We start from the raw sequence: 86,517 nt of genomic DNA on the forward strand, positions 1-86,517 counted from the left end.
GATCGCGGTGTAGCCGAACTGCAGGTTGGTGAAGCCGAGGTTGACGTCGCTGTAGGGCGGCGCGCGGAAACCGCGCTGGTAGCCGCCGTACAGCGACCAGTCCTGGGCGAAATGCCAGACCGCGCCGAGCTTGGGCGAGACGCTGGTCTTGCTCAGCTCGCTGATCTTGACCCCGGGGTTGTCGCCGTTCCAAATCGCATCGCTCTGCGGCTTGAGCTCGTAGCGGTCCACGCGCACCGCCGGCACCAGCCGGAACGCGCCGTCGGCGAAGCGGATCTCGTCCTGCACGAACACGCCGGCATTGCGGGTCTTGCTGATCGGGAAGTCGCGCACCGGGAAGGCGTCGGGCGAGATCGTGCTGCTGACCGCGCCGTTGGTCAGGTTGACCGAGCGGCCGTCGCGCTTCTGGCGGAATTCGGTCTGCTCGTACTCGAAGCCGTAGGTGAGCGTGTGCTCGACCGCGCCGGTGGCGAAGTCCTTGTGCGCGGTGGCTTCGGCCCCGTAGAGGCGCTGGTCGAAGTTGAACTCGCGCAGGCGCAGGCTCGGGCTGGTGTCGCGGCCGTTGACCACGCTGGCGCGCTGCTCGCGGGTGCGCTGGGTGGTTTCGCTGTCCTGGCGGTACACCTGCCAGCGCAACGAATCGGCCAGCGGGCTGTCGAGCGCGTCGATCTCGTGGGCGAAGGCCACCCGCGCGCGGGTCTGGTGATCGTTGCCGGCCATCGACGACACCCGCGTGCGCGGCGCGGTCGGCGGCAGGCCCGGGGTCAGCGCGCTCAGGCCCAGCGCGCTGAACACGTCGGTGGTGGTGCGGTCTTCGCTGCCTTCCACGGTCAGGCGGAAGCGCTGGTTGTCGCTCGGCGCGTACACCAGCTTGGTCAGCAGGCTGCGGCCTTCGAAGCTCTGCGGGTTGGCGCGGGTGCGGCTGCCGTCGTGGGCGTCGTTGTCGCCCTGGTTCTCGGTTTCCTTGCCCTGGTGGTGGTTGACCACGACCAGGCCCGACCAGCGCTCGCCGCCGAAGGCCGCGGTGGCGCTGCCGTAAAGGCCTTCGTTCTGGCTTTCGGCGCCGAGCTTCAAACCGAAGTACGACTTGGCGCCGTCCTTCAAGTAATCGGCCGGGTCTTTGGTCACGAACGAGACCACGCCGCCGAGCGCGTCGGAGCCGTGCAAAGCGCTGGACGGGCCGCGCACGATCTCGACTTCCTTGACCGTGTCCAGGTCGACGAAGTTGCGCCCGGCGTTGGAGAAGCTGCCGATCGAGAAGCCGTCCGACACCGACACGCCGTCGACCAGCACGCGTACGCGGTTGCCGCCGAGGCCGCGGATGCGGATGTCGCCCAGGCCGAAGCGCTCGCGGTTGCCGCCGACGTCGATGCCGGGTTCGTAGCGGAACAGGTCGCGGATGTTGCGGGTCAGTTCGTTGTCCATGCGCTCGCGGTCGATCGCGCTGACCGTGGCCGGCACGTCCTGCACGGCGCGCTCGGTGCGCGTCGCGCTGACCACCACGCGGTTGAGTTCGTTGACCTCGCCGCTGGCGGCATCGGGCGCGTCGGCGGCCTGCGCGGCCGGCAGCGCCAGCAGCAGGGCCAGGGCCAGCGCGGAGCGCGCGGGGAGGACGGAGACGCAAACAGGGCGCGCGGACGCAGCCGGGGTATGGACGCGGGACATTCTTCGACTCGGTTGGATGGAACGGTGAGACCGAGGCGAGCTGGCATCCGGAGAGAGTCGGGGCTGGCAGCCTTGGAGAGAGGTGCTGGCGGGTCGGGCGGGCCGACGCACCGCGCCGCGCCCGGGGTGGGCGCGGCGCGGGTGGTGCTTGCGCGGTGGGGCGGCCTGGTGCGGCGGGCTCGGCAACGCGGTTCGGATTCCGTTGGGCTTGGGGCGGTTAGGCCCTGGGCTTGGGGAATTTGGACCGACGTGGGAGGGGATGTTGCTGAGCGGGCTTGGCGGGAGGCGCGCCGTACGCGGGGTTACTTGGTCAGGATCAGCTTGTCGTTGCGGGTATGGCGCAGGCGATAGACCTCGCCGCCGTGGCGGATCAGGACTTCGCGCGCACCGCGCAGCAGCGCGGCGCTTTCGACCAGTCCGCCCTGGGCGGCGGCGACGACGGCCGAGGCCGCCGCGGCGGCCGGCGCGACCGCCGCCACCGGCGGGACGACGACGGCCAGGGAACGATCAGTACGGGGCTTCAACTGCAGCACGGGGTTGCGCAGAGACATGGCAGCGACTCGTTCGGGGGGTGGGCTCCCGAATGATGATAATGATTCTCATTTGCCAGTCAACACGCGATTGCATGAATTTGCGTACCTCGTCGCACCGCTCGTCGGCCGCCCGCAGCCCCTGCAGGAGCGGCGCGAGCCGCGACCGCGCCAACACAACTGCGCCGCCAGCGCCCTACCCCGGGATGCCGCCAGACCTGCTGCCCGACGTCGATGGCCGGCTTGCGCCGCAGCCGGATCGGCGCAGTCGCGGCTCACGCAGCCCCACCAGGCAGGCTCCGAAGCCCTCGCTCAGCTCGTGGCGGCTTCGACCCGCTGCCACGCCGCGTCGTCCAGCTTCACTTCCAGCGCCTGCAGGTTCTGCAGCAACTGCTCGACCCGGCTCGCGCCGAGGATCGCGGTGGACACGTGCGGATTGCGCAGGCACCAGGCGATCGCCAGCGAAGCCGGCGCCACGCCCAGTTCCTCGGCCAGCTGCACGAACGCCGTCACCCGCTGCAGCCGGCGCTGCCCGGAATCGCCGACCGCGACCCGCCGCAGCCACTCCTTGTCCGAGTGGCCGAGCCGGCTCTCGCCTTCGAAGCCGCCGCGGTACTTGCCGGTCAACAGGCCCGAGGCCAGCGGCGACCAGATCGTCGCGCCCAGGCCGAGTTCGGCGTACAGCGGCGCGTACTCCAGCTCGACCCGCTCGCGATGCAGCAGGTTGTACTGCGGCTGCTCCATGCTCGGCGGCTGCAGGTGATGGGCGCGGGCGATCTTGTGCGCTTCGCGGATCAGCGCCGCCGGCCATTCCGACGTGCCCCAGTACAGCACCTTGCCCTGGCGCACCAGCGCATCCATCGCCCGCACCGTCTCCTCCACCGGCGTGTCCGGATCGGGGCGGTGGCAGAAATACAGGTCCAGGTGCTCCACCCGCAGCCGCTTGAGCGCGGCGTGGCAGGCCTCGACCACATGCTTGCGCGACAGGCCGCGCTGGGTCGGCCGCGGCTCGGCTTCGGCGCCGAAGAACACCTTGCTCGACACGCAATAGCCGTCGCGCGGCAGGCGCAGTTCGGCGATCGCCTCGCCCATGACCCGCTCGGCCTCGCCGTTGGCGTAGCCCTCGGCGTTGTCGAAGAAATTGACCCCGTGGTCCCAGGCCGCGGCGATCAATTCGCGCGCGGTGTCGCGGCCGATCTGCGCGCCGAAGGTGACCCAGGCGCCGAACGACAGCGCCGAAACCTGCAGGCCGGACGAACCCAGTCGACGGTATTGCATAACAAGCCTCCAATCCGATGATCGATTGCGGGCATGCTACGCCGATGAACGCAGCGACCAGGAACGGCGGCAGGCGATGAATTCCGGTACCCGGGCCTTGCTCGCGACGGCGGCCGCGGCCGCGATCGCCTGGTCGGGCTGGCAGTGGTGGCGCGCGCGCGGCGCGGCGGACGCGAGCGCGCCGGCGAAAGCCGCGAGCGCATCGGCTGCGGTCGCGACGCCGCCGGCGGCCGCACCGATAGCCGCGGCCTCGCGCCCGCCCGATCCGGCCCAAATCGGTTATCGCCAACGCCGGCAAGACGAACTGCGCCAGCGCGCCGACGCCGGCGACAGCCGCGCCGCCTGCCAGCTCGGCGTCGACCTGCTGCGCTGCGCCGACACCTCCGCCGCGCAGCAGATCCTCGCCGGCGCCGAGCAGAACGCCAGCGCGAGCCTGGCGCCGGAACAGCGCGCTTACATGGCGCGGATGGAAGACCGCGCGCACCAGCTGATCGCCGAATGCCGCGGCGCGCAGAACGACGCCTGGCGCCAGGGCAACCGCTACCTGCGCCAGGCCGCGCTGGCCGGCGAGCCCGAGGCGATGTACCGCTACGCGCGCGGCGATTCGGTGCTGCTGGACTACTCCCACCTCGCCACGCCCGAATTCGACCGCTGGCGCGCCGAAGCCGGCAACCTGCTGCAGCTCTCGTTCGAAGCCGGCTACACCCCGGCGCTGTTCGACCTGATGACCGCCTATAGCGACAACTCCTCGCCGATCACCGGCCTGATCGCCGACGACCCGACCAAGGCGCGGGCGATGCGTTTGCTGGTGGCGCGGCTCAGCGGCAACCCGCCCGATCCGCCGGCCTCGCGCGACGCCGGCCTGGAACCCGCCGCCGCCGCGCTGGCGGCGCAATGGCAGCGCGACTACTTCGCCGCGGTGAAAACGCCGTTGCAGCGGATGCCGCGGGTGATGCCGGCGAGCTTCGCGGCGTTGTATGCCGAAGACGGCGGCGAAACCCCGGCCTGCTCGCAGTGACCGTGCGCTGCCAGTCACTCGCCTAGCGCCGGCTTTGCGCAGCGGCTTTGCGCAACGTCGACGCCGCGCACCAACGCTCTTTCATCCAAAAGCCGCGCCCGCAACATCTCGCCCCGTCATTCCGACGAAAGCCGGAATCCACGTTGTTGTTGCTGTTGCTCCTACTCGTCCCCTGAACTCCCGCGCAAGCCCTGCAGACCCGGAGGGCGCGCGCATGGATGCGCGCGTGCGCCGTAGGGGCAGGATGCCCCTTACGGCACATCCCTGCGTCCGGTGCTGGACTTAGTGGCTTGTGACTTTAGACAAGCGTTTTTCTTTGGTTACTTTCTTTTGGCGCGCTGCCAAAAGAAAGCAACTCGGCCGCTTGCGGACGAAAGCTCTTGATTGCCGCTTGTCGTCACGCGCCACAGCGATAACGACGAAAGCAACAGCAAGATCAAAATGGATTCCGGCTTTAGCCGGAATGACGGGGTGTGAGCGTGTGTCGCAATGCGTCTACGTCGCGCGTCCGCGGCGATACAGCCGAACAGCCACGCCGCCGCCGTGAGCAGCGCGATCGACCGACTCGGTGCTCCCCCGCCTCACGCACCGCCCCAACCGCTAAATCATCCCAACCGCCCCCCAGCCCAACAACCTCGCCCGTCCAGCCCATCTCGCACGCTTCGTCCGCCCCAACCGCCCCAACCGCCCCAACCGCGAAAGCCTCTCATTTGCTGCACACCCCGCCCGACATGGCTACAATGCGCACACTTTCCTCCTCCGGGGAGTAGTCCACCCGCCGGCGCAAGCTCGCGGGGGCATGCGTCAACACACTTGGCCAGCAGGCCATGGCGCATGAGCGGCAGCCAGCGCGAGCGTCTTTCGACCTCGAGCCAGCGACCACGGGCAAGACCGAAGGCAGGCGTTGCGCGTACCCGGGTCGGGCCGTGCGGCGTTTGCCTTCGCGTCCACGCGAATGCCCGACCCTGGAGTTCTCATGGATCTGTCCCACTTCCCGGCCTGGGTCGTCGCCTCCGCCGTGTCCACCGGTACCGTCGCGCTCGCCGAAATCGGCGACAAGACGCAGTTGCTGGCCCTGCTGCTGGCCGCGCGCTTCCGCAAGCCGGTGCCGATCATCCTCGGCATCCTGCTGGCCACCCTGCTCAACCACGCGCTCGCGGCCTGGTTCGGCACCCTGGTCGCCGCGTTCCTCAAGCCCGAGATCCTGCGCTGGGTGGTCGCCGCGAGCTTCCTGGCGGTGGCGCTGTGGACGCTCAAGCCGGACAAGCTCGACGAGGGCGAAACCCAGTTCTCCGCGCGCGGCGCCTTCATCGCCACCACCATCGCGTTCTTCTTCGCCGAGATCGGCGACAAGACCCAGGTCGCCACGGTGTTGCTGGCGACCCGCTACGAGCCGCTGTGGGCGGTGATCGTCGGCACCACCGTCGGCATGTTGCTGGCCAATGTCCCGGTCGCCCTGCTCGGCGCCCGCTTCGCCGACCGCCTGCCGCTGAAGACCGCCCGGTTCGTCGCCGCGGCCGTGTTCGCCGCGCTGGCCTTGTGGGTGGCGATCCGCGGCATCGGCTGAACCCCCGGCGCCGTCCCGGGCGGCGGGCGCGCGACCGGCCATCGCCGGAGCCGCGCCCGCCGGCGCGAATCGCGCCGCCGTGCGCGCGGCGGCGGGCCGCTCTCGCGCTATGCTCGCGCGGGGCCGCAGGGAGGAACGGACGGGGATGTACCAGGGCGTAGGCGGACGGATGCGCAGCGTGCTGATCGCGCTGCTGTCGCGGCCGGACGAAATCATGCTCGAGATCGGCGCCGGCGGCGAACTGCTGGTGGCGCGGCTGCGCGCGGTGCTGGCGGCGATGCTGCTGCTGTTGCCGCTGTTCAACGCGCTCGGCGGCGGCAGCGTCAAGGAGACCCTGATCGGCCTGAGCGGGGCGGTGTTCGTCAACGTGTTCTCGCAACTGTGGCTGGCGCTGGCACGGCGCCAGCGCCGCTACCGCTGGCTGCCGTTCTGCACCGCCGCCTTCGACGTCACCGCCACCACCGCGGTGCTGGCGATGCTGGCGGTGCAGCACCTGCCGGCCGGGCTCAACAGCCTGATCGTGTGGTGCGGCTACCTGCTGGCGATCCTGATGACCGCGCTGCGCAGCGACGGCCGGGTGACCCTGTTCGCGGGCGTGCTGGCGCTGCTGCAGTACGGCCTGCTGGCGCTGTGGGTGTTCGCCGCCGCCGGCTCGCCCGAGGACCTGATGTCCAGCGACTACGGCGCGGTCACCGTCGGCAGCCAGACCCAGCGGCTGGTGCTGCTGGCGATGATGACGGTGGCGACCTCGATGGTCGTCTACCGCATGCAGCGCTTGATCGAGATGTCCGGCACCGACGGCCTGACCCGGCTGCCGAACCGGACCTGGCTGACCCACCGCATCCCGCGCCTGTTCGACGCGGTGCGCCGCGACGGCGGCAGCCTGACCCTGGCGCTGATCGACCTGGACCACTTCAAGCGCATCAACGACGACTACGGCCACCGCCTCGGCGACCGCAGCCTGCGCCACCTGGTGGCGGTGCTGCGCGAGCAGGCCGAGCCCAGCGAATGGCTGGTGCGGCTGTCGGGCGGCGAATTCCTGCTGGTGATGCGCAAGCCGCTGGGCACCGCGTTCGAGGAAGTCGACGCGATCCGCCGCAGCGTCGCCGAGCGCCCGTTCGAGCCCGGCCGCGGCGCCGAGCCGCTGTGGCTGAGCTTCAGCGCCGGCCTGGTGACCTTCCCGCAGGAGGGCGGCGATCTGTCGCGGCTGCTGCGCCGCGCCGACCTGCGCCTGCAGCGGGCCAAGCAATCCGGCCGCAACCGGGTGGTGGCGCGCGATCTTTGACCGCCGCGCGGGCGGCTGAACGATTTGGCCCGATTCGGGCTGATCCGGCCGGCGCCGGCCGATTCGCCCGATCCGGCGCGCCTGCGCCGCGCGAACGCCGCCGCCCGCCGCGCCGCGCCGCGGTTTTCGCCGCTTTCCAGCCTTGCGCGGCGCGCGCGCCGAACCGCCGCCGGCCGCGCCGGCCGATCCCGGTTCGCCCCATCGGCCCGCCGGCCCGCTAAAATCCGCGGTTTTCGCGTCCTGCGCTGCGCCGCGGCTTGCTGCTGACGCCCGCTGCCACTAGGCTGCGCCGACTAACTATTAGACGTCTAAAGCCGCCGGGACTCCGGCGCCCGGGGAGAGTGGAGTGGATTCGATTTCGCGCGTGGGCTTCGGCCTGTTCGGTCTGGCGGTGCTCGTCGCCATCGCCTGGGTGTTCTCGGTCAACCGCCGCTCGGTGGACTGGAAGCTGGTCGCCACCGGCATCACCCTGCAGATCGCCTTCGCCGCGGTGGTGCTGCTGGTGCCCGGCGGCAAGGACGTGTTCGACGCCATCGGCAAGGGCTTCGTGCACGTGCTGGAATTCGTCGGCGCCGGCTCGAAGTTCATCTTCGGCGACCTCATGGACGTGAGCAAATTCGGCTTCATCTTCGCCTTCCAGGTGCTGCCGACGATCATCTTCTTCTCGGCGCTGATGGGCGTGCTCTACCACCTGGGCGTGATGCAGGCGGTGGTGCGGGCGATGGCCTGGGCGATCACCAAGGTCATGCGCGTGTCCGGCGCGGAGACCACCAGCGTCTGCGCCAGCGTGTTCATCGGCCAGACCGAGGCGCCGCTGACCGTGCGCCCCTACATTCCGAAGATGACCGAGTCGGAGCTGATCACGATGATGATCGGCGGCATGGCCCACATCGCCGGCGGCGTGCTCGCGGCCTATGTCGGCATGCTCGGCGCCGGCGACCCCGAGGCCCAGGCCTTCTACGCCAAGCACCTGCTGGCGGCCTCGATCATGGCCGCGCCGGCGACGCTGGTGATCGCCAAGATCCTGGTCCCGGAAACCGGCGAGCCGCTGACCCGCGGCACGATCAAGATGGAAGTGGAAAAGAACACCGCCAACATCATCGACGCCGCCGCCGCGGGCGCCGGCGACGGCCTGCGCCTGGCGCTGAACATCGGCGCGATGCTGCTGGCCTTCATCGCCCTGATGGCGCTGATCAACGCGCCGCTGACCTGGATCGGCGAGCACACCGGCCTGGCCGCGGCGATCGGCAAGCCGACCAGCCTGTCGACCATCCTCGGCTTCGTGCTGGCGCCGATCGCCTGGGTGATCGGTACCCCGTGGGCCGACGCCAACGTGGTCGGCGGCCTGATCGGCGAGAAGGTCGTGCTCAACGAGTTCGTCGCCTACACCCACCTGGCCGACATCGTGAACGGCAAGGTCGCCGGCGTGAGCCTGAGCGACGAGGGCCGGCTGATCGCGACCTACGCGCTGTGCGGCTTCGCCAACTTCTCCTCGATCGCGATCCAGATCGGCGGCATCGGCGGGCTCGCCCCGGAGCGCCGCCAGGACCTGGCCCGCTTCGGCCTGCGCGCGGTGCTGGGCGGCTCGATCGCCACCTTCATGACCGCGACCATCGCCGGCGTGCTGACCCACTTCGCCTCGTAAGCGCATGAGCACCGATTCCACCCACGGCCGCGTCGTCGTCGTCGGCTCGTTCAACGTCGATCACGTGTGGGCGCTGGCCGCGCTGCCGCGTCCGGGCGAGACCCTCGCCGGCAGCTACCACACCGGCCCCGGCGGCAAGGGCTTCAACCAGGCCACCGCGGCGGCGCGCGCGGGCGCGGCGACCGCGTTCGTGTGCGCGCTGGGCGAGGACGCCGGCGGCCAACTGGCGCGCGCGCTCGCCGCCGGCGACGGCATCGACCTGCGCGACCTGCGCAGCGGCGCGCCGACCGGCACCGCCGGCATCTACGTCGATGCCGACGGCCGCAACACCATCGTGATCGGCCCCGGCGCCAATGCCGAGCTGTCGCCGGCCTTCGTCGGCGAGCACGCGACGGCGCTGGACGCCGCCCAGGTCGCGCTGACCCAGCTGGAAACCCCGCTGGAATCGGCGATCGCCGCGTTCGCGCGCGCGCGCGATGCCGGCGGACTGACCTTGCTCAACCCGGCCCCGGCCGACGCGCTCGCCAGCGACGCGCTGTGGGCGCTGACCGACGTGGCCACGCCGAACGAGACCGAGTTCTGCGCGCAACTGCAGCGCCGCGGCGGTGCCGCGCTCGACCCCGACGCCCTCGCCGGCCTCGACGACGCGGCGCTGCACGCGCACTGCCGGCAGTTGCTCGCGCACGGCAGCGTGGTGATCACCCTGGGCAAATCGGGCTGCTTCGTCTCCCATGCCGACGGCGCGCTGCGCGGCGACGCGCAGGCTTGCTACCGGGTCGAAGCCGCGGCGGTGAAAGCGACCGACACCACCGGCGCGGGCGATGCCTTCAACGGCGCGCTGGCGGCGGCGCTGGCGCGCGATGCGCAGGCGCCGTTCGCCGAACACGTGCGTTACGCGGTGCGCTTCGCCGGCCTGTCGACCGAGCGCGCCGGCGCGGCGGCGGCGATGCCGCGCGATGCGCAGGTGCGGGCGCGATTCGGTTGATTCGTTGAGGGTTCGGGCCACTGGCCCGGCCCTGTCGGACCGGAAATTCGGCCTGAACGCTTTTGTGGGAGGGCCTTCAGGCCCGACGCTTTCGTCCCAGGTCGCAGCGATCTGGGCGGAAAGCGTCGGGCCTGAAGGCCCTCCCACAGTCGTTTTTCCGGCCTCTAAGCGGCTGATATCGCGGACTTTTCGGACCAATCCCCACCCGCGCGACCCGGCTGCCCGCCCAGCCCGGCCTTTGATCTGAGAATGGTTCGCATTAACATGCGATCCCTGTCGCAGTTCCCAGGCCGTCCTCCCCATGCTCCGTCCCCAGTTCCTCGCCAGCGCCGTGCTGGCCGTCCTCGTCGCGCCCATCGCCCAGGCCGAGGAGGCCAAGGACCTCGATCGCGTCACCGTCTCGGCCAGCACCAGCCGCACCCCCAACTCGGAAGCGGCGCTGGCCAACACCATCACCGTGATCGACGCCGAGCAGCTCAAGCAGCAGCTGGCGGTGACCCAGGACGTGTCGCAGATCCTCGCCAACCTGATCCCGTCGTTCTCGCCCTCGCGGCAGAAGCTGACCAACGGCGGCGAGACCCTGCGCGGGCGCAAGCCGCTGTACCTGGTCGACGGCGTGCCGCAGTCCACGCCCCTGCGCGAAGGCGGCCGCGACGGCCACACCATCGATCCGGCGATGATCGAGCGCATCGAGGTCATCCACGGCGCCAACGCGCTGCAGGGCCTGGGCGCCTCGGGCGGCATCATCAACATCATCACCAAGCGCGCGCCGCGCCAGGACGGGCAGACCTTCCAGGACGTCAACGTCGGCGTCAGCAGCGCGCTGCCGAACCAAAGCGACAGCGTCGGCTACCGCGCCTCCTACGTGTTCGGCGCCCGCAGCGGCGACGTCGACTTCGTCGGCGGCGCCTCCTACGCCAGCGAAGGGCTGTTCTATGACGGCAACGGCGATGCGATCGCGGTCAACGACATCCAGGGCGACCTGATGGACGCGCGCAGCTACAACCTGTTCGCCAAGGCCGGCTGGGACATCGACGAAGACAAGCGCCTGCAGCTGACCGCCAACCGCTACCAGCTGCGCGGCAACAACGACTACATCACCGTCAACGGCGACATCCGCACCGGCCGGCTCGCGACCTCCGCGCGCGGCAGCCGCGAGGGCCGCGGCGCGCAGAACCGCTCGACCTCGGTGGTGCTGGACTACACCGACAAGTCGCTGGCCGGCGGCTACTTCAACGCGCAGTTGTTCTGGGTCGACTTCAACGGCCTGTACGGCGCCACCGACTGGGAAGACTTCTGGCGCGACGGCCGCGACCCGCATTGGTGGGACCAGTCGCAGAACGTGTCGGAGAAGATCGGCGGCAAGTTCGGCTGGTCGCGCGACAACCTGTTCGGCCAGCGCCTGCGCGCGACCTTCGGCCTGGACTGGAACCGCGACAAGACCTACCAGGAACTGGTGGTGGCCAAACTCAAGTGGGTGCCGCAGACCACCTACGAATCCTGGTCGCCGTTCGTGCAGGCCGAGTGGTGGGTGGCCGACAAGCTCATGCTGACCGCCGGCGTGCGCCACGAGCGCGGCACGCTGGAGGTCGGCGACTTCACCACCATCCCGTCCAACGCCGGCGGCAGCCGCTTCGTCCGCGGCGGCTCGCCCAAGACCCGCGAAACCCTGCCCAACTACGGCATCGTGTTCGAAGCCAGCGACGCGCTGAAGTTCTACGCCTCGTATTCGGAGGGCTACACCGTCGCCGACATCGGCCGGGTGCTGCGCGGCATCACCACGCCGAACCAGAGCGTGGACCAGCTGGTCGACCTGTCGCCGGTGGTGTCGGACAACCGCGAGATCGGCGTGGACTTCGACAACGGCCGCTGGCTGGCGCACCTGGCCGCGTACTGGTCCGATTCCGACCTCGGCTCGCGCCTGGCGTTCGACCGCAACACCCAGAGCTACTTCGTCGTGCGCGAGCGCACCGAGATCCGCGGCATCGAGGGCAACGTCGCGTTCCAATTCTCCGACGCCGGCCGCGCCGGCGTGGGCTACGCGCGCGGCAAGGGCCGCTACGACAGCGACGGCGACGACCGCGTCGATTCCGACCTGCCCGGCATCAACATCAGCCCCAACCGCATCACCGCGTTCTGGGACCAGACCTGGAACGACTGGTTCTCGACCCGCCTGCAGGGCAGCCGCGCGATCGACCGCGACTTCGACGCCAAGGGCGTGCGCGTGGCCAGCACCGACGGCTACACCACCGTCGACCTGCAGGGCCGGTTCAAGCTGCCGCTGGGCCAGCTCAACGTCGGCGTCGAGAACCTGTTCGACGAGCAGTACATCACCTACTACTCGCAGAGCACGCCGCGCAACGACACCTACGTGGCCGGACGCGGGCGCGTGCTCAACCTGAGCTGGTCGCACCGGTTCTGATCGCCGCCATCGCCCACGCCGAGCCATGAATTCCAGCCAGGCCGCTCCCGCCCCGCACACGCCCAAGCCGCGCCGCCTGCGCGCGGCCTTGAAGTGGCTGCACCTGTGGCTGGGACTGACCCTGGGCACCTCGTTCGCGCTGGTCGCGCTGTCGGGCACGGTGCTGGCGTTCCAGCGCGAGCTGGCGCTGTGGGCCTACCCGCAACTGCAGCGCGATGCCGACATCGCGCCGCAGCAGCGCGCGCAGGCGCTGGCGCGGATCGTCGCCCACTGGCAGGGCCAGGGCATGACCTCGCTCGACCTGCCCTCGCCGCAGTTGCCGGTGTGGCAGGGCTATTTCCCCGACAACGAGCGGCGCTACTTCGACCCGGCCAGCGGCGAACTGCTGCTGACCCGCAACACCGGCAACGACCTGGTCCTGTGGCTGCGCGACTGGCACACCCATCTGCTGGCCGGCAAGGGCGGCGAGCAGGTGCTCGGCGGCGTCGGCCTCGCCGCGGTGTTCCTGCTGCTCAGCGGCCTGTATCTGTGGTGGCCGCGCTGGTCGGCGCTGGCGGCGAGCCTGAAGTGGCATCGCGGGCCGCCGACCCGGCGCTGGTTCAGCTGGCACCGCGGCCTGGGCCTGTGGCTGTTGCCGCTGACCTTGCTGGCGGCGGTCACCGGCACCGCGATGGTCTACGACGAGATCGCCCGCAGCGCCCTGCGCGCCGCGTTTTCCGAGGGCGAACCGGCGAAGCCGCCGAAGCTCGCGGCGCGGGCGGACGCGCGGATCGACTGGGCCGCGACCTTGCGTGCGGCCGACGCGGCGGTGGCCGCGGACGGGCCGATTCCCGGCGCGCAGCTGCGCCGGATCGGCCTGCCGAAGAAGGACAGCGGCCTGGTGACGATCCGCGCGCGCGCGCTCGACGAGTGGCATCCGGTCGGGCGCAGCATGGTCTGGATCGATCCCTACCGCGGCGCGCTGCTGGGCACGCGTGACGCGACCCGGCAAGGCCCCGGCGCGCGCGCGTACGAGGCGCTGTATCCGCTGCACGGCGGTTTCGTCGGCGGGCGGGCATGGCAGCTGCTGATCGCGCTGACCGGGCTGGCGCCTCCGTTGCTGTTGGTCACCGGCTTCCTGTTCTGGCGGCGCCGGCGCGGGCGCTGAGCGGGCCCGGTTGCCCGCCTTGGCGAACCGCTTGGGCTTTTGTGGGAGGGCCTTCAGGCCCGACGCTCTTGTGTCGGATCGCCGCAGACTGACACAAGAGCGTCGGGCCTGAAGGCCCTCCCACAAAAGCGCCGCCGCGGCTTTCCGGCGCAGAAAAATCTTGCGGGTGTTTCGTCCCCGCATCGCCCGTTCCCGTCCGGTCCGGCTTCACGAGCGCGTTCTAAGCTCGTGTACGTCTTATGCGCGTGCATCCACACCGCCACACCCGCCGCCGCGGCGGCGCCAAACTCGAGGGATCGGACATGGCAGGCAAGTACGTCATCAGCAAGCAGAGCAACGGGCAGTTCCACTTCGTGCTCAAGGCCGGCAACGGCCAGGTGATCCTCTCCAGCGAGGGCTACAAGCAGAAGGCCTCGGCGCTGGAAGGCATCGAGTCGGTGCGCAAGAACAGCCAGATCGACGCGCGCTACGAGCGCAAGAACGCCGCCGACGGCCGGCTGTATTTCCTGCTCACCGCGAGCAATGGCCAGCCCATCGGCAACAGCCAGATGTACAAGGACGCCAGCGGCCGCGACGGCGGCATCGCCTCGGTCAAGGAAAACGGGCCGTCGCTGAAGGTCGAAGACACCGCGCCCTGAGGCCGGCGTCGTTCGGGCGCGGTTCCGGCCTCGCGCCGGTCCGCCCCGAGGTGGACCGGCAGCGGCGTCAGGCGCCGGCCGGTCCGGCGCCGGGCTCGCGGCGTCCGCTCCCTGCGAAGGCCCGCGCCGGCGCGTCCGGCGCCGCAACGCTCCCTCGGCGCGCCCGCTCGCGCCGGGCCGCCCCGGACGGGTTGCTTACAATGCGCACATGCGCATCGGCCCCCACTCCATCGCCCCCCGGGTGATCCTCGCCCCGATGGCGGGCGTCACCGACAAGCCGTTCCGGGTGCTGTGCAAGCGCCTGGGCGCGGGGCTGTGCGTGTCGGAGATGACCACCAGCGACCCGCGCTTCTGGACCACGGCCAAGTCGCGCCACCGCATGGACCACGCCGGCGAGCCCGCCCCGATCAGCGTGCAGATCGCCGGCACGGTGCCGCAGATCATGGCCGAGGCGGCGCGCTACAACGTCGATCACGGCGCGCAGATCGTCGACATCAACATGGGCTGCCCGGCCAAGAAGGTCTGCAACGCCTGGGCCGGCTCGGCCCTGATGCGCGAGCCCGAGCTGGTGGCGAAGATCCTGGAAGCGGTGGTCGCGGCCGTGGACGTGCCGGTCACGCTCAAGATCCGCACCGGCTGGGACCACGACCAACGCAACGCGCCGCTGATCGCGCGCATCGCCGAGCAATCCGGCATCGCCGCGCTGGCGGTGCACGGGCGCACCCGCGACCAGCAATACACCGGCGTCGCCGAGTACGACACCATCGCCGCGATCAAGGCGCAGCTGTCGATCCCGGTGATCGCCAACGGCGACATCGATTCGCCGCGCAAGGCCGCCTTGGTGCTCGCCCGCACCGGCTGCGACGCGGTCATGGTCGGCCGCGCGGCGCAGGGGCGGCCGTGGATCTTCCGCGAGATCGCCCACTTCCTCGAACACGGCGAGGAACGCGCGCCGCCGTCGCTGGCGGAAGTGCGCGACCTGCTGCTGGGCCACCTCGAACACCTGCACGCGTTCTACGGCGAAGTGTCCGGCGTGCGCATCGCGCGCAAGCACCTGGGCTGGTACGCCAAGGACCGGCCGGAGAACGTCGCCTTCCGCGCCGTGGTCAACCGCGCCGAATCGGCCGAGCAGCAGCTGCGGCTGACCCGCGACTACTTCGATGCGCTGGTGGCTGGGGTGGCTCCGGAGTTGCCGGCGGCGGCTTGAGCGCAGTCGGCGGGTTCGATGCGGGATTGCGCCGCGATCTGAGCGGAGAGCGTCGGGGCTGAAGCCCCCTCCCACAAGAGCGTCGGGACTGAGGCTCCTCGCGCAATCGCTTGCGGTGGATGGCGCGCGGTTGTCGGAAGGCCTTCAGGCCCGACGCCGCTGGATCCGTCGCGGCGAGAGCCCGAAGTTCGCCGCGCGCCGGATCAGCGCTTGCCCTTGCCCTTCGCGCGCGCGTACTCCTCCGGCGTCTGCCCGTTTTCCGGCACCGCCGGGAATGCGGGCGTGGTGCAGCCGGGCGTTTGCTCGACCAGCAGCACCGCCAGCACGTTCGGATTGAGGTCCTTGGCGGCGCCGCTGGCGGCGTCCACGCCGACGCCGATCAGGCCGCCGATCAGCGCGTTGCCGGCCATGCGCACCGCGCCGGCGCTGCCGAGCTCGCTACGCACCTGGGTCAGGGCCTGGCGGTAGCCGGGCTTGCACAGCTCCACCGCGACCGGGTGCTTGCGCTTGAGCTTGAGCACGCACGGGGTGGTGCAGCGTTCGCCGTTGGACAACGACACCGTCGCCGCGCCGGGCAGGCTGTCGACGGTCAGCGACTGGGTCGAACCGCGGATGAAGGTGGCGCAGCCGCTGGCGGCGAGCGCGAGGACGACAACGGCCGCGAGCGCGATCCGGCGCAGCGCGATCCATCGCAGGAACAGGGGGGGCATGGCCTACCTCGGGCGGGGCGGAGACGTGGGAGCGCGGCAGTCCGGCGCCGCGGCGGCCCGATTATGCAGATTTGCCCGCCCGCCGACACTGGCCGCTTGTCACCCTGTCCTCGGTCACCCCCGGCCCGCGGCAGGCAGCGCCTCGCCGCCGCGCCGCGCGCGCCGCGGCTAGCGCGGCGCCGCGGCCTCGCCGCCGCCCAGGTCGTCGCTCATCTCGCCGCTGAACTCGCTGCCCGGGTGGGCGTGGGTGCCGGCGCGCGCGCGCATCGCCGTGGCCCGCTGTAGGCGGCGCACATCGGCCACCGTATGTTCCGGCGGCAGCGGCGCGGGCTCGCGCCAGATCCGCTGCCACATCGCCGGCAACCGCGCCGCCGCGTCCCACGGCCACTGCAGTTGTTCCGGCGCGATCTCGCGCCAGTCGCCGGCTTCGCGCCGGGCCACCGCGAAACGGAAGTTGTAGTCCGGCTCGGCGCCCATGCGCAGGTCGCTGAGCACCAGCCGGCCCTCGCGTTCCTCGGCCTTCATGAAGCCGTGGTTGAACCACTGCAACCGGTGCACCGCCGGATAGCCGCTGACCTGGGAATAGGCCAGGGTGTCGGACGGATACAGGCGGAAATGCATCGGCCCGCGGTCGGCCAGCAGCGAGCGCTCGCCCTCGACATAGCCGTCCGGCGTCATCGCCACCACCCGCCACAGCGCGGTGGTGAACGGCATCGGCACCGAGAAGCGCGGCGCGTTCTCCAGCCCCAGCGCGGCCAGCGCCGGCTGCGCGGCCTGCTCGACCCGGTGCTTGGCCCACAGCGAGCCGCCCAGGTACAGCGAACTCAGCGCCAGGCCCAGCGCCAGCGCCGGCTGCGCGCTGCGCGAGGCGCGCGCGAACCAGGCCCAGACGCAGGCCAGCAGCAACCACACGGTGTAGAGCGGGTCGATGATGAAGATGCTCGACCACATCGTCGGCCGCGCCGGCAACGGCCACCACAACTGGGTGCCGTAGACGGTGAAGGCGTCGAGCACGGGATGGGTCAGCAGCGCGGCCTGCATCGCCCAGAACCAGCGCTTGGGCGATTGCGCCACGCGCCCGCCGCGGCCGCGGCACCAGCCCCAGATCGCCCAGGCCACGAACGGCAGCACCAGCAGCGAGTGGCTGATGCTGCGGTGCCAGGTCATGCGCGCGACCGGATCGTCGGTGAGCAGGTTGACCGGCAGGACGTCCAGGTCGGGCAAGGTGCCCAGCGCCGCGCCGGCCAGCAGGGCCGCGCGGCGGTGTTGCGCAGGAGCGATGGCGGCGCTCAGCGCGGCGCCGAGCACGATCTGGGTAAGCGAATCCATCGCGGAATGCTACCGGCGCGGGCCCGCGCAAGGTGTTTGTTTTTCGTTGCATGCGCGCGCGGACTTGCGCGGCCGCGGCGGCGCTCGCATCGTGGCCGCAGGCGGCCGCTCGCCGCGTCCTCATGGAATCCGCATGACCGCACCCCTGCCCCTGGGCATCGTCGCCTGCTCCTCGGAAGGCGCGGCGCTGTGCTACCGCACGATCTGCGCCGAAGCCGCCGCGCTGCTCGGCCCGCACGCGCATCCCGACATCGCCCTGCACGGGCATTCGCTGGCCGACTACGTCGCCTGCCTGGAGCGCGGCGACCTCGACGGCGTCGGCGAGCTGATGCTGTCCTCGGCGCGCAAGCTCGAACGCGCCGGCGCCGCGCTGCTGATCTGCCCGGACAACACCATCCACCAGGCGATGGACTACGTGCGGCCGCGCTCGCCGCTGCCGTGGCTGCACATCGCCGAGGTGGTCGCGCGCGAGGCGCGCGCGCGCGGCTTCCGCCGGGTCGGGCTGACCGGCACGCAGTGGCTGGTGGAGAGCGAGGTCTACCCGCGCGCGCTGGCCGCGCAGGGCCTGGAGTACGTCCGGCCCGGCGCCGCGCAGCGCGAGCGGATCGGGCGGCTGATCATGGACGAGTTGGTGTACGGCGTGTTCGAGCCCGAGACCGTCGCGTATTTCCAGGGCGCGATCGAGGACCTGAAAGCGCAGGGCTGCGACGCGGTGGTGCTGGGCTGCACCGAGATTCCGCTGATCGTCGACGACGCCAATTCGGCGCTGCCGACGCTGGATTCGACCCGGCTGCTGGCGCGGGCGGCGTTGCGGGCGTCGGTGGCGGGATAGCGCATCTGCCTGGGGCGGATGCGCCGGCCGCCGGGCCGCCCCTCACGCCGCGTACGGCAGTTCCTTGTCCTTCGGCAGCGCCCGCGGCGCGCGCGGCGGCAGCAGGGCGCGGGTCTCGCCGGTGTGGGTCAGCAGGCGCAGGGTGCCGTCGGGGTCCTCGACCAGCGCGGTCAGGCTCTCGACCCAGTCGCCGTCGTTGGCGTAGACGCAGCCCTCGCGCTCGAACAGCGAAGCGCGGTGGATGTGGCCGCAGACGATGCCGTCCAGGCCGCGCTTGCGCGCGTCGTCCAGGCCGGCCTGGACGAAGCGGGCGATGTAGCGCTCGGCCGCGCCGCTGCGGCGCTTGAGGAAATCCGCCAGCGACCAGTAACGCTTGCCGAAGCGGCGCCGCACCTGGTTGGTGAGCTTGTTGCCGGTCAGGATGCGCTCGTACAGCCAGTCGCCGAACTTCTCCTGCATGCCGCCGAACTGGGTGATCGCGTCGTAGTCATCGCCGTGGGTCACCAGCAGGCGGCGGCCGTCGGCGGTGAGATGGATGGCGCGGCGGCGCACCTGCATGCGCGGCAGGGTCAGCCCGCAGAAGCGGCGGATCGAGCGGTCGTGGTTGCCGGGCACGTAGATCAGCTCGGTGCCGGCGCGCGCCAGCGCGTGCAGCGCCTCGACCACGCGGTACTGCGCCGAGCCCCAGGCGGCGCGGCGCTGCGACATCCACCACAGGTCGACGATGTCGCCGACTAGGTAGAGCTTGTCGCAGCGCAGCCCCTGCAGGAAGTCGGCGAACTCCGCCGCATGGCAGTGCTTGGAGCCCAAATGCACGTCGGAAACGAAGACGGCGCGGCGGCGTAACGGCAACGGCACGATCGAGGCGGGGCTCATGGCACGGTCTCGTGGCGGGGTCAGGTGTCCGGTGCGTGGGCCTGGACGGCGTCCGCGGCGTCGTTGGCGGCGTCGTTGGCGCCATCGTTCGCCGCCTCGCCGCCGGCCTGCGCCGGGCGCGGCGCGACGGCGCCGAGGTAGCGCTCGCGCTTCTTCGGCCGCAGCTGCAGCAGGTCCACTTCGATCAATCCGTCGACCGCGTCGCTGAAGGCGGGGTCCACGCCGAAGGCGAGGAAGCGCGCGCCGCCCGGCTCGCACAGGTCGGTGTACTGCTTGTAGAGCATCGGCACCGCGCTGCCGAGCGCGTCGAGGTTGTTCTTGAGCACGCGGAACGCGGTGCCCGCGTCGAGCGCGTCGAACTGCGGCGGCGCGGCGCGGTAGACGAAGGGCTGCTTGGACACCGCGTCCGCACCGGAGCCGCCGTAGTAACGCGCGTAGTAGGCGACGATCTGCTCGCGCGCCTGGATCGGCAGCGCGGCGCTGATCGAGACCGGGCCGAACAGGTAGCGGATGCCCGGGTTGCGGCTGAGATAGGCGCCGATGCCCTGCCACAGGTAGTCGATGCTGCGGCTGCCCCAGTAGTCCGGGGTCACGAAGCTGCGGCCCAGTTCCATGCCCTGGACCAGGCGCGGCACCGCGTCTTCGGCATAACGGAACAACGAAGCGGTATATAGCCCGGCCAGGCCGCGCTCGGCGACCACCCGGCTGCCGCGGGCGATGCGGTAGGCGCCGGCGATGCGCCCGGCCGCCTCGTCCCACAGCACGATGTGTTCGTACCAGCTGTCGTAGACGTCCACGTCCAGGCGCTGGCCGGTGCCCTCGCCGACCTGGCGGAAGGTCAGCTCGCGCAGGCGGCCGATCTCGCGCAACAGCGGCGAGCCGGCCGGCAGCGCGCCGACCCGGATCTGCTTGCCGTCGGTGGTGCTGCCCAGCGACTCCAGCGACTCCACGCCGGCGCGCACCAGCGCCGGGTCGACCGCCTCGATCAGCGCCTCCGGCCCGACCGGCGCCGGCCGCTCGCGCGGGGTGCCGACCGCATGCAGCTCGCGCCGCACCTCGCGCAGCACCTGCTGGGCGTCGCCTTCGGCCGGCAGGCGGAACGCGCGGCCGATGTGCAGGGCGATGCGGCGCGCGCGGCGGGCGAACATCTCGCGCGCCAGCAGCGCGGTGCCGGCCGGCTTGAACAAGGCCGAGGCGCCGTAGAAGAACGCCGAATTGCGCGCCTCGATGCGGATCGGCAGCACCGGCGCGCCGGTGCGGCGGGCGAAGCGCAGGAACCCGCGCTGCCAGCGCCCGTCGGTGACCCCGCGCAAACCCAGACGGGCGACTTCGCCGGCCGGGAACACGATCACGCATTGCTCGGCTTCCAGCGCCGCCTCGATCGCGTGCAGGCTCTCCGCGCTCGGCCGGCCGCCGAGGATGCGCACCGGCAGCAGCAGGTCCTGCAGGCCGTCGAGCGCCAGCAGCAGGTCGTTGGCGACGATCTTGACGTCGCTGCGGACCCGGCCCACCGCGTCCAGCAGCGCCAGCGCGTCGACCGCGCCGGAGGGATGGTTGGCCACGATCAGCAGCCGGCCGCTGGTCGGGATCCGGCGCAGCTCGGCGTCCTCGACCAGGTAGCGCGACTGCAGGAACTCCAGCGAGGCGGTGACGAAGTCGAACCCGTGCAGGTGCCGGGTTTCGCCCAGGAATTCATCGATCTGGTCGAACCTCGACCAACGGCCGAGGGTCCGCACCAGCGGACGGGCGAACCTCGCCCTGCGGCCGCGGAACCACTGCGGATAACGTTCTTCCAGTCGGCGTTCGAATTGCAGCATGGTCTTCGTCGCATCGGGGGCGGCGGTATGCCGCGCAGCCTGAGCCGGCGCGGCGACAGCCACATGGCGGTTTGGGGACAGTCCGGTGACAGGCCTGTCCGGTCTGGAGCGCCGCCCGGAAAGCGCGAAACGGCGATGCGTCGCCGTGGGAGCCGGCCATCCTGGCAGCCGCTCCAGGCTGGCAGCGACGCCCGCCCCCGGCCTCCGCCGAACGGCCGACCCGGCGCGGGCCCTTCAGCCGCGCTTAACGCCCAGACAACCCTGAGGCACGGCACAATGCGCGCACGCGGCCGAGCTTGTACAATGCTCGCCCATCTTTCTATCCGAATCGAAGGATATTGCCTCGATGTCCAGCTATCTGTTCACCTCCGAATCCGTCTCCGAAGGCCATCCGGACAAGATCGCCGACCAGATCTCCGACGCCGTCCTCGACGCCATCCTGGCCCAGGACAAGCGCGCGCGCGTGGCCTGCGAGACGCTGGTGAAGACCGGCGCGGCGATCGTCGCCGGCGAAGTCACCACCAATGCGTGGGTGGACATCGAAGCGCTGGCGCGCAAGGTCATCAACGACATCGGCTACAACAATTCCAATGTCGGCTTCGACGGCCACACCTGCGCGATCATCAACATGCTCGGCAAGCAGTCGCCCGACATCGCCGCCGGCGTCGACCGCAAGAAGCCGGAAGAACAGGGCGCGGGCGACCAGGGCCTGATGTTCGGCTACGCCTGCAACGAAGCCCCGGAATTCATGCCGGCGCCGATCTACTACTCGCACCGCCTGGTCGAGCAGCAGGCCAAGGTGCGCAAGCAGAAGAACTCCAAGCTGCCGTGGCTGCGCCCGGACGCGAAGTCGCAGGTGACCCTGCGCTACGACGACAAGCACCAGGTCGCCGGCCTCGACGCGGTGGTGCTGTCGACCCAGCACGACCCGGGCATCAAGCAGAAGGACCTGGTCGAGGGCGTGTACGAGCACATCCTCAAGCCGGTGCTGCCGAAGGCGTGGCTGGAAAAGCTGCCGAAGAACAAGGTCCACATCAACCCGACCGGCATCTTCGTGATCGGCGGCCCGGTCGGCGACTGCGGCCTGACCGGCCGCAAGATCATCGTCGACAGCTACGGCGGCATGGCCCGCCACGGCGGCGGCGCGTTCTCGGGCAAGGACCCGTCCAAGGTCGACCGTTCGGCCGCCTACGCCGCGCGCTACGTGGCCAAGAACATCGTCGCCGCGGGCCTGGCCGACAAGTGCGAAGTGCAGGTCTCCTACGCCATCGGCGTGGCCGAGCCGACCTCGATCTCGGTGACCACCTTCGGCACCGGCAAGATCAGCGACGACAAGATCGAGAAGCTGATCCGCAAGCACTTCGACCTGCGCCCGTACGGCATCGTCAAGATGCTCGACCTGATCCACCCGGTCTACCAGCTGACCGCCGCCTACGGCCACTTCGGCCGCAAGCCGAAGGAAGTCAGCTACGTCGACGGCGCCGGCAAGAAGCAGACCGCCACCGCCTTCTCGTGGGAAAAGACCGACAAGGCCGAGGATCTGCGCAAGGACGCCGGGCTGAAGAAGTAAGCCCGTCTCGTCCCGCAACAAGAAAAAGGGCCGCGAAAGCGGCCCTTTTTCGTGGGCGGGACTTCGGTTCCGATGCGCTTGTTACGGATCGCCGCGAACTGGCCGGACAGCGTCGGGCCTGAAGGCCCTCCCACAAAAGCCTCGTCGCGGCGGCCCGCGGTTGTGGGAGGGACTTCAGTCCCGACGCTCTTCGCTCAGACCGCAGCGCCCCCCCACGACGCGGCCGCGCGCCTCAATCCTCGCCGACGCGCACCACCAGCTTGCCGAAGTTGCGGCCTTGCAGCAGGCCGATGAACGCTTCCGGCGCGTTCTCCAGCCCCTCCACGCGATCCTCGCGCAGCTTCAGCCGGCCGCTGGCGATCCACTCGGCCATGTCGCTGCGGAACGCTTCGAAACGCTCGGCGTAGTGATCGAAAATGATGAAGCCCTGCACGCGGATGCGCTTTTGCAGGATCGCCGACATCAGCTGCGGCACCCGGTCGGGGCCGGCCGACGCGTTCTTGTCGTTGTAATGGGCGATGATGCCGCACACCGGCACGCGGGCGCCGATGTTGAGCAACGGCAGCACCGCGTCGAACACTTCGCCGCCGACGTTCTCGAAATAGACGTCGATGCCGTCGGGGCAGGCCTGGGCGAGTTGCTGGGCGAACTGCGGATCGCGCCGGTCCAGGCACACGTCGAAGCCGAGTTCATCGAGCGCGTAGCGGCGCTTGTCTTCGCCGCCGACGATGGCGACCACGCGCGCGCCCTTGAGCTTGGCGATCTGCCCGACCACCGCGCCGACCGCGCCGGTGGCCGCGGCCACCACCACGGTTTCGCCGGGCTTGGGCTGGCCGAGGTCGAGCAGGCCGACGTAAGCGGTGAAGCCCGGCATGCCCAGGCCGCCGAGCGCGTGCGAGGGTTCGGCCATGTCGCCGAGCGCGGTCAGGTCGCTGCCGTCGGACAGCGCGTAGTCCTGCCAGCCGGCGTTGCCGAGCACCAGGTCGCCGGGCTTGAACTGCGGATGGTTCGAAGCGACCACGCGGTTGACCGTGCCGCCGACCATCGCCTCGCCCAGCGGCACCGCCGGAGCGTAGACCGGGCCGATTTCGTCCATCAGGTTGCGCATGTACGGGTCGAGCGAGAGATACAGCGTGCGCAGCAGCACCTGGCCTTCGCCGGGCTGCGGCACCGGCGTCTGTTCGAGGCGGACGTCGTGCGGGGTCGGCAGGCCCTGCGGGTGGGCGGCGAGGACGAAGCGGCGGTTGATGGCGGTGGTCTGGGGCATGGGGCGGTGTCCTGGGTGGGTGATGGGTCGGTCGATTAGACCGGTCGTCTAGTAACAGGGCGAAGAAAAGGGCGGGTGCGCCGAGGCGCCCCGCCCTGCGGTGTTCAGTCGTGCGCGGGCAGCCCCAGCAGGTGCCGGGTGCCGGCCATCGCCAGGTCCATCGGCTCGCGCTCGCGCTGGACCTTGGCCAGCAGGCTGGCGCCGATCCAGTTCTGGTACAGCGCCTGGGCCAAGGCCTGCGGCTCCGGCCCGGCGGGCAGCGAACCGTCGCCGCGGCCGCGCTCGATGCAGCGGGCGATGCGGGCGATGACCGCGCCGGTGCCGCGTTCCAGCGCCGCGCGCATGGGTTCGGACAGGTCGCAGACCTCGGCGCCGAGCTTGACCACCAGGCAGCGGCCGTCCGGATCGGAGCCGGTCTGGGCTTCGCGCCAGTCCTCGAAGTAGGCGATCGCCCGCTGCGCGCCGCTGCCGGGCTGCGCCATCAGCGCGTCGACGTGCAGCAGGTAGTCGCTGAAATACGCCTCCAGCACCGCTTCGCCGAAGGCCTCCTTGGAGCCGAAGTAGTGATAGAACGAGCCCTTCGGCACCTGCGCCGCCGACAGCACCTCGGCCAGGCCGACCGCGGTGAAGCCCTTGCGCAGCATCAGCGGGTAGGCGATGTCGAGGATGTGCTTGCGCACGTCGTGGGGGGCCGGGATCGCGTTCATGGGACGCACTGTACGCGCCATTAGACCGGTCGTCTAGTACCGAAATCGCGCACTCGGGCCCGCTGTTGTGGGAGGGCCTTCAGGCCCGATGCTCTTGTTCCGGACTGCGGCGCGACCTGGGCGAAAAGCGTCGGGCCTGAAGGCCCTCCCACAGGAGCTTCCGCCATGGATCGTGGGGCGCAGCGTCGGGCCGTAGCGCTCCGGCAAAAAACGCCGGCCCTGAGGCCGGCGCTGTGTCGCCACGAAACGATGCACCCCGCGACGCTTACTTCGCCGCCTTCGCGCCCTGCCCTGCCTCGGCCTTCGCGCCCTCGCCCTTCGCATTCGCGGGCTTGGCGTTCTTGACATAGGTCTCCAGCCAGCGGTTGGTCTCGGCCAGCATGTGCAGGATCGACTCGCGCGCGCGGTAGGCGTGGGCTTCGTTGGGCAGCATCACCAGCCGCGCGTTGCCGCCCAGGCCCTTGATCGCCGCGTACATACGTTCGCTCTGGATCGGGAACGTGCCCGAGTTGTTGTCCTGCTCGCCGTGGATCAGCAGCAGCGGGTCCTTGATCTTGTCGGCGAAGTTGAACGGCGACATCGCCTCGTAGGTGTCCTGCGCCTGCCAGTAGTTGCGCTCCTCGGCCTGGAAGCCGAACGGCGTCAGGGTGCGGTTGTAAGCGCCGCTGCGGGCGATGCCGGCCTTGAACAGGCGCGTGTGGGCGAGCAGGTTGGCGGTCATGAAGGCGCCGTAGGAATGGCCGCTGACCGCGACCCGGTCGCGGTCGACGACGCCGCGCCGCACCACTTCGTCGATCGCCGCCTGGGCGCTGGCGGTGAGCTGGGCGATGTAGGTGTCGTTGGGTTCGCGCTCGCCTTCGCCGACGATCGGCATGGTCGGGTTGTCGAGCACCGCATAGCCCATCGCCAGGTACGGCAGCGGGCCCCAGTAGCTGACCGCGTTGAACTCGTACGGCGAACCGATCACCTGGCTGGCCGCTTCGGCGCTCTTGAACTCGGCCGGGTAGGCGTACATCAGCATCGGCAGCGGGCCGTCGCGCTTGGCGTCGTAGCCGGCCGGCAGGTACAGGTTGGCGGTCAGCTCGACGCCGTCGCTGCGCTTGTAGCGGATCAGCTCTTTCTTGATGTCGCGCAACTGAGGCGTGGGATGCGGGAAGTGGGTCAGCGCCACCGGCGCGGCGTCGCCGCCGAGTTCGCGCCGCTGCAGGTTGGCCGGCTCGGTCGGCGATTCGCGCAAGGTCAGCACGGCCTTGGCCGCGTCGTCGAGCACCGCTACCGGCTGCTCGAAGTACGGCGCCTGCGAATGGAACAGGCGGGTGCGGCGCTTGTCGGCGAGGTCGAGGCGGTCGAGGAAGGGACGGTCGCCCTCGCTGGAGGCGCCTTCGCCGATGAAGTAGAGGCTGCCGCCGTCGGCGCTGGTCAGCAGGCGCTCGCCGCCGGCCGCGTCGCGCACGCCGACCGGCTTGCCCGGATCGTTGTAGCGGTCCTCGCTGCGGCCTTCGCTGATCAGTTCCGGCGCGCGGTCGCCATGGTCGGGCGCGATCCGCCACTGGCGCACCTGCCGGGTCTTCCACCAGAACTCGTCGATCAGCGCCAGCTCGCCGCTGCCCCAGTGCGCGCCTTCGTAGCGCGAGGCCAGCCGCGCCAGGGTCTGCGGCGGCTTGTCGAACGGCGCGGCCTGCATGAACACCGCGTCGCGGATCTCGACCGCGCGGCCCGGATCGCCGCCGTCCTGGGCCTCGGCCCAGACCAGGGTCGCCGGCGCGTCGCTGCGCCATTCGATCTCGCGCACGCCGGTGGGCACCGCGTCGTTGCCGGTCGGCAGGCCGTCCACCAGCGGCAGGCGCGCGACTTCGTGCTCGAACCGGCCGTTGCCGTCGAGCACGTCGATGCGGCGCGCGAACATGCTCGCCGGCACCAGGTAAGAGAACGGCCGCTGCAGGCGCGTGGTCAGCACGTGGCGGCCGTCGGGCGAGGCCGACACGCCGGTGTACAGATCGGGCGCGCCGAACTTGGCGACCTGGCCGACCAGATCGACCGTGGCCAGTTGCGAACGCAGGTAGTACTCGAACTGGCGCGCGTCGTTCTCGTTGCGCAGCAGGTCCTGGTACGTGCGGATCTGCTTCACGCCGCCACCGGCGCGGGTTTCCTGGGTGGCCGGGCCTGTGGGCACGCCGCTGCCCGCCGGCGCGTCGCCTTGCCCTTCAGGCTGCAGCCGCACCAGCAGGCGACGGCTGTCGGGCATCCAGCCGTAGCCGCGGCCGGCGACGGTGTTGAGCCCGGCGACGAGCTTGCGCGCGCGCCGGGTCTCCAGTTCCACCAGCCACACCTCGTTGGCGCCGCTGGCGGCGTCGACGCGGTTGAACGCCAGCCAGCGCTGGTCCGGCGACCACTCCAGCGACGCCAGCGACAGCGGCGACGGCAGGCCGTCGATCTGCACGGTCTTGCCGCTGGCGATCTCCAGCAGCTCCAGGCCGCTGGCGAAACTGAAACGGCTGGCCGAGCGCACGCGCGGATGGATGCGCATGCCGGCGAGCTTGAGCTCGGGCTGGGCGACCACCTCGATCCCCGGCAACGACGGCGTGCGCATCAGCGCCATCCAGTCGCGGCGCGGGCTCAGCGACATCTGCGGCGGACGCGGCGCGTCGACGATGGCCTGCAGCGCCTTGGGCGGCAATTGGTAGCCGTCGCCGAAGGCTGCGGCCGCGGCCGCCGGGGCGGCGACCTTCTTGGCCGCCGGCGCGGCCTGCGCCGCCATGCACGGCGCCAGCGCGGTCAACAGCAGGCCCGACATCAGCCAGCGGCGGCCCGGCGAGGGCGAGGGCGAGGGAAGTCGGCGGTCGGAGCGGCGCGGGTGCGGCTTCATGGGGTATCGGTCCTCGAATGCGGAAAGTCGGAACGCGGCCCGGCCCGGCGCCGTCGTGGCGACGGCGGCGATGCGCGGCGGCGCTCCCCGCTTCGAGCTTAGCCGCCCGGCGCGTCGCGGCGCCTATGCCATTGGGGCCGGTCGACGGCGGCGCCGGCGGCCGCGCGCGCCGCCGCACCGCCGCGTTCAGCCCCGCGTTTCGGCGCCCGCAGGCCGCGCGATATACTTCGCGCTCAGCCCGCCGAGGGGCGCTGCGACCGTGACGGACACGGCCAGGCTCGGCGAGGCCCAGGTCCCAACGGCGCCCGGTTTGAGTCTTCGCGACTCGCCGGACCCGGCATCCCGCCGGCTCCCCCCGCACTGGAGCTATTCCGAATGAACGCAGTACCCAAGACCTTCTCGACCGAAGGCGATTACAAGGTCGCCGACATTTCCCTGGCCGACTGGGGCCGCAAGGAAATCGACATCGCCGAGCACGAAATGCCGGGCCTGATGTCGATCCGCAAGAAGTACGCCGCCGCGCAGTCGCTCAAGGGCGTGCGCGTGACCGGCTCGCTGCACATGACCATCCAGACCGCGGTGCTGATCGAGACCCTGCGCGACCTCGGCGCCGACGTGCGCTGGGCTTCGTGCAACATCTTCTCGACCCAGGACCACGCCGCCGCGGCGATCGCCGCCAGCGGCACCCCGGTGTTCGCCTGGAAGGGCGAGTCGCTGGAGGAATACTGGGACTGCACCCTGGCCGCGCTGAGCTTCCCGAACGGCCAGGGCCCGGAGCTGGTCGTCGACGACGGCGGCGACGTGACCCTGCTGATCCACAAGGGCTATGAGCTCGAGAACGGCGACGGCTGGGTCAACACCCCGTCGGGCAACCACGAAGAACAGGTCATCAAGAACCTGCTCAAGCGCGTCCACGCCGAGCGCCCGGGCTTCTGGCACGAAGTGGTCAAGCACTGGAAGGGCGTCTCGGAAGAGACCACCACCGGCGTGCACCGCCTGTACCAGCTGGCCGAAGCCGGCACCCTGCTGGTCCCGGCGATCAACGTCAACGACTCGGTCACCAAGTCCAAGTTCGACAACCTCTACGGCTGCCGCGAGTCGCTGGCCGACGGCCTCAAGCGCGCGATGGACGTGATGCTGGCCGGCAAGGTCGCCGTGGTGTGCGGCTACGGCGACGTCGGCAAGGGCTCGGCCCACTCGCTGCGCGCCTACGGCGCCCGCGTCGTGGTCACCGAGATCGACCCGATCAACGCGCTGCAGGCGGCGATGGAAGGCTTCGAGGTCAACACCGTCGAAAGCACCCTGGGCCGCGGCGACATCTACGTCACCACCACCGGCAACAAGGACGTGCTGACGCTGGACCACATGTCGAAGATGAAGGACCAGGCCATCGTCTGCAACATCGGCCACTTCGACAACGAGATCCAGGTCGACGCGCTCAACACCTCCGGCGCGACCCGCCTGAACATCAAGCCGCAGGTCGACAAGTACACCTTCAAGACCGGCAACTCGATCTTCCTGCTGGCCGAAGGCCGCCTGGTCAACCTCGGCTGCGCCACCGGCCACCCGAGCTTCGTGATGTCGAACTCGTTCGCCAACCAGACCCTCGCCCAGATCGACCTGTGGGCGAACAAGGACAGCTACGAGCCGAAGGTCTACATCCTGCCGAAGAAGCTCGACGAAGAAGTCGCGCGCCTGCACCTGGAGAAGATCGGCGTGAAGCTGACCACGCTGACCGCCGAGCAGGCCCAGTACCTGGGCGTGTCGGTGGACGGTCCGTACAAGCCGGATCACTACCGCTACTGATCGGCGTCGCCTTCGGGCGATGCGCGGATACGAAAACGGGCGCCTTCGGGCGCCCGTTTTTCGTTTGCGCGGGCGCCTCGTACAGACCTCGCACCGCGTCGGCGAACGATCGGCCGCGTCGCGGCTTGCGCCGCTCCTGCAGAGCCGCGTTGCAGCAGCGGCGCAGGCCTCGACCGCGTAAGATACGCGCCGACGAAACCTGAACCGCCTGCGCTGATTCAGCTCCGCGCCTTCCACCTAGGGTCTGTCCGAGCTGGCAGCCCCCGCCCCCGCCGCTACCCTGACGCCATCCTTTCGCAGGAGCGCGCCATGGTCCGTCCGATCGACGCCCCGTCGTTTCCGAGCTACGTCCCGCCCGCCGACAACCCGGCGCCGGTGCAGGTCGGTACGCCCGAGTACTACAAGCAACGCCTGGCCGACTTCGAAGCGCGCAACCCCGGCATGACCCCGCCGGACTACTACATGGGCTACGGCGACAAGTACATGGAGCGCTTCGCCTCGCTCGACAGCACCGACCTGTCGCCGGCGGGACTGGCCTGGCGCGACCGCACCACGGTGGCGCTGCAGACCGCGATCGAGGACTACCGCATCCGCGACCCGCAAGGCTTCGCCGAACTCGAACGCGACCCTGCCGCATTCCGCGAGTTCGCCTTCGGCACCCATCCCGACGCCTACGTCGATTCGGGCCTGTACCAACTCTCGGCGCAAGACCTGACCGTGATCGCGCTGACCCCGGACATCAACGACGTGCTGAGCCAGGAAGGCATCGACCAGACCAAGCTCACCATCGGCAAGCTCGACATCGACAACCTGCCCGGCATCCTCGGCGCCACCGGCCTGCAATACCTGCAGGACGCCGGCCCGTTCGCGCTGACCCCGCAGGGCCTGAGCCTCGGCCTGGGCAAGCAGGGCGAGCGCCTGTTCGACCGGCTGACCGAGCAGGACTGGTTCCCCAGCCTCGACAAGCTGCCGACGGTGGCGGTGCCGGATATTCGCGACCTGGTGCCGGACATCAACTTGCCGGACGATATTCCGGGCGTGCCGTTTATTTGAACAATTTTCGCGATGCGCGCACGGCGCATCGCACGATCGATACGCAACAACACGGCGGGCGCCTGCGGGCGCTCGTTTTCGTTTGCCGTCATCGGATCGGGGGTGGATGCAGTTCGACTCGACCGAACGGTCGCAGCGCCGGCGCCGATGCGGTTCGCGAGCGCCTACAACGACAACCGCTCGCGCAGCTCCCGCGACTGCCGTCGCGACACCTCGATCCGGCTGCCGTCCTTGAGTTCGAGTTCGTAACCGTCGCCCACCGCCAGTTCCACCGATTTCACCGAGCGCAGGTTGACCAGGGTGTTGCGGTTGGCGCGGAAGAACAGCGCCGGGTCCAGCCGCGCTTCCAATGCGCTGAGGCTGCGCGCGAGCAGCGCGCATTCGTTGCGGAACCAAACCCGCGCATAGTTGCCGTCGACGACGATACGGTGGACCTCGCGCAGGGCCACGAACCAGCAGCGTTCGCCGTCGCGCAGGAACACCTGGTCGTCGGCGCCGAGCGGGCCGCGCGCTTCGGCGGGCGCCGGCTCGGCCGGCAGGCGCGCCCGCGCGCGCTGCAGGGCCGCGGCCAGGCGCAGCGGTTCCACCGGCTTGACCAGGTAGTCCAGCGCGTTGGCCTCGAAGGCCTGCACGGCGTAGTGATCGTAGGCGGTGGTGAACACCACCAGCGGCGCGGTCTCCAGCGCGGCGATGACGTCGAAGCCGCTGCCCGACGGCATCTGGATGTCGAGCAGCACCAAATCCGGGCGCAGCCGCGCGATGGCGTCCTGCGCCTGCGGCACGTCCTCGGCCTCGCCCAGCACTTCGACCTGCGGCGACTGCGCCAGCAGCGTGCGCAGTTCCTGCCGGGCCAGGCGGGTGTCGTCGACGATCAGCACGCTCAGCGGACGCAGGCTCATTGCGGAATCTCCAGTTGCGCCAGCACCCGCGCGCCGTGCTGGCGCAGCTCGAAGGTCCCCGGCGGCGCGGCGTGGGCCAGGCGCGTGCGCAGGTAGGCCAGGCCGACGCCGCGACGCACCGATTCGGGCTCGATCCGGCCGGGGTTGCCGACTTCGATCCGCAGCGCGCCCGCGCCGCCGCGCACCCGCAGGCTCAGCTCGCCGCCGCCGGGCGTGCGCGCGATGCCGTGCTTGATCGCGTTCTCCACCAGCAACTGCAGCGCCATCGGCGGCAGCCGCTGCTCCAGCGCGGCCGGATCGATCTCGCGCACGATGCGCAGGCGGTCTTCGTAATGCACCGCTTCGACCGCGAGGTAATCGTCGACCACGCCCAGTTCCTCGGCCACGCTGACGTTCTCGCGCTGGCTGTGGTCGAGCGCGTGGCGCAGGGTCGAGGACAGCCGGGTGACCAGTTCGCGCGCGCGCTCGGTGTCCTCGTTGATCAGCGCGCGCAGGTTGTTGAGCGCGTTGAACACGAAATGCGGATTGAGCCGGGCGCGCAGCGCGTCGAGTTCGGAGGCGTGGCGCAGCGACTCGGCGTTGAGCCGGGCGATCTCGCCCTCGCGGTAGCGGCGCATCGCCACCGTCCAGCTCCACAGCGCGGCCCACAGGCCCAGCATCAGCGCGGTCTGGGCCCAATAGGCGACCAGCAGCGGCGCGGCGAAGCCGGCGGTGTTGTCCTGGCCAAGCCAGATCCAGTCCGCCTTCGCCGCCAGCCACAGCGGCGGCACCAGCAGCAGTTGCGCCAGCAGCGCGCCCAGCAACACCGCGCCGAGCAGGCGCAGCGCCAGCCGCATCGGCCCGAGCTCGAACCAGTGCCGGCGGCGGGCGATCGAGCGCAGGACCGCGCCGGCCGCCCACAGCTCCAGGGTCAGCGCGACGGTGATCGTGACCGAGCCGGAACTGATCGACGTGAACGCGGCCGCCATGCTCAGGCCGAACACGCAGTAACCGGCCCAGAACAACGCGTCGAACAGGGCCGAACGGTTCGGGGTGCGCATCATTCGCCGCTTCGCTATGGGTGGACAGGACGGCGCCCGGGCATCGTTCGCCGCGGGACGCCGGACGCGACGGCGACGGCGCTCGTCGCCGCCGCCGCGCTCAGTCCGCGGACCGGGCGGCGAGGACGCCGCGCACCTGCTCTTGCAGCCACTGCGGATCGTCCCACATCAGGAAATGGTAACCGTCCTTGCTCAGTTCGATGCGCACGCCGTCGAGCTTGGCGTACTGGTCGCGGTACAGCGCCGCGGTGGAGTCCTGGGTCGCGCCGAAGCGGGCGTAGCCGGCCCACGAGGCCAGCACCACGGTCGGTACCCGCACCTGCTGCAGTTGCGGGCGCAGGTCGGTGGCCATCATCTCGAACATGGCCTGGGCGGTGGTGGCGCGGTCGCTGGCCTCGCCCCACCGGATCAAGGTCTGCACCCGCGCCTGGTCGTGGGTCATGCCCTGCACCGCGGCGGCGATGCCGCGGCGGTAATGCTCCGCGTCCTGGCCGAGCATCTGCGCGCGCATCGCCTCGGCGCCCTTGCGCACCGCCTCGGGGCCGGCGCCGGGCTGCATCACCGCGCTCATGTCGGCCAGGGTGTCGACGATGATCAGCCGGTCGATGGCGCCGGGCTTGGCCGCCATGCCCATGCGCAGGGCGACGAAGCCGCCGAGGCTGTGGCCCATCACCACCGCGCGCTTGAGCTTGCGTTGTTCGATGTAGGCCAGCAGTCGGTCGCGCATCGCATCGGTGAAGACCTCGGCCTTGGCCTCGGCCGCCGGCGCGCCGGCGAAGCCCGGCAGCTGGATCAGGTGGCACTGGACCTTGTCGGCCTGCAGCGCCGCGCAGGTCTCGCGCCAGGTCTCGGCGCCGGAATTGAGGCCGGGGATCATCAGCACCGGCCGGCCCTTGCCGACCACCTCGACGCTGAGGTCCTGGAAGCGTTCGGCGGCGGCCTGTGCGGCGCCAGCGGCCAGTAGCGCGGCCAGGGCGAGGACGATGCGGCGGACGGCGTGCGGACGGCGGGACTGCGGCATGGCGGGCTCCTGGGCGATGGCGGGATGGCCTCACCTTGCCGCAGGCGCCGGGCGCGGCGGCGCGATGGATGAGCAGCGGCGGCCGGCCGCGGCGAGCGGCGCTGGCGGCGGACGAGCGGCGCGGCCGCCGCAGCGGCGAGCGGCGCTACGGCGACGCCGGCTCGGCGCGGTTCAGCGACCAGAACGCGATCGCACGCCGCAATTCGAAGCCGTTGCGCCGATACAGCTCGATCGCGCGCGCATTGTCCTGGCTCACGTGCAGGAACGCAGTGCGGCCGCGCGCGAGGTTGTCGTTGACCAGCAACGCCATCAGCCGGCGCGCGTGGCCGCGGCCGAGGAAATCCGGGTGGGTGCAGATCGCGCTGAGCTCGGTATAGCCGTGCGTGCCCATGCGCTCGCCGGCCATCGCCGCGAGCCGGCCGTCCTCGTAGATGCCGAAGTAACGCCCTAGTTCCATCGTGCGCGGCCGGAAGTAGTGCGGGTAGACCAGCGCGGTCAGCGCCAGCACGTCCTCGCGCCGGGCCGCATCGAGCTCGACGATGGGCGCTTCGCCGCCGCCGGCCGCATCGCCGGCGGCGATCGGCGCGCGGCAGACCATCTGCGCCAGGTCGGCGAGGTGGCGCAGCCGCCAGTGCGGGCCGACCGCGGGCGCCGCGCCGAGCACCAGCGCGGTGTCGCCGGCGGGAACCAGTTCGCACAGCGCCGCATCGGCCTCGGCGCCCGCGGCCGCCGCCGCCGCGGCGAAGCCCAGGAACGGCGCCACCGCGGCCGGATAACGGGCGAACCCGTCCGCGCCCAGCGCCAGCGCGCGGTGGCGGCTGGCCAGGGACGCCCAGATCGGATTGTCGAGATCGCCTTCGCTCATGCCGGCCGCCTGCAGGGACTGCCCATCGCAATGGCGGCGCGACGGCGGCGAGTCAAGCCGGCGCGGAATGCGACTTTGGTCGGAGCTTGCCCCACGCGGCGATGTTCCAATCCATCGCGATAAAGAGATATTATCCCGACAACCCCGCCACGGTCCCGTTCCCATGCTGCCGATCAGCTTCGAGTTCTATCCGCCCAAGACCGACGATCAGCGCAGCCAGCTCGACAAGACCGCGGCCAAGCTGCGCGGGTTCTCGCCGAGCTACGTCTCGTGCACCTTCGGCGCCGGCGGCTCGACCCTGAGCTACACGCCCGAGACCATCCGCCGCCTGCGCGGCAAGCACGGCCTCGACGCGGCGCCGCACCTGTCCTGCGTCGGCGGCACCCGCAGCGAGATCCGCGAGTTGCTGGCGCTGTACCGCGAGATCGGCTGCCGCCGCCTGGTCACCCTGCGCGGCGACCTGCCCTCGGGCATGGCCAGCGCCGGCGACCTGCGCTACGCCAACGAACTGGTCGAGTTCATCCGCGCCGAGACCGGCGACCACTTCCACATCGAAGTCGCCGCGTATCCGGAAACCCATCCGCAGGCGCGCGATGCGCTGTCGGACCTGGAGAACTTCAAGCGCAAGGTCCGCGCCGGCGCCGACGGCGCGATCACCCAGTACTTCTACAACCCCGACGCGTATTTCCGTTTCGTCGACGACGTGCGCGCGTCCGGCATCGACGTGCCGATCGTGCCGGGCATCATGCCGATCGCCAACTTCAGCCAGCTGCGCCGCTTCTCCGAGCTGTGCGGCGCCGAGATCCCGCGCTGGATCGCGCAGCGCATGCACGCCTACGGCGACGACGCCGACAGCATCCGCGAGTTCGGTGCCGACGTGGTCGCGCAGCTGTGCAGCCGACTGATCGAAGGCGGCGCGCCGGGGCTGCACTTCTATACGCTCAACCTCGCCAAGCCGACGCTGTCGGTGCTCGCGCGCATCGCCTGAGCGCGGCGCGCGGCGCGCGTCATCGCGCACGCGCGCGGGCCGGCGGCCCGGTCGGGCGACAAGGTTCGCCTGGCGATTCCGGCACCTAAAACGTGCGTAAAAAAGCGTATACGCCTGACAGGCGGCGCTCGTTCACCCAGCTGAAGCGAAACGACGCAACGCACACAAATGCGTCGTGCTGCCCAGCACCAATGGCGAACTGCACGCGCAGGTCTCAGCTTGCGTTTGCCTTGCGACAAGTTCGGTCTTGAGCCGCGCGACCCGGCGCGCGCCCACTGGCGCCAGGATGCATCGCCACGACGAGCGATGCCCTCGCGACCGCCACCGCCGGCCCGGCCACGGGCCCCGCGGCGTGCAGCGGTCACCAATGGAGAGTGCGCACATGACCGTCCGCAATAAGCTCTTGCCGTTGAATTTCGCCATCGCTCTTTCGCTCGGGCTGGCCGGCGCCGCTACGGCCGCCGAACCGGCGCCGCTGTTCTCCACCCCGGCCGCCGCGCTCGCGCGCAGCGCCGATGCCGACATCACCTTCAAGGCGGTGAAGGCCGAACGCGCCGCGGTGCGCGTCGACCTGGTCCGCGCCGACACCCGCCAGATCACCGACACCCAGGACCGGCTGCTGCTCAACCTCGCCCCCGGCGTGAGCCTGACCGCGCACAAGCTGCAGGCCCAGACCAAGGCCGACGGCATCGTGATCTGGCAGGGCATGGTCGGCGACCCGAACGCGCAGCTCAAGCGCATCAACCAGTTCACCGGCGCCGAGCTGGTCGACAACCCGGAAGAGTCGGCGATCCTGGTGCGCCAGGGCGACCAGATCTCCGGCACCGTGCGCAGCGGCGGCAAGCTCTACCGCATCGATCCGCTCAAGGCCGGCGGCCACGCGATCAGCCTGATCGACGAGTCGAAGATGCCCGAGGACCACCCGGCCGCCTACGCCGCCCTGCCCTACACCCCGGTCAAGCTCGATCCCAAGTTCGACGAAGCCAAGGCCGGCGAGAAAGCGCCGAGCGTGGTGCGGGTGATGGTGGTCTACACCCAGGCCGCCGCCAACGCGGTCGGCAACACCCTGACCAAGGCCAACCTGGCCATCACCGAGAGCAACCAGAGCTTCGCCAACAGCGCGGTCAACGTGCGCTTCGAACTGGCCGGCCAGTACACCGACAGCTACGTCAGCGCCGGCTTCGACACCGACCTGAGCCGCTTCGCCGGCACCACCGACGCGTATCTCAACAGCTACCACACCACCCGCAACACCATCAAAGCCGACGTCAACGTCCTGATCATCACCGACCCGGCGTACTGCGGCCTGGGCTACCTCAACTCGAGCGCGGCCAACGCCTTCAGCGTGGTCGGCGCGAGCTGCATGACCGGCTACTACAGCTTCGCCCACGAGATCGGCCACAACTTCGGCGCGCACCACGACCCGAGCAACGGCAACAACACGATCTACCCCTACGGCCACGGCTACTGGGGCCCGGGCAACGCCTGGCGCACGATCATGGCCTACAGCTGCGGCAGCAACTGCCCGCGCCTGAACTACTGGTCGAACCCGAACATCACCTACAACGGTTCGCCGATGGGCACGGCGGCCAAGAGCAACAACGCCCGCGTGCTCAACGAGCGCGCCGCGACGGTGGCGGGCTTCCGCTGACCTTCGTCCCGCGCGCGGCGCTCGAGGGCGCCGCGCGCGGTTGGCGCGCCGGTGGTCGCGCGCCTGCCCGATCGACCGCATGCGCCGCGTACGCTGGGACCGATCCGGGCGACGCAGCCTCGCTGCCGCATCCTGACGCCACGACTCCCCACTCCCTCATTCCGGCGAAAGCCGGAATCCGTTTTGCCTTGGCCGCGGCCGTTGCCGTTGCACTTGTCCTTGTAATTGCCTTTCGCTCGGACGCAACCCCACGTGAAGCACACGCCCCGCAGCCCCGGAGGGCGTGCGCATGGATGCGCACGCGCGCCATGGGGCAGGATGCCCCTTATGGCGCGGCCCCGCGCCGCTGTGAGCCATAGTGGCTCTTGATTCGAAACAGGAAAAGCACTTTCTTTGGTTACTTTCTTTGTTGCTTTGGACAAAGAAAGTGACCCGGCCGCTTGCGGACGGAAGCTTTGGATCTTTGCTTGTCCTCACTCGTCACGACGACAAAGGTTGACCCCGCCGCGGTACGCCCACCTGTAGGAGCGGCGCAAGCCGCGACCGCGCCATCGCAGCGATCGCGAAGATTTCGTCGTAGTTGCGTTGTCGCGGTCGCGGCTCGCGCCGCTCCTACAGTCGGGTACGCAACTCTGCTGCCGTCGTTGACGAGCGACGACAAGCGACAATCAAGAGCTTTCGTCCGCAAGCGGCCGAGTTACTTTCTTTTGGCAGCGCGCCAAAAGAAAGTAACCAAAGAAAAACGCTTGTCTAAAGTCACCAGCCACTAAGTCCAGCACCGGGCGCCGGGATGCGCCGTAAGGGGCATCCTGCCCCTACAGCGCACGCGCGCATCCATGCGCGCGCCCTCCGGGTCTGCGAAGCCTCGGCCTCGTTCGAGATGAAGACCAGACAAAGGCAACAGCAAAGGCAACAGCAACAGCAACAACAAAATCAAAACGGATTCCGGCTTTCGCCGGAACGACGGCCGAGAACGTCCGTTGCGTTCGCACTGTCGCAATCGCCTCTCACCGGATTCCCGCAGAAACAAACGCAACCCGCCTCAACCCCTCGCACCAACGAAGCAAGCCGCAACCGCGACGACTCGGCAACCACCAACCTCCCCCGCCGCGACCGCTGCACTGTCCCTGCGCCGCACCCGGCGCTAGTCTTCGCCGATGCCTTCGCCCGTCCGTCCCAGCCTCCGCTTGTTGCCGCCGCTCGCCTTCGCCGCGGCGGCGCTGTTTCCCGCCGTCGCCCCGGCGCAGATCCACCGCTGCACGGACGCGCACGGCAACTCGGTCTACACCGACCGCGACTGCGCCGCGGCCGGCGGCGTGGATCGATTGCCGCGCGGCGCCGCCGCGGCGGCCAAGCCCGAGGCCGCGTACGCCGGCGGGTGCGCGCGCAACCTGCGCGACCTGGTCGGCGCGATCACCACCGCCATCGACGCCCACGACGGCAACAAGCTCGCCGCGGTGTATCACTTCGCCGGCATGTCCGACGACCAGGGCTATGCGGTGATCCAGCGCCTGGACGCGATCGCCCAGCGGCCGCTGCTCGACATCGCGCCGGTGATGGGCGCCGCGCCCGAACCCGCGCCGCCGCGTCCCGGCCCGTGGACCACGCTGCCGGCGGCCGCGCCGAACGCCGCGCTGGCGCCGCTGCCGCCGGTCGCGCCGCCACCGCCGCCCGCGCCCGCCACCGGCCTGGGCCGCCCCGCCGGCATGGACGCCGACCCGGCGCCCGCGCCCGCCGCGGACACCGCCGCCGTCGCCGACTCCGACGCCGCACCCGCCCCGGCGCGCCGCCGCGCCGCGCCGGTCGCGCTGCGCCTGGAACAGACACTCGCCAACGGCGTCACCCCGTCGCGCACCGTGTTCGGGCTGACCCGCCACTTCGGCTGCTGGTGGATCAAGGGCGGTTGAAGCCGCGCCTGAATGGGCGTATCCGACGCGCCCTGCACGCCCATACGCCGCAGTCGCGTTGGGAAGGGGCGACCGCGCAGGGCACAATAGCGGTTTCCCCACCCGACGACGGAAGCCGACGATGCAATACCCCGAATGGATCTGGCACAACGGTTCGATCAAGCGCTGGGCCGAAGCGACCACCCACGTCATGTCGCACGCGCTGCACTACGGCTCGTCGGTGTTCGAAGGCATCCGCACCTACGACACCCCGAACGGCCCGATCATCTTCCGCCTGAACGACCACAACCAGCGTCTGTTCGCCTCGGCCAAGATCTACGACATGCCGGTGCCGTACTCGCTCGCGCAGATCAACGCCGCCTGCCATGAAGTGATCAAGGCCAACGGCCACAGCACCGATTACCTGCGCCCGGTCGCCTACCGCGGCCTCGGCGGCTTCGGCCTGTCGGCCGACACGCCCACCGACGTGGCCGTGGCGACCTGGAAGATGGGCCAGTACCTCGGCCCGAGCGTGCTGGAGGAAGGCATCGACGCCTGCGTGTCCAGCTGGCAGCGCTTCGCCCCCAACACCATCCCGGCCGGCGCCAAGGCCGGCGGCAACTATCTGTCGGGCCAGTTGGTCGCGCGCGAAGCGCGCCGCCTGGGCTTCGGCGAAGGCATCGCCCTGGCCTCGACCGGCCTGCTCTCGGAAGGCGCCGGCGAGAACCTGTTCCTGGTGTTCAACGGCGCGTTGCACACCACCCCGGTCAGCGCGGCGCTGCTCAACGGCCTGACCCGCAACACCATCATCACCCTGGCCCGCGACGCCGGCATCGAAGTGGTCGAGCGCGACCTGCCGCGCGAATACCTGTACCTGTGCGACGAGTTGTTCATGTGCGGCACCGCGGCCGAGATCACCCCGATCCGTTCGGTCGACGGCCGCCAGGTCGGCAGCGGCCGCCGCGGCCCGGTCACCGAGCGCATCCAGGAACTGTTCTTCGGCCTGTTCAACGGCAAGACCGCCGACAAGTACGGCTGGCTGGAAGCGGTGAAGTAAGCGCTGTGCGAACAAGAGCGCCGCGGCCGCCGGGAGCGGACGCGGCGCTTTTTTTTGCGCTTGGCTGTTGTAGGAAGGGCTTCAGCCCCGATGCTCTTGCCTCGGATCGCGACGACCTGAGCGAAAGGCATCGGGGCTGAAGCCCCTCCCACAACAGCCCAAGGCACGGCGCTTACTGCGGTGCGCGCGAGAACCGCAACGTCGCCACCACCCCGCGCTCCTCGCCCGGCTTGACCCGCACGTCCCAGCCGTACAGGTCGCACAGGCGCCGCACGATCGACAGGCCGATGCCGCCGCCTTGCGAGTGCCCGGCATGGGTGCCGCGGTAGCCGCGCTCGAACAGCTTGGCCGCATCCTCCGCGCTCAAGCCCGGGCCGGAGTCGATCACGTCGATCGAATCCGGATGCAGCCGCACCACCACGCTGCCCTCGGTGGTGTACTTGACCGCGTTGCCGATCAGGTTGCCCAGCGCCACCGCGATCGCCGCTTCCGGCGCGTCCACCACCAGCCCGCGCTCGCCTTCCAGGCTCAGCGCCAGGTTCTTGGCGCCCATCTGCGCGCGATGCGCGTCGAGCAACTGCTCCGACAACCGGGCCAGGTCGGTCGAACCGTGACCGCGCTCGTTGCGCGAGAGCAACAGCAGCGCGCTGATCAGGTCGGTGCACTGCTGCTCGGCGCGCTGGATCCGCAACAATCGGTTGCGACTCTTCTCTTCCAGATCCGGCCGCGACAGCAACAACTCGACCGCGCCCTTGATCACCGCCAGCGGCGTGCGCAGTTCGTGGCTGACGTCGGCGTTGAACTCGCGGTCGCGCTGGACCACGTTGGTCAGGCGCACCGCGTAGTCGTCCAGCGCCTCGGCCAACTGGCCGACCTCGTCGTCGGGGAAGTGCGCGGCCAGCGCCTCGGACTGGGCGCTGCGGCCGGAGCGCTTGATCCGGTTGGCCAACTCCGACACCGGGCTCATCACCCGCGAGGCCGCCCACAAGCCCACCAGCAGCGAGAACAGGGTGAACACCAGCACCGACAGATACAGCGCGCGGTTGAACTGGGCCTCGCTGCGCGCCGAGGACGTGGTGTCGTAGGCCAGGAAGAACCAGGCCTTGGGGGTCTTGCGCACCGCCAGCTTGTAGGCGAACGGGCGGCCGTCGTCGCCGACGCCGTTCATGGTGACGATGCCGTCCTTGAGCTCGTACCACTCCGGCCGGTTGACCCGCACCGACTCGAACTTGTCCGGCGTATAGACGAACGCGCGCACCTGGTCGAAGCCGAATTGCGGGTTGCCCGGCGCCAGTTCGAACTGCTGCGCGGCCTTCTCGATGTTTCGGTTCATCGCGTCTTCGATCAACTGGTTCTCCACGCGGGTGCGGGTCCAGTTGGTGGCGAAGGCGAACATCGTGGTCAGCCCGAAACCGAGCAGCACGAACGACAGGATGATGCGGCTGCGCAAGCGCCGCCGAAAGCGCTTCTTCTTTTTCAGCCGCGCCGCGGAAGGGTCGGACGAGGCCACGCGTCAGCCGTTTTCGGGCGCTGCGATGCGATAGCCGATGCCGTGGCGGGTCTGGATCAGCGGGGTGTCGAACGGCTTGTCGACCACCGCGCGCAAGCCGTGGATGTGCACGCGCAGGCTGTCGGAATCCGGCAGCTCCTCGCCCCACACCCGGGTCTCCAGTTCCTGCCGGGTGACCACCGCCGGCGAGGCCTCCATCAGCGCCTGCAGGATCTTCAGCGCGGTCGGGTTGAGCTGCAGCAGCTTGCCCTGGCGGCGCACTTCGAGCGTGTCGAGGTTGTATTCCAGGTCGGCGGCGTTGAGCACCCGGGTCTGCACGCCGCGGCCGCGCCGCGACAGCGCGTTCAAGCGCACTTCCACTTCCTGCAGGGCGAAGGGCTTGATCAGGTAGTCGTCGGCGCCGGAGTCGAAGCCGGCGAGCTTGTTGTCGAGGCTGTCGCGCGCGGTCAGCATCAGCACCGGCGTCTGCTTGCGCGCTTCGTTGCGCAGCTTGCGGCAGACCTCCAGGCCGTCGATGCCGGGCAGGTTCAAGTCGAGCACGATGGCGTCGAAGTCGTGCACCACGGCCAGGTGCAGGCCGGTGATGCCGTCGGCGGCGAAGTCGACGGTGTGGCCGCGGTCTTCGAGAAAGTCGCCGAGGTTGGCGGCGATGTCCTGATTGTCTTCGATTACGAGGATGCGCATGAGCTCGTCCCAGTGGGGGTGGCGGTACGACCATGGCCGCACGCAACAGGTTCCTTAGGCGTCGCGCGCGAAGCGGCGACGGCAGGCGGAGGATTCTGCCAGAGCGTTTGTAAAATGAACGGGAAACGCCCCTGCCCGCAAGCAGGCGTCATCGCCTGGAACCGGCGAATGGGCCAGAAGTCATGGCCCCCGATGCCCGGATGCGCCGCCCGGACCGGGGCCGGAAAAACAAAGGCCCAGACGCGGGGCCACCGCGCCTGGGCCAAAAGGTGTTGCCCCGATTACCGTAACCTGCGTTCGCCCAGAAGACGTCTGACGAGGAGCGTGATTGGGTGGAGCGGCAGTGCTTCGGTGGGCTAAAGCTACGCGGATTTCGATTAAACCGTCGTTAAAAGCCGCGTTAAATAAAAGTTATCCGCAACCGGAAATTGGAGTCGTCCGGGCCCGGCCCTTCCGCGCCGGGGACCTGCCGTTCGGCAGGTCGCCGACAGATGACCTGCCCGGCTTGCCATTTGCCGGGGATCGGGCAAGCCAGACCCCGGGAAAACGCCCCGTTCAGCGTCTCGCGGCCAGCCGACGCGCCGGTTTTTCCCGGACCCGGCCGGCCACGTAGTCGACGATTTCCACCGCCACGTCGACCCCGCTGGCCTCCTCGATGCCTTCCAGGCCCGGCGAGGCGTTGACCTCCAGCACCAGCGGCCCGCGCGCGGAGCGGATCAGGTCGACGCCGGCCACGCCCAGGCCCAGGACCTGGGCCGCGCGCACCGCCACGTCCTGCTCGGCGGCGCTGGCGCGCACGCCCTTGGCGGTGCCGCCGCGGTGCAGGTTGGAGCGGAAGTCGCCCTTGGGCGCCTGCCGCTTCATCGCCGCCACCACCTTGCCGCCGACCACGAAGCAGCGCAGGTCCGCGCCCTTGGCCTCGGCGACGAACTCCTGCACCAGGAAGTTCGCGTACAGCCCGCGCAGCGCCTCGATCACGCCCTTGGACGCCGACAGCTTCTCGGTCAGCATCACCCCGGCGCCCTGGGTGCCCTCGTTGAGCTTGATCACGTGCGGCGGCGGGCCGAGCATCGACAGCAGGTCGGCGGTGTCGTCGGGGTTGTCGCCGAACACCGTCGCCGGCAGGCCGATCCCCTGCGCGGCCAGCAGTTGGTGGCTGCGCAGCTTGTCGCGCGCGCGCAGGATCGCGTCGGAGGTGTTGGGGCTGTAGCTGTCCATCAGCTCGAACTGGCGCAGCACCGCCGAGCCGTAGCGGGTCACCGAGGCGCCGATGCGCGGGATCACCGCGTGGTAGCCGGCGATCTCGCGGCCCTTGTAGTGCATCTGGAAGCCGTCGGAGGCGATGCGCATGTAGCAGCGCAGCGGGTCGAGCACGCGCACGCTGTGGCCGCGGTCGCGCGAGGCTTCGACCAGCCGGCGGGTCGAGTAGAGCTTGGTGTTGCGCGACAGGATCGCGAGCTTCATGGCGGGGTCGGCTGCAAGATGAGAAGGGGGTCCGGCGGAAATGGGGCGTGCGCGCGCGGGTTCAAGCGTGCCGGGTCGAGCCCGCCGTTGTCGAATGCGCCGGCCGGGACGGGGCGGCTCAGGCGCGCGGCGGGCGGCGGCGCACGCGTCCGTGCAGGAACGAGCGTGCGGGATCGACGGTGAATGCGTGCGCGACCGCGGTCCGGCCCAGCAGCATCGGGAAGCGCATGCCGCGACGATCCGCCAGGTTCATGTCAATTTCGCGCTCGCTGCCGGCCAGACTCAGCACGGTGCGGATGAACACGCGGCGGGTGCGGTGGCCGCCGGAATCGGTGACCTCGCGCTCGTCGGCCACCGGCGCGAGCGCCTCGACCTCGCCGCTGCCGACCGCGCCCGGGCGCAGGCGGAAGCCGACCCACGGCGCGCCGGCCTCGACGAAACGCCATTGCGCGTCCACGTGCAGGGCCGAGCTGCGCGCGCCGGTGTCGATCTTGGCGCGCACCGCGGCGATGCCCAGCACCGGCAGGGCGGCGTACTCGCGCCAGCCCAGGACGATCGGCGCAGGGCCGGACAGGCCCGCGGCGGGCACCGGCGAAGACAGGATCGGGGAAGACATCGCACCTCCGTTGTGGCGAACGCTGAAAGGACTCGGGGGCGACAACAAGAGACGACGGCGGCGGCTTCGCGGCCGCGCGCCGGCCGGTCCGCAGCGGGTGCGGAAGCCGCCCGTGGCTGCGATGCGATGCGCGGCGGCGGACGGGCCGACGCGACCGGGCGCGCAGTCTAACTCGGCCGCATTGCGAGCGTCGATGCGTTCGTTGCGGCGGCGGGAGGGAATGATTTTTTTACATCGGCCGGCGCGCGGCGCGGCCTGCGAACCTGACCGATTCAGCCACGCCGGCGCCCCGGCGCGCCGCCAGGATTCGCGCCGCGAACGTCGGCGCGCACGCGCGGACCGCGCCGGATCAGTTGCGGCAGTTGCGCCGTTCCTCTTGTACTTCCTGCGCCACCGCTTCGGCGCCGAGCACGGCCAGCTCGCGGATGTTCTTTCGCGTCTCCTCGCAATCCGACGGACCGCCGCCGCCGAACAGCAAGCCGATCTGCCCGACCGTGGACGCGATCGAACGCGGCGGCCGCATGCGGAAGCGCTGCGCGCCCTGCCCCGGCAGGACCGGCACGCGACTGGCGAAAGGCTTGGCCGGCGCCGACGGCGGCGCGTCCCAGGGCGCGCGCGCGGCCGGGCCGGCGGCGGGCGCGACCGGCGCCGGCGGCGCGGCGCCCAGGTCCACTGCGGTCAGGCCGGCATCGGCCTCGTCGGCGGGCACAGCGGCTTCGACCGGCAGGCGCGCAGGCGGCGGCGGACGCGCCAACGCGGACCGCGCCGGCGCACGCGCAGCCGCCGGTTGCGCCGCCGCGTCCTCGCGCGGCGCAGGCTCGGCCGCAGGCGGCAACCACACCAACGTCAACGCCTGCGCGTCCACGGCCGCGCTGCGCGGCATCAACGCCTTGCCGGCCAGCCAGAACAGCGCGGCATGGAACGCCGCCACCGCCGTCCACGCCAGTATCGATTCGCTGCGCGAAACCTCGCGCGCCGCGCGACTGCGCACTGCCGGCGCGGTGCGCGCCCACTGCTCCGCCTGCATTCCTCTTCCATCCCTGCGAGTCGTGCGAACCGCGCGAGTGTGCGCACAAGCGCGGGCGCTCGCGAGTACCGGGCGCTGCGCGCAGTTGCCCGGCGTTCAAGCAGCGCGCGCCGCGCGCCACCCAACGACGCCGGTCCGCCGCAAGCGAGCCGGCCTCAGCCGGCCATCGCCAGCGGCAGGTTGTGGCCGATCCGCCACAGCACGCCGGACGGATCGGTCAGGACGAAATCGCGCAGCCCCCAGGGCCGGTCCTGCGGCGGTTCCAGGCACACGCCGAAGCGTTCGACCACGCCGGCGGCGAGCGCCTGCGCGTGCCAGTCGTCGGCGTTCTCCACCAGCAGGTGCATCATGAAGTTGCCGGCGTGCTCGGGCACGTAGAAGCGCTGCAACAGGAAACTGGTGTTGCCGTGGCGCACATAGGCCAGTTCGTCCGACGACCACGGCACCTCGAACCCCAGCGCCAGGTAGAACGCCTTGGCGCGTTCGAAATCGCGTGCGGGAACGAAGGCTTTGATCTCGACGGCGGTGAGGTTCATGCGCGGTGTCCGGCCGGAGGCAGCCGCGAGCATGGGCCGGTGCGGCGGCGCGATCAATCGCGCCGCCGCTATCATCCGCGAGCCGCCGGCGCGGGCCGGCCCCACGAATCGCTTGGCACGCCCATGACCGCCACCGACCTCACCGCGCTCCTGCTCGACGCGCTCGGCCAGCGCATCGACGACCCCGCCGCCGCGCGCCTGGCGCAGGCGATGGGGGTCAAGCCGTTCAAGAACGCCACGCCGGGCAACAGCGTGCATATCGGCAACCGCAAGCTCGGCCTGGAAGTGGCCGCCACCGCGCAGATCGTCAACCGCGCCTATTTCCCGCCGCGCAAGGACGGCCGTCGCTGGGTGTCGTGGGTGTCGCACGCCTTCGTCTATCCGAACTACCGCGGCTCGCTGCCGGCGGGATTCGACTGGTCGCTCGACGACGCCGCGCTGCGCGCGCGTTTCCGCCGCCGCGTCGAAGGCGGCCTGGAGGAAGTGCGCTACGCCCTGCTGCCGCCGCGCGAAGGGCTGGAAGCGAAGGCGACCCTGGACCAAGACCGCGACCGACCGCTGCATCTGCTGATACGCGTGGCCGAAGAATCGGACTACGCCACGATCTACCCGGGCGGCGACCCCGCGCACTCGGTCGAAGACGGCTTCTTCGCCGCCTGGTGCGCGCTCAACGACGTGCTGCGCGCCGGCCGCCTCGACGCCGACGCCCTCGCTGCGCTGCGCGAACGCAGGACCACCCCGCTCGGGTTGTTGTCCGGCACGCTCGGCGGCCTGCTGTGGCAGGACGACGTGCGCCCGCGCCACGCATCGTTCTGCCACGCCTACGCCAAGCGCCTGATGGCGCCGGACGCGGCCAGCGCCCTGCACGACGTGCGCGAGCTGTTCGGCGACGCCAATTACTGGCGCAAGGCCGGCGAAGCGATGACCGAAGACAGCTGGGAAAACTTCGACCGCATCGCGCCGCGCTATTCGCAGCGGCTGGCGCAGTGGCAGCGCGGCGAGATCCGTTCGACCGTGGATCGGTCGCAACGCGACGGCGCCGACGCGGATCGCGACTGACCCGCCGGCCGCGCTTGCCAGCGCCGCCGCGTCAGCCCGCGTCGGTGGCGAAGCGCAGACGGTTGCCGTCGGGATCGGTCACCAGCATCTCGCGACTGCCCCACGGCGTGTCTTGCGGCGCCTCGGTCGGCGTCACCGCGTTGGCGAGGAACCGGCGGTGGCACTCGTCCACGTCCGGCACGATCAGATACACCGCGCCGCCGACTTCGCAATCGCCGGCGTGTTCGGTCAGGAACAAGCTCTGGCCTTCGCGGGTGATCTGCAGGAACAGCGGGAACCCCGGCTCGAACTGGTGCTGCCAATCGACGCTGAAGCCCAGCCCGTCGACATAGAACGGCAGGCTGCGCCCGGCGCTGAGGATGCGCAGTTGCGGGATGACGGTCTGGCGCATGCGGACGCTCCTGGAAGATGAGGCGACAATGGCGAGAGGCCGCCGCAGTGTCGCACCCTCGCGCGCGCGATGCCGCCGCCGCGGGTTCGCCGCCGATTGCCGCCTCGCGGCCGCGTCAGCCCGCCGGGCCTTCCGCCTTGACGTAGACCTCCTGCCACAGCTCGACCAATCCCGACCCATCGAACTTCAACAGCAGCATCGCCTCGAAGCGATCGACCGACCCGTCGCGCCGGTCGACGCGGGCGCCCATGACCAGGACTACCGACGCCTCGTTCGCCACCACCTCGTGCACCTGGTAGTCGATGGCCGCGATCGTGCGCCGGAACCCGTCGAGGAATTCCTTGTAGGTACGCCGATCGGCCTCATAGGTCCGCCCGTTGGCCTTGACCACCAACCGTTCCGCGAACCGCTCGCCGACGGCGACCTCGCTCAAGTCGCTGTCGTGGGTCAGGTGCGCGCGGTTCCAGTCCAGGAGGCCGAGCGCCCAGGCTGCGTTCGCATCCGCTTTCGATTGCATGTTCGTCCTGAGCGATCCGATCCAGGCCTCATCATAGTGGGACCTCGGACGGCTCAAGCGCCGCGGACTTGGCCGATTGCGGCGGCATCGCGCCGTGGCGGCCCTGCCGCGGCGAGTCCGGGTCGCGCGCCTCAACGGCGTTGCGCGTACTGCGCCGTCACCGGCGCCTGGACGTGCCGATACGGCTTGCAGATCATCTCGAAGGCCTCGTTGCGGTCGTCGCCGGCAACGCCAGGAAAATCGCTAACGCGCCTACAGGCGAGTCGTCGAAAAGTGTGTGGCAAGGCTGGGATGGCGCTTCCTGATCGATCCGGCACGTTGCGCGCCAGGGAAGCGAGAAGATGGAGCGGGTGATGGGAATCGAACCCACGCTAGCAGCTTGGGAAGCTGCAGTTCTACCATTGAACTACACCCGCGTCGGGTCGAAGTTTATGCCGCGGCGGCGCGGGAGGCAAATCGGGGCGGGCAAGGTGCGAGTGCGGGGCCGGCCGCCGCGGCGATGAAAGCGTCGGGCTTGAAGGCCTTCCCACAACGGCATGCAAGCTTCGGCCGCTCTTGTGGATGGGCCTTCGGGCCCGATGCTTCCGGCTCCGGTCGCCGGTCCCGCAACGACGGTCGCCGCCGAGCCTGCAAAAAAAGAAACCGGGCCTCGCGGCCCGGTTTCCCATCGCTTCAAGATCGAACGCCGACAGCCCCAAGGGCCGCCGTCGCCGGCGTCAGAAACCGCCGCCGAGCTGCGCGAACACGGTGGTGTTGTTGCCGCCGTCCTGGTTGACGGTGGCGCTGGCGCCGAGGTTGGCGTCCAGGCCGAACAGCTTGGTGCGCACGCCGAACAGGAAGGTGCCGTAGTCCTGGTCGAACTGGCGGTTCTTGACCGAGTACCAGCCGGTGCCCGGCAGGCTCTGCAGGCGCGCCTGCGCGTTCTTGGGCGCGTCTTCGAACTCGCGGTCCAGGGTGAGGCGGGCGTAGGGGCGGAAGGTCTCGCTGTAGGTGTAGTTGACTTGGTAGCCGACGCTGCCGATCAGCGAGTCGTAGCTCTGGTCGGGGTAGGCCAGCGAGGTCGACAGGGTCGGGTCGCTTTCGGCGAATCCGTCGATGTCGATGCGCTGGGCGACCACGCCGAGCACCGGGCCGTGACGCAGGGCTTCGCCGAACTCGTAGCCGGCGTTGACCGCGGCGGTGACGTTCTTGCCGTCGGTGGAGCCGTGGTGGTTGCGGGTGGCGATGCCGAGGTTGGCCTTGCGGTCGATGTCCAGGTCGAGCTTGGTGTAGCTCAGCTGGCCGTTGACCCAGGCGCGCTCGCCGTACCAGCCGATGAAGCCGCCGATGCTGGCTTCCTTCTGCTCGAATTCGCCGTTGCGCAGGCCGAAGTCCTGCTTCTGCTGGCCGTAGCCGAGGAAGCCGCCGAACACCAGGTTGCCGCGGGACCAGTCCAGGCCGCCGGTCAGCGCCGGGCCGGCGCCGTCGTAGACATCGCCGTGGCCGTAGCGCTGGAAGTCGCCGCGCAGGCTGCTCCACCAGCGCATGCCGTCGCCGTCGGGACGCTCGGCGTGGCTGGCGACCTGGTCGGCGCGGGCGCGGCCGGTCATCGAGGCCGAGTTCGGCAGCACCGCGATGAAGCGCGGGGCTTCCAGCACCGAGACCGCGTAGTCGGCGAGGATCTGGTGCGAGCGCGAGGACGGATGCACGCCGTCGGCGAAGGCGTAGGAGTTCGGCGCGTCCGGCGCGGCGTAGTTCGCCGGGCTGCAGGTGACCGAGGACGCGGTGATCTGCGGGTTGCAGGCGGTGCCGGTGACGTTGCTGATGCCGAACGGCGCCGGGTTGTTCGCCACTTCGCGGATCAGGTTGAAGGTGTCCAGCGGGATGAAGCGCAGGCCGGCCGCGCTGAGGCCGCCGTAGAGCGCGTTGTTGTAAGTGGTGGCGAGCTGGCTGCCGGCCGCCATCTGCGCCGGGCCGCCGGCGCGGAACTGCGGGGTCGAGCCCAGGTCGGGGATGTTCGGCACCAGGATGTACTCGGCGCCGGCATTGTTGAGCGCGGCGACCACGCCCACCTGCGCGGTCACCGCCGCGCCGATGGTGGCCTGCGCCGGCGCGCCGCCGGCGACCGCGAACAGGTCGTTGGCGCCGCCCCACACGGTGTACAGGGCGCTGGGATCGGCGCGGCCGCCGTTGGCGGCGAGGTACTTGGTGGTCTGGGTCGCCAGCGAATCGATCGGGCCGAGCGCGCCGGCGGTGTTGGTGCCGGTGCGCGCGCCGCCGACGGCGTAGTTGGTGCCGCCCTGGTTGTCGCTGGCGGCGCTGGTGCCGTAGTAGTCGGCCAGCCATTCCGACCAGACCAGGCCCGGGTTGGTGGTGAAGCGGCCGATCAGCGCGCCGTTGGGGCCGACCGCCTGGATCAGGGCCGGACGGAAGTGGCCGGAATCGGTGAGGCTGTCGCCGATGAAGACGGTCTGCGAATAAGGGCCGCCGGCGAAGGCCGGGGCGGCGGCCAGCGCCAGGGCGGCGGCCAGCGCGGTACGAGCGGTTTTCATCAATGCACTTCCTTGCTTCTCATGGGGCTTGCGGTGGCGGCGCCCGCGGCCCGGGAACGGGCGGCGCGAGCGCCGGACAGGCGTGCTTCCGGCGGTGGGCGCAGCGCATACGGCAGCGCATGGCGACGGATGGCGCGAATCGAAACACGGTGACGGCGAGGCTGGCAAGGCGCAGCGCGGCAAAGCCGCGGGCGCGCGCGCCGGCTCCCGGCGGCGGATTATGCGCCCGACGGCGCGGATGCACCGGGGCCGGAGGTCACGACGCCGGCACGGGCGGGAGGCGGCGGCGCGGGTTCCGGCGCCGGCAGGCTCGGCGGCGCGGCCGGGTTGTTGCCGGGCTTGGCGGTTGCGGCGGCGCCGCGGCGCAACCGTTGGCGCGCCGCGGCAGCGCCCGACGCGGCGAATGCAGGCGCCGCGCGGGCTGGCGCTGCGCGCGCCGGACGCGGTCGCGGCGGGCCGCGCGGCTGGCCGCGCCGCGCGGCAGCGGCGACAATGCCGGCATGAATATTCTGCTCAATGGCGAAGCGCGCGCCCTGGTCGCGCCGGTCACCCTGGTCCAGTTGCTCGCGGCCGAGGGCCTGGGCGAGCGGCGGGTCGCGGTGGAGATCAACGGCGAGATCGTGCCGCGCGGGCGCCATGGCGAGACGCTGCTGGCCGAAGGGGACAAGGTCGAGATCGTGCACGCGCTGGGCGGCGGCTGAGGGCGGCGTCCGGTTGCGGCTTGTTGAGACTCGCTGCCTGTAGCTGCGGCGCGAGCCGCGACCGCGGGGTTGCGCGGGACGAGGGAACTTCCGCCGTGAATGCAGTGGCGCGGTCGCGGCTTGCGCCGCGCCTACACGGGCTGCGGGCGGGATCGTCGTCGCCGGCGGTTGCGCCATGCGAGATCGGACATAGGTTCCGGTTTCGCCGGAATCGATGGCGATTTCGCTCCCGCTCTCCCCTGCGAACCCGCAGGCTCAAGGGCGCTGCGCACCCCAGTTGAAGTAGACCGGATTCCCCATCAGCGCCAGCCGCCCCTGCGCATCGCGCACGTCGATGCGCAGCCAATGGCGGCGGCCGTCGCTGGGCCAGTCGAACTCCAACGTCTGTTGCGCCGCGCTCACTTGCGGCTGCGCGATCAACGCCGCCTTGGCGCCGTCCACCGTCGCCTCGATGCGGCCGCCGGCGAGGTTGCGCACCTGCACGCGCACGCTGGCGCGTTGGCCCGCGGGCACGACCAGTTCGCCGCCCATCGCGGCTTCATCGGCGCCGTGCCGGGCCTGCACGTCCAGCAGGCGGTCGCGGCTGCCGAAGGCGTCCACGAACACGTTGCCCGCGCGCAGGCCGTCGAGGATGCCGGCCTCGGACAGCTCGCGCGCGTGCACCACCGTGGTCGGCCGGCCGATGCGGCTGGGGCCGAAGGGCTCCTCGGCGGCGGTCGGCGCGTCGTGGTTGTCGCTGCCGCCGATGCCGGTGAGGCGGTGGCCGGCGCTGAGTTCGCGTTGCCAGAACGCGATGCCCGAGCCCGGCGTGTCGGCGTCGCCGCCGTTGATCGCCTCGACCATGCCGACCAGGCTCAGGTCGGCGGCCGGATGCGGGGGCCAGCCGCAACCCATGCAGCGCTCGTCGGAAGGCCGGATCGGGTGGTTGATCGAGACTGGCAGGCCGCGCCGGCGCAACTGCGCCAGCACCGCGTTCCAATCCGGCACCGCGGCGCTGCCGACGCGGAAGTCGACCGGGGCGCGCACGCCGAACACGTTGGCGTGGCCCTGGAAGGTGGTGATCTCCATGCCGGGGATCAACAACAGCCGGTCGAAGTGCGGTTGCAGTTCGCGCAGCGCCGGCAGGTGCGAGATGGTGTTGTGCTCGGTCACCGCGACGAAGTCCAGGCCAGCGGCGACGGCGGCCTTGGCGCTGAGGAACAACGGGCACGGCGCGCGCGCGCCGCTCTGGCTGGCGCAGTTGCCGTCGCTGTGGGCGCTGTGCATGTGCAGGTCGCCGCGATACCAGCCCGGTTCGTTGCGCAGCGGCGCGCGGTTCTCTTGCGGCGCCCCGTCGGCCGCGGCCGCGGGGGTGAGGCGGATGCGCGCGGTGTACGCGGCGCTGCGGCCGGCGCGGATGTTGGGGATGCCGAGCAGCAGCTTCCACTCGCCCGCGGCCAGCGCGCCGGGCGAATACGAGGCGGTGGCGTCGCTGGCCGCGACGGTGAAGCTGCGCTTGTTGCCGCCGCTCCAGCCGCGGAAGCCGTCGTGGCCGAGGAAGTCGCCGGGTCCGATCAGGCCCAGGTCGATGGTGGTCTTGTCGCTGCGGTCGTAGTCGAACTCGACCTCGATGCGGGCGGTGCCGGCGGGGACCTGGAACGGGAGTTCGCGATAGGTCTGGTTTTCGCTGCCGGCGATGCGGCCTTGCAGGATCAGGTCGACGGCGCCGGCTGCGGCCGATTTCGCTTGCGCTGCCTCGTTCGCCGGCTGGATCGCTTGCGCGAACGAAGGAGTGCTCAGACAGGATGCGGACAGCGCGGATACGAGTGCACACGTCTGTAAGAAACCACGCGCTGTCGCGCTCGGGAAGCGCGGTCGACCGGGCCGCACCGCGCCGTCGTTCCCGCGTAAGCGCGAATCCATCGACCTCGAGCGTTCGCGCACGAAAAGCCCTGGAGTTCCGCTTTCGCGGGAACGACGGCGGCAAGCAAGCGGGATCGCCCAACAATTCATCGCCTGGTCCTTATCCGCGAGTCGCCCATCGCGCGAACTCAATCGTGTTTTTCCGCCGCCTCGACCGCGCGATGATTGCAGCGGTCCAGCGCGCGCAGCGGGTTGCAGCGCACCACTTCGCTGCGCGGGAAGGTCACCCGGTAGCGGCTGAAACGCAGGTCGGGCCTGGGATAATCGGTGGAGATGTACTGCGCGCCGCTGGCGAAGGCCGCCTCGCGCCGGCCCGGATCGTTGCGGCGCGACTCCACCGTGTCGGCGTCCGCGCGGGTGCGCACCAGGAACCCCGCCTGCACCGCCTTGCGGATGCGCTCGCCGTCCTTGAGCGGGTCGTTGATCGTCAGGTAAGCCGCGTCGGCCGAGCGTTCGTCGCCGTTGACGAACATCGCCCGCCCCTGCAGCGAACGCCGCGCGCCGCGGTACAGCGCGACCTTGCGCGGCTCCTCGTCGAGCGCGAACAGCAGCTTGCCGCGGGAGGCGCCGATCGTCGGCCAACCGCCGGCCAGCACCGCCTCGCGCAGGGTCGCGGCGCGGCCGCGCACGTCGTCCGGGGTGATCAGTTCGGCGGCCGCGAACACCGCGCGCACTTCGGCGTCGAGCGCATCGAAGGCGCGGGCGTCGAACGCCAGCGGCGCGACCGCGCCGGGCCCGCTCTGGCCGTCCTTGGCGTTGATCAGGATCAGGATCGGCGCGTGCTGCGGGTGCTGGCGCGACCAGGCGCGGATCTGCCGCAGGCATTCGACGAAGACCATGCACTGGCTGCGGAAGTCGATGTCGGCCAGGTGCATGACCTTGAACCCCGGCTGCGCCATCTGCGCGGCCACGCCCGCCGGCCACGGCCCGGCCTCGCCATAACCTCGGCGCAAGGCGCCGGGCGGATGCGCGTAGCGGCCGCCTTGCGGGTCGTAGTAGACGTCCAGCTCCAACTGGCGCATGCCCAGTTCGAGCTGCTCGTGCAGCGGCGCGTGGGCGTAGTCGAGCGAATCCGCGCCGGCGGCGTCGCGGGCGCGGTGCGCGGCCAGTTCCTCGGCCGGGATCGCGCGCTTGTAGCTGTTGTGGGTGCCGATCGCCTGGACGTCGGCGAGGCCGAGGTTGTGGTCGATCCAGGCCTCGCCGCAATCCGGGCCGGCCTGCGCCGCGTCGGCCGCGTCGAGCTTGCAGGCCGGATCGACCGGCCGCGGCGCGGCCGGCTCGTCGTGCGCGCGCGCCGCTCCGGCCAGCGCGCAGCACAGCCCCAACGCCAACATCGGCAACGCCCAAGCCTTCATGTCCGCTCTCCGCTTCGAAACCGGCAACGATACGCCCACGGCGCGTCCGTCAGGACGCGCCGGCCACAACCGCGGTCCTCAGAACCGGTACATCAGCGCCGCGCGATAACCGCGCCCCAGCAGTGGCCGGGCGATGAAGGTGTTGTTGCCGGCATCGGCGCTTTGCAGCTCGCCGGCGCGCGGATTGCCTTCGGTCAGGCCCAGCGAGTTGGTCAGGTTGTCGGCGTACAGATACAGGCTCAGCCCCGGCGCGAACTCGTAGCGCGCGCTGGCATTGATCACGTAATACGAAGGCAGCTTCACCGAGTTGGCGGTGTCGACGAAGCGTTCGCCCTCGTGTTCGTACGACAGCTGCAGGCGCAGGCGCTCGTCGAGCAGGTTCAGGCCAGGCACCACCCGGAAACTGTTCTTGGGCACGCGGATCAGCTGGTTGTCGACGAAGTCGCGCAGCACCGGCGCGCCGTTGACCAGTTCGGTGTAGCGCAGGCCCTTGTACTTCGGGTCCTGGATCGTCGCAGTCGCCTGCAGGTCGAACCAGCGCACCGGGGTCCAGAAGCCTTCCAGCTCCAGGCCGGTGGTCTTGGTGTCGGCGAAGCCCTGCTGCACGGTCGAGGCGCCGTTGCTCAGGTCGAACACGTAGTTGCTGAAGCCGACGTTGTCGTACTTGGTGTAGAACAAGGTCGCGAACAGGTCGAACTGTTCGTTGCTGAACTTGTAGCCGATCTCGCCCAAGTCCATGGTCTGGGTGACCGGGCGGCCGTTGGGATCGCTGGCGCAGGCGGCGAGCTTGGCCAGATCGCAGTTGGAGTACTTGGTGATGTAGCTCGACAGGCTCGGCAGGCGGAACGCCGGGGTCCAGCGCGCGAACACGCCCTGGTGCGGGTCGAACTGCCAGTTGGCGCCGACGGTCCAACCGATCTTGTCGAATTTCTGGTCGTAGCTGACGAAGCTGCCCGAGCCGGTGAGGATCTGCGAAGTCGCCGGGGTGCCCAGGTTCGCCTGCTTGCGCACTTCGGTCCAACCCTCGACCTTGACCTGCTCCCAGCGCACGCCGGCATCGATGCGCAGCTTGTCGTTGACCTGCCATTCGTCCGACAGGTACAGCGCCTGGGTGGTGGAACGGCCGCTGGCGTTTTCCCACTCGTAGCCGTAGCGGTACACGCCCTGGTCGGTCAGCGTCCGCAGCGGCCGGCCGGCGGCGTCCACCGCGACCAGATCCAGCAGGCGCGCGTTGTCGCGCACGTCGGTCAGCACGTTGGAGGAATAGCGGTCGAAGTCCTGGTCGAACCGGGCGTAGTAGTAGCCCAGGGTGACGTCGTGGCTCTGCCCTCCGAAATCGAAGCGGCGCATCAGGCGGGTGTCGCCGATCAATTCATCGACCGGCATGGTCACCCCGCGCAGGCCGGAGATGGTCATCAGGCCGTTGCCGTTCTGGTTCGCGGCGAAGGCCTGCTCCGGCGCATCGACGTACCGCAGTTGCGCGCCGACCGCGCCGGGCACCGAGGCGATCAGCTTCTTCACCGCCGCATCGGCGTAGAACTTGGCGTCGCTCTGCAGGGTCAGCGGAAACACGCCGTTGCGCTGGGTGCGGGTGCGGCTGTAGCGCAGCGACTGCGCCAGCTTGAAGCCGGCGCCGAGGTCGTAGTCGAACTTGGCCGTGTACTGGTCGCGCTTGACCTGGGTGCCGAGCGAATTGTCGAAGTCGTACAGGCCGCCGTCGCCCTGGATCATGCCCAGACGCCGGGTCTGCGGCCCGGCCAGGGTGCCGTCGTGGGCGTCGAAGCCCGGCACGCCGCGGATCTTGCCGTCGGCGTAGCTGCGCATCGGGATGCCCAGGTACAGCGCGACCTTGTCGTCCACGCGCTTGTAGTCGAAGCTGAAATTGCCGCGCGCGAACGCGCGCGACAGGTTGATGCGGTACTGGCCGCCGTCGTTGGCCGGGTAGCCCGGATCGCGCAGGCCGTCGTCGCTGCGCCAGAAACCGCCCACGCCGAGCTTCCAGCCGCCGCCGATGGGCGTGCCGAAGAACAGGTCGTAGCGGGTCAGGCCGTAGTCGCCGACGGTGAGCTTGGCCACGCCTTCGGCGCTGTCGCCGACGCTGCGCGGGATGAAGTTGATCGCGCCGGCCGGGGCATTGGAATAGAACACCGACGAGGGGCCGCCGCGCACCACTTCCACGCGCGCGATGGTCTCGTCCAGGCGGAAGGCCTGGTCGCCGTTGAGGTAGCCCAGGGCCGGGTCGTGCTGGACCAGGATGCCGTCCTCGAGCAGGGTCACCGAGCCGAAGCCGTCGACCGGGATGCCGCGCGCGCGGATGTTGCCGCTGGCCTCGCCGCCGCTGGCCTCGACCCAGAAGCCCGGCACCGACTTCATCGCCTCGGTCACCGAGGTCGGCGCCTGCAGGCGCAGGCGCTCTTCCTCGATCGCGGTGATCGAATAGCTGGTCTCGGCCTTGCTGCGCTGGCGGGTGCCGGAGCGGCCGGTGACGACGACCTTGTCGAGATCAACCGCGGAGGCCTGCGCCCCGCCCTGCGACGCCAAAACAGACGCGGCGGGGTCGGCCCCCGCCGCGCCGGAAGCGCCCGAAGCCGCCTCCTGCGCCGAAACGGTGGCGGAAAACCCAGCGCAAACGAGGCTGGCGGCCAAGGCGAAGCGGATCGCCCGGGTGAGCTGGCGGGAACGAGAGGTCATGGCGGCGGCATTCGGAAGGAAGGGAGCGCTGCCGTCGGTTCCGTCCGAAGCCGTGCATGGCGCCCGGCAGCCGCGAAAATGCTGAACGCCAAGGCTTAAAGATTCGTGACACGCGGCGCGCTATTGCCGCCAGATCCGGACAAGTCGGCGCCGCCGGCCGCTTCGGGCGTGGTTTTGGCGGTTGTGGGAGGGGCTTCAGCCCCGACGCTTTGCGCCAGATCGCCGCGACCTGAGCGCAGAGCGTCGGGGCTGAAGCCCCTCCCACAAAGGCGGCGCAGCCTCCCCGGGGCAAACGCCGCCACGACCGCCCGGCCCGCTTCGCCCCACGGCCCGCCCCCATCGGCCATAATTGCGCGATGACTGACACCGCCTTCTCCGATCCGCTGGTCATCGCCGGCAAGACCTACCGCTCGCGCCTGCTCACCGGCACCGGCAAGTTCAAGGACCTGACCGAAACCCGCCTGGCCACCGAGGCCGCGGCCGCCGACATCGTCACCGTCGCGATCCGCCGCACCAACATCGGCCAGAACCCGGGCGAGCCGAACCTGCTCGACGTGCTGCCGCCGGACCGCTACACCCTGCTGCCCAACACCGCCGGCTGCTACAACGCCGAGGACGCGGTGCGCACCTGCCGGCTGGCGCGCGAACTGCTCGACGGCCACACCCTGGTCAAGCTGGAAGTGCTCGGCGACCCGCGCACCCTGTTCCCCGACGTGATCCAGACCCTCGCCGCCGCCCAGACCCTGGTCAAGGACGGCTTCGACGTCATGGTCTACACCTCCGACGACCCGATCCTGGCCAAGCGCCTGGAGGAGATCGGTTGCGTCGCGGTGATGCCGCTGGCCGCGCCGATCGGCTCGGGCCTGGGCGTGCAGAACAAGTACAACCTGCTGGAGATCGTCGAGAACGCCAAGGTGCCGATCATCGTCGACGCCGGCGTCGGCACCGCCTCCGACGCGGCCATCGCGATGGAACTGGGCTGCCACGGCGTGCTGATGAACACCGCTATCGCCGGCGCCCGCGACCCGATCCTGATGGCGCACGCGATGAAGCTGGCGGTGGAAGCCGGCCGCGCCGCGTTCATGGCCGGGCGCATCCCGCGCAAGCGCTACGCCAGCGCGTCGAGCCCGGTGGACGGGCTGATCGGCTGACATGACCGACCCGTTCTCCAGCGACGGCCACAAGGCGCCGCCCAAGCCGTTCACGGTCGAGGAAGGCCGCCGCCAGGTGCGCAGCTTCGTGCTGCGCCAGGGCCGCTTCACCCCGGCCCAGCAGCGCGCTTTCGACGAACTGTGGCCGCGCTTCGGCATCGACTACCTCGGTGCGCCGCGCGATTACGACGCGATCTTCGGCCGCGCGGCCAAGCGCGTGCTGGAAATCGGTTTCGGCAACGGCGAGGCGCTGCGCTACGCCGCGCAGAACTACCGCGACCGCGACCTGATCGGCATCGAAGTCCACGCCCCCGGCGTCGGCCGGCTGTTGAACGCCCTGGCCGAGGACGGCAGCGACCACGTCCGGCTCTACCACCACGACGCGGTGGAAGTGCTCAACCACGAAATCGCCGACGCCAGCCTCGATGAGGTGCGGATCTACTTCCCCGATCCGTGGCACAAGAAGCGCCACAACAAGCGCCGCCTGGTCCAGCCGGCGTTCGCCGAGCTGCTGGTGCGCAAGCTCGCCGCGGACGGACGCTTGCACCTGGCCACCGATTGGCAGGACTATGCCGAACAGATGTGGGACGTCCTGGACGCGACCCGGGGGCTCGCCAACCGCGCCGGCGCGCGCGGCAGCGTGCCGCGACCGCAGTGGCGCCCGCAGACGCACTTCGAGACCCGCGGCCAGAAACTCGGCCACGGCGTGTGGGACCTGCTGTACGACAGGGTCCGGGACTAGGGATCCGGAACAGGAGATCCGAATGCGGGCCAGAGCGCTGCCGCCGAGTTTCGCCGGAACCGGACGTTCCCCGTCGCGCAGTGCCGTGCGCTGTCGCGAGCTCCGACTCCCGACTCCCGACTCCCGCCGCTGATGGACACCTCGCTCGCGCTCACCACCGACATGATGCTGGTGCTCGGGCTGGTGGTGTTCACGATGGCGATGTTCCTGTTCGAGCGCGTGCGCGCCGACGTGGTCGCGCTGGTGGTGCTGGTGCTGCTGGGCCTGTCGGGCCTGGTCGAGCCCGACGAGCTGTTCAACGGCTTCTCCGGCAACGCGGTCATCAGCATCATCGCGACCATGATCCTCGGCGCCGGCCTGGACCGCACCGGCGCGCTCAACCGCCTCGCCGGCTGGCTGCTGCGGCGCGCGCACGGGGTCGAGCAGCGCCTGCTGCTGCTGACCACGGCCGTGGCCGGGCTCAATTCCTCGTTCATGCAGAACCCGTCGGTGATGGCGCTGTACATGCCGGTCGCCGCGCGCCTGTCCTCGCGCACCGGGCTGTCGCTGCCGCGGCTGCTGCTGCCGATCGCCGCGGCCATCGTCATGGGCGGCGCGCTGACCATGGTCGGCAACTCGCCGCTGATCCTGCTCAACGACTTGCTGCTCAACGCCAACAGCAACCTGCCCTCGGGCGCGGCCACCATCGAGCCGCTGAAGATGTTCGCGCCGCTGCCGATCGGCATCGCGCTGCTGGCGGCCTCGCTGGCCTATTTCCACTTCTTCGGCGACAAGCTGCTCAAGGACGACAGCGACAAGGGCGCCACCCCGGCGCGCACGCAGAGCTATTTCGCCAAGGCCTACGGCATCGACGGCGACGTCTACGAACTCACCGTCACCGCCGACAGCCCGCTGGTCGGCATGTCGCTGGGCGAGGCCGAGACCCTGCGCGGCGCGCCGCTGCTGCTGGCGCTCAAGAGCGACAACGACTCGCGCCTGGCGCCGCCGGCCGACACCCGCATCTGGGTCGGCAGCGTGCTCGGCGCGATGGGGCCCAAGCAGCAGGTCGCCGACTTCGCCCAGAACCATTTCCTGCGCCTGTCCTCGCGCCTGCGCAACTTCGCCGACCTGTTCAACCCCAGCCGCGCCGGCATTTCCGAGGCGGTGGTGCCGGCGACCTCGGGCTACATCGGCAAGACCGCCGGCGACCTGCACCTGCGCAAGCAGTCCGGCCTGAGCCTGCTGGCGATCAACCGCGACAAGACCGTGCTGCGCGACAACGTCCGCGCCGTGCCGATGCGCGCCGGCGACATGCTGGTGTTCCACAGCATCTGGACCGACCTGGCCAGCGCCGCGGCGAGCAAGGACCTGGTCGTGGTCACCGATTACCCCAAGGGCGAGCAGCGCCCGCACAAGCTCAAGATCGCGCTGGCGATCTTCGCCGTGGCGATGCTGCTGGCGCTGTCCTCGCGCCTGCCGGTGTCGATCGCGCTGATGACCGGCGTGGTCGGCATGCTGATCACCGGCGTGCTCAACATCGACGAGGCCTATTCGGCGATCAACTGGAAGACCGTGTTCCTGATGGCCTGCCTGATTCCGCTGGGCTGGGCGATGGATTCCAGCGGCGCGGCCGCCTGGATCGCGGGGCACAGCATCGAACGATTGCCGCACGGCACGCCCGTGTGGCTGCTGGAGATCTTCGTCGGACTCCTGACCACCGCCTTTTCCCTGGTCATCAGCCACGTCGGCGCGACCATCGTGGTGGTCCCGCTCGCGGTCAACCTGGCCCTGGCGGCCGGCGGCAACCCGACCGCGTTCGCGCTGATCGTGGCGCTGTCGGCATCGAACAACTTCATGACCGCGTCGAATCCGGTGATCTCGATGATCACCGGGCCGGCCGGCTACAGCGGCAAGGAGCTGTGGAAGATCGGCGGGCCGCTGTCGTTGATCTACACCGCGGTGACGGTGTTGATGATCAACATCCTGTTCTGGGGCAAGTGATGCGGCGCGCTGTCGCGCCCTAGCCCGGAGTCCGGCCGACCGGACAGACCCCGCGCATTCGCCGGCGATTCGTTGCCGCGGTCGCGGCTCGCGCCGCTCCTACAGGGCGCGGCCGAACTATCCGGGCTACCTATAGGAGCGGCGCAAGCCGCGACCGCGAAAACCGATGGCCCGCGCGAACAGGAAGCCATTCGACAGTTCGAAAACGCGTCGGAGGGAACGCCGCAACGCCAAGCTCGCGCCGGCGGCCGGTGTTCGCGGTCGCGGCTCGCGCCGCTCCTACAGGCGGCCCAGGCCGTTCGCGCCGCGCACCGCGGCGACGCCGCTTACGCCAGCCACACCGCTCCGTCGCGCACGTCCACGGCGACCGCGCGCAGCGCTTCGCCGCGACACGGCCCGGCCACGCACTCGCCGCCGCCGAGTTCGAAACTGGCGCCGTGCGCGGCGCACACCAGCAGCCCGTCCTTGCTCTTGAGAAATTGCCCGGGGGCCCAATCCAGTCTGCGTCCGGCGTGCGGGCAGATGTTGAGCCAGGCGCGCACGGCGTCGCCGTCGCGGTAGAGCAGCAACGATTCGGCATCGCCGTCGATCGTCGCCTCGACCTCGGCGAAGCCGCCGTCGTCCAGGCGCGCCAGCTCGATCAACGGCGACGTGCCGGAGCCGTCGCCGCTGGACGCGTTTAACGAAGTTCTCACACCATCGTTCATGCCTGGAACGATACTCATCTGTCCGGCCCAGGCCGCATTGTCTCACGACGACCGAAAATGTTCGCCCAGACCTTCCGTTTCGCCGATCAACGTTCGCAATGGAATGCGTTCCAGTCGCGGGTGCGCAGCGCTTTCGAGCCGCGCAAGCCGCGTCATCGCCTCCTGCGCTTCGTGTTGGGCGTGGTCGGGCTGGGCCTGCTGGCGCTGCTGGTGTTCTTCAGCGTCTTCGTCGGCGCGGCGATGATCGCGGTCGGGCTGGCGTACAAGCTATGGCAGCGCCGTGGCAAGCCGATGACGGCGCGGGCCAGGGCCGCCGGCGACGTGGTCGAGGGCGAGTTCCGCGTGGTCGCGCCGCAGGCGCTGCCGGGCGACGCCGGCCGCCACGCCGACCGGGCCCGCTGAGGCATGAGCGACGTCGTCGCGGCCGCGCCGGCCATCCGCATTCCCGTCCGCGGCCAGGGCCTGGCCGCCGATGCCGCCTTCCCGGTCCACCGCGTCTACTGCGTCGGCCGCAACTTCGCCGACCACGCCCGCGAGATGGGCGCGGCGGTGCCGACCTCGGCCGCCGACCGCGGCCGCCCGACCTTCTTCCTCAAGCCCACCGATTCGCTGGAAACCGGCGACGCGGTGCCGTATCCGCCGGGCACGACCGACCTGCATCACGAGGTCGAGCTGGTGGTGGCGCTGGGCCGCGACGCGCCCGCGGGCGTGCTGCCGGTCGGCGACGCGCAGGCGCTGGTCTACGGCTACGCCGTCGGCCTCGACCTGACCCGCCGCGACCTGCAAGCCCAGGCCAAGGCCAAGGGCCTGCCCTGGGACACCGGCAAGTCGTTCGACCACGCCGCGCCGATCAGCGCGATCGTGCCGGTCGCCGACGTCGGCGAACTGGGTTCGCGCACGCTCAGCCTGGAAGTCAACGGCGAGCTGCGCCAGCGCGGCTCGCTCGACGATCTGGTCTGGAACGTCGCCGAGATCCTGCACGAACTCTCGCAGCTGTACGCGCTGCGCGCCGGCGACCTGATCTACATGGGCACTCCGGCCGGCGTCGCCGCGCTGCAGCCCGGCGACCGCTACCGCGCGGCGCTGGAGGGCGTGGCCGAGCTGCACGGACACATCACCCCGCCCCGGCTATAGTCCGGCCCCGGCGCCGCTGCGGATCGGGCCGGCGCCGTCCACCGTCCTTCAGTCGTAACCTGGGAGAGAGCATGCGATGGGCATGATCAGCGAGTTCAAAGAGTTCATTGCGCGCGGCAACGTGGTCGACCTGGCGGTCGGTGTGGTCATCGGCGCGGCGTTCGGCAAGATCGTCACCGCCCTGGTCGACGGCATCGTGATGCCGTTGATCGGCTACATCAGCGGCGGCGTCAGCGTCAGCGACTGGAAGTACGTGCTCAAGCCCTCCCAGCTCGACGCGGCCGGCAAGGAAGTCGCGGCCGAAGTGGCGGTCAAGTACGGCATGTTCCTGCAGACCGCGATCGACTTCGTCCTGATCGCCTTCGTGATCTTCATCTTCCTCAAGGCCTACAACAAGGTGCGCAAGCCGGCCGACGCGGCGCCGGCGGCGACGCCGGAAGACGTGCTGCTGCTGCGCGAAATCCGCGACTCGCTGAAGAAGTAAGCGTTCCGCGCGCACCTTCGAAGGCCGCCACATCGTGGCGGCCTTCTTCGTTTCCGGCCGGACCCGCGCTCATGACCGACAAGACCGCCGCCACCGACGCCTGCTGGCGCGATTACCTCGAACGCGCCGGCGTCGCCGCCGACGACTACGCGGTGTGCAGCTTCGGCGACAATCCGCGCGACGCCGCCGAACTGGCGGCGCTGGTGCTGGCCGGGACCAAGCGCGCCACCGCCTCGCTGGCGCGCGATTACCCGGCCGACGGCCTGCCGCGGCCCGGCGATTACGTCGTGGTCGTCGATGGCGATGGACGGCCGTGCTGCATCTGGCGCACCCACGAGATCCGGATTGGGCCGATGCATACGGTGGACGCGGCCTTCGCCTGGGACGAGGGCGAAGGCGACCGCAGCCGCGAGGACTGGCTGCACGGGCATCGCGAGTATTTTCAGGCGCAGGCGCGGCGCGAGGGCTTCGCGTTCGACGACGGCATCGCCGTGGTGTTCGAGCGCTTCCGCATCGTCTGGCCGGCGCATCTGGCCGACGAGCCGGCCGCGGATTGATCCGACGGCCTCCACCCGGCGCAGGCGCGGTCGCGGCTCGCACCGCGCCTGCAAAGACTCCCTGTAGGAGCGGCGCAAGCTGCGACCGCGACACCGCACCGACTGCGCAACCGCTACACCGCCCGCCCCCACGCCGCCGCCGAACCGACAAACACGGCAAACCCGCCAACGCCGCCCCGCCGCGCACCTCAAACCACGCTGCGCCCAGCGACAAAAATCCCGCGCGCCCGGCGTGACTTTCCTCAGGTCGCGCGCCGGCCGCAGGTTGTTAAGCTCGGTCTTTCGCCTACGCCGCGCGACCTCCCGCACGGCCGGCCTGCACTAGGAGATTGGGGATGCGCGCACCGCTGTGGGCAGCGATGGCTGCCGTGTTGTTCACAGGTTCGATCCTGGCCGGCGATGCCGCGGCCGCACAGCGCGAAACGCGCATTCCCCAGGCCGCGGTCGATGCCGCCGGCGAGCTGCGCGAGCGCGCGCTGGCCAGCGACCTGGGCTTCAAGATCACCGAATCGCTGACCACCGAAGTCGGCCCGCGCCTGGCCGGCAGCGAGGCCGATGCGCGCGCGGTGGCGTGGGCGCAGGCCAAGTTCCGCGAGCTGGGCTTCGACAAGGTCTGGACCGAGCCGGTGACGTTCCCGAAGTGGGAACGCCGCAGCGAACACGCGCAAGTGCTCGGCGCCAGCGCGCAGCCGCTGCAGCTGACCGCGCTCGGCGGCAGCCCCGGCGGCACGGTCGAGGGCGAGGTCGTGCGTTTCGCCGACCTGGCCGCGCTGGAAGCGGCGCCGGCCGGCTCGCTGGCCGGCAAGATCGCGTTCGTCGACTACGCCATGCCGCGCGCCAAAGACGGCGCCGGCTACGGCCCGGGCGGCCGCGTGCGCAGCCGCGGCCCGTCGGCGGCGATCCGCGCCGGCGCGGCCGGCTTCCTGATGCGTTCGGCCGGCACCGACTCGCACCGCATGCCGCACACCGGCATCACCCGCTTCGACGAGGGCCTCAAGCCGGTGCCGTCGGCGGCGCTGTCGGCGCCCGACGCCGACCAGCTCGCGCGGCTGGCCGCGCGCGGCGCCACCCGCGTGCGCGTGGCGCTGGACTGCGGCTGGGACGGCCAGGCGACCTCGTACAACGTGATCGGCGAGATCCGCGGCAAGGGCAAGCCCGACGAAGTGGTGATCATCGGCGGCCACCTGGACTCGTGGGACCAGGGCACCGGCGCGATCGACGACGCCGCCGGCGTCGGCCTGACCATGGCCGCGGCCAAGCTGATCGGCCAGAGCAAGCTGCGCCCGGCGCGCACCGTGCGGGTGATCGCCTTCGCCAACGAGGAACAGGGCCTGTACGGCGGCAAGGCCTACGCCGACAAGCACGTGGCCGAGGTGCGCAAGCACCAGATCGGCGCGGAGAGCGACTTCGGCGCCGGCCGCATCTACGCCTATTCCAGCTCGGCGCCGGACTACGCCCAGGCCGCCGACAAGCAGATCGCCGAGGCGCTGGCGCCGCTGGGCATCGAACACACTCCCGGCAAGGGCGGCCCGGGCCCGGACATCGGCCCGTTCGCGGCCAAGGGCCTGGCCTGGGCGCGGCTGGCGCAGGACGGTACCGACTACTTCGACTACCACCACACGCCCGACGACACCCTCGACAAGATCGATCCCAAGGCGCTGGCGCAGAACGTCGCCGCGTACGCGGTGTTCGCCTACCTGGCCGCCTCGGCCGACGGCGACTTCGGCAGCGCGCCCAAGCAGGTGACGCCGCCGGAAGAGTGAGCTACGGCGCCCGCCGCGGCAGGGCCTTCGGGCTCGATGCGTTGGTGCCGGGTCGTCGCGACCTGAGTCGAATGCGTCGGGCCTGAAGGCCCTCCCACAAAAGCGTTCGGCGCCCGCGTGCCGAACCGCTCGGTCCCGCCGAAGACGATCATTCCGGCTAGCACCACAGCTTCACTCGCAATGGGAGGGCCTTCAGGCCCGATGCTCCTGTGCCAGGTCGTCGCGACCTGAGCCGAGTGCGTCGGGCCTGAAGGCCCTCCCACAAAAACCTTCGCGCCCGTGCGCCGAAGCGCTCGGCCCCGCCGAAAACGCAGTCCCGGCCCGTACCGTGCCGTCGCTCTTGGTGGGAGGGCCTTCAGGCCCGACGCTCTTGTGCCAGATCGCCACCGGCTAAGCCGATTGCACCGGACCTGAAGACCATTCCACAAAAGCCTGCGGCGCCGCGCGCCGAAACCGTAGACCGCCTCACGCTTTGTCTCGCGCGCGCTGCCCTGTCCGCGCGCCGGTTTGCGTTATTTCCGGAACAGCGCGCCATCCGGCCCGCCCTTTCCGGAACCGCCCCTGCGATGACCGACGCCCGCGACGACGACGCCGAACGCATGCAGCGCCGCGACGGCGAGCGCGTGCCGCGCGGCGCCGACGCGACCTCGCCGCCGCTCGCGCTGGCGGCGCTGCAGCGATCGCTGCGCGAGGCCACCGTGGCCCTGGGCGCGCGCGCGCTGATGCAGCAGGGCGAAGCGGCGCTGCGCGCCGATGCGGTCCTCGCCCATGGCGTGCGCCGGTTGAAAGCCCACCTGTCCGCGGCCGGCGACGGTCCGCACGTACCCGAGGCGACCATGAGCGAGAACACCGACCACGACGACACCGCGGCGACGCCGAACGCTTCTGCCGGCGCGCACGCCGGCGCCAACGGCAGCGCCCCGCCCGCGCCCGGCGACGACGCCGATCCGGCCCAGCCCGAGCCGGAGGAACTGCTCGAACGCCTGCGCGCCGCGCTCGCCGGCGGCGAGCCGTATCGCTACGGCGGGATCAGCCAGCAGATCGAGTCCGCGCTGAAGCAATCCAACGAAGCCGTGCTCGGCGCGGCCGGCGAATTCGCCTACGGCCACCGCGCCGCCACCGACGCGTTCGCGTCGGGGCTGCGCAAGGTCTCCGACGCGCAGCACCGGCAGAACCTGCAGACCTTGCAGGCGGCGGCGCTGGCGGTCTGCCTGGACGCGATGCTGAAGCAGCCGGAGCAGGCCGAGGAGTACGCGGGCCTGCTCGAGGCAATCAAGCACATCGTCTGAGCGGCGCATGCCGCCGTTGTGGGACGGCCTTCAGACCCGATGCCCTTCGCTCAGATCGCCGCGACCTGAAACAAGAGCGTCGGCCCTGAAGGCCTTTCCACCCAGACCCCGCAAAGCGCAGGCTCGCGTGCCGGCACTCAGCGCCGCGCCTGCCACGCGGCCAGCAGCACCGCGGTCGCGGCGGCGACGTTGAGGCTTTCCACCCGGCCGGTGCCGGGAATCGACAGGCGCCGGTCGCAGGCCGCGGCCAGTTCGCGATCCATGCCGCCGCCCTCGGCGCCGAGCACGTAGATCAGGCGCGGCGGCAGCGGCGCGGCGAACAGGTTCTCGCCGCCGTCGACCACCGTCGCCGCCAGCTCGAAACCGGAACTGCGCAGTTGGGCGACGGCGTTGTCGCTGCGGCCCAGCCGCACCATCGGCACCGCTTCGGCGCCGCCCTCGGCCACGCGCGCGGCCGCGCCCGACAGGGCCAGGGTCGAGTCCTTCGGCAACAGCACCGCGGCCACGCCGAAATGCGCGGCCGAACGCAAGATCGCGCCGAGGTTGTGCGGGTTGCCGACGCCGTCGAGCCACAGCGCCAGCTGCGGCCCCGCGGGCAAGTCGCGCAGCCAGTTCGACAGCGGCGCGGGTTCCTCGCGCAACACCTCGGCGACCACGCCTTCGTGATGGCCGCTGGCGGCGAGCTTGTCCAGGTCGGCGCTCTCGACCACGCGATAGCCGACCCGGTTGGCCACGCACCAGGCCAGCAGCGGCTGCAGCTGGGGGATGCGCGGCGCGTCCAGGTACAGCTTGCGCAGCGCCTGCGGCCGCCGCGCGAACACCGCGCGCACCGCATTCAAGCCGTACAGGCGCAGCTCGGCGTCGCGGCGGGCGCGCTGCGGATGCGGCGCGCCGGGTTCGCCCTGATCGTCGTCGTCGAGGCGGCGGTAGCCGCGCTCGTGGCGTTCGTGATGTTCGAGATGGCGGCCGTGCGGGCGCTCGTCGTGCTCGTCCTCGTCGTGGCGCGCGCGCTGGTCGCGGCGCTGCTCGCGCGAATGCGGGTGGTGCGAGCCGCCGCGCTCGCGCCACGGGCCTTGAGCCTCGCCGCCGCCGGGTGCGCCGGCGCCGGCCGGAGCGGCCGGAGCGGCCGGAGCGGCCGGGCGGCCTTGACCGCCCTGCCCGCCCTGACCGCTTGGCCTGCCTGGTCCGCGCTGGCCGGGACCGCCATCGCCCCTGGCCGCGCCCGGGCCGCGCTGCCCGCCGCCTGCGCCATAGGGACTGCCGGGCGGCTTGCGCGGGCCGCGCGGGGGATCGTCACGTCGCATCTTGCAGGCTCCTTCTCGCCTTCGCGAACACACGCAGGTCGTGCACTTGCCCGTGCTTGTACACGGCGCAACGCTGCACGCCCTCTTCTTCGAAACCGTTCTTCAGCAACACCCGCGCCGAGGCCGGGTTGTCGTCGAGCACCGTCGCGCACAGCCGGTACAGTCGCAGCCGCTGCATCGCCCACGGCGCGAACGCCGCGACCACCCGGGTCATCAGTCCCGCGCCCCACAGTCGGCGCCCGAGCCAGTAGCCGAATTCGGCGCCGTGGCCGCGCTCGCCGCGTCCGGGATGCGCGCCGATGCCGCCGACCGCGCGGCCGGCGACGTCGATGGCGAACACCGGGTGTTCCAGGTCGATGACCTGGCCGTCGAGGAAACGCGCGCCGTCCTCGCGCGTGTACGGGTACGGGAAGCGGTCGCTGAGCGCGCGCGAGACCTGGGCGTCGTCGGCGTGGGCGACCAGGCTGTCGAGGTCGTCGCGGCGCCAGGGACGCAGCACGAATCCCTCGCCCTGCGGCGGCGGGAGGGTGGCGGGATCGGGGTTCATGCGGGTAGCCTAAATTCGCCGTCGCCGCGCTGCAAACGCCGCCGCCGCGGCACGGCCAGGAGCGGCGCATGCGGACCTACCCCATCGAAGAAATCCACAGCGGCGAAGACGACGGCTGCCTGTGGGTCAGCCTGGGCTTCGCCTCGCCGGACGCGCCGCAGGACGTGCTGCACATCGTCTGCGCGCTGCGGCCCGACGCCCAGGACCGCGCCCTGGGCATGGCCGCGATCTACCTGGAACGCGACGACCAGAGCCGCGGCGGCTACGCCGGCGCCGACCGCATCCACGCCGGCGAAGACGCGGTGACGGTCGAACTCAACGCCGCCGGCCGCGACTGCCTGGAATTCGACGCCCCGCTGCGGCTGACCTGGACGCACGCCCCGCCCGGCCGGCGCGAGGCGCTGGCGATCCTGGCGCGCATGAGCGGCTGCGAATGCGGGCGCGTGGTCGAGTGCGTCGCGGGCGCTCCCATCGCCTGACGCGCCGGCGCCGCGCGACGCTGGAATGTTGCGTTTCTCCCCGCTGGCGCGGCGCGAGCCGCGGCTGCGGCAACGCAACCAACGCGAAACTTGCGGCGTAGTTGCGTTGTCGCGGTCGCGGCGCGCGCCGCTCCTACAGGGAGCAGGCGCGCTTTATGCGTGGCCGCCGGCTTGCGGGGTGTCCTGCTCCAGCCGTTCGAGCTCCTGCGCCACCGCCTCGGGCGACTTGGTGAAGCGCGCCAGCAGCACATAGAACGCCGGCACGATGAACAGCGACAGCAAGGTCGAGAACGACACGCCGAAGATCACCACGATGCCGATGGTCGCGCGGCTGGCCGAACCGGGGCCGCCGGCCAGCACCAGCGGCACCGCGCCGACCACGGTGGCGATGGAGGTCATCAGGATCGGGCGCAGCCGCACCGCCGAGGATTCGACGATGGCCTGGTGGATGCTGCGGCCTTCGTCGCGCAGCTGATTGGCGAATTCGACGATGAGGATGCCGTTCTTCGCCGCCAGCCCGACCAGCATGACGATGCCGATCTGGCTGAACAGGTTCAGCGTGCCGCCGGTCATCCACAGGCCGAGCAAGGCGCCGAGCACGCCCAGCGGCACGGTCAGCATGATCACGAACGGGTGGATGAAGCTCTCGAACTGCGCGGCCAGCACCAGGTACACCACCAGCAACGCCAGGGTGAAGGTCATCAGCACCGCGCCGCCGGCCTTCTGGTACTCGCGCGATTCGCCCTTCCAGTCGATCTGGGCGTGCTCGGGCAGTTCCTCGGCGACCACCTGGTTCAACCACGCGATCGCCTCGCCGACGGTGTAGCCCGGGGCGACGCCGGCGCTGACGGTGATCGCGCGCAGGCGGTTGAAGCGGTTGAGGCTGCCGGCCTCGGCCAGTTCCTTCAGCGTGACCAGGTTCGACAGCGGCACCAGCGCGCCGTCGCGCGCGCGCACCTGGATCGCGGCGAGGTCGGCCGGCGAGGCGCGCAGGTCGCGGTCGGCCTGCACCATCACGTCGTACTCCTCGCCGTTCTGGACGAAGGTGGTGACCCGGCGCGAGCCCATCAGGGTCTCCAGCGCATGGCCGATGTCGGTGACGCTGACGCCGAGGTCGGCGGCGCGCTGGCGGTCGATCTCGACCCGCATCTGCGGCCGGGTTTCCTTGTAGTCCGAGTCGGCCGAGAACAGGCCCTTGTTCTGCTCCATCCGCGCCAGGATGCGGTCGCGCCACTGCGCCAGTTCGGCGTACTCGGGGCCGCCGAGCACGATCTGGATCGGCTGGCCGCGGGTGCGCACCAGGCCGCCGCCGACCTGCGGCAGCGCGCGCACGCTCGGCAGCGCGCCGAGCTCCGCGCGCAGGCTGTCGGCGACCTGCGCCGTGCTTTTCTCGCGCTTGTCCCAGTCCTGCAGGAACACCGCGATGCGGCCGGTGTGCATCTCCTCGCTGGCGCCGAAGCCGCCGGGCACGCGCGGGTTGTAGCGCTGGATGGTCTGTTCCGGGCCGGTGTGGGCGGCGACGATCTTCTCGACTTGCTGCACCTGCTTGACGGTGTAGTCGAAGCCGGCGCCCTCCGGGCCCTGGATCGAGATCTGGAACGAGCCGCGGTCCTCCTGCGGCGCCAGTTCCGACGGCACCAGCTTGAACAGGCCGAAGCTCAGCGCCAGCGCCAGCAGCAACAGCGCGCCGAACAGCCACGGCCGCTCGACGCTGCGGTCGAGCAGGCCGCGGTAACCGTTGGACAGCCCGTCCAGGCGCGCGTTGATCCAGCGGTTGACCGGGTTGGACTTTTCCTGGCTGTGCGGACGGACGAACTTGGACGACATCATCGGCGTGAGCGTCAGCGCCACGAACGCCGACAGCGCCACCGCGCCGGCCAGCGCCACCGACAGCTCGCGGAACAGCCGCCCGGTGTTGCCTTCCATGAAGCCGACCGGCAGGAACACCGCCACCAGCACCGCAGTGGTGGCGATCACCGCGAAGGCGACCTGCTTGGTGCCGCGCGCGGCCGCGACCAGCGCCGGCTCGCCGAGGTCGGCGCGGCGCTGGATGTTCTCCAGCACCACGATCGCGTCGTCGACCACCAAGCCGATGCACAGCACCAGCGCCAGCAGGGTCAGCAGGTTGATCGAGAAGCCGAACGCGTACAGCGGGATGAACGCGGCGATCAGGCACACCGGCACCGTCACCGCCGGAATCAGCGCGGCGCGGAAGCTGCCGAGGAACAGCCAGATCACGATCAGCACCAGGACGATGGCCTCGACCAGGGTGTGATAGACCCGCTCCACCGCCGATTCGATGAACACGGTGGTGTCGAAGGCGACGAAGATGTCGGTGCCTTCGGGCAGGGTCGGACGGATCTTGTCGGCCTCCGCGCGCACCGCGCGGGCGACGTCGAGGCTGTTGGCGGTCGAGGTCTTGACGATGCCCAGGCCGATGTTCGGCTCTCCGTTGCTGCGGTAGTAGGCGCGGCGCTCGGCCGACTGCAGCTCGATCTTGGCCACGTCGCCGAGCCGCACCACGTAGCCGTCGGCGCCCTTCTTCAGCGGGATCTGGGCGAAGTCGGCGGGCTTTTGGTAGCTGCGCGCCACGCGCAGGGTGAAGTCGCGCGATTGCGATTCGATCCGTCCGGCCGGCAGCTCGACGTTCTCCGAACGCAGCGCGTTCTCGACTTCGTTGACGGTGATGTCGCGCGCGGCCAGCGCGTCCTGGTCGAGCCAGATGCGCATGGCGTAGCGCTGCTGGCCGCCGATGCGGACCTGGGCGACGCCGTCGACCGAGGACAGCCGGTCCACCACGTAGCGGTCGGCGTAGTCCGACAGCTGCAGGGTGTCCATTTTCTTCGAGCTCATGTTGAGCCACAGCACCGGGTCGGAGTCGCTCTCGACCTTCTCCACTTCCGGCGGATCGGCCTCGTCGGGCATGCGGTCCATGACCCGGCTGACCGCGTCGCGCACGTCGTTGGCGGCGGCCTCGATGTCGCGCTGCAGGGTGAACTCGATGCTGACCGAGGCGCGGCCGTTGACGCTGCGCGACTCGATGGTCTCGATGCCCTCGATCCCGGCCAGCGCGTCCTCCAGCACCTGGGTGATGCGGGTTTCCACTACCGCCGCCGAAGCGCCGGGATAGGTGACGTCGACCGAGACGATGGGCGGGTCGATCGCCGGCAGCTCGCGCAGGGTCAGGCGCGAGAACGCCATGATCCCCAGCACGATCAACAGCAGGCTCATGACCGTGGCGAACACCGGCCGGCGGATGGAGACGTCGGACAGCATCATCGCCGCGCGCTCCCCTTGCCCTTGCCGCCGCCGTTGCCCTGAGCCGCGCCGCCGCGCGCGTGCGGACCGCGCCGGGCGGGCACGTAGACCGGCGCGCCGGACTTGGCCTCAGCCTCGCCCGCGGCCGACGCGCGCGGCTTCAGCCCCGGCACCACCGCGCGCAGCCATTTCAGCAGGCCCGCCTCAGCCATTGCGGCCGTCCTTGGCGGCGCCGGCCGGCGCGCCGGCTTCGCGCGCGTGCGCGCCGGCGGCCTGCACCTTGCTGCCGGCGCGCAGCTTGCCGGTGCCGTCGACGACGATGGTGTCGCCGACCGCGAGGCCGTCGAGGATCTCGGCCAGGCCTTGCCGGCGCGAGCCGATCTGGACGTCGGCGCGCTCGACCGTGGCGTCGGGCTTGAGCCGGTAGACATAGGAATCGTTGCCGACCTGCACCACCGAAATCTCCGGCACCAGCAGCGCCTGCCGCTCGGGCTGGATCAGGGTCACCTGCACCAGCATGCCCGGGCGCAGCCGGTGGCCGGGGTTGGGGAAGTCGGCGCGCACGGTCACCGCGCGGGTGGCCGGGTTCACGCGCGCATCGACGGTGCCGACGCTGCCGCGGAACTCCTGGCCGGCATAGGCGGCGCTGGTGCCGGTCACGCTCTGGCCGCGGGCCACGCGCGCGAGCAGGGTCTCGGGCACCGGGAAGTCGATGTAGACGCGCTCGGTGTCGTCGAGGGTGGCGATCGGCGTGCCCGGGGTCACCAGCGCGCCGGGGCTGACCTGGCGGATGCCGAGCACGCCGGCGAACGGCGCGCGCACTTGGCGGTCGCCGATGTCGGCCTTCATCTGCTCGACCCGCGCGCGGGTGGCGTCGCGGGTGGCGCGCTGGGTGTCCAGGGCCGAGCGCGCGATCAGCTGCTGCGCGGCCAGTTCGGTCTGGCGCTGGTAGAGCTGCTCGGCTTCCTTGGCGGTGGCCTCGGCCTGGGCCAGCGCGGCGAGCTGGGCCTTGCCGCTGAGGGTGACCAGCGACTGCCCGGCGGCGACTTGATCGCCGCTGTCGAAGTGCACGCTCTGCACGATCTCGCTGACCTTGGCGGTGACCGTGACCGACTCGCGCGCCTTGACGTTGCCCAGCGCCTGCACGGTGTCGTTCCACGCGCGCAGACGCACCGCCTGCGCGGTCACCGGGATCGGCCGGTCGCCCTGCCCGCCCGCGCCGCCCTGGCCGTTCTGGGGTTTGCCGCCCTTGGCGCACGCGGCGACGGCCAGGGCCAGGGCCAGGAAACAGCCGGAACGGAAGGCGGGGCGTGGGCGCATGCGGTTCTCTGAACGGGGGCCCGGATGGGGCGAGGTGCGGATCGGGCGCGGCCGTCTTCCCCCAACGGTGCCGCGGGCGCCGGCCGGCGCGATGCGCACGGTCGGCGAAGCCGCGCGATTCTAGCGGCGGTTCGTGACCGACGCCTGGGCCATTGGTTGACCGCGGTCGCCACGATTCGGCAAAGCGGCGTTGAAACAACACGCGGCGGCACGCTCGCGGCGTCCAGGTTGCGCCGTCGCAACCGGCGTGCGGCGGACCGCCGCGCACAGCCGGGGGCATACTCCAGACTTCCCCCACGGAGCCGCCCCCATGATCTACGACAGCATCCTGCAGACCATCGGCCGCACCCCGGTGGTGCGCCTGCACCGCATCGCGCCGAGCCATGTCGCCGTGTACGCCAAGGTCGAGGCGTTCAATCCCGGCGGTTCGGTCAAGGACCGCCTGGCGCTGGCGATCGTCCTCGACGCCGAGGCGCGCGGCCTGCTCAAGCCCGGCGACACCGTGGTCGAGGCGACCTCGGGCAACACCGGCGTGGCCCTGGCGATGGTGTGCGCGGCGCGCGGCTACCGCTTCGTCGCGGTGATGACCGAAACCTTCTCGATCGAGCGGCGCAAGCTGATGCGCGCCTACGGCGCCAAGGTGATCCTGACCCCGGCCGCCGAACGCGGCAGCGGCATGGTCCGCCGCGCGGCCGAGCTGGCGGAAAAACACGGCTGGTTCCTGGCCCGCCAGTTCGAGAACCCGGCCAACCCGGCCTACCACCGCAACACCACCGCGGCCGAGATCCTGCAGGACTTCGCCGGCCGCCGGCTCGACCACTTCGTGACCGGCTGGGGCACCGGCGGCACCCTCACCGGGGTGGCGCAGATGCTGCAACTGGCGCGGCCGGAGGTGCGCGTCACCGCCAGCGAACCGGCCGGCGCGGCGCTGCTGTCGGGCAAGGAATGGGCGCCGCACAAGATCCAGGGCTGGACCCCGGACTTCATCCCCGCCGTGCTCGACCGCGAGGCGGCGCACGAGATCGTGCCGGTGGACGACGTGCTCGCGCGCGACACCGCGCGCCGGCTCGCGGCCGAGGAAGGCATCTTCGTCGGCCTCTCCGCCGGCGCGACGATGGCGGCGGCGTTGCAGGTCGCGCAGGGCGCGGAGCCGGGCGCGGTGGTGCTGGCGATGCTGCCCGATACCGGCGAGCGCTACCTCAGCACGTTCTTGTTCGAGGGCGTCAACGAGGGCAGCGACGAGGAGTGGCTGGCGTCGTTGGGATAAGACGGCCGTCGCAACCGGGTTGTCGCGGCCGCAGTTCCCACAGCCGCTGCGAAGGGTTCGTACCCGACTGCAGGAGCTGCGCAAGCTGCGGCCGCGCCCACCGAGCCACGGCGCAACCCGCGCGAGCGCCGTCCACCCGCCGCCATCACCACAAGAACCACACCGCAAGCAGCGCAAGCGCGATCGCGCCCACCACCCACAGCGCGCCGCCGCGATCGCCCGGAGCCACGGTGCGCCCGCTGTCGGCGATCGCGCCGCGCGTCTTGCGCGCGACCTCGTACTCGGCGACGCGGTTCAACGACTCCTGCGCCGAATAGCCGCGCAGGCTCTGCAACAACTGCGCGGCGCGCGCGCGTTCGCCGCCGAGCAGCAGCGCCACCACCTCGCCCGGCAGGTCCAGCGCGGCCGCGCCGGCCGACACCTTCAGACCCGCGAGCGCGGCCTCGCCGCGTTCGGCGTAGTCCTCGACCAGATCCTTCGCATCGCGCAGGCCGAGCCCATAGGCTTCGCGCACGATCTTGATCGCGACCAGCTTCTGGCCGCCGCGGATCGCCGCGCGCGCGGCATCGGGAAAGCCGGCCGGCGTCGGCGGGTGCGATGCATCGGCGCCGCCCGCCGCGCCCGCCTCCGCCTCCGCGGGCGAGCCCTGGCTCAATCGCAGCGCGTACGCCTCGACCGCATTCTTCGCATCGCGCAGGCCCAGGCCCGGATTGCTGTCGATCACCAGCTTGATCGCTTCGATCTTGCGGTTGCCGCGCACCAGCGTCGCTACCTGCGGCGGCATGAACGGCGTCTTGCTCTCCGACATCGCCGGATTCCTTGGCTATTGTTGCGGCCAGCCTAACGGCCGCTGGGGCGACGCGTCACCCCAGCGCCGCCGCGCTCAACGCGAGGCCCACGCCAGCCGCGCGCTGAAGCCGAGCATCATCGTGCCGATCGCGCCGTCGAGCGCGCGCGCCACGCGCGCGCTGCGCATCGTCCCGGCCATGCGCGCCGACGCCACCGCCAGGATCGTCAGCCAGCTCGCGCCGATGGCGTAGTGCAGGCCGATCATCAGCATCGAATCGCGCGCCATGTGCGGGCCCGGCGCCAGGAACTGCGGCAGGAACGCGAGATAGAACATCGCGATCTTGGGATTGAGCGCATTGGTCAGCGCGCCCTGCGCGAACGCGCGCCGCAGGCCGGACCCGGGCTCGGCCGCCACCGCCGCGAACGCCGCCTGCGCGCGCGGCCGCAACGCCGAGCGCAGCGCCTTGACCCCGAGATAGGCCAGATACAGCGCGCCGAGCATCTTGACCGTCCAGAACGCGCGCTCGGAATACATCAGCAGTCGGGTCACGCCGAACGCGAACAGCGCGACATGGAACAGACCGCCGGCGGTGATCCCGGCCGTCGCCGCCAACCCGCGGCGCGCGCCGCCGGCGAGCGAATTGCCGATGACCAGGAAGGTGTCGGGGCCGGGCATCAGCGTGAGCATCAGCGCGGCGACGCAGAAGGCGAGCCACTGGGTTTCCATGGGCGGGTCCGGAAGTGGGTGGAAACGAACGAGGCAGCTAGGAACGGTGTCGCCGGCGCGTGGCCGGCAGGGATCGGGCCGGAACGAAAACCGCCGTCGTGCGACCGCCGCGCGCCGGCCGGCTTCGGGAAACGCCAACCGTCGCGGCGACCATCGCACGAACGAAAAACGCCGGCGCGAGGCCGGCGTTTTCGGGGTCGGCGAAGCGCCAGCTTACGCCGCCGACCTCCACTGGCCCAGCGCGGCCAGGCCGTTGGCCTTGGCGCGCTCGTACACGGTCTGCTGGGCGCGGGCGTAGTTGTTCACCAGGTCCTGCGACCACAGCTTCAGCGCCGCCGACTGCATCGCACGGCCGTAGGAGAACGACAGCGGCCACGGGTTCGGGCCCATCTGGTTCATCGCGTTGAGGTGGGCGGTGGCGTCCTCGTCGGACTGGCCGCCGGACAGGAACACGATGCCCGGCAGGGTCGCCGGCACGGTCGACTTCAGGCACTGCAGGGTCGCCGCGGCGACGTCCTCGACGCTGGCCTGCTCGGCGGCGGTGGTGCCCGGCAGGACCATCGAGGCCTTCAGGATGGTGCCTTCCAGCAGCACGCTGTGCTCGTACAGCGCGCCGAACAGCGAGCGCAGGGTGACTTCGGTGACTTCGAAGCAGGTGTCGATGTCGTGGCTGCCGTCCATGATGACTTCCGGCTCGACCATCGGCACCAGGCCCTGCTCCTGGCACAGCGCGGCGTAGCGCGCCAGCGCGTGGCTGTTGGCTTCGATGCAGGTGCCCGAGGGGATGTCGTCGCTGATGTTGATCACCGCGCGCCACTTGGCGAAGCGGGCGCCGAGCTTGTAGTACTCCTCCAGGCGCGCGCGCAGGCCGTCGAGGCCTTCGGTGACCACCTCGCCCGGGAAGCCGGCCAGCGGCTGCGGGCCCTTGTCGACCTTGATGCCCGGGATGATGCCGTGGTCGGCCATGTGCTTGGCGAACGGCACGCCGGCCTTGGTCGACTGGCGCAGGGTTTCGTCGAACAGGATCGCGCCGGAGATGTATTCGTTGAGCTTCGGCGTGCCCAGCAGCAGCTCGCGGTAGGCGCGACGATTCTCTTCGGTGTTCTCGATGCCCACGCCGGCGAAACGCTTGGCGATGGTGGTCGTCGACTCGTCGATCGCGATGATGCCCTTGCCCGCGGCGACCATGGCCTGGGCGGTTTCGGCAAGCTGTTCGATGCTCATGGAGATCCTGCGGCAGCGGTGGGAAGCCCGCGATTATAGCCGCTGGCGGTGAACCTTGCCCCTCGCTGCGCCTTCCGAATCAGGTACTTGCACCCAGTTTCGGCGGTAACCGTTTTCAAGCGCGGCAGGTCATCGATAGCAACCGGCGGCGCGGTACGCGGCGGCGGCCCATTCAGCCGAAGCCTCGCCGCAGCGGTGGCCCGGCGCTCCGGCCGGTCGCGACGATGCCGCGGCCCGCGGCGTGCGGCCGGCGGCGCCATCGATGGGCGAGGGCCGCGCAACCGGGCGCGGCGCGCATGGGCGGCTTGCGGCTTGCGGCTTGCGGCGTGCGGCGTGCGGCGTGCGGTCTGCGGTCTGCGGTCTGCGGTCTGCAGCTTGCGGCATGCGGCGTGCGGGGAGCCGCGAGCCGCGAGCGAAGCGTGGCGCAACGCCACCGCGCCGCACGTCACGATTGCGCGCGCCCGCCGCAACGCCTAGCCTGCGCAGCCAAGATTCGCCGCCAAGGATTGCACCGATGCCGTCGTTCGCCCGCTCCCTGCCGCAGACCGCCCTGCTCGCCGCCGCGCTCGCCGCCGCCGGACTCGCCCACGCCGGCCCCGCCGACGACGAATTCGCCGCCGCCGTCGCCGCCTGCAAGGCCGCGCCCAAATCCGGCACCCGCTACGTCGCCGTCACCGGCGCCTTCATGCGGCCGGTGCCGCGCGCCGACAGCGGCGTGGTCGCGCGCATTCCCATCGCCGCGGCGGTGACGCTGGAATGCGAGCGCGACGGCTGGGTGCGCGGCACCTCGGAACTGCCGCAGCCCTCGGTCGGCTGGATCCGCGCCGACCTGTTGCAGGCCAAGCCGCCGACCCTGGCCTCGCTCAACGCCGACTACGCCGCGGCCGCGCCCGACCAGCGCAAGACCGTGGCCGAGCGCATCGTCGCGCTGGCGCCGTACCAGGCGCAGGGCCACCAACTGTTGATCGACACCCTCAGCAAGGCCGGCGACGCCGAAGGCGCGCGCAAGGCCGGCGAGTTCCGCGACCGCATGCTCTCGCCCAAGCCCGAGCGCCTGAGCGGCGAGCCCAAGCTGCTGTTCGTGGTCGAGCGCGGCTACGCCGCGCCGGTCGCGCGCATCGGTGAAGACGGCCGCCTCCAGGAGGCCGACGCCAGCACCCGCTATTTCCCGCCGCTGCGCGGCCTGTACTTCTTCCGCCGCGGCGGCGCCGACGGCGTCGCCCAGGTGCTCGACGAAGCGCTGTCCGACGTCACCGGCGAGGCGCACGTGCGGATCGCGCCGGCCACCGCGCGCAGCGACCAGACCCGCGGCCTGGCGACCAACTTCCCCGCCACCTCGGCCAAGCCGGCCGCCGACGCGGCCGCGCCCGCGGCCGCGCGCAAGGCCGCCGAGGACGCGCTGCGCGCCGGCCTGCGCCAGCAGAAGGTCGAGCGCGCGCAGATCGAGCGCGCGCTCAAGGCCAAGCCCGACCACGAGCGCGACCTGGGCATGGAACTGCACACCTTCGAGGCCGGCAGCGCCGGCCCGATGGCGATCGCCACGGTGGTGTGGAACCTGCCCGCGCCCGGCCCGGACCAGGGCGAGACCAGCGTCGCCGCCTCGGCGATCCTGGAAGACGACGGCAAGGGCGGCTACCGCGTGGTCGGCAGCCAGGGCAGCACCAACGGCGGCGACGCGACCGAATCGCCGCGTTTCTTCGACCGCCTCGACCTCGACGGCGACGGCGTGCCGGAGCTGATCTTCCAGGTCGGGCAGTACGAAGGCGTGGATTACCAGGTCTGGTCGCGCAAGGGCGGCCAGTGGAAGAAGGCCTACCAGGGCGGCTACGTCGGCGTCTGAGCGCCGCAACCGCGCGGGCTGCGCAGCGCGCGCGGGCCGCACCCGCGCCCGCCTGCCCCTTGTCGTTCCGGCGAACGCCGGAATCCGTTTCGGTCCTGCTTGCGCTCTCGCCGGATCGACTAAGAAGCGAAACGGATAACGGATTGCGGCATCCACCGCGACGGCGCGGGCAAGGCAAGCGCGCAACGCAGAAAGCAGAACGACGGAACTTGACGGTTCCGTCGTTCTGCAGGGTCGCGGTCGCGACCTGCCTCGTCGTTGTCGAAGCAAGCCCCGGCCGAAAACGCCGGGGCTCTCGCGCTCAGCCGGTGCGCGGCACGAAGCGGTCGCGCGGCAGCAGGCCCTCGAGGGTGGCGATCGACGAGCTGCCGAGCTGGCGATGCAGGTCGGCGTTGGGCCGGTAGTGGCCGCTGTCGTTGGTCCAGCTCGCGATCTGGCCGTCGCGGAACGAGACTTCGCCCGCGTAGTAGACGTCGCCGCCGCGGGAAATGGCGGTGTGCCCGCCGTTGGCGCGCTCGCCGAGCCATACCTGCGACGGGTTCGACACCGGAATGACGAACACGAAGTCGCCGTTGGCCGCGGAGCGCTGGCCCGTGTTCGGATCGGTCACGTGATAGCGGCCGTCGCCGTCCTTGCCCAGTTCCTGATGCGGCTCGCGCCTGCGCACGTCGTCCTGGTTGCGGATGCGCTCGACGTCGGGCCGCTGCGGCGTGGCCGCCAGCTGCACCATGTTGTCGACGCGGTCGTCGATCGTGGGCCTGAAACGGGCCTCGGCCGCCGGCGGAATCGGGTTCCTGACCAGCGCGTTGAGTTGGTTGGCGGCCGACTCGATCCCCGACCAGTGCCGCTCCTGCTCGCGCTCGCGCTCGGCGTTGACCTGCGGCCCTTCGGGATGGGCCGCGCGTCGCGAGGCGGCGTTCTCGCGCTCGGTGACGACCTCGCCCCGGTAGGCGTCCATCGCGCCCTGGACCACTTCGCGGTAGCGCTGCATCCGCTGCTCGGGGGTGAGATCGGCCTGCGCGGGCTGCGGCGCCTGCGCGCCGGGCTCGGCCCACTGGCCCGGGCCGTTGCGCTGCCAGTCCAGCGCCGGCCCCTGCTCCGGGCCGGCCGGTTGCTGCTGCCGCCCGTGGCGGTCGCCGAGGTGTTCGTTCAAGGCCCCGACGTCGTAGGTCGGGCCGGCCTGTTCCGGCGCAGCCTGCGCCTGTTGCGGCTCCTGGCCGCCTTGTTCCTGTTCCTGTCCGGAAATACGCAGTCTCATGTTCGGGACTCCTGTGGGGGATGCGAAAACACGAAAACGACGACGCGGCCGGCGAGGCCGGCCGTCGCGACGAGGCGGCGCGCACGGCGCGCCGGCGCGCGGCTTACAGCTCGCCCAGTCCCTCGGCGCTGCCGCCCTCGCCCACCTGCAGCAGGCGCAGGGTGTTGGTCGCGCCGTGCTGTTCCATGGTGTCGCCGCTGGTGAAGATCATCCGTTCGCCGGCTTCGAGCATGCCCGCGTCGAACAGTTGCTTGATCGCGTTGCGCGCGGCGTCGCGCGAGGCCATGCCGCGGCTGTCGAAGTCGATCGGATAGACGTCGCGCATCAACGCCATGCGCCGGCGCGCGCCGTCGTGGCGCGAGAACGCGTAGATCGGCGCGTTGGAGCGGAAGCGCGAGAGGAAGCGCACGGTGCCGCCGGATTCGGTCATCGCCACGATCGCGCGCACGCCGATGTGCTCGGACAGGAACATCGCCGCCATGGCGATGGCCTGGTCGGCGCGTTCCAGGTTGCGCGGCGCGGCTTCGAAGTCGGTGTCGTGGTCGAACTGACGCTCGGCGCCGAGGCAGATGCGCGACATCGCTTCCACCGCCTTGACCGGATAGCGGCCGGCGGCCGATTCCTGCGACAGCATCACCGCGTCGGTGCCGTCGATGACCGCGTTGGCGACGTCGAGCACTTCGGCGCGGGTCGGGATCGGGTTGTCGACCATCGACTGCAGCATCTGGGTGGCGGTGATCACCACCCGGTTGCGCGCCAGCGATTCGCGGATGATCTTCTTCTGCAGGCCCGGCAGTTCGGCGTCGCCGATCTCCACGCCGAGGTCGCCGCGCGCGACCATGACCACGTCGCTGGCGTCGACGATCTCGGCCAGGTTCTCGATCGCTTCGGCGCGCTCGATCTTCGACACCAGCGCCGCGTCGCAACCGGCGGCGCGGGCGATGCGGCGGGCCTCGTTCATGTCGGCGGCGTTGCGGCAGAACGAGACCGCGATGAAGTCCACGCCGATCTGCGCGGCGACGCCGATCAACTCTTTGTCGCGCTCGGTCAGCGCGCCCAGCGACAGGCCGCCGCCGAGCTTGTTGAGGCCCTTGCGGTCCGACAGCGCGCCGTCGTTGAGCACGGTGGTGACGATGCGCTCGCCTTCGACCGCGCCCACGCGCAGTTGCAGCAGGCCATCGTCGAGCAGCAGCACGTCGCCGGGGGCGACGTCGCCGGGCAGGCCGAGGTAGCTCACGCCGACCTCGCGCAGGTTGCCCGGCGGCGGATTTTCCTTGGCGATCAGGTCGAAACGGTCGCCGGCCTTGAGCAGCACGCGGCCCTCGGCGAAACGCTCGATGCGGATCTTCGGTCCCGGCAGGTCGGCGAGGATGCCCACTTCCACGCCGACCCGCTGCGCCGCCTCGCGCACCGCTTCGGCGCGCGCGACCTGCGAGGACGGATCGCCGTGGGAAAAATTCAGGCGGACCACATCGACGCCGGCCTTGAGCAGGGCGTCGAGTACGCCCGGCGGATCGGTGGCCGGGCCGAGCGTGGCGAGGATCTTGGTGCGTCGCGGACTGTGGGACATGGCAGACTCTCTGGACTGCCGGCCACGCTAGCATAGCTTGGCTGCATTGCGCGGCCCCGGCGGCGCAGCGGCCGGCACGCGCAAACGCTGTATATCGCACTGCGCGCGGCGCATACCGCGGCGCATGTCACTCTTCCGCACCGCAACGCCGCGCGGCCTCGCCGCACGCGGCCGCATCGCCCTCCGGACGCCCCATGCCCCTGCCTCTTTCGCCGCACAGCCAGGCCATCGCCGACTTCCTCGCCGCCCTCGACGGCTTCCCCGTGCTGCAAGGCTCGCGCGTGCGCCTGCGCGGCCCGCGCGAGGACGACGCCGCGGCGTTGTTCGCGCTGTTCGGCGATGCGCGGGTGACCCGGTTCTGGAGCCGGCCGCCGATGCAGGACATCGCCGAAGCGCGCGAACTGATCGAACAGATCCACGCCGGCCGGCAGGCGCGCACCTTGCTCAACTGGGCGATCGCCGACGAAACCGACGCGCTGATCGGCACCTGCACGCTGTTCCGCTTCGATGCCGCGCACCGCCGCGCCGAAATCGGCTACGCGTTGCATTCGGATCATTGGGGACGCGGGCTGGCGCGCGAGGCGACCGCGCTGGCGCTGGACTGGGCGGTCGATACCGTGGGCCTGCACCGCATCGATGCCGGCATCGATCCCGACAACCAGGCTTCGCGCGCGCTGCTGCACCGCCACGGCTTCCTCACCGAAGGCCGCCAGCGCGAGAGCTTCTTCGTCGGCGAGCGGGTCACCGACAGCGAGTTGCTGGGCCTGCTGGCCAGCGACTGGCGGCAGCGGCGCGAAGCGGCCGCCGCGGCGGTGCGCTGAGCCGACAGTGGGAGGGACTTCAGTCCCGACGCTCTCCGCCCAGGCGGCGCGAAACGCCCTGGAAAAACCGCGGGACCGAAGCCCCTCCCACCAAGCCGATCCCGTGGCGACCCGCTCCTGGCCCCTCCCCTAAACACCGGCCCGCGCGGCGATCGCGGCGCGGGCGTGGCCGCGGACGCACGCCGCCTCGTCGCGGCGGCGGCGTCCACGACCCGTGGGCCGACGGTCAGCTTTCGACCGCGCAGCCCTGGATGAAGCGCTTGTTGCTGCCGCCGGTGTCGCCCCAGCGGCCGTCGGCGGCGCCGCAACCGGCGGTCCAGCGGCCGATCTGCGCGCCTTCGGCGTTGTAGTAGATCCAGGTGCCCTGCCAGCTGTTGGCCAGCGCGGCGAACGACATGCCGCCCACCAGCGCCACGGCGAAGACCGCGGAGAAGAATCCGATACGTCGCATGTGCCTGCTCTCCCGAGTTCGCGGCGCTCATTCGCCGCGCAAGCACGCTAGCCGAGCGCGGCCGCGCGGTGGGCGGGCGGCTGTCACGTCGGATGTCATGCCGTTGCGTAAGCGTGATTGGCTTCGCTTTTGGCGTTTGTTGCCGCGGCGCAGACAACGGAAGGGGCTGCGGCCGCGCCGCTTCGCGCGGACGCGACGACGCGCGCGAAGCGGCGCGGCCGCAGCCCCTTCCGCGCGGGACCGCTTACAGGCAGACCGTCGGCGAATCCTTCCAGCGGTTGGTCCTGCTGCCCCACTGGCTGAAGTGCTCGTTGTCGCAGTCGTTGACCCAGCGCCCGACCAATTGCCCCTGGTCGTCGTAGAAATCGCGCTGGTAGCCCGGCGCCAGCGGCGGATACTGCGGGATCGATACCGCGCTGGTCGCCATCAACGCGACCAGCAGTCCCAGTGCGGCGGCTTGAAGCTTACGGCTCATCGCTGGTTACTCCGGTTGGCGGCCTCCTTGGCCGCGAGCGGACGCTAGCACGCGTGCGACGCGCGCCGCGCCCGACCGCGGCGTGATCGCAGTCGCGAAAACGCCGTGATGCTCAAGCCCCGCGACGGACGGTTCGGGCGCGCGGCCTCCCACGACGCGCGCCGATGCGCGCGCGCCGCGCAAAACCAAAGCGGCCGCGAGTGCGGCCGCTTCGTTCGCCGTCGCTGCCGCCGCGCTCAGGCGGCGAGCAACTGCGGCAACTGCGCTGGCGCCGCGGCGATGCGCTGCGCGCCGGCCTGGCGCAGTTCCTCTTCGCTGCCGAACCCCCACAGCACGCCGACGCCGGCCATGCCGTGCTGGGCCGCGCCTTCGATGTCCATGCGCCGGTCGCCGATCATCACGCATTGCGCCGGGGTCAGGCCGAAACGGCCCAGCGCCTCGCCGATCAGCTCGACCTTGTGGGTCAGGCGGCCGTCGTCGGTGCAGCCGACGATGTCCTCGAAGTGCGCGCCGAACGGCAGGTGGCCGAGGATCTTGCGCGCGTTGTTCTCGTTCTTGGCGGTGACCACGGCCATGCGGTAGCCGGCCGCGCGCAATCCGTCGAGCAGTTCGGCGATGCCGTCGTAGACGCTGTGCTCGGTCCAGCCTTCGCGGCCGTAGCGTTCCAGGTACAGCGCCACCGCCTGCTCGACCTTGTCCTCGTCGCGCAGCAGCGGCTGGAAGCTGGTGCGCAGGGCCGGGCCGATCCAGCCGCGCAATGCCTGCTCGTCGGGCACCGGGTGGCGCATGGTGTCCAGCGCATAGGCGATCGAGCGGGTGATGCCGACCGAGGAATCGATCAAGGTGCCGTCGAGGTCGAAGAACAACACCGGTCGTTGTGCGCTCATCGCTCAGCCCGCGCGCTGCTTGAGCGCGGCCACCGCCGGCAGTTCCTTGCCTTCCAGGAACTCCAGGAACGCGCCGCCGCCGGTGGAGATGTAGCCGACCTGGTCGGCGATGCCGTACTTGTCGACCGCCGCCAGCGTGTCGCCGCCGCCGGCGATGGAGAACGCTTTCGACGCGGCGATCGCGTGGGCCAGCGCTTGCGTGCCCTTGCCGAAGGCGTCGAACTCGAACACCCCGACCGGGCCGTTCCAGACCACGGTGCCGGCCTTGGCGATCATTTCGGCGTAGCGCGCGGCGGTGTCCGGGCCGATGTCGAGGATCATGTCGTCGGCGCCGACCGCATCGACCGCCTTGACCGTGGCCGGCGCATCGGCGGCGAACGCCGGGGCGACCACGACGTCGGTCGGCACCGGGATGTCGGCGCCGCGCGCCTGGGCGTCGGCCATGATCTTCTTCGCGGTGTCGATCAGGTCGTTCTCGACCAGCGACTTGCCGACGCCGTGGCCCATCGCGGCGATGAAGGTGTTGGCGATGCCGCCGCCGACGATGAGCTGGTCGACCTTGGACACCAGCGAGGCCAGCAGTTCCAGCTTGGTCGAGACCTTGGAGCCGGCGACGATCGCCAGCAGCGGCCGCGCCGGGTTGTCCAGCGCCTTGGCCAGCGCGTCGAGCTCGGCCATCAGCAGCGGGCCGCCGGCGGCGGTCTTGGCGAAACGGATCGCGCCGTGGGTCGAGGCCTGCGCGCGGTGCGCGGTGCCGAACGCGTCCATGACGAACACATCGCACAGCGCGGCGTATTTCTTCGCCAGCGCTTCCTCGTCCTTGCCCTCGCCGAGGTTCATGCGGCAATTCTCCAGCAGCACCAACTGGCCCGGCCGCACCTCGACGCCGTCGACCCAGTCCTTGACCAGCGGCACGTCGATGCCGAGCAGCTCCGACAGGCGCTGCGCCACCGGCGCCAGCGAATCGGCCTGGCTCCACTGGCCTTCCTTGGGCCGGCCCAGGTGCGAGGTCACCATCACCGCCGCGCCCTTTTCCAGCGCCAGCTTCAGCGTCGGGATCGCGGCGAGGATGCGCAGTTCGGACGTGATGCGTCCTTCGTCGATGGGGACGTTGAGATCTTCGCGGATCAGCACTCGCTTGCCGGCGAGATCTAGGTCGGTCATGCGGACGATGGACACGGGGCCTCCTGGGGCGATGCGGGAACGGGAATGCGCGGCCGGCTCGGGGCGCGGCTGGGGTGGGTATTGTCGCGGGGGCGGGGTGCGAAGGGAACCGTGGGGCTGAATGGCGGGACGCGGTGGCTTCGAAGGCTGGGTCGAGTCTTGTGACGGCGGCAGTGATTGCGATGGCGGCTGCGGGCTTTCGTCGGCCAAGGCGCTTTCGCCGTCGCTGTGCTGGCGCGGTCGCGGCTTGCGCCGCTCCTACAGGGGCCTGGGCCAGCGCCATCGCCGACGCCACTTTCCTATCGTCATTCCGGCGAAAGCCGGAATCCATTTTGCCGTTGCTGTTGCTGTTCGCTTGGACGCAACCCCACGCAAGGCACACGTCCCGCAGCCCCGGAGGGCGTGCGCATGGATGCGCACGCGCGCCATGGGGCAGGATGCCCCTTATGGCGCGGCCCCGCGCCACGATGAGCCCTAATGGCTTTTGATTCGAAACAGGAGAAGCACTTTCTTTGGTTACTTTCTTTGTTGCTTTGGACAAAGAAAGTGACCCGGCCGCTTGCGGACGGAAGCTTTGGATCTTCGCTTGTCCTCACTCGCCACCGCGACAAAGGTTGACCCTTCCGCGGCACGCCCCCCTGTAGGAGCGGCGCAAGCCGCGACCGCGCCATCGCAGCGATCGCGAAAGTTTCGTCGTAGTTGCGTTGTCGCGGTCGCG

The 86,517-nt window shown here is 70.8% G+C and carries 71 protein-coding genes, 1 tRNA gene, 2 pseudogenes and 1 riboswitch (1 of these 75 cut by a window edge); of the genes and pseudogenes, 32 read left to right on the forward strand and 42 right to left on the reverse strand.

The window, feature by feature from the left end:
- The 3 genes from BLV01_RS11190 to BLV01_RS11200 all read right to left on the reverse strand — a co-directional run.
- On the reverse strand, window positions 1-1,587 hold the 5' portion of the coding sequence (locus BLV01_RS11190) for a TonB-dependent hemoglobin/transferrin/lactoferrin family receptor (RefSeq protein WP_091799174.1). 651 nt of this gene lie to the left of the window's left edge; only the first 1,587 of its 2,238 coding nucleotides appear in the window; it begins with the start codon at window positions 1,585-1,587; its stop codon lies off the left edge, out of view.
- Window positions 1,588-1,967: 380 nt separating this feature from the next.
- On the reverse strand, window positions 1,968-2,144 hold the full coding sequence (locus BLV01_RS11195; protein WP_254782612.1) for a hemin uptake protein HemP: 177 nt from the start codon (window positions 2,142-2,144) through the stop codon (window positions 1,968-1,970).
- Between the two features lie 363 nt (window positions 2,145-2,507).
- Window positions 2,508-3,473 carry a potassium channel beta subunit family protein gene (locus BLV01_RS11200; RefSeq protein WP_091798928.1) on the reverse strand — a complete coding sequence of 322 codons (966 nt, stop codon included), beginning with the start codon at window positions 3,471-3,473 and terminating at the stop codon, window positions 2,508-2,510.
- 76 nt (window positions 3,474-3,549) lie between these two features.
- Here BLV01_RS11200 and BLV01_RS11205 point away from each other — a divergent pair, with 76 nt between their 5' ends.
- From BLV01_RS11205 to dusB, 9 genes are all read left to right on the forward strand, one after another.
- A complete protein-coding gene (locus BLV01_RS11205) occupies window positions 3,550-4,491 on the forward strand; it encodes a hypothetical protein (protein WP_139178620.1) in 942 nt (313 codons plus the stop codon).
- Window positions 4,492-5,467: 976 nt separating this feature from the next.
- Window positions 5,468-6,058 carry a TMEM165/GDT1 family protein gene (locus BLV01_RS11210; protein ID WP_091798933.1) on the forward strand — a complete coding sequence of 197 codons (591 nt, stop codon included), beginning with the start codon at window positions 5,468-5,470 and terminating at the stop codon, window positions 6,056-6,058.
- Between the two features lie 145 nt (window positions 6,059-6,203).
- Window positions 6,204-7,343 carry a GGDEF domain-containing protein gene (locus tag BLV01_RS11215; RefSeq protein ID WP_175485863.1) on the forward strand — a complete coding sequence of 380 codons (1,140 nt, stop codon included), beginning with the start codon at window positions 6,204-6,206 and terminating at the stop codon, window positions 7,341-7,343.
- A 346-nt stretch (window positions 7,344-7,689) separates the two neighbouring features.
- Window positions 7,690-8,988, forward strand: coding sequence for a NupC/NupG family nucleoside CNT transporter (locus BLV01_RS11220; RefSeq protein WP_091798939.1), 1,299 nt, complete (start codon window positions 7,690-7,692; stop codon window positions 8,986-8,988).
- A gap of 4 nt (window positions 8,989-8,992) precedes the next feature.
- Entirely contained in the window at window positions 8,993-9,973 is a 981-nt protein-coding gene (locus tag BLV01_RS11225; RefSeq protein ID WP_091798942.1) for a ribokinase, read from the forward strand.
- Window positions 9,974-10,274: 301 nt separating this feature from the next.
- Window positions 10,275-12,395, forward strand: coding sequence for a TonB-dependent receptor (locus BLV01_RS11230; RefSeq protein WP_091798945.1), 2,121 nt, complete (start codon window positions 10,275-10,277; stop codon window positions 12,393-12,395).
- A 25-nt stretch (window positions 12,396-12,420) separates the two neighbouring features.
- Entirely contained in the window at window positions 12,421-13,542 is a 1,122-nt protein-coding gene (locus tag BLV01_RS11235) for a PepSY-associated TM helix domain-containing protein (protein WP_091798948.1), read from the forward strand.
- A gap of 302 nt (window positions 13,543-13,844) precedes the next feature.
- Window positions 13,845-14,180, forward strand: coding sequence for a YegP family protein (locus BLV01_RS11240; protein ID WP_091799177.1), 336 nt, complete (start codon window positions 13,845-13,847; stop codon window positions 14,178-14,180).
- 208 nt (window positions 14,181-14,388) lie between these two features.
- Window positions 14,389-15,387, forward strand: a complete 999-nt coding sequence (dusB, locus tag BLV01_RS11245) for a tRNA dihydrouridine synthase DusB (protein WP_091798951.1) — start codon at window positions 14,389-14,391, stop codon at window positions 15,385-15,387.
- Window positions 15,388-15,590: 203 nt separating this feature from the next.
- On the opposite strand, the gene BLV01_RS11250 is transcribed toward dusB, so the two are convergent.
- Window positions 15,591-16,097, reverse strand: coding sequence for a PEGA domain-containing protein (locus BLV01_RS11250; RefSeq protein WP_139178621.1), 507 nt, complete (start codon window positions 16,095-16,097; stop codon window positions 15,591-15,593).
- Between the two features lie 168 nt (window positions 16,098-16,265).
- On the reverse strand, window positions 16,266-17,426 hold the full coding sequence (locus BLV01_RS11255) for a metal-dependent hydrolase (protein WP_091798954.1): 1,161 nt from the start codon (window positions 17,424-17,426) through the stop codon (window positions 16,266-16,268).
- 133 nt (window positions 17,427-17,559) lie between these two features.
- On the opposite strand from BLV01_RS11255, the gene BLV01_RS11260 reads away from it, so the two are divergent.
- Window positions 17,560-18,258 carry an aspartate/glutamate racemase family protein gene (locus BLV01_RS11260; RefSeq protein ID WP_091798957.1) on the forward strand — a complete coding sequence of 233 codons (699 nt, stop codon included), beginning with the start codon at window positions 17,560-17,562 and terminating at the stop codon, window positions 18,256-18,258.
- 42 nt (window positions 18,259-18,300) lie between these two features.
- On the opposite strand, the gene BLV01_RS11265 is transcribed toward BLV01_RS11260, so the two are convergent.
- On the reverse strand, window positions 18,301-19,134 hold the full coding sequence (locus tag BLV01_RS11265) for a UDP-2,3-diacylglucosamine diphosphatase (protein ID WP_091798960.1): 834 nt from the start codon (window positions 19,132-19,134) through the stop codon (window positions 18,301-18,303).
- Between the two features lie 20 nt (window positions 19,135-19,154).
- Window positions 19,155-20,951: a bifunctional ornithine lipid synthase OlsF gene (locus tag BLV01_RS11270; protein ID WP_091798963.1), complete on the reverse strand. Its 1,797-nt coding sequence runs from the start codon at window positions 20,949-20,951 to the stop codon at window positions 19,155-19,157.
- A 346-nt stretch (window positions 20,952-21,297) separates the two neighbouring features.
- Between BLV01_RS11270 and metK the strand changes: the two genes are divergently transcribed.
- Window positions 21,298-22,521 (forward strand): methionine adenosyltransferase, encoded by a 1,224-nt coding sequence (metK, locus tag BLV01_RS11275; RefSeq protein ID WP_091798965.1) that lies wholly within the window; start codon window positions 21,298-21,300, stop codon window positions 22,519-22,521.
- Between the two features lie 232 nt (window positions 22,522-22,753).
- Here the strand turns inward: metK and BLV01_RS11280 are convergent, their stop codons facing one another.
- The 3 genes from BLV01_RS11280 to BLV01_RS11290 form a co-directional block, all read right to left on the reverse strand.
- A complete protein-coding gene (locus BLV01_RS11280) occupies window positions 22,754-23,788 on the reverse strand; it encodes an NADP-dependent oxidoreductase (protein ID WP_091798968.1) in 1,035 nt (344 codons plus the stop codon).
- 104 nt (window positions 23,789-23,892) lie between these two features.
- Window positions 23,893-24,495 carry a TetR/AcrR family transcriptional regulator gene (locus BLV01_RS11285; RefSeq protein ID WP_091798971.1) on the reverse strand — a complete coding sequence of 201 codons (603 nt, stop codon included), beginning with the start codon at window positions 24,493-24,495 and terminating at the stop codon, window positions 23,893-23,895.
- Between the two features lie 265 nt (window positions 24,496-24,760).
- Window positions 24,761-27,253 (reverse strand): alpha/beta hydrolase family protein, encoded by a 2,493-nt coding sequence (locus BLV01_RS11290; protein WP_254782614.1) that lies wholly within the window; start codon window positions 27,251-27,253, stop codon window positions 24,761-24,763.
- A gap of 345 nt (window positions 27,254-27,598) precedes the next feature.
- Window positions 27,599-27,675, forward strand: a riboswitch (S-adenosyl-L-homocysteine riboswitch).
- Window positions 27,676-27,736: 61 nt separating this feature from the next.
- Between BLV01_RS11290 and ahcY the strand changes: the two genes are divergently transcribed.
- On the forward strand, window positions 27,737-29,167 hold the full coding sequence (ahcY, locus tag BLV01_RS11295) for an adenosylhomocysteinase (RefSeq protein ID WP_091798977.1): 1,431 nt from the start codon (window positions 27,737-27,739) through the stop codon (window positions 29,165-29,167).
- A 309-nt stretch (window positions 29,168-29,476) separates the two neighbouring features.
- A complete protein-coding gene (locus BLV01_RS11300; protein WP_091798980.1) occupies window positions 29,477-30,220 on the forward strand; it encodes a hypothetical protein in 744 nt (247 codons plus the stop codon).
- Between the two features lie 164 nt (window positions 30,221-30,384).
- Here BLV01_RS11300 and BLV01_RS11305 read toward each other — a convergent pair whose 3' ends face one another.
- The 4 genes from BLV01_RS11305 to BLV01_RS11320 all read right to left on the reverse strand — a co-directional run bounded on the left by BLV01_RS11305 (window position 30,385) and on the right by BLV01_RS11320 (window position 34,045).
- A complete protein-coding gene (locus BLV01_RS11305) occupies window positions 30,385-31,119 on the reverse strand; it encodes a LytR/AlgR family response regulator transcription factor (RefSeq protein WP_091798983.1) in 735 nt (244 codons plus the stop codon).
- Window positions 31,116-32,162: a sensor histidine kinase gene (locus BLV01_RS11310; protein WP_091798986.1), complete on the reverse strand. Its 1,047-nt coding sequence runs from the start codon at window positions 32,160-32,162 to the stop codon at window positions 31,116-31,118. Before BLV01_RS11310 ends, BLV01_RS11305 begins: the two co-directional genes overlap by 4 nt.
- A gap of 97 nt (window positions 32,163-32,259) precedes the next feature.
- Entirely contained in the window at window positions 32,260-33,180 is a 921-nt protein-coding gene (locus BLV01_RS11315) for an alpha/beta fold hydrolase (protein WP_091798989.1), read from the reverse strand.
- Window positions 33,181-33,325: 145 nt separating this feature from the next.
- Window positions 33,326-34,045: a GNAT family N-acetyltransferase gene (locus tag BLV01_RS11320; RefSeq protein WP_091798992.1), complete on the reverse strand. Its 720-nt coding sequence runs from the start codon at window positions 34,043-34,045 to the stop codon at window positions 33,326-33,328.
- Window positions 34,046-34,208: 163 nt separating this feature from the next.
- On the opposite strand from BLV01_RS11320, the gene metF reads away from it, so the two are divergent.
- The 4 genes from metF to BLV01_RS11340 all read left to right on the forward strand — a co-directional run bounded on the left by metF (window position 34,209) and on the right by BLV01_RS11340 (window position 39,627).
- A complete protein-coding gene (metF, locus tag BLV01_RS11325) occupies window positions 34,209-35,033 on the forward strand; it encodes a methylenetetrahydrofolate reductase [NAD(P)H] (protein ID WP_091798995.1) in 825 nt (274 codons plus the stop codon).
- A 382-nt stretch (window positions 35,034-35,415) separates the two neighbouring features.
- The gene (locus tag BLV01_RS11330) at window positions 35,416-36,684 is read left to right on the forward strand and encodes a M12 family metallo-peptidase (protein ID WP_175485865.1); all 1,269 of its coding nucleotides are present in this window, start codon (window positions 35,416-35,418) and stop codon (window positions 36,682-36,684) included.
- 1,187 nt (window positions 36,685-37,871) lie between these two features.
- Window positions 37,872-38,591, forward strand: a complete 720-nt coding sequence (locus BLV01_RS11335; RefSeq protein ID WP_175485868.1) for a DUF4124 domain-containing protein — start codon at window positions 37,872-37,874, stop codon at window positions 38,589-38,591.
- A gap of 121 nt (window positions 38,592-38,712) precedes the next feature.
- Window positions 38,713-39,627 (forward strand): branched-chain amino acid transaminase, encoded by a 915-nt coding sequence (locus tag BLV01_RS11340; protein ID WP_091799003.1) that lies wholly within the window; start codon window positions 38,713-38,715, stop codon window positions 39,625-39,627.
- A gap of 172 nt (window positions 39,628-39,799) precedes the next feature.
- Here BLV01_RS11340 and BLV01_RS11345 read toward each other — a convergent pair whose 3' ends face one another.
- From BLV01_RS11345 to BLV01_RS11370, 6 genes are all read right to left on the reverse strand, one after another.
- Window positions 39,800-41,137: a sensor histidine kinase gene (locus BLV01_RS11345; protein WP_254782602.1), complete on the reverse strand. Its 1,338-nt coding sequence runs from the start codon at window positions 41,135-41,137 to the stop codon at window positions 39,800-39,802.
- Window positions 41,138-41,140: 3 nt separating this feature from the next.
- Window positions 41,141-41,821 carry a response regulator transcription factor gene (locus BLV01_RS11350; RefSeq protein ID WP_057946468.1) on the reverse strand — a complete coding sequence of 227 codons (681 nt, stop codon included), beginning with the start codon at window positions 41,819-41,821 and terminating at the stop codon, window positions 41,141-41,143.
- A gap of 555 nt (window positions 41,822-42,376) precedes the next feature.
- Window positions 42,377-43,285 carry a 30S ribosomal protein S6--L-glutamate ligase gene (gene rimK / locus BLV01_RS11355; protein WP_091799006.1) on the reverse strand — a complete coding sequence of 303 codons (909 nt, stop codon included), beginning with the start codon at window positions 43,283-43,285 and terminating at the stop codon, window positions 42,377-42,379.
- A 118-nt stretch (window positions 43,286-43,403) separates the two neighbouring features.
- Entirely contained in the window at window positions 43,404-43,901 is a 498-nt protein-coding gene (locus tag BLV01_RS11360; RefSeq protein ID WP_091799009.1) for an ATP-dependent zinc protease family protein, read from the reverse strand.
- A gap of 349 nt (window positions 43,902-44,250) precedes the next feature.
- On the reverse strand, window positions 44,251-44,928 hold the full coding sequence (locus tag BLV01_RS11365) for a hypothetical protein (RefSeq protein WP_091799012.1): 678 nt from the start codon (window positions 44,926-44,928) through the stop codon (window positions 44,251-44,253).
- 155 nt (window positions 44,929-45,083) lie between these two features.
- Window positions 45,084-45,464, reverse strand: coding sequence for a VOC family protein (locus BLV01_RS11370; protein ID WP_091799016.1), 381 nt, complete (start codon window positions 45,462-45,464; stop codon window positions 45,084-45,086).
- 123 nt (window positions 45,465-45,587) lie between these two features.
- On the opposite strand from BLV01_RS11370, the gene BLV01_RS11375 reads away from it, so the two are divergent.
- Complete coding sequence (locus tag BLV01_RS11375) at window positions 45,588-46,523, forward strand: hypothetical protein (RefSeq protein ID WP_091799019.1); 936 nt, start codon at window positions 45,588-45,590, stop codon at window positions 46,521-46,523.
- A 31-nt stretch (window positions 46,524-46,554) separates the two neighbouring features.
- On the opposite strand, the gene BLV01_RS11380 is transcribed toward BLV01_RS11375, so the two are convergent.
- The 4 genes from BLV01_RS11380 to BLV01_RS11395 all read right to left on the reverse strand — a co-directional run bounded on the left by BLV01_RS11380 (window position 46,555) and on the right by BLV01_RS11395 (window position 49,962).
- Window positions 46,555-46,914 (reverse strand): bleomycin resistance protein, encoded by a 360-nt coding sequence (locus BLV01_RS11380; protein ID WP_091799022.1) that lies wholly within the window; start codon window positions 46,912-46,914, stop codon window positions 46,555-46,557.
- Window positions 46,915-47,029: 115 nt separating this feature from the next.
- Window positions 47,030-47,431, reverse strand: a complete 402-nt coding sequence (locus BLV01_RS11385; protein WP_091799025.1) for a hypothetical protein — start codon at window positions 47,429-47,431, stop codon at window positions 47,030-47,032.
- Window positions 47,432-47,773: 342 nt separating this feature from the next.
- Window positions 47,774-47,847: transfer RNA gene (locus BLV01_RS11390), tRNA-Gly, on the reverse strand.
- 300 nt (window positions 47,848-48,147) lie between these two features.
- On the reverse strand, window positions 48,148-49,962 hold the full coding sequence (locus BLV01_RS11395) for an autotransporter outer membrane beta-barrel domain-containing protein (protein ID WP_091799028.1): 1,815 nt from the start codon (window positions 49,960-49,962) through the stop codon (window positions 48,148-48,150).
- 500 nt (window positions 49,963-50,462) lie between these two features.
- Here BLV01_RS11395 and thiS point away from each other — a divergent pair, with 500 nt between their 5' ends.
- The gene (gene thiS / locus BLV01_RS11400; RefSeq protein ID WP_091799183.1) at window positions 50,463-50,663 is read left to right on the forward strand and encodes a sulfur carrier protein ThiS; all 201 of its coding nucleotides are present in this window, start codon (window positions 50,463-50,465) and stop codon (window positions 50,661-50,663) included.
- Between the two features lie 255 nt (window positions 50,664-50,918).
- Here thiS and BLV01_RS11405 read toward each other — a convergent pair whose 3' ends face one another.
- From BLV01_RS11405 to BLV01_RS11415, 3 genes are all read right to left on the reverse strand, one after another.
- Window positions 50,919-52,565: a CehA/McbA family metallohydrolase gene (locus tag BLV01_RS11405; RefSeq protein WP_175485870.1), complete on the reverse strand. Its 1,647-nt coding sequence runs from the start codon at window positions 52,563-52,565 to the stop codon at window positions 50,919-50,921.
- 128 nt (window positions 52,566-52,693) lie between these two features.
- Window positions 52,694-53,920 carry a phosphatidylinositol-specific phospholipase C1-like protein gene (locus BLV01_RS11410; RefSeq protein ID WP_254782603.1) on the reverse strand — a complete coding sequence of 409 codons (1,227 nt, stop codon included), beginning with the start codon at window positions 53,918-53,920 and terminating at the stop codon, window positions 52,694-52,696.
- A gap of 78 nt (window positions 53,921-53,998) precedes the next feature.
- Complete coding sequence (locus BLV01_RS11415; RefSeq protein ID WP_091799031.1) at window positions 53,999-56,611, reverse strand: TonB-dependent receptor; 2,613 nt, start codon at window positions 56,609-56,611, stop codon at window positions 53,999-54,001.
- A 356-nt stretch (window positions 56,612-56,967) separates the two neighbouring features.
- Here BLV01_RS11415 and BLV01_RS11420 point away from each other — a divergent pair, with 356 nt between their 5' ends.
- The 3 genes from BLV01_RS11420 (at window position 56,968) to BLV01_RS11430 (ending at window position 60,484) form a co-directional block, all read left to right on the forward strand.
- The gene (locus BLV01_RS11420; protein WP_091799034.1) at window positions 56,968-57,762 is read left to right on the forward strand and encodes a thiazole synthase; all 795 of its coding nucleotides are present in this window, start codon (window positions 56,968-56,970) and stop codon (window positions 57,760-57,762) included.
- A 1-nt stretch (window position 57,763) separates the two neighbouring features.
- The gene (trmB, locus tag BLV01_RS11425; RefSeq protein ID WP_091799037.1) at window positions 57,764-58,504 is read left to right on the forward strand and encodes a tRNA (guanosine(46)-N7)-methyltransferase TrmB; all 741 of its coding nucleotides are present in this window, start codon (window positions 57,764-57,766) and stop codon (window positions 58,502-58,504) included.
- Window positions 58,505-58,636: 132 nt separating this feature from the next.
- Window positions 58,637-60,484 carry an SLC13 family permease gene (locus BLV01_RS11430; RefSeq protein WP_091799038.1) on the forward strand — a complete coding sequence of 616 codons (1,848 nt, stop codon included), beginning with the start codon at window positions 58,637-58,639 and terminating at the stop codon, window positions 60,482-60,484.
- 326 nt (window positions 60,485-60,810) lie between these two features.
- Here the strand turns inward: BLV01_RS11430 and BLV01_RS11435 are convergent, their stop codons facing one another.
- Entirely contained in the window at window positions 60,811-61,128 is a 318-nt protein-coding gene (locus tag BLV01_RS11435) for a Rieske (2Fe-2S) protein (RefSeq protein WP_254782616.1), read from the reverse strand.
- Window positions 61,129-61,248: 120 nt separating this feature from the next.
- Between BLV01_RS11435 and BLV01_RS11440 the strand changes: the two genes are divergently transcribed.
- The 6 genes from BLV01_RS11440 to BLV01_RS11465 all read left to right on the forward strand — a co-directional run bounded on the left by BLV01_RS11440 (window position 61,249) and on the right by BLV01_RS11465 (window position 66,418).
- Window positions 61,249-61,593 carry a hypothetical protein gene (locus BLV01_RS11440; protein WP_254782604.1) on the forward strand — a complete coding sequence of 115 codons (345 nt, stop codon included), beginning with the start codon at window positions 61,249-61,251 and terminating at the stop codon, window positions 61,591-61,593.
- 3 nt (window positions 61,594-61,596) lie between these two features.
- Window positions 61,597-62,325 carry a fumarylacetoacetate hydrolase family protein gene (locus tag BLV01_RS11445; protein ID WP_091799042.1) on the forward strand — a complete coding sequence of 243 codons (729 nt, stop codon included), beginning with the start codon at window positions 61,597-61,599 and terminating at the stop codon, window positions 62,323-62,325.
- 76 nt (window positions 62,326-62,401) lie between these two features.
- The gene (gene mscL / locus BLV01_RS11450; RefSeq protein WP_091799044.1) at window positions 62,402-62,809 is read left to right on the forward strand and encodes a large-conductance mechanosensitive channel protein MscL; all 408 of its coding nucleotides are present in this window, start codon (window positions 62,402-62,404) and stop codon (window positions 62,807-62,809) included.
- A gap of 71 nt (window positions 62,810-62,880) precedes the next feature.
- Entirely contained in the window at window positions 62,881-63,366 is a 486-nt protein-coding gene (locus BLV01_RS11455) for an ASCH domain-containing protein (RefSeq protein WP_091799047.1), read from the forward strand.
- 359 nt (window positions 63,367-63,725) lie between these two features.
- The gene (locus BLV01_RS11460) at window positions 63,726-65,129 is read left to right on the forward strand and encodes a M20/M25/M40 family metallo-hydrolase (protein ID WP_254782618.1); all 1,404 of its coding nucleotides are present in this window, start codon (window positions 63,726-63,728) and stop codon (window positions 65,127-65,129) included.
- A 566-nt stretch (window positions 65,130-65,695) separates the two neighbouring features.
- A complete protein-coding gene (locus tag BLV01_RS11465; RefSeq protein ID WP_091799053.1) occupies window positions 65,696-66,418 on the forward strand; it encodes a hypothetical protein in 723 nt (240 codons plus the stop codon).
- Window positions 66,419-66,555: 137 nt separating this feature from the next.
- Here the strand turns inward: BLV01_RS11465 and BLV01_RS26830 are convergent.
- Window positions 66,556-67,275 (reverse strand): annotated as a pseudogene (locus tag BLV01_RS26830) (TrmH family RNA methyltransferase); the annotation flags it as partial.
- Window positions 67,276-67,711: 436 nt separating this feature from the next.
- Entirely contained in the window at window positions 67,712-68,269 is a 558-nt protein-coding gene (locus BLV01_RS11475; protein WP_091799056.1) for a GNAT family N-acetyltransferase, read from the reverse strand.
- A 68-nt stretch (window positions 68,270-68,337) separates the two neighbouring features.
- Between BLV01_RS11475 and BLV01_RS11480 the strand changes: the two genes are divergently transcribed.
- Window positions 68,338-68,748 (forward strand): Imm10 family immunity protein, encoded by a 411-nt coding sequence (locus BLV01_RS11480; protein ID WP_091799060.1) that lies wholly within the window; start codon window positions 68,338-68,340, stop codon window positions 68,746-68,748.
- A 153-nt stretch (window positions 68,749-68,901) separates the two neighbouring features.
- Here the strand turns inward: BLV01_RS11480 and BLV01_RS11485 are convergent, their stop codons facing one another.
- Genes BLV01_RS11485 through BLV01_RS11495 form a run of 3 tightly spaced genes read right to left on the reverse strand, consistent with a single transcriptional unit; the run spans window position 68,902 to window position 73,326 of the window.
- Window positions 68,902-72,027, reverse strand: coding sequence for an efflux RND transporter permease subunit (locus BLV01_RS11485; RefSeq protein WP_091799063.1), 3,126 nt, complete (start codon window positions 72,025-72,027; stop codon window positions 68,902-68,904).
- On the reverse strand, window positions 72,024-72,218 hold the full coding sequence (locus BLV01_RS11490) for a hypothetical protein (protein WP_091799065.1): 195 nt from the start codon (window positions 72,216-72,218) through the stop codon (window positions 72,024-72,026). Before BLV01_RS11490 ends, BLV01_RS11485 begins: the two co-directional genes overlap by 4 nt.
- Complete coding sequence (locus tag BLV01_RS11495; RefSeq protein WP_091799067.1) at window positions 72,211-73,326, reverse strand: efflux RND transporter periplasmic adaptor subunit; 1,116 nt, start codon at window positions 73,324-73,326, stop codon at window positions 72,211-72,213. Before BLV01_RS11495 ends, BLV01_RS11490 begins: the two co-directional genes overlap by 8 nt.
- A gap of 310 nt (window positions 73,327-73,636) precedes the next feature.
- Here BLV01_RS11495 and cysK point away from each other — a divergent pair, with 310 nt between their 5' ends.
- The gene (gene cysK, locus BLV01_RS11500; RefSeq protein ID WP_091799070.1) at window positions 73,637-74,593 is read left to right on the forward strand and encodes a cysteine synthase A; all 957 of its coding nucleotides are present in this window, start codon (window positions 73,637-73,639) and stop codon (window positions 74,591-74,593) included.
- Window positions 74,594-75,056: 463 nt separating this feature from the next.
- Here the strand turns inward: cysK and BLV01_RS27170 are convergent.
- The 3 genes and pseudogenes from BLV01_RS27170 to BLV01_RS11515 all read right to left on the reverse strand — a co-directional run.
- Window positions 75,057-75,149 (reverse strand): annotated as a pseudogene (locus BLV01_RS27170) (ribosomal protein L7/L12); the annotation flags it as partial.
- Between the two features lie 327 nt (window positions 75,150-75,476).
- Window positions 75,477-76,109: a LysE family translocator gene (locus tag BLV01_RS11510; RefSeq protein ID WP_091799075.1), complete on the reverse strand. Its 633-nt coding sequence runs from the start codon at window positions 76,107-76,109 to the stop codon at window positions 75,477-75,479.
- Window positions 76,110-76,322: 213 nt separating this feature from the next.
- Window positions 76,323-77,333 (reverse strand): class I fructose-bisphosphate aldolase, encoded by a 1,011-nt coding sequence (locus BLV01_RS11515; RefSeq protein ID WP_091799078.1) that lies wholly within the window; start codon window positions 77,331-77,333, stop codon window positions 76,323-76,325.
- A 514-nt stretch (window positions 77,334-77,847) separates the two neighbouring features.
- Here BLV01_RS11515 and BLV01_RS11520 point away from each other — a divergent pair.
- Window positions 77,848-79,173, forward strand: coding sequence for a hypothetical protein (locus tag BLV01_RS11520; protein ID WP_091799081.1), 1,326 nt, complete (start codon window positions 77,848-77,850; stop codon window positions 79,171-79,173).
- Between the two features lie 301 nt (window positions 79,174-79,474).
- On the opposite strand, the gene BLV01_RS11525 is transcribed toward BLV01_RS11520, so the two are convergent.
- Both BLV01_RS11525 and pyk read right to left on the reverse strand, forming a co-directional pair.
- On the reverse strand, window positions 79,475-80,431 hold the full coding sequence (locus BLV01_RS11525) for a hypothetical protein (RefSeq protein ID WP_091799083.1): 957 nt from the start codon (window positions 80,429-80,431) through the stop codon (window positions 79,475-79,477).
- A 103-nt stretch (window positions 80,432-80,534) separates the two neighbouring features.
- Window positions 80,535-82,001: a pyruvate kinase gene (gene pyk / locus BLV01_RS11530; protein ID WP_091799087.1), complete on the reverse strand. Its 1,467-nt coding sequence runs from the start codon at window positions 81,999-82,001 to the stop codon at window positions 80,535-80,537.
- A 194-nt stretch (window positions 82,002-82,195) separates the two neighbouring features.
- Here pyk and BLV01_RS11535 point away from each other — a divergent pair, with 194 nt between their 5' ends.
- Window positions 82,196-82,822, forward strand: a complete 627-nt coding sequence (locus tag BLV01_RS11535) for a GNAT family N-acetyltransferase (RefSeq protein ID WP_091799091.1) — start codon at window positions 82,196-82,198, stop codon at window positions 82,820-82,822.
- Window positions 82,823-83,048: 226 nt separating this feature from the next.
- Here the strand turns inward: BLV01_RS11535 and BLV01_RS11540 are convergent, their stop codons facing one another.
- The 4 genes from BLV01_RS11540 to BLV01_RS11555 all read right to left on the reverse strand — a co-directional run bounded on the left by BLV01_RS11540 (window position 83,049) and on the right by BLV01_RS11555 (window position 85,814).
- Window positions 83,049-83,273 (reverse strand): DUF6289 family protein, encoded by a 225-nt coding sequence (locus BLV01_RS11540; protein WP_139178624.1) that lies wholly within the window; start codon window positions 83,271-83,273, stop codon window positions 83,049-83,051.
- 244 nt (window positions 83,274-83,517) lie between these two features.
- The gene (locus BLV01_RS11545) at window positions 83,518-83,748 is read right to left on the reverse strand and encodes a DUF6289 family protein (RefSeq protein ID WP_139178625.1); all 231 of its coding nucleotides are present in this window, start codon (window positions 83,746-83,748) and stop codon (window positions 83,518-83,520) included.
- Between the two features lie 236 nt (window positions 83,749-83,984).
- A complete protein-coding gene (locus BLV01_RS11550; RefSeq protein WP_091799100.1) occupies window positions 83,985-84,635 on the reverse strand; it encodes an HAD hydrolase-like protein in 651 nt (216 codons plus the stop codon).
- 3 nt (window positions 84,636-84,638) lie between these two features.
- Window positions 84,639-85,814 (reverse strand): phosphoglycerate kinase, encoded by a 1,176-nt coding sequence (locus tag BLV01_RS11555; RefSeq protein ID WP_091799103.1) that lies wholly within the window; start codon window positions 85,812-85,814, stop codon window positions 84,639-84,641.
- Between the last annotated feature and the right edge of the window lie 703 nt (window positions 85,815-86,517).

Origin of the sequence: Lysobacter sp. yr284, from assembly GCF_900107375.1 — a bacterium.
Classification (GTDB): domain Bacteria; phylum Pseudomonadota; class Gammaproteobacteria; order Xanthomonadales; family Xanthomonadaceae; genus Lysobacter.

Excerpts from the sequence above, each read along its gene's own strand:
- BLV01_RS11235 (WP_091798948.1), top strand. The coding sequence starts at position 12,421 with ATGAATTCCAGCCAGGCCGCTCCCGCCCCGCACACGCCCAAGCCGCGC.
- BLV01_RS11255 (WP_091798954.1), bottom strand. The coding sequence starts at position 17,426 with ATGGATTCGCTTACCCAGATCGTGCTCGGCGCCGCGCTGAGCGCCGCC.
- BLV01_RS11310 (WP_091798986.1), bottom strand. The coding sequence starts at position 32,162 with ATGATGCGCACCCCGAACCGTTCGGCCCTGTTCGACGCGTTGTTCTGG.
- BLV01_RS11525 (WP_091799083.1), bottom strand. The coding sequence starts at position 80,431 with ATGAGACTGCGTATTTCCGGACAGGAACAGGAACAAGGCGGCCAGGAG.
- pyk (WP_091799087.1), bottom strand. The coding sequence starts at position 82,001 with ATGTCCCACAGTCCGCGACGCACCAAGATCCTCGCCACGCTCGGCCCG.
- BLV01_RS11205 (WP_139178620.1), top strand. The coding sequence starts at position 3,550 with ATGAATTCCGGTACCCGGGCCTTGCTCGCGACGGCGGCCGCGGCCGCG.
- trmB (WP_091799037.1), top strand. The coding sequence starts at position 57,764 with ATGACCGACCCGTTCTCCAGCGACGGCCACAAGGCGCCGCCCAAGCCG.
- BLV01_RS11330 (WP_175485865.1), top strand. The coding sequence starts at position 35,416 with ATGACCGTCCGCAATAAGCTCTTGCCGTTGAATTTCGCCATCGCTCTT.
- BLV01_RS11200 (WP_091798928.1), bottom strand. The coding sequence starts at position 3,473 with ATGCAATACCGTCGACTGGGTTCGTCCGGCCTGCAGGTTTCGGCGCTG.
- BLV01_RS11305 (WP_091798983.1), bottom strand. The coding sequence starts at position 31,119 with ATGAGCCTGCGTCCGCTGAGCGTGCTGATCGTCGACGACACCCGCCTG.
- BLV01_RS11230 (WP_091798945.1), top strand. The coding sequence starts at position 10,275 with ATGCTCCGTCCCCAGTTCCTCGCCAGCGCCGTGCTGGCCGTCCTCGTC.
- BLV01_RS11495 (WP_091799067.1), bottom strand. The coding sequence starts at position 73,326 with ATGCGCCCACGCCCCGCCTTCCGTTCCGGCTGTTTCCTGGCCCTGGCC.
- metK (WP_091798965.1), top strand. The coding sequence starts at position 21,298 with ATGTCCAGCTATCTGTTCACCTCCGAATCCGTCTCCGAAGGCCATCCG.
- BLV01_RS11430 (WP_091799038.1), top strand. The coding sequence starts at position 58,637 with ATGGACACCTCGCTCGCGCTCACCACCGACATGATGCTGGTGCTCGGG.
- BLV01_RS11285 (WP_091798971.1), bottom strand. The coding sequence starts at position 24,495 with ATGAACGCGATCCCGGCCCCCCACGACGTGCGCAAGCACATCCTCGAC.
- thiS (WP_091799183.1), top strand. The coding sequence starts at position 50,463 with ATGAATATTCTGCTCAATGGCGAAGCGCGCGCCCTGGTCGCGCCGGTC.
- BLV01_RS11370 (WP_091799016.1), bottom strand. The coding sequence starts at position 45,464 with ATGAACCTCACCGCCGTCGAGATCAAAGCCTTCGTTCCCGCACGCGAT.
- BLV01_RS11455 (WP_091799047.1), top strand. The coding sequence starts at position 62,881 with ATGACCGACAAGACCGCCGCCACCGACGCCTGCTGGCGCGATTACCTC.
- BLV01_RS11365 (WP_091799012.1), bottom strand. The coding sequence starts at position 44,928 with ATGCAGGCGGAGCAGTGGGCGCGCACCGCGCCGGCAGTGCGCAGTCGC.
- rimK (WP_091799006.1), bottom strand. The coding sequence starts at position 43,285 with ATGAAGCTCGCGATCCTGTCGCGCAACACCAAGCTCTACTCGACCCGC.
- BLV01_RS11515 (WP_091799078.1), bottom strand. The coding sequence starts at position 77,333 with ATGAGCATCGAACAGCTTGCCGAAACCGCCCAGGCCATGGTCGCCGCG.
- BLV01_RS11360 (WP_091799009.1), bottom strand. The coding sequence starts at position 43,901 with ATGTCTTCCCCGATCCTGTCTTCGCCGGTGCCCGCCGCGGGCCTGTCC.
- BLV01_RS11240 (WP_091799177.1), top strand. The coding sequence starts at position 13,845 with ATGGCAGGCAAGTACGTCATCAGCAAGCAGAGCAACGGGCAGTTCCAC.
- mscL (WP_091799044.1), top strand. The coding sequence starts at position 62,402 with ATGGGCATGATCAGCGAGTTCAAAGAGTTCATTGCGCGCGGCAACGTG.
- BLV01_RS11480 (WP_091799060.1), top strand. The coding sequence starts at position 68,338 with ATGCGGACCTACCCCATCGAAGAAATCCACAGCGGCGAAGACGACGGC.
- BLV01_RS11280 (WP_091798968.1), bottom strand. The coding sequence starts at position 23,788 with ATGCCCCAGACCACCGCCATCAACCGCCGCTTCGTCCTCGCCGCCCAC.
- BLV01_RS11535 (WP_091799091.1), top strand. The coding sequence starts at position 82,196 with ATGCCCCTGCCTCTTTCGCCGCACAGCCAGGCCATCGCCGACTTCCTC.
- BLV01_RS11440 (WP_254782604.1), top strand. The coding sequence starts at position 61,249 with ATGTTCGCCCAGACCTTCCGTTTCGCCGATCAACGTTCGCAATGGAAT.
- BLV01_RS11320 (WP_091798992.1), bottom strand. The coding sequence starts at position 34,045 with ATGAGCGAAGGCGATCTCGACAATCCGATCTGGGCGTCCCTGGCCAGC.
- BLV01_RS11265 (WP_091798960.1), bottom strand. The coding sequence starts at position 19,134 with ATGAGCCCCGCCTCGATCGTGCCGTTGCCGTTACGCCGCCGCGCCGTC.
- BLV01_RS11465 (WP_091799053.1), top strand. The coding sequence starts at position 65,696 with ATGACCGACGCCCGCGACGACGACGCCGAACGCATGCAGCGCCGCGAC.
- BLV01_RS11510 (WP_091799075.1), bottom strand. The coding sequence starts at position 76,109 with ATGGAAACCCAGTGGCTCGCCTTCTGCGTCGCCGCGCTGATGCTCACG.
- cysK (WP_091799070.1), top strand. The coding sequence starts at position 73,637 with ATGATCTACGACAGCATCCTGCAGACCATCGGCCGCACCCCGGTGGTG.
- BLV01_RS11215 (WP_175485863.1), top strand. The coding sequence starts at position 6,204 with ATGTACCAGGGCGTAGGCGGACGGATGCGCAGCGTGCTGATCGCGCTG.
- BLV01_RS11415 (WP_091799031.1), bottom strand. The coding sequence starts at position 56,611 with ATGACCTCTCGTTCCCGCCAGCTCACCCGGGCGATCCGCTTCGCCTTG.
- BLV01_RS11290 (WP_254782614.1), bottom strand. The coding sequence starts at position 27,253 with ATGGCGGCGCAGGCCGCGCCGGCGGCCAAGAAGGTCGCCGCCCCGGCG.
- BLV01_RS11485 (WP_091799063.1), bottom strand. The coding sequence starts at position 72,027 with ATGATGCTGTCCGACGTCTCCATCCGCCGGCCGGTGTTCGCCACGGTC.
- BLV01_RS11550 (WP_091799100.1), bottom strand. The coding sequence starts at position 84,635 with ATGAGCGCACAACGACCGGTGTTGTTCTTCGACCTCGACGGCACCTTG.
- BLV01_RS11350 (WP_057946468.1), bottom strand. The coding sequence starts at position 41,821 with ATGCGCATCCTCGTAATCGAAGACAATCAGGACATCGCCGCCAACCTC.
- BLV01_RS11210 (WP_091798933.1), top strand. The coding sequence starts at position 5,468 with ATGGATCTGTCCCACTTCCCGGCCTGGGTCGTCGCCTCCGCCGTGTCC.
- BLV01_RS11545 (WP_139178625.1), bottom strand. The coding sequence starts at position 83,748 with ATGAGCCGTAAGCTTCAAGCCGCCGCACTGGGACTGCTGGTCGCGTTG.
- BLV01_RS11270 (WP_091798963.1), bottom strand. The coding sequence starts at position 20,951 with ATGCTGCAATTCGAACGCCGACTGGAAGAACGTTATCCGCAGTGGTTC.
- BLV01_RS11490 (WP_091799065.1), bottom strand. The coding sequence starts at position 72,218 with ATGGCTGAGGCGGGCCTGCTGAAATGGCTGCGCGCGGTGGTGCCGGGG.
- BLV01_RS11300 (WP_091798980.1), top strand. The coding sequence starts at position 29,477 with ATGGTCCGTCCGATCGACGCCCCGTCGTTTCCGAGCTACGTCCCGCCC.
- BLV01_RS11315 (WP_091798989.1), bottom strand. The coding sequence starts at position 33,180 with ATGCCGCAGTCCCGCCGTCCGCACGCCGTCCGCCGCATCGTCCTCGCC.
- BLV01_RS11405 (WP_175485870.1), bottom strand. The coding sequence starts at position 52,565 with ATGGATTCGCGCTTACGCGGGAACGACGGCGCGGTGCGGCCCGGTCGA.
- BLV01_RS11445 (WP_091799042.1), top strand. The coding sequence starts at position 61,597 with ATGAGCGACGTCGTCGCGGCCGCGCCGGCCATCCGCATTCCCGTCCGC.
- BLV01_RS11420 (WP_091799034.1), top strand. The coding sequence starts at position 56,968 with ATGACTGACACCGCCTTCTCCGATCCGCTGGTCATCGCCGGCAAGACC.
- BLV01_RS11260 (WP_091798957.1), top strand. The coding sequence starts at position 17,560 with ATGACCGCACCCCTGCCCCTGGGCATCGTCGCCTGCTCCTCGGAAGGC.
- BLV01_RS11475 (WP_091799056.1), bottom strand. The coding sequence starts at position 68,269 with ATGAACCCCGATCCCGCCACCCTCCCGCCGCCGCAGGGCGAGGGATTC.
- BLV01_RS11410 (WP_254782603.1), bottom strand. The coding sequence starts at position 53,920 with ATGAAGGCTTGGGCGTTGCCGATGTTGGCGTTGGGGCTGTGCTGCGCG.
- BLV01_RS11340 (WP_091799003.1), top strand. The coding sequence starts at position 38,713 with ATGCAATACCCCGAATGGATCTGGCACAACGGTTCGATCAAGCGCTGG.
- BLV01_RS11250 (WP_139178621.1), bottom strand. The coding sequence starts at position 16,097 with ATGCCCCCCCTGTTCCTGCGATGGATCGCGCTGCGCCGGATCGCGCTC.
- BLV01_RS11385 (WP_091799025.1), bottom strand. The coding sequence starts at position 47,431 with ATGCAATCGAAAGCGGATGCGAACGCAGCCTGGGCGCTCGGCCTCCTG.
- BLV01_RS11460 (WP_254782618.1), top strand. The coding sequence starts at position 63,726 with ATGGCTGCCGTGTTGTTCACAGGTTCGATCCTGGCCGGCGATGCCGCG.
- BLV01_RS11225 (WP_091798942.1), top strand. The coding sequence starts at position 8,993 with ATGAGCACCGATTCCACCCACGGCCGCGTCGTCGTCGTCGGCTCGTTC.
- BLV01_RS11395 (WP_091799028.1), bottom strand. The coding sequence starts at position 49,962 with ATGAAAACCGCTCGTACCGCGCTGGCCGCCGCCCTGGCGCTGGCCGCC.
- metF (WP_091798995.1), top strand. The coding sequence starts at position 34,209 with ATGCTGCCGATCAGCTTCGAGTTCTATCCGCCCAAGACCGACGATCAG.
- dusB (WP_091798951.1), top strand. The coding sequence starts at position 14,389 with ATGCGCATCGGCCCCCACTCCATCGCCCCCCGGGTGATCCTCGCCCCG.
- BLV01_RS11380 (WP_091799022.1), bottom strand. The coding sequence starts at position 46,914 with ATGCGCCAGACCGTCATCCCGCAACTGCGCATCCTCAGCGCCGGGCGC.
- BLV01_RS11375 (WP_091799019.1), top strand. The coding sequence starts at position 45,588 with ATGACCGCCACCGACCTCACCGCGCTCCTGCTCGACGCGCTCGGCCAG.
- ahcY (WP_091798977.1), top strand. The coding sequence starts at position 27,737 with ATGAACGCAGTACCCAAGACCTTCTCGACCGAAGGCGATTACAAGGTC.
- BLV01_RS11520 (WP_091799081.1), top strand. The coding sequence starts at position 77,848 with ATGCCGTCGTTCGCCCGCTCCCTGCCGCAGACCGCCCTGCTCGCCGCC.
- BLV01_RS11540 (WP_139178624.1), bottom strand. The coding sequence starts at position 83,273 with ATGCGACGTATCGGATTCTTCTCCGCGGTCTTCGCCGTGGCGCTGGTG.